Below are 104,608 nucleotides of genomic sequence, written 5' to 3'. Positions count from 1 at the left end.
TACGGGGGGGGGGGGGGGGGGGGGGGGGGGGGGGGGGGGGGGGGGGGGGGGCGGGGGGGGGGGGGGGGGGGGGGGGGGGGGGGGGCGGGGCGCCCCCCGGGGGCCCGGGGCCCCCCCCCGCCCCGTCGCGAACGCGGCCGCGCGACGACAGGACGGCATGCGCGACCGGGTGCGATCAGGAAGGTAACCGCCCCGCAGCCGTCGGACGTCCTGTGAAGCCCCGTATTGACGGTCCTCTGACAGCCGGGCCGAGTGCCGTGTCAAGCCTGTGCCAAAAGGCGTCAACACGGCGTCATGGAGGGAGAGATGACACCCCGTGCCGGGCATACCGTCAGCAGAGCGGATCGACAGGATCCGCGAGGTGGCCAAGAGCCCCGAGATCGACAGGATCCTCAAGGAGGCATCCCATGACAGAGCTTCAGTGCGGCGAGGACCCCGAGCCCTGTGAACCCGGCCCGGCCGGACCGCTGTTCGTCCCCGTCCGGCCGGGACCCGCGGGCTGCGTGGCCCGCCTGTTCCGCACACCCGTCGGCGGCAGGACCGCCGTCGCCTTCAGCACCCCGCAGCGCCTGACCGCGGCCCTCGGCTCCCGGCAGGCCTGGATCAGGCTCTCGGAACCGGCCCTGCGCGCGCTCACCGAACCGCTCGGCGTCACCCGCGTCACCGTCGATCCGGGCGACGGCCCCGGCCGGCGCCCCGACCACCTGGACCGGCTGATGACGAGGCGAGGAGCGCGGCTGTCATGACCACCTTGGACGTATCCGCGACGCCCGCCCGGCGAGACGTACCGGCCCAGGCCGCGGACGAGGAGCTGACCGTCTGGCCCGCCACCACCACCCGCCTCGCACACGGCGACCTCGCCGTCGGCGGCGTTCCCCTCGCCGAGATCGCGGAACGCTTCGGCACCCCGGCCTACCTCATCGACGAGGCCGACGTACGGTCCCGCTGCCGCGCCTATCTGCACGCCTTCCCCGAGGCCCAAGTGCACTACGCCGCCAAGGCGTTCCTGTGCCGGGCGATGGCCCACTGGGTGGGGGAGGAGGGCCTCGGCCTCGACGTCTGCTCGGCCGGTGAGCTGGAACTCGCCGTCACCACGGGCTTCCCCGCCGAGCGGATCGTGCTGCACGGCAACGCCAAGAGCCCCTACGACCTGGCCGCCGCGCTCCGGCTCGGCGTCGGGCGCATCGTCATCGACAGCGCGTCGGAGATCGCCCGGCTTGCGGCGGCCGTGCCGCCGGGCAGCCGGCAGAAGGTGCTGATCCGGGTGGTGCCGGGCATCGCGGCCGGCGGCCACGCCAAGATCCGCACCGGGACCGACGACCAGAAGTTCGGCCTGTCGACCACCGACGGCTCCGCCCAGCACGCCATCGCCCGCGTCATCGGCCAGCCCGGACTCGAACTGACGGGCCTGCACTGCCACTTGGGATCGCAGATCACCGCGGAGAAGCCGTTCATCGCGGCCGTGCGCCGACTGGTCGGCCTGATGGCCCGCGTCAAGGAGCAGCACGGCGTCACCCTCCCCGAACTGGACCTCGGCGGCGGCCACGGCATCGCCTACCGCCCCGGAGAGGCGGCACTCGACCTCACCGCGCTGGCCCGCAAGGTGCGCGCCGAGCTGATCGAGAGCTGCGCGGCGGCCGGGCTCACCGTGCCACGGCTGCTCATCGAGCCGGGGCGCGCCATCGCGGGACCCGCCGGGGTGGCCCTCTACCGGGTCCTCGCCGTGAAGCGCACCGGCGGGCGCACCTTCGTCGCCGTGGACGGCGGGATGAGCGACAACCCGCGTCCCGCGCTGTACGGCGTCAGCTATGTGCCGCGGCTGATCGGCCGGCGCTCCCTGGCCCAGTCCGCGCCCGTGACGGTCGTGGGACGGCACTGCGAGGCGGGCGACGTGCTCGCCTCGGACGTCCGACTGCCCGGCGACATCAGGCCCGGTGACATCCTCGGCGTCCCGGTCGCCGGTGCCTACCACCTCTCCATGGCCTCCGGGTACAACCTCGTCGGCCGCCCGCCCGTGGTGGCGGTGGCCGACGGGCACGCCCGGCTCCTGGTGCGCCGCGAGTCCCTGGAGGACTTCCGCAGCAGGGACGTGGGCCTGTAGTTCCCGCTCTCAGGAACCGAGATAGCGCAGGACGGCGAGAACACGGCGGCTGTACCCGCTCGTTCCGGTCAGCTCCAGCTTGTCGAAGATCGCGTTGATGTACTTCTCGACGGCACTCTGCGAGACGTGCAGCTGCCCGGCGATCGCCGCGTTCGTGTGCCCCTGCGCCATCTTGCCGAGCACCTCGCGCTCGCGCGGGGTGAGCCGCTGCAGCGGGTCGGTGTGACTGCTGCGGGCCAGCAACTGCCGTACGACCTCCGGGTCGAAGGCGGTCCGGCCCGAGCCGACCCGCTCCAGCGCGTCCAGGAACTCGTCGACCTGGACGACCCGGTCCTTCAGCAGATATCCGACGCCCTCCGTTGCGGTGGTCAACAGCTCGGTGGCATACCGGCGTTCGACGTACTGGGACAGCACGAGCACACTCGTCTGCGGCCAGCTCCCGCGGATCTCCAAGGCCGCGCGCAGCCCCTCGTCGGTGTGCGTCGGCGGCATGCGTACGTCGATGACCGCGGCGTCCGGCGGATCCTCGGCCACGGCGGCGAGCAGCGCCCTAGCGTCGCCCACGGAGGCCGTGATCGTGTGCCCCTCGTCGGCGAGGAGCCGGGCGAGGCCCTCCCGCAGCAGGGTCGAGTCGTCGGCGAGCATTACGCGCATGGGAGCTCCGCGGTGAGAAGGGTGGGCCCGCCCGCGGGGCTGTCCACGGTGAGGGTGCCGTCGAGGGCGGCGACGCGCCGTGCGAGGCCGTTCAGTCCGCTGCCGGACGGGTCGGCGCCGCCGCGCCCGTCGTCCCCGACCCGCAGCCACAGCAGATCGCCGCGCTGCTCCGCCTGGACGGTGACGAGCGTGGCGCCCGAGTGCTTGACCGCGTTGGTGACGGCCTCGGCGGCGACGAAGTAGGCGACCGCGTGCGCGGTCGGGGGCGGAGTCCCGCGCACTGCGCAGTCCAGTCGTACGGGAATGCCGGCCCGCTCGGCGACGGTCTCCAGTGCGGCGGCGAGACCGCCCTCGTCCAGCGCCGCCGGGTAGACCCGCCAGGCGACCTCCCGCAGTTCGACGAGGGCGCGCCCGCTCTCCTCGTGCGCCTGCGCGAGCAGCGCGGCGGCCTTGTCGGGGTCGGGGCTGCGGCGGGCCCGGCCGAGCAGCATGCCGAGGGCGACGAGCCGCTGCTGTACGCCGTCGTGCAGATCGCGCTCGATGCGCCGCCGCTCGTCGTGCACCGCCTCGACCACCCCGGCGCGGCTCTCGGCCAGCTCGCCGATGCGGCGCGCGAGGACGTCCCGCTCGTCCGACGTGAGGAAGTGCCGCGCGAGCCGCCCCTCCATCAGCGCCACGGCGTACACGCCCTGGACGCACAGGAACAGCAGGAAGAGCCCGGCGCCCCCGGAGGCGACCAGGGTGAACGCCGACCGCTGCAGGTCCGCCACGAACCAGCCCCACACCAGGAGCGACCCGTACGCCCCGCCGATCACGGCGCACAGCAGCACCACGCCGCCGAGCAGCCCCAGCGCCCACCGGCTCGCCACATAGCCGAGCGCCCGCCTGCCGGACGGGGCGGCCCCGGTCTCGATGCCGTAGAAGGCGGCCAGCCTGCGCCGCTCGGCGTCGGCCAACCGCCAGGCGGTGCCCAGGAACTGGGCCTCGCCCGGCCGCTCCCGGTCGCCGCGCCGAAGTGTCACGAGAAGCCAGATCCCGGCCACGACGGTGAAGGCGAGCTCGACGGCGGCGCTGAACACGCCCGCCGCGAGGCCCACCGCCATCCGCAGCCGGCGGAGCAGAAAGGTACGCATGATCGACCACGCTAGCCGCGGGTCCCGGCCGGCGGGACTGCGGAAAACCACAGCGTTCGGCTGCGGCCCCCCACACCGGGCCGTGTGGCCGCCCTCATACCGCCGGGCGGCGCGGATTCCTAGCGTCAAGGGCATGATCCTCGACTCTCTGTACGACGTGACTCTCGCCGCCGACGAGGCGCCCACCGGGGGCATCGCGGGCTGGGCGGCCGACCTCATGGACTCGCTCGGCGCGGCCGGGGCGGGCGCCGCCATCGCCCTGGAGAACCTCTTCCCGCCGCTGCCCAGCGAGGTGATCCTGCCGCTGGCCGGATTCGCCGCGAGCCAGGGGAAGTTCGGCCTTTTGGAGGTCCTGTTCTGGACGACGGCGGGCTCCGTCGTCGGCGCGCTCGCGCTCTACGCGATCGGCGCGCTGCTCGGCCGGGACCGGATCGTGGCGGTCGCTGCGCGGCTGCCGCTGGTGAAGGTCTCCGACATCGACCGCACGGAGGAGTGGTTCCGGCGGCACGGCACCAAGGCGGTGTTCTTCGGCCGGATGGTGCCGATCTTCCGGAGCATGATCTCGGTCCCGGCCGGCATCGAGCGGATGCGGCTGCCCGTCTTCCTCGCCCTGACGACCGCGGGCAGCCTCATCTGGAACGCCGTGTTCGTCCTGATCGGCCACGCCCTCGGCGCACGCTGGCACCAGGTCACGGATCTGGTGGGCCTGTACTCCAAGGGCGTACTCGCCGTGGCGGCGCTCGCGGTGCTCACCTTTGTCGCGCTGCGGATCCGCAGGTCGGGCAAGGGCGAGCACCGCGCGGTGCGTTAGGGACCGGTGCGTTAGGGACCGGTGCGTCAGAGCCGGCGTGTCAGAGGTCGGCGTGTCAGAGGATCGCCCCGGGCGCGTACGCCGCGGCCTCGGGGTGCGCCTTGATCACGGCTTCGATCTGCGCCACCAGCACGGCGACCTGATCGCTGGCCGCGCCCGTGAACGACAGCTTGTCCGCCATCAGGGCGTCCAACTCCGCCCGGTCCAGCGGAATCCGCGTATCGGCGGCGAGCTTGTCGAGCAGCTCGTTGCGCTCGGCGCCCTGCTCGCGCATGGCCAGCGCGGAGGCCACCGCGTTCTCCTTGATGGCCTCGTGCGCCTCCTCGCGGCCGACGCCCGCCCGCACCGAGGCCATCAGGACCTTGGTGGTGGCGAGGAACGGGAGGTAGCGGTCCAGCTCGCGCGCCACGACGGCGGGGAAGGCCCCGAACTCGTCGAGCACGGTGAGGAAGGTCTCCAGGAGACCGTCGAGCGCGAAGAACGCGTCGGGCAGCGCGACCCGGCGCACGACCGAGCAGGAGACGTCGCCCTCGTTCCACTGGTCGCCCGCGAGCTCACCGGTCATCGAGGCGTAGCCGCGCAGGATGACGGTGAGGCCGTTGACGCGCTCGCAGGAGCGGGTGTTCATCTTGTGCGGCATCGCGGACGAGCCGACCTGGCCGGGCTTGAAGCCCTCGGTGACCAGCTCGTGCCCGGCCATCAGCCGGATCGTCTTGGCCAGCGAGGAGGGACCGGCGGCGAGCTGCACGAGCGCCGTGACGACCTCGTAGTCGAGCGAGCGCGGGTAGACCTGGCCGACCGAGGTGAACGCGCGGTCGAAGCCGAGGTGCCCGGCGATCCGCTGCTCCAGCTCGGTGAGCTTGTCCGCGTCGCCGCCGAGCAGGTCCAGCATGTCCTGCGCCGTGCCGACGGGGCCCTTGATGCCGCGCAGCGGGTACCGGCCGAGCAGGTCCTCGACACGGCGGAACGCGACGAGCAGCTCGTCGGCGGCCGTGGCGAAGCGCTTGCCGAGGGTCGTCGCCTGCGCGGCGACGTTGTGCGAGCGGCCCGCCATGACCAGCTCGGCGTACTCGCCGGACAGCTTGCCGAGCCGCGCGAGCACGGCGACCGTGCGGTCGCGCACCAGCTCCAGGGAGAGCCGGATCTGCAGCTGCTCCACGTTCTCGGTCAGGTCGCGGGACGTCATGCCCTTGTGGACCTGCTCGTGCCCGGCGAGCGCGTTGAACTCCTCGATGCGGGCCTTCACGTCATGGCGCGTGACCTTCTCGCGCTCGGCGATCGAGGCGAGGTCGACCTGGTCGATCACGCGCTCGTAGTCGGCGAGGGCGGCGTCGGGCACCTCGATCCCCAGGTCCCGCTGCGCCCGCAGAACGGCGAGCCAGAGCTGACGCTCCAGCTTCACCTTCTGCTCGGGCGACCAGAGGGTGGCGAGCTCGGCGGAGGCATAACGCCCGGCGAGGACGTTCGGGATACGGGGCTTTGCAGGCGCAGTCACGTGTACGGAGTTTACCGGGCGTCCCTACAGGCTCCGAACCACCGGGGGGATGGAGGAACCTACAGGTCAGAGGGGTCGGCCCGCGGGCCATCAGCAGGTGGCGGCGGACATCCGGGCGGCCTCCAGGTCGAGGTGGGTGCCGCGCCAGTGCCGGCGCAGGCGGCGGTCGTGGCTGACGACGACGAGGGCTCCCTCGTATCCGGCGAGCGCGGCCTCCACTTCCTCGACGAGGGCGAGCGAGAGATGGTTGGTGGGTTCGTCGAGCAGCAGGACGTCCGACGGCTCGTCGAGCAGCCGGGCGAGGGCCAGCCGCTGGAGCTGCCCGGTGGAGAGCCGGCCGAGCGGCACCGTGAGCCGGTCGCGGTCGAACAGACCGAGGGACAGCAGCCGTTCGGCATGGTCGGCGGGGTCTCCCGTCCGGCCGCGGGCGAAGGCCGCGAGCACGGTCTCGTCCGGCCTTCCGGGGCGCGGGTCCTGCGGGAGGTGGCCGATCCTGCCGTGCCGGGTGACGCTCCCGCCGTCGGAGGTGATGTCCCCGGCGAGGACCCGCAGGAGGGTGCTCTTGCCCGCTCCGTTGCGCCCCGTGATCAGCAGGCGCTCGCCCGCCGAGACGGTGAGGCTCGTACGGTCGAGGCGATGCGGTACGGCGATGTCGGCGGCGTCCAGGACGACGCCCCGGAGGCGGCGGGAACGCAGCACGGGGGTGAAGCGCAGCGGCTCGGGCGGGGGCGGGACCGGCGCGTCGAGGAGTCGGCGCAGCCGTTCCTCCGCGTTGCGCACCCGGCTGGCCAGCGACTGCTGCACCCGGCCGCCCGCACGGTCGTACGCCATCTTGTTGCCGTCCTTCATCGGGCGGCCCGGGGCCACCTGACGGGCGGTGGTCGCCGCGGCCTCGCGCAGCCGGTCGATGTCCGACTGCCACTGCTCGTGGGCCTGGGCCCAGCGCTGCCGGGCGGCGGCCTTCTCCGCGAGGTAGCCGGAGTAGCCGTTGCCGTAGCGGACGACCTGGCGCCGGTCGGCGTCCACCTCCAGCAGTGTGGTGGCGACGCGTTCGAGGAAGACCCGGTCGTGGGAGACCGCGACGGTGGTGCCCCGCCGGGTCCGCAGATGATCCTCCAGCCAGTTCAGGGCGCTGTCGTCGAGGTGGTTGGTCGGCTCGTCGAGCAGCAGCACTTCCGGCGCCGCCGCCAGTACGGCCGCGAGGCGCAGCCTGACCCGCTCGCCGCCGGAGAGGCTGCCCACGGTGCGGTCACGGCCGACCAGGCCGAGGCCCAGACCGTGCAGGGCGCGCTCCACCCGGGCGTCGGCGTCATAGCCGCCGCGCAGTTCGAAGACGGTCAGGAGTTCGCCGTACTCGGCCAGGACCGATTCGTCGCCGTCGGCCATCGCGGCCTCCAGGCGGCGCATGCGCTCCTCGACGGCGCGCAGATCGCCGAGGGCCCGGTCGATGACCTCCTGGACGGTCGCCTTGGGCTCCATCGGCTCGTCCTGGGGGAGATAGCCGACGCCGCCGTCGGCCTGGACGACGATCTCGCCCTGATCGGGCCGCTCCTGCCCGGCGAGCAGGCGCAGCAGGGTGGTCTTGCCCGACCCGTTCTCGCCGATGATCCCGGTGCGTTCACCGGCGGCGAGCGCGCAGGTCACCGAGTCAAGGACGAGCCTGCCGTCGAAGGACTTGCTGACGCCGAGCGCACTGATCTGAGTAGGCATACGAGGACTCCAAAGCATTCGGGAACGGGACGGCCGGCATGGGCCGAGCGGACGGGCGAAGGCTTCGGAAGAGCATCGATCACTCCATTAGTGCGACGACTGTTGCTTTAAGATGGTGCCACAGCTTTCTCCCCCGAGCAACGGACTTCCAGTCATGGCTCCCACACCACCCGCAGCACCGGCTCCCACTCCCGCAGAGCCGGAAGGCGATCCGCCGCCGACCCGGCGCCGCCCCGGAGGCCGCACCGCCCGCGTCCGGGCACAGGTCCTCGACGCGGTCCTCGCCGAACTCGGTGAGCACGGCTACGACGGGCTCACCCCCGACACCGTCGCCGCCCGCGCCGGCGTGCACCGCACGACGGTGTACCGGCGCTGGGGCGACGTCGGCGGTCTGCTCGCCGACGTCCTCGACGCCGCGGGCGACGACGACTGGCGGCCGCCGGACACCGGCTCGCTGGAGGGCGATCTGACGGGCCTGAACGAGGAGATCCAGTCGGCGCTGATCGCGAGACCGCCGGTCGTGGCGGCGCTGATCGCCGCCTCGTTCCGCTCCGAGAAGGCCGCCGAGGCCCAGCAGCGGCTCTGGGAGGACCGGTACGCCCGCTGCGAGATCGTCGTGGACCGGGCCGTCGACCGCGGCGAGGTCCCGCAGGGGACCGACGCCCGCCAGCTGCTCCTCGCCGCCACCGGCCCGATGTACCACCAGCTGCTGCTCCTGCGCACACCCCCCGACCCGCGCCTGCCCGCCCGCACGGCAAGGACCGCGGCCCTCGCGGCGGCTGCCGGGGCCTTCAGCGAGCCGTCGGCCGAAGCCCCAGGTGGGGACGGAGGGTGAGGCACAGGCCTGCCACTGCGTGGTCGGGGGTGGTGGGCCAGGGGGTCATCGCGCTGGTGCCGTGCCCGCCGAGGCCTACGGGGCGGTGGCCGGGCAGCGGGTCGCGGAGGCGGGCGTACATGCGCGTGACGGAGGACTCCTGGGCGTCGCGGAGGTCCTCGACGCCGGTCACGATGTGCAGGAAGGCCTCGTGCAGCCGCAGGTCCCGCTGGTCGCGGTGGCTCAGGCGCTGGGCGCGGCGGAAGTGGGCGGCGCGGCCCTGGTGGATGTCGTAGAACGCGCCGACCAGCGTCAGCAGCCGCTCGTAGGCGTGGCGGTAGGCGCCCTGGTAGAACGCGGCGGCGGCGTCTTCCGCGACCTCGCCGCGGTGGGCGCTCGCCACGGACGCGGCGGCGAGCATGCCGCTGTACATCGCGAGGTGCACGCCGGTGGACAGCAGCGGGTCCAGGAAGCAGGCCGCGTCCCCGGCGATGAAGTAGCCGGGCCCGCAGAACCGGTCCGCGACGTAGGAGTAGTCGCTCTCCACCTTCAGCGGGGTGACGAGTTCGGCGCCGGCCAGCATCCGCGAAAGGCCGGGGCAGGCGGCGATCCGCTCGGCGTAGACCGCCTCGGTGCCGCCGCTCGCGGCGCGTGTCCGCGCGAACGAGGCCCGGTCGGTGACCAGGCCCACGCTGAGCGTGCCGTCGTGCAGCGGGATCGCCCAGAACCAGCCGTGGTCGGGCAGCGAGAACACGCAGATGGCGCCTTCGGGTGCGCCCTCGACGGGTGCGGCGCCCCGCCAGTAGCCCCAGGTGGCGATGTTGCGGAACGCGTCGTGGAACCGGCGCGTGCGCAGCAGCCGGGCGGAGAGCACCCCGGCACGTCCCGAGGCGTCCACCACCTGCCGGAAGGAGATCTCGCCCTCGGCGCGGTCCTCCGCCCGCCACGAGGCACTCGCCGCACGCCCCGCCCGGAAGCCGACGCGCCTGACACCCACCCCGTCCCACACCCGCGCGCCCGCGTCCCGCGCGTGGTCGAGCAGCGCCTGGTCGAAGTCCGCCCGCAGCACCTGGAAGGCGTACGCCGTGTCGCTGCCCAGCTCCCGGAAGGGCAGCGCCCAGCGCTGGCCGCCCCAGTCGTAGTACGCGCCCTTCTTGCGTACGAAGCCGGCGTCCTCGACGCGTTCCCGCGCCCCGAGCAGGTCGAGCAGCGGCAGCAAGGACGGCAGCAGGGACTCCCCGATGTGGTAGCGGGGGAAGCGGGACCGCTCCAGCAGCGTGACCTCGCACCGCTGACGGGCGAGCAGGGCCGCGGCCGTGGCACCCGCGGGACCGCCCCCGATCACCAGGACGTCCGTCGAAGAGGGCGGTCGCTCGTGCATGGAACCTCCCGGGCCGTGCGGGAAGAAGGGGGAGCGCGCTCATCCAGTGAACAGCACGCTCAGCCAGTGAACAGCACGCCGTCGCCGCTCGGCCAGACCGCGTCCGGCCTCCGCTGACCGCTGATCCGGAGTGGCCGGTACGCGCCGTCGGGCAGGAACGGTCCTGCGCCGGGGCGCATGTGGATGTCACGGCCAGGGAAGTGATGGTCCCGGGCGTGTGCCGGCGCGGGACTCGGCAGGCGGCGGATCTCCCGGAGCGGAAGAGCGAGAGGTGGCCCGTGGGGCAGGCCCGGACCGGAGAACGAACCGACGGCCGACCGGCCCGCTGGGAGGGGTTCGAGGTCGGCCCGCTGTCCCTGACCCCGGACGAGATCCGGGGCGTGTGCCGTGCGCTGCTCGGGCTGCGCCCGGACGAGGTGCCCGCGGCCGCCCGCCGCGAACTGCGCACCGGCGCCGGTGGCGAGGGGCCGGGCATCCTCGTCTACGGGGCGCCGCCGGGGAAACGTACGTACGACACCGCGCTGGCGGCGGTCGGTGCGGGGCGCCGCGCCGACGACTGGTCCACGATCGTCGAGACGAGGTCGGTCTGCCTGGCCGCACCGGACGACCTCCTCGTCGGCAGGACCGCACCCTGGCGGCGGGCCGCGTCCGGGCGCCCGGCGGTGGAGATCCCGGTGCCGGAGTACTACTACCTGTGCCACGCCCTCCTCAAGCTGGCCGCGGGACCCGCCGAACAGGCCCTGCGCATCCTGCGCCCCGTGATCGAACGGCTCCGCGCACACCCCGGCTGTGTGGTCCGCGTCTACGCGCTGGACCTGCCCCTGCAGATCTGGCTGCTGTGGCTCAGACGGGCGGCGGGGCTCGAACGGCCCCTGCTGGTGGAGGCCAACGCCCCCGAGGTCACCGCGGACTGGGGCCACAAGGGCGTCCTGCACCCCGACGTCCGCACGGCGGCGCAGCTCCCGTGCCCCAAGGGCACCGCGCGGCAGACCCTGGACGCCGAGTCCGCCCTGACGCCCTTCCACCGCGCCTTCGGGGCCGCGCTGCCCCGGCTGCCGGGGTACACCGTCACCGGAGCCGACCCCGCGGAGTTCGCCGCGCGACTGGCCCTCGCCGCCCGGCTCCTGAGGGAACGCCACGGGCTGGCGCGGGGCTGCCTCAAACCCACGCGCGGCGGCGCCGGCCAGCGCATCCGCACCGGCATCCGGCTCGACGACCCGCACGCCGCCGCCGCACTCGCCCGAGAGGCGGCGGACCGGCGCGAGGACTACGTCCTGGAGGCACACGCCGAGTACGTCCGGTACGCCGCCGCCGGCCACGACTTCCTCCACGCCCCGTCCGCCCACGTCCGGGCGGGCGGCCTCGCCGAGGGCATGGCCCTGCAGTTCCTCGACGGCACCCAGTGGCAGGGCAACGTCTTCCTCGACCGCGGCACCTGCGGACAGCTGGGGATCTCCACCGCCCACTACGACGCGATCCGCCGGGCCATGGACGGCTTCGTCACCGCGCTCGCGGGGCGTGGACTGGTCAACGGCGGCATCGACTTCGCCCTGGCCAGGGTGGGCGGACGCCACGGAGACGCCGTTCTGGCCGGCATGCAGGACCTGAACCTCTCCGCCTGCGGCGCCGACTTCCTGCGGCCCTTCCTGGAGGAGAGCCGTACGGTCCTCGGCTCCGGGGGCCCGGAGCGGCTCTCCGCGGCGACGAAGGTCATCCGGCCCGGCCCGCACCTGGACCTCGACCGGCTGCGCGCCCTCGTCGACCACCGCACACCCGGCACGTACGCCAAGGCCCTCAGCTGCGTGCCGGGCCAGTGGGGGCTGATCGCCGCCGCCGCGCCCGGTCCCGCACGGGCCGCCGCGGACGTCCTGCGGATCGGACGGCGCGTGGCCCAGGAGGCGGGGGCGGGCGGTTAGGCGAGCGGACCCTTGTAAGGCAGCAGCTCCGGGCGCTTGGGCGGGAGGCCGTCGCCCGAGGAGCGGCCCGTGAGGCGGCGGCCGATCCAGGGCGCCAGATGCTGTTTGGCGAACCGGACGTCGGCGATGCGGCGTGCCGCCCAGTTCGGCGGGGCGGTGGCGGGGACGGGGGAGCGCCAGTCGTCCTCGGGGGCGTAGCCCAGCGTCTGCCACACCGCCTCGGCGACCCGCCGGTGCCCCTCGGCCGTCAGATGGAGCCGGTCCACGTCCCAGAGCCGCTGGTCGCCGAGGACGGCCGCGCCGTACAGATCGACGACGACCGCGCCGTGCTTCTGAGCCAGCTCGTCGATGTAGGCGAAGAGCTCCTCCATGCGCGGGCGGAAGCGCTCCATCACCGGGCCGTTGCGGCCGGGGCTGCGCATCAGGACGAGCTGCTCGCACGCCGGGGCGAGCCGCTCGACGGCCTCGCCGAGCAGAGCGCGGACCCGGCCCATGTCGCACTTGGGCCGCAGCGTGTCGTTGAGTCCGCCCACCAGGGTGATCACATCGGGCCGCATCGCTGCCGCGACGTCGACCTGCTCGGCCACGATCTGGCCGATGAGCTTCCCGCGCACCGCGAGGTTCGCGTACCGGAAGCCGGGCGTCACGGCGGCCATCCGGGCGGCGAGCAGATCCGCCCAGCCGCGGTAGCTGCCGTCGGGCAGCAGGTCCGACATGCCCTCGGTGAAGGAGTCGCCGACCGCGACGAGACTGGTGTATTCGGCATTCATCTGCATGGCGGAGCGATCGTATCCCGAGGCCGGGGTGAGGGCCCGCGCTCCCTCCGGGACGGGTGCGGCCGCTGCGGTCGCAGGTGACGTATCGGTATGGAACGGTGGAAACCGCCCGAATGTCATCGGGTGTGAGAGCCGAAGGAAGGGAGCGTCATGTCCTCGAAGCGACGCCGCAAGAAGAAGGCACGCCGCAAGCACGCGGCCAATCACGGGAAACGTCCCCAGTCCTGAGCGCCGCCTGGCCGGGCGCGCAGCGTCACATCCCCGCCTGGCCGGGCGGCAGCGTCACATCTCCGCCTGGCCGGGCGCGCAGCGTCACATCTCCGCCTGGCCGGGCGGCAGCGTCACATCTCCGCCTGGCCGGGCGCGCAGCGTCACATCCCCGCCTGGCCGGGCGGCAGCGTCACATCCCCGCCCGGCCGTGCCCGCCCCGCCGCGCCGTCGAGCGCCGCGAGGATCCACCGCCGCGAGTCCGCCGGGTCGATGACCGCGTCGATCTCCAGGGCCGCCGCCGCGTTCACCGCCTTGCCGTGCTCGTACAGCTCGGCGACATGCGCGTCGAACACCCGCTGCCGCTCGGCCGGGTCGGCGACCGCCGCCAGTTCCTTGCGGTAGCCGAGCCGCACCGCTCCCTCCAGGCCCATCCCGCCGAACTCGCCGCTCGGCCAGGCCGCCGTCGCCGCCGGCGCCCGCGTGGAGCCGCCCATCATCGCCATCGCGCCGAGTCCGTACGCCTTGCGCAGCACCAGGCAGACGAGCGGCACGCGCAGCTGGGCGCCCGTCACGAAGAGCCGCGAGAAGTGCCGCACGGTCGCCGTCCGCTCGGCCTCCGGGCCGACCATGAACCCCGGTGTGTCGCACAGCGAGACGACGGGAAGGCCGAACGCGTCGCACAGCCGCAGGAAGCGCTCGGCCTTCTCCGCCGCGTCCCGGTCGATCGCGCCGCCGAGGTGGCCGGGGTTGTTGGCGATGAGCCCCATCGGCCGCCCCTCGACGCGGACCAGCGCGGTGATGACGCCGACGCCGAATCCGCGCCGCAGCTCCAGGACGGAGTCCGTGTCGGCGAGACCCTCGATCGCGGACCGTACGTCGTAGGCGCGCCGCCGGTTCTCCGGGACCGTGTGCCGCAGCAGCCGGGGGTCCGGGGCGTCCCAACTGCCGTTCCCCTCAAGGGAGTCCGTGAAGTAGCCGAGGTACTTCCGCGCCGTCCGCACCGCCTCCGCCTCGTCCGCCACCGCGATGTCGACGACGCCGTTCGGCACCTGGACCGACAGCGGTCCGACCTCCTCGGGTCGGTACACGCCGAGGCCGCCGCCCTCGATCATCGCGGGGCCGCCCATGCCGATGCTCGCCTCGGGCGTCGCGATCACCACGTCGCAGCAGCCGAGCAGCGCCGCGTTGCCCGCGAAGCACCGCCCCGACGCGATGCCCACGAGCGGTACCCGCCCGTTCAGGAGCCCCATCTGACGGAACGTCATGACGTCGAGTCCCGCAATGGACGTGGTGTCGGTGTCTCCGGGGCGACCGCCGCCGCCCTCCGCGAACAGCACTACGGGCAGCCGCCGTTCCTCGGCGAGCTGCAGCATGCGGTCGGTCTTGCGGTGGTTCTGCAGGCCCTGCGTGCCCGCGAGCACGGTGTAGTCGTACGACATCGCGACGCACCGCACGCCGTCGATCCGCCCCGTGCCGGTGACCATGCCGTCCGCGGGCGTCGAGGCGATCAGGTCGTCCAGGGGGCGGCGGCGCCGCTGGGCGGCGATCGCCAGCGCGCCGTACTCGGTGAAGGTGCCCGCGTCGCACAGGTCCTCGATGTTCTCGCGTGCCGTGCGGCGGCCGATGCGACGGCGTTTGGCGACGGCATCCGGGCGCTGCGCGTCGAGCCCGATCGCATGCCGGGCCAGCGCCTGAGCGAGGTCGGGGCGGATGGCGTCGGGATCGGCGGCCTCCTCGGCCGCCACCCCGTCCGTCCCGCCCGCCGCCGACGCCTCGACGGTGACCAGCGGGCCGCCCTCGGCCGCCGTGTCGCCCACGCGCGCGTGCAGCGCGGTGACGGTGCCGGGAGAGTCTGCGCGTACGACGTGCTCCATCTTCATCGCTTCGAGTACGAGCAACTGCTGCCCCGCAGCGACGACTTCGCCCGCCGAGACGTCGACGCTCACGACCGTGCCCGTCATCGGCGCGGCGACCGTCGCGTCACCGATGACGCCCTCAAGCCCGCCGGAGGCCGGGAGCAGCTCCGCGATGTGCTCCTGCACAAACCCGGTGTGCGCCCCGCCCGCCGTGAACCCCGGATGCGCGAGCAGCGCACGCAGCAGCGGGATTCCCGTGCGGACGCCCGCCACGGAGAAGGAGTCGAGCGCGCGGGCCGCCCGCTCGCAGACCGTCCCGAAGCCGCCGTGCGGTACATGGGCGACGACCTTGGCGAGCAGCGAGTCGTAGCGCGCGCCGATCTCGGTGCCGGTACGGGCGGCCGTGTCCACGCGGATGCCGGGGCCGGTCGGCACGTCGAAGCGGGTGAGGGTGCCCGTGGCGGGCAGGGCCGTGCCGTCGGCCGCCGGGGACTCGGCGTTGACCCGTGCCTGGAGGGCGTAACCGCGCGGCTCGGGCGGCGGCCCCGCCAGGCCCAGCGCCGCCAGCGATTCGCCTGCCGCGAGCCGCAGTTGGGCCGCGACCAGGTCGACGCCCGTCACCTCCTCGGTCACCGTGTGCTCGACCTGGAGCCGCGGGTTCGCCTCGATGAAGTGGAACTCCTCGCCCCGGACCAGGAATTCGAAGGTGCCGAGCCCGGTGTAGGAGCAGGCGCGGGCCATCCGCAGGGAGGCGTCGATCAACTCCGAGCGCACCACGGCGGGAAGGCCGGGCGCGGGGGCGATCTCGATCAGCTTCTGGTGCCGGCGCTGCGCGCTGCAGTCCCGCTCCCAGAGGTGGTTCACCGCACCGGTCGCGTCGCCCAGGACCTGCACCTCGATGTGCCGGGCCCCCGTGAGCAGCTCCTCCACGTACAACTCGGCGCGCCCGAAGCCCTGGAGCGCCTCCGAACGGCAGCGCTCCCAGGCGTCGGCGAGGTCCGCCGGATCGCGCACGGCCCGCATGCCGCGCCCGCCGCCCCCGCCGAGCGCCTTCACCATCACCGCGCCCGAAGGGCCGAGCCCCACGAGGAATTCGGCGGCCTCCGGCAACGACGTCGGCCCCCGCGTGCCCGCCAGCACCGGCACCCCGACGCTCACCGCGAGCGCCCGCGCGCGTGCCTTGTCGCCGAACAGGCCGAGCACATCGGCGCAGGGCCCCACGAACCGCAGCCCCGCGTCCGCGCACCGGGACGCGAACTCCGCGTCCTCGCTCAGGAACCCGTAACCGGGATGCACCAGTTCGCAGCCGGTGCGCAGCGCGGCGGCGACCACCGCTCCGGCGTCCAGATACGCGGCGGGTCCACGGCCCTCCAACGGCTCCGCCTCGTCCGCCAGTTGCACATGGCGCGCGGCGGGCTCGTCCTCGGCGTACACCGCGACGGTACGCAGCCCGGCCTCCGCGGCCGCTTGCAGGACGCGGACGGCGATCTCCCCGCGATTGGCGACGAGCACGGCGGCAGAACCCATGAAGCCCTCCTCGGATGTCCGGCGCCGCCATGCTCATTGACATTGGCGTCAACGTCAATATGCTCGCGGCGTGGCACGCAACCAACAGCCCTGGTCGACCCGTACCGCACGCGACCGCAGCGACGCCCCGGCCCGCAGACGGCTCCTCGACGCCGCCGAGGCGGTCTTCGCGCGGCGCGGCCACGGAGCGACGACCGTCGCCGACATCACGGCCGAGGCGGAGGTCTCGCGGGCGGGCTTCTACGTCTACTTCGCGTCCAAGGAGGAGATCTTCCGCGTCCTCGCGGTCCGCGTCCGTGACGCGTTCCTCGCCGCACAGGACGTGCCGGGCGTCGACCTGGACGACGCCCGCGAGGTCTGCCGGGCGTCCACCGCCGCCTTCGTCGCCGCGTACGCCGAACACCTGCCGCTGCTGCGGCTCCTGGAGCAGCAGGCGCAGCTCGACGACGACGTACGCGCCCTGTGGGAGGAGATCCGGGAGCGGCCCGTCCACCGCTCCGCCCGCTACATCCGCCGCCTCGCGGCCGAGGGGAAGGCCGCCCCGGTCGCCGATCCGCTCGCCGTGGCCCGCGCGGTCGGCGGAATGAGCATCGAGTTCGCCCGGCTCACGGCGGGCGCCCCTCAGATGTACGAAACGGCCGTACGCGACGTGACCGCCATGTTCCTGCACCTGCTCGGAGTCGACCCGCAACGCTGAGGAGCCGCCCCATGCACCGTGAAGACCAGCTGCACGACCTGCGCGCCCGCCAGGCGAAGGCGAGGCGCGGCCGGCAGGCGGACACGACGGAGCACCGCGCGGGCACCCGCACCGTGCCCGGGTATGTGCGGCACTGGGCGCGGACCGCACCGGACCGGACCGCCCTGGTCTTCGGCGAGCAGACCTTCACGTACCGTCAACTCGACGACCTGGCCGACCGGTTGGCGGGCTGGCTCGACGCGCGGGGAGTGCGGCCCGGCGACCGTGTGGGCGTGCAGCTGCCCAACTGCGCCCAGTTCGTGGTGGCGATGCTCGCCGTGCTGCGGGCCGGGGCCGTGCACGTCCCGGTCAACCCGATGTTCCGCGCGGCCGAGCTGCGTCATGAACTGCGGGACGCCGGACCGGAGATCGTCGTCACGCACAGCTCGCTGCTCGGGGTGCTCGACGAGGTGCGCGAGGAGACGCCGGTGCGCGAGGTTCTCGTCGCCGACGACAGAGCGGCCTGGGCGGCGGCCGTCGGGCACGCGCCGCTCGGCCGGGTCGCCGACGACCTGGACGCGCTCGCCGCCCTCAACTACACCGGCGGCACCACCGGAATGCCCAAGGGCTGCGAGCACACCCAGCGGCACATGGTCTACACGGCCACCGCGATCGACAACGGCCGGGGCGCGCGGCCGTCCGACGACGGCATCGTCTCGCTCTGCTTCCTGCCGGTCTTCTGGATAGCGGGCGAGAACCTCGGCATCCTCGCGCCACTCGTCTCCGGCGGTACGAGCGTGCTCCTGGCCCGATGGGACGCGGCCGCCGTGCTCGCGGCCGTCGAGCGGCACCGCGTCACCACCATGGCCGGGACGGTCGAGAACTACCTCGAACTCCTCGGCCACCCCGACTTCGCACGCCACGACCTCAGCTCCCTGACCGCCCCGCTCACCGTCTCCTTCATCCGGAAGCTCACCCCGGAGCTGCGGGCCCGCTGGCGCGCGGCCGTCGGCGCGGACAGCGTGCTGCGCGAGGCCTCCTACGGCATGACCGAGACACACACCAGCGACACCAACACCCTCGGCTTCCAGGACGGCGACCGGGACCTGGCGGGCGACGCCACCTTCTGCGGTCTGCCCGTCCCCGGAACCGACATCCTGGTCGTCGACTTCGAGACCGGGCGCCCGCTGCCGATCGGCGAACCCGGCGAGATCATCGTCGGCGGCCCCTCGGTCCTGACCCGCTACTGGCGCGCCCCCGAGGCGACGGCGGCGGCACTGCGCGACGGCTGGCTGCACACCGGCGACATCGGGCGCCTCGACGAGGACGGCTGTCTGCACTACCTCGGCCGCGACAAGGACATGATCAAGGTGAAGGGCATGAGCGTCTTCCCCGCCGAGGTCGAGACGCTGCTCGCCCGGCACCCCGACGTCCTCGCGGCGGCCGTCGTCGCCGTCGCGGACCCGGAGGCCGGCCAGCGCCCGCACGCCTATGTGCGCACCGTCGACGGCAGCACGCTCACCGCGCAGGAGCTGCGCGCCTGGGCCGCCGGTGCCATGGCCACGTACAAAGTGCCCGGCATCGAGCTGCTCGACGAGCTGCCGCTGACCGCGACCGGCAAGATCAAGAAGACGGAGCTCGCCGAGCGCGCCGCCACCAGGCGCTAGCGCCCGCAGGCCCCGTCAGGTCTCAGGAAGCGGTCGGCAGCGAGGCGAGGAAGTCGAGCGCGGCCCGCGCCGTGAACTCGCTCTGCCCGCCCCGCAGCAGCAGCCCCGCCTCCGCGAACGCGGGCGCGTCGGCGTGCGCCGCGACATAGGGGATCGCGACGCAGCGCATGCCGGCCGCGTGCGCCGCCGCCGCGCCCGGCGCCGCGTCCTCCATGACCACGCAGTCGGCGGGGTCGACGCCGAGGAGCGCGGCGGCGGCCAGGAAGACGTCCGGCGCGGGCTTGCCGTGCGCGACCTCGTCGGCCGAGACGACCGTGGTCAGGAGGGCGTCCAGACCCGTCCCGGAGAGGATCGCGTCGATCGCCGCGCGCGAGGAGCCGGAGGCCACGGCCATCGGCACCCCGGCGTCGTGCAGCTGCTCCACGAACTTGCGCATCTCGGGGAAGACATGGGTGTCGGCGCGGGCCAGGGCGAGATAGCGCCGGTCGAGCTCGGCGAGCAGTTCGGCCACCGGTACGCCGATGCCGTACCGGTCCCGCCAGGTCGCGAGGGTCTCCTGGGTGCCGATCCCGACGTACGCCTCGTTGTCGGCCCACGAGTACGTGACGCCGTGCTCGGCGAGCAGCGCGCGCGACGCCTCGTAGTAGTTCGGCTCGCTGTCCACGAGTGTTCCGTCGAGATCGAAGATGACCGAGGTGGTGCCGAAGGTGCTCATGCCGTCCAGGATGCCAAACGCGCAGCTCACCGCTGTCCGGGGGCGGACCTGCCGATCGACTCCACCAGCGGGAGCAGCCGGTGCGGCACGCGCTCGCGCAGCGCCATCTCCGTACGGGTGCGCACCACGCCCGGCAGCTGGATCAGCTGCTGGATCACGTCTTCCAGGTGGCCGTTGTCCCGTGCGACGACACGGGTCAGCAGATCGCCGCCGCCGGTGATCGAGAAGGCCTCGATGATCTCCGGTACGGCGGCGAGCGCGTCGCCCACCTCGTCCAGATGCCCCTGGGTGACCTCGATGTGCACGAAGGCGAGCACGGGGTGACCGAGCGCGGCGGCCGACAGGGCGGGCCCCGTCCCGGTGATCACCCCGTCCCGCTCGAGCCGGTCGAGCCGGGCCTGAAGCGTGCCGCGGGCGACACCGAGCACGCGAGCGTACTCACGGATGCTGGTGCGGGGCTGCTCCAGGAGCAGCCGCAGGATGCGGGTGTCGAGTTCGTCGACGGCCATGGTGCGGTCTTTCCGGTGGACGGGTGCGGGGCCTGACCGGCGGATATGCGGCCGGCAGCCGATCGGTGGTGACTCTATACGCGTCCCGTGGCCTGCGCGTCCGGCGCCCGTCGATCGTCTGCGGTGGCGACGTGGCTGGTCGCGCCCACGCGGCGGAGCCGCATGTGTCACAGCCCCGCGCCCCTTCGGGGCGCTACGCGTCCCGCACCCGCAGCACCACCCCGCCCGTCACCAGCGCCGCCGCCGCGTACCCGGCGAGGACCGCCATGCCCGCCCAGGGGCCGATCGGCAGCCGGTCCAGGTCCGTCGTCGCCTGGATCGCGAGGCCGGCCGTCGCGGGGGCCGCCCGGCGGGCGTTCTGCTGCCAGTCCGGGTCGGCGAGGAGCCCGGCCAGCAGCGGGAAGGCGTAGAACAGGCCGAGCACCGAGGTGACGGCGGTCGCCGTGTCGCGCAGTGCCGTGGCCGCGCCCAGGCCGATCAGCGCGGCGAGCGTCAGGTAGAGGACCGTCCCGGCGGCGGCCCGCAGCGTCGGACCCTCGGTGAGCGCAGGCGCCGCGAAGCCGTCGGCGGTGAGCAGCAGCCGGCCCGCGAGCAGCGATCCCAGTACCCCGAGCGTGCCCGCCGCCGCGACGAGGGAGCCGAGCACCGCCGCCTTCGCCGCGAGGACCCGCACCCGGCCCGGCTCCGCCGTCAGCGTCGTACGGATGGTCCCCGTGCCGTACTCGCCGCTCATCGTCAGCACCGCGAGGACCACCACCGCGCCCTGGCCGAGCCACACCCCGGTCAGGCTGAGCCTGACCGTGTCCTCGTGGCAGTCGGCGGGCACCGGGCAGTCGCCCGCCGACAGCGCCGCGGTGGCCGCCGCGCCCGCCATGACCGTCAGCGCGATCACGGCGAGCAGCAGCCACCAAGTGCTGGGCAGCGTACGGAGCTTGGTCCACTCGGCGCGCACCGTAAGCAGCGCCCGGCCGTCGCCCCTCACGCGTCCCTCTTCCGTACGCGCCACACCGCGACGCCGAGCACCACGACGGCGTATGCGGCGAGCGTGCCGAGCCCCAGCCACGGGCCCTGCGGGTAGCAGCCGTCCTCCGGGAGGCACAGGCTCGCCACCTGGTCGTGGTGCGGCGTCGTCTCCTGCACCGCGAACCCCGCGACGGGCGTGACCCGTTGCAGCCACTGCGAGAGACCGAGCGGCAGCATGCTCACCAGGATCAGCGGAAGGACGATCACCACGACGACCGTGGTGATGGCCGCCGCCGTGTTGCGCAGCAGCGCGCCCAGGCCGAGCGCGAGCACGCCGATCAGCGCGAGCAGCAGCGCCGAGCCGAGCACGGCCCGCAGCACGGGCCCGTCCGTGAGGGCGAACTCCGGGAAGAGCGGCGGCTTGTGGCCGCTCGCGCGCAGCGCGGGCATGCTCAGGAGATACGAGGCGAAGCACGCGACGAGCCCCGTCACGAAGGTGACCGCGCCGACCACCGCGGCCTTCGCCACCAGGACGCGGCCCCGGCGCGGGCTCACCGCGAACGTCGTACGGATCATGCCGCGCCGGTACTCGGCGGTGATGAACAGGACCCCGAGCGCCGCGATCAGGACCAGACCCAGCTGGGTGCCGGTGAGGGCGGCCGCCACGAGGTCCGGCTGCATCGGCGTACCCGGAGCGATGTCGCCCGAGCCGCTGACCGTGAACGTGCCGCCGGAGCGGCGCAGTTCACCGTCACCGCCGGACGGCTGCCCCACGTCCGTCAGGCGCCAGTCCCCGCCGGACGCGCCCTTCACCGTCACGTCGTCGAACCGGGCGGACGACCGGGACGACCTGTCGCCCACCGACACGCTGCCGAACTTCCGCTCCATGGACTGCACATTGGGCGACGCGACGAACAGACCGACCGGCACGGCGCCCGCGGACCGGCTGAGCCGGACGCTCCCGACCGTCCGCCAGTCTTCGCCGTCGGCCGACGCGTACGCCGTCACCGTGGCGCCCTCGCGGACCAGCCGGAGCCAGTGCGACGTCGACGCGGAGGCCGCGCCGCCCGCGACGTCCCGGGTGAACTCGCTCTGCAGGCGCACCCCGTGCCCCGGAGTGACCATCAGCGCCGCGTAACGCGACCCCGGATCGGTGTTCTCCTTGACGATCACCCCTGCCTTCGCCCACTCCGGGGCCTTCGCCGGCCGCTCACCGGTCGGTCCGGTCACCCGTGCGGTGATGCTGCCGTCCCCGGTGAGGGTGCGGTGCACGAAGGGGAAGTCGTCGCGGATGCGCTCGCCGCCCGGGCCGGTGGGCGCGGGCGGACCGTTGCCACCGGTCGTCTCCACGCCCGAACTCGTCGCGGAGAAAAGGGAGACGAGCACGGTCACGACGACCGCCGCGAGCAGGGTGAGCCCCCAGCGGCGCACCGTGCGCAGCTTGGTCCACTCGGCGCGCAGCAACTGCGGGAAACCGGCGCGTCCGACGGTCGCGGTACCGCGACGGCGGGGCGGGCTGACGGTGGTCATCGCGTGCCCCCCTCCGCGGCGCCGGGCTCCTGCTCGGCCCGCGGAGCGCCCGCGAACTCCACGTCGTCCCTGGTGAGTTCCATGTACGCCTCCTCCAGCGTGGCCCGGTGCGCCGCGACCCCGGAGAAACCGACACCGGCACCGCCGAGCAGCTCCACGACCCGGCTCGCCGCGAGCCGGGAGACGGTGAGCGTGTCGCGTCCGGTGGCCGCGACGCTCGCCCCGGCCCCGGCGAGCACAGTCATCGCCGCCGTCCGCTCGTCCGTGCGCACCTCGACCCGGTCGCCGGACGCCGCTGCGAGCAGCTCCCGCACGCTCGTGTCGGCGATGACCCGGCCACGGCCGACCACCACCAAGTGGTCGGCGGTGTCCTCCAGTTCACTCATCAGATGGCTGGAGACCAGCACCGCGCGCCCCTGCGCCGCCAGGCCCCGCAGAAAGCCGCGGATCCACCGGATGCCCTCCGGGTCGAGCCCGTTGACGGGCTCGTCGAAGAGGAGCACCGGCGGATCGCCGAGCAGCGCCGCCGCGATGCCGAGGCGCTGCCGCATGCCGAGCGAGTAACCGCCGGCCCGGCGGCGCGCGGCCTGGTCGAGGCCGACGAGTTCGAGCACCTCGTCCACCCGGCGCACCGGAAGCCCGTGCGAGTGCGCCATCCACAGCAGATGGTCGCGCCCCCGCCTGCTCGGGTGCACGGCCGCCGCGTCGAGCAGCGAGCCGACCTCCAGCAGCGGGGTGCGCAGCGCGTGGTACGGCCGGCCGCCGATGAGGGCCGTGCCCTCGTCGGCGGAGTCCAGGCCGAGCACGATGCGCATGGTGGTGGACTTGCCGGCGCCGTTGGGGCCGACGAAACCGGTGACTTGGCCCGGTGCGACGGTGAACGAGAGCCCGTCCACCGCGGTCACCGACCCGTAGCGTTTGCGCAGTCCGCGCACTTCGATCGTCGCCGCGCCGCCCGCGGGCGCCGCGTCACGATCGGCTGTTGCCGTGATGCGATCCATGGGAAGTGAGGCTAGGGACGGCGCCGCCCCTGGTCGTCACGCACGGGAGCCGTCTTCGTATCCCTCACGTGAGGGACTCCGCCGGGGCCCGTGACGGTGACAATGAACGGCGTGAGGACGAGAAATCCGTTCAGGGGACGGCAGGTTGCGGGCGGCCCGGCGCGCCTGCGAGGCGCCCTGCGCCGCCTCGCCCACCGCCCGCACGCCCCCGTCGCGGCGGCGGCGCTCCTCTCGCTGTGCGCCGCCGCCGAGCTGCTGCTCCGCGCGGACGGTGAGATACCGCTGCCGCTCGCGCTGTCCCTCGCGTGGGGGGCGACCCTGCCGGTCGCGGTCCTCGCGGGCGACGGGGCGTGGCGGACGGGCGGCAGCGCTGCCGTGCGGTCGGCCGATCCGCGTCCGCTCGTCCTCGGCGGCCCCGGAGCCGCCGTCCTGGCCTCCGCCTGCGCCATGCTCTCCCTCGCGCCCTTCCACGTCCTGACCCTGGCCGGGCTCTGCGCCCTGCTCGTGGCCGTCCACCGCGCGGGGCGGCACGGCCCGCGCCTGCTGGCCGGACTCCTTCCGCTGCCGTTCGTCGCGTATGCCGTCGCCGCCCCGGCGGGCACGGCCGGCACCGGGCAGCGCGTGCTCACCGTGCTGGTCGCGGTCTGCGCGGGCGTGGCCGCCGCGACCGGTATCGCCCGCGGCGTCCGCGACACCGCCCAGGTGAACAGCGCGGCCGAGCGGGCCATCGCCGAGACCCTCCTCGAACATGCCGCGCGCGGCGAACGGGCCCGGATCGCACGGGAGTTGCACGACGTCGTCGCCCATCACATCTCCATGATCGCCGTGCAGGCGGAGACCGCGCGACTGACCACCCCCGGCCTTCCGGCCTCCGGCGCCGAGCGCTTCCTCGCCATCGGCGACACCGCCCGCACCGCGCTCACCGAGATGCGCCGACTGCTCGGCGTGCTGCGCGAGGACGCCGGACCCGCGCAGGCCGACCGGCGCCCGCAGCCGGGCCTCGAACAGCTCGGTGAGCTCGTCGACGAGGCACGGGATGCCTCGGCGGGCGCCGTCCGGCTCATCGTCGAGGGGCCCGTGCGCCCGCTCGACCCCGGTCTCGAACTCACCGCGTACCGCATCGTGCAGGAGGCGCTCACCAACTCGCGTCGGCACGCGCCAGGTGCCGCCGTCGACGTCGAACTCCGCTACTCGGCGGCGGACCTGCGGCTGCGGGTGCGCGACAACGGGCCGAGCCCGCACACCGCACGGCACCTCGACGACGGCCACGGACTGCTCGGGATGCGGGAGCGCGCCGCGATGGTCGGCGGTGAACTGCGCGCGGGGCCCGCCCGGCACGGCGGTTTTCTCATCGAGGCGACGTTCCCCGCGCCGGTGCGGGAGCATGCCGCATGAGCGACCGCCCGAGCAGCCCGCCGCCGCTGCGCCTCGTCATCGCCGACGACCACGAAGTCGTCCGCGCCGGATACGCCGGACTCCTCGCCACCCAGCCCGACTTCACCGTCGTCGGTACCGCCGCCGACGGCGCCCAGGCAGTCGGGCTCTGCCGGGAACTCCGCCCCGACCTGGTCCTGATGGACGTACGCATGCCCGTGATGGACGGAATCGAGGCGACGGCGCGGCTCGCGGGGACCGGCACCCGGGTGCTCATCCTGACCACCTTCGACCTGGACGAGCACGTGTACGACGCGCTCAGCGCGGGCGCCGCCGGGTTCCTGCTCAAGGACGTCACCGCCGAGCGGCTCTTCGACGCCGTGCGCGTGGTGGCCGCCGGCGAGGGGCTGCTCGCGCCCACCGTGACCCGCCGCCTCATCGCCGAGTTCGCCCGCCTCAGGCCCGGACCGCCCACGGAACCCGCCGCCCGCCTCGACGCGCTCACCCCCCGCGAGACCGAGGTGCTGCGGCTGATCGCGGAAGGCCTCTCCAACCCGGAGATCGCCGGACGGCTGCACGTCAGCGAGGAGACCGTGAAGACCCACGTGAGCCGGGTGCTCGCCAAACTGGGCCTGCGGGACCGCACCCAGGCCGTGGTCGCGGCGTACGAGACGGGCCTCGTGATCCCCAGAACGGGGCCCTGACCTGCGGATACGGCTCCCGTGGCCGCCGTCCGCCAACAGGCCGGGCCCGCCCCGCCGCCGTACAATGGAAGGGCGGCGAGTGCATGACGGCGTGACTCGATCATGAGTGCTCGAATCGAGGACTACGCCCTCCTCAGTGACCTGGAGACCGCCGCCATGCTCGGCAGGGACGGTTCGATCGACTGGCTCTGTCTGCCCCGCTTCGACTCACCGGCCTGTTTCGCCGCGCTGCTCGGCACGCAGGAGCACGGATTCTGGCGGATCGCCCCGGTCGGCGCCGGACCCTGCACACGGCGCGCCTACCGCCCCGACACCCTCGTCATGGACTCCACCTGGCAGTGCCCGACCGGGGCCGTACGCGTCACCGACTTCATGCCGCCCCGAGCGCAACTGCCGTGCGTGGTGCGCGTCGTCGAGGGGCTCTCCGGATCCGTCGCCATGCGCAGCGAGCTGCGGCCGCGGTTCAACCAGGGCCGGATCGTGCCCTGGGTGCGCGCCGAGGGGCACTGCGCTGTGGCCGTCGCCGGGCCCGATGCCCTCTGGGCGAGCGCCGACGGGCCGGTCGAGACGCGCGGCGACGCCGAATCCACGGTCATCGACTTCACCGTCCGCGAGGGCCAGCGCCTGGCCACCCACCTCGTGTGGGCGCCCTCCCACCTGCCGGAGCCGCCCGAACCACTCGGCGTACCCGCCGAGACCGCCCTGAAGGCGACCGCCGACTTCTGGCGCCGCTGGACGGCACAGTGCCGCTACCAGGGCCCGTGGCGCGACGCCGTCACACGCTCACTGATCACCCTCAAGGCGCTCACCTACGCGCCCACCGGCGGCATCGTCGCCGCGCCGACCACCTCGCTGCCCGAGTGCGTCGGCGGCGAACGCAACTGGGACCACCGCTTCTGCTGGCTGCGCGACTCCACGCTCACCTTGTCCTGTCTGCTGCGCAGCGGCTACCGCGAGGAGGCGACCGCCTGGCTCGACTGGCTGGTCCGCGCCGTCGCGGGCGACCCCGCCGATCTGCAGGCGGTGTACGGCGTCGGCGGCCAGCGGCGGCTGCCCGAGGCGGAGGCTCCGTGGCTGCCCGGCTACGAGGGCTCGCGGCCCGTCCGGTTCGGGAACGCGGCGGTGGGTCAGCTCCAGCTCGACGTGTACGGAGAGGTGCTCGACACGCTCTGTCTGTCGCTGCGGGCCGGCATCCCGCTGGAACCGCACCTGTGGAGCCTGGTGAAATCCCTGATGCGCTATCTGCGCGAGCACTGGCGCGAACCGGACCGCGGCCTGTGGGAAGTCCGCGGCCCGAGCCGCCAGTTCGTCCACTCCAAGGTCATGGCGTGGGTCGCGGCCGACCGCGCCCTGCGCATCGGCGAACTGCTCGGCAGGAACGAGTGCGCGGACGAGTGGCGCGCCATGCGCGACGCGGTGCACCAGGAGGTCTGCCGGGCCGGCTGGGACGCGCGACGGCGATCGTTCACCCAGTCCTACGGCTCGTCCGCCCTGGACGCCTCGGCGCTCCTGATCCCCAAGGTCGGCTTCCTGCCCGCCGCCGACCCGCGCGTGCGCGACACCGTCCACGCGATGCGCGCCCTGGACCACCACGGCTTCGTCCGGCGGTACGCCCACAACGGCACCGGAGTGCACGGCGTGGACGGCATGCGCGGCTCCGAGGGCACCTACGTCGCCTGCTCCCTCTGGTACGCCGACGCGCTCGCCGCGACCGGCCGCGTCGAACAGGCGCGGGAGACCTTCGAGCGCGTCCTCGGCGTCCGCAACGACGTGGGGCTGCTCGCCGAGCAGTGGGATCCCGACAGCGGGCGCCAACTGGGCAACGCGCCCCAGGCGTTCAGCCATATCGCCCTGGTGGAGACGGCCTTCGCGCTGCGTGACGCGGGCGCTCAGGAGGGGCGTCGCACGGCCGTCAGGAGCACCATGCCCGAGTCGCCGTAGTCCGGCAGCGTCGGATCGGCGTCGATCCGCGTGACGGCGAGCCGCTCCGTGAGCGGCGCGAACACCTCCGTGACGATCTCGGGGTTGACGGGACAGCCGGGCCACCGCGAGTCGGGACCGATGCGGTAGGTGGGCATGTTCTCCATGAACGCCGCGACGAGCAGCCCGCCCGCACCCACGGAACGTACGAAGCGACCGCAGAAGTCGGTGAACTCCGTGAAGTCCTCGGTGACGCCCTCGGCGACGAAGTTCATCGAGGCGACGTCGTAACTCCCCGGTGCCAGCGCCCGGATGTCGCCGTGGACCACGCGGACGCGGGCGAGCGCCCGGGGAAGGCTCGGCGGCAGCTCCGGGTTGAGGCGGCGGCACAGCGCGTAGAACGGCGCCCAGCTCGCGTCGGGGCCCTGGTCGAGCTGCCGGGTCAGATAGGCGACGCCCGCCGCGCTCGCCTCCACCGCGTCGATCCGGCGGCTCGCTGCGGCGGCCAGCATCAGCGGGTAGAGGTTGGGCCCGGCCCCGAACTCCAGCGTGCGCGCGGCGCTTCCCGGCGCGAGAGCCCGGTAGAACGCGGAGTGGTGGGCGATGACCGCGGCGTCGGACGGATGCAGCTCGCGGTAGTTCTCGCCGAGATAGTCCTGGACGGGCCAGCTGTCCCAGTCCACGTCGTCGTTGCGGGTGGGCGCCACGCCGCTCACCTCTCCGGACGGAGCAGCGACCGCTCGGACAGGAGCGTCAGCGCCGCGTTCAGCCGGTCGATGTCGTCGTCCGAGTTGAGTGCCGTGAGCTGCACCCGGAACCCGACCCGGTCGCGCGGCACGAGCGGATAGGCCGCGAGCGTCACATAGACGCCCTGCTCCCACAGGAACCGGGCGACCGCGTCCAGGTCCTCCGGGTCGGCCAGCGGGAACTCCACGATCGGCAGCTGGTCGTGGTTCAGGGACTCCAGGCCGAGCGCCTCCACATGGTCGAGCAGCCGGACCGTCTTGCGGTGCAGATCGGCCCGGATGGCGTCGCCGCGCCGGTCGTTGACCCCGAGCCCGGCGAGCGCGGTCGCCAGCGAGGCCGTGGGCGAAGGCCCCGAGTACAGATAGGGCGCGGCGGTGACCTTCAGATGGTCCTTGAGCCAGGACGGCAGCGCGAGAAACGCAAGCAGCGAGGAGTACGCCTTGGAGAAACCGCCGACCAGCACGATCCCTTCGTACGTCTCACCGGTGTGCCGGACCACACTGTTGCCGCGGAGCCCGTAGGGACACGGCTCGTCGGCGCCGCGCTCCCCGATGACCCCGAAGCCATGGGTGTCGTCGATGTACAGCGTGGCATCGAAGTCCCGGCAGATCGCGGCCAGTTCGGGTACGTCGGCGATGTCGCCGCTCATGCTGTTCACGCCGTCCAGACAGACGAGCCGGGACCGGCCCGAGGGCAACGCCCGCAGCTGGGCGGTCAGTTCGTCGGGGCGGTCGGCGTGGAACCGGCGCAGCGTCGCGCCCTGGGCGCGGGCCGAGACGCAGCCGTCGTACACGGTGCGGTGCGCCGTCGCCTCCACGAAGACATGGCCCTGGTCGGCGAGGACGGGGATCACCGAGTGGTGGATCAGGGTGGCGGTCGGCAGGAGCAGCGTGTCGGGCGCCCCGAGCAGCGCGGTGAGCCGCTCCTCGATCTCCGGGTAGAGCCGGGGGTTGCCGATCAGCCGCGACCAGCTGGGGTGGGTGCCCCAGCGGCGTACGGCGGGTTCGACGGCGGCGATGATCTCGGGGTCGTGGTCGAAGCCCAGGTAGTTGCAGGAGGCGAAGTCGATCAGCCAGTGCTCGCCGCTGCGGATGTGCCGGCCGCGCACCTCGTCCAGGACGGCGTCGCTCATCGGGCTCGTCCTGCGCAGCCGGTCGAGATCGCTCCAGCGCGGGGCGCGCCGCGCGTCGGCGGGCCCCGGGTCCGGGTGGTCGGCGGCGGGCTCGGGGGCTGAGGGCGGCACGTTCGGGACGGCGCACACGGAGCGGCCCTCGGCGGCGTCCCCAGGAGCCCCTGAGACGGGAGCCCTTGTCGTGGGAGCCTCCGGCGCGGGCGCCCGGCCCGGCGCACGCCGCGTGCGCAGCAGCCGCTCGCCCTGCTCGGCCGTGAGCGGGCGGGCGAAGAGAAAGCCCTGCCCGAACCGGCAGCCCATCCCGGCGAGCAGGTCCCGCTGCACGGGCTCCTCGATGCCCTCGGCGATGACCTGGAGGCCGAGCGTGTCGGCGATGCGGACGATCCCCTCGACGAGCGCGACCTGCTGGGTGTCCTCCGCGATGTCGTCGATGAACGACTTGTCGATCTTCAGTACGTCGATGGGGAACTCCCGCAGATAGCGCAGCGAGGAGAAGCCCGTCCCGAAGTCGTCGACGGCGATCCGCACCCCGAGGTCCTTCAGCTCCTGCATGACCGCCTGGATCTGCCCGTCCGGCCGCATCAGGACCGACTCGGTGAGCTCCAACTGCAGGGAACCCGGCGCGAGTCCGGGCGTGCTCAGGGCCTTGCGCACCTCGTCGAGGAAGCCCGTGTCGCGGAACTGCCGCGCGGAGACGTTGACGCTGACGTACGGACCCGTCGGCGCGGCCGCCGTCCGCTGCAGACCGGCGATGTCGGCGGTGGCGCTCGCCAGGACCCAGGCGCCCAGCGGCGTGATGTGGCCGGTCTCCTCGGCGAGCGGGATGAACTGCTGCGGCGGCACCAGACCCCGCCGGGGGTGCGGCCAGCGGGCCAGCGCCTCGAAGCCGACGATCTTGGCCGCCGGGAGATCCGGGGAGCCGACGGGGGAGCCGTTCGCCGAGATGTCCACGACCGGCTGATAGCGCAGCGCGAACTCCCGCTCGGCGATCGCCCGGTCCAGGCTCGCCTGGAGGTCGTGCCGCTCCAGCATCCGCACGTGCAGGCGGGGCCTGAACCGCCGCCACTGGCGCTTGCCCGCGGCCTTGGCGGCGTAGAGGGCGAGGTCGGCGTGGGCGAGCAGTTCGTCCGCGTCGGAGGCGTCGCCGGCCGTGGCCAGGCCCACGCTGGCCGAGACGCTCACCGTGTCGCCGGCCAGATGGAACGGCCGGCTCAGCGTCTGCACCACCTGCGCGGCCAGGATCTCGGCGTCCGCCGGGTCCCGCGCGTCCTCCATCAGGACCGCGAACTCGTCGCCGCCGAGCCGGGCCGCCGTGTCGCTGCGGCGCAGCGTCCGCGCCAGCCGGGAGCCGACGGCCGCGAGCAGCTGGTCGCCCGTGGAGTGCCCCATCGTGTCGTTGACGACCTTGAAGTCGTCGAGGTCGATGAAGAGCACACAGGTGAGCGTCGACTCGCGGGTGCCCCGCAGCAGCGCGCGCTCGATCCGCTCCAGGAGCAGCGTCCGGTTGGGCAGACCGGTCAGCGCGTCGTGGAACGCCCGCTGGGTCAGCTCGTGCTCCAGCTGCCGCTGCTCGGTCACGTCCCGCAGCGTGACGACGAGGCCCCGCACGGTCGGGTCGTCACGCAGGTCGCTGCACCGCACCTCCACCTCGACGCGCCCGTTGCCGTGCCGCATCCACCAGTAGTCGTGCGGCTCGCGCTGCCCGCCGTCGCGCATCGCGCCGAGGACCCGGACCGCGCGCTCCCGGTCCCGCGGATCGACCAGCTCGGGCAGGGCCACCCCGACCAGCCGGGCGGCCCCGAACACGGCCTGTGCGGACGGGCTGGCGTACCGCACGGTGTCGTCGTCCTCGACGATGAGGATCACGTCCGACGCGTTGCGCACCAGCGTGCGGAAGTAGGCCTCGGACTCCCGCCGGATGATCTCCTTCCGCAGCGCGATGCGCTCCATGGCGAGCCCCGCGTGCGAGGCGAGGATTTCCAGGGAGCCCCAGATCTCCGTGAGCCTGCGCTCCGGGCCCGCCGCGAGCAGCACGCCGGGCGGCGCGTCCCCGGCCGGGCGGTCACGCTGGATCATCGGGCACACCAGGGCGCTGTCCGGCACCCCGAAGCGGTCGGCGAGCTTCGGGCCGAGCGCGGCGGCCGGCACCAGGTGCGTACGGTCCTGCGTCAGCTCGGCGGGCAGGTCGGGGAGCCCGCCGTCCGCGCCCGGCAGCAGGGTCGCGCTGCGCACGCCGGGAGCGGACAGCGCGGCGACCGTGGTGTCGCAGGTCCGCAGGATCTCCTCGGTCTCGATGGCCGACACCAGCGCGGAAGCCGCCGTACGCAGCGCGAGTTCACGGTCGACGGCCTTGCGGTGCGCCACGACGATGCCGCCGAGCCTGAGGATCACCAGGAGGAACAGGAGGCCCGAGAAGACGGCGATCACGGCCGCGTCATGGGCGCGCCCCATGAGCGCCTCGGCGAGCAGGATCACCGGGGCGATCAGCGTGGCGAGGGCGAGCAGCGCGAGCCGGTGCGGCGGCGGGAGCAGGGGCCGCCTGAGATGGGTGTACGCGGTCAGCTCGACCATCGAGGGGTGCAGCGCCGCGAGGCCCCAGGCGGTGTAGAAGGCGATCCAGCCCATGTCGAGCAGCGTGCCGGTCTGCCACAGGCCGTTGAGCTGGAGAATCCCGTACGCGATGTCGAAGCCGAGCAGCGTGACCGTGCCGACGACCAGGAGCTGCACGGAACGGTTGTGGCCGGTCACCGAGCCGGGCGTGAGCAGCCGGGCGAGCAGCGCGAGGACCAGCACGTCGCCGAGCGGATAGGCGATGCTGATCGCGCGCTGCGCCCAGGTGAGTCCCTCCACCTCGGTGAGGGGCTGCACGAGATAGACCCAGACGGGCAGCGCGAGCCCGCCGGTGAAGATCATCGCGTCGAGCAGGCTCGGCAGGTCACGGCCCGCCCAGCGGTACCGGACCAGGCCGAAGAGCCCGGCGGCGAACAGCGGATACACCGCCAGGTAGCAGGCGTCGGCCGGGGACGGGAACGGGTTCGAGGCGTGCAGATACTCCTCGACCACGTTGTAGTACGTGTCCCCCGTGGCGAAGGCGAGCAGGCCCGCGGCCAGCACCCACCACGGCCAGCGGTGCGCGGGACGGTTCAGCCGCGTCCCGACCAGCACCGCCACGACTCCGGCGAGACCGATGAGCGCCCACAGCGCGGCGCGCAGGTCCGGCAGGGTCATATAGGCGGCGGTGAGGGCCGCGACCAGGAGCACGTATCCGGCCATCAGCCGGTTCCGCGCCCACAGCTCTCCCCGAAGACGTGCCCGCAGCAATGGAAAGACGCCTCCCTGCGTGGCAGGGACACCGGGCCGAGGACAGTGTCAGCCGGGTTCTCGCTTCTTTGATCGTAGGCCCGGCGGACGCGGTGCTGCATCTTCTCCGGAGGGGCTCAGCCCGCTTCTGCGGCGGGGCTCAGTCCGCGGCGGGCGGCAGCGCCGCCCCGACCGGCGGCGGCGTGCCGAGGTCACGGCCGAAGTAGTCGACGGTCCCCGGATCGACGCCGAACAGGTCGCGCAGGTCCAGGCCCGCGCCGGAGAGCGCGGTGCAGGTCGGGGCCAGCAGGGGCGCGTCGCCGGGGGAGCGGACGGCGGGGAGTTCACCGCCGGCCAGGCACGGGTCGACGGTCAGGCCGGTCGGCTCGCCGCCGAGCTGTTCCTGCCCGGTGGCCTTGTTCCAGGCCTTCAGGCCGGAGTAGGTCCCCTCGCCCCACTGCACGGTCCACTGGCCTTGCGGGGCACGGTAGTTGTTGCCCTGCACCAGGACGTTCCGCGCCGTGAGGTCGGGATCCGCGAGGGCCAGCGGGGAGCCGTCGGTGACGAAGCTGTTGTTGCGGACGGTGACTCCCGTCTCGCCGTCCATCAGACGCAGCGCGGGACCGCTCCTGCCGTCGTCCAGGGCGGTCATGACCACGGTGTTCTGGTAGATGCGCAGATCGCGCACGTCGTGGCCGTAGACGGCGAGCCCGCCGAAGCGCGGCAGCCTGCGGCCGTTGTCGGCGCTCAGGTTGAAGCGGATCGTGTTGTCGCGGTGCGCGCCGTTCACCACGCGGGTGTAGGCGTAGAAGCCCGGGCCGTCGTTGTGGAAGGCCAGGTTGTACTGCATGGCCGAGTCCGAGACGTTCTCGTCGAAGCCGAATCCCGCGCCGTCGACGTCGGAGCCCGTGTGGTTGCGGTAGGCGACGTTGTGCTCAAGAACCACGTCGGTCGCGTCGTACGCCCAGATGCCGACCGGGCCCGAGGGTGCCTCGGCGGCCGCGTCGGAGCCGTTGTCGTGGGCGCTGGAGTCCCGCACCGTGGCGTGCCGCACCCCGCCGAGGATGATGCCGTCGCCGGTGTGCCGGTCGGCGGCCTCGGGGTCTCCTTCGTTGCCGTGCGCCTCGACGTCCGTGACCTCGATGTCCTGGTGCGCGTACGTCGGCCGCCGGGCGTCGAACTTGCCGCCGTACGTGAGGAGTCCGGCGTCCTTGTTGCCGTGCAGCTCCGCCTGATCGACCGTCACATTCCGGAATCCGGCGGCCCTTTCGGCCGCTCCGACGGCGATGCCGACGCGGAATCCGGAGACTTCGACGCCGGACACCTCGACGTGGTCGAGCTGAGCGCCGCCGGGGCGTTCGGCGAAGAGGTTGATGCCTCCGTCGCGGACATAGGCGGCGCGGTTGCCGCTGACGGTGAGGTCGCGGATCTCCACGCCCGCCGTGTCGTGCACCGAGACGCCCGGCGTGCCGCGCGCCTCGATCTCGGCCCGGCCGTCGCCGTAGGAGCCGATCACCACGGGGCGGTCCGCGTCGCCCGCCTCCGACGCGCCCAGTGTGACGGTGCCGGTGAAGCGGGCGCCGCCTTCGAGGAGCAGCCGGTCGCCGGGGTGCAGCGCCACGCGTTCGGCGCGGGCCAGCGACTTCCAGGCGTCGTCGGGCGACGTGCCGTCGTGGCCGTCGTCGCCGTCCGGGCTGACGTAGTAGGTGCGGGTCGTGTCGTAGTGGGGGGTGGCAGCGCAGCCGCCGGCCGCGATCAGCGCGCCAACGGCCAGGAGCGCGCAGGGGGCACGGAGCCCCGGCATGGCTGCGGCGGCCGCGCTGCCCATCGGAATCAGGCCTCCACGGGCTCGGGCACCGGCAGGGACGGTGCCTGCGGACGCGGGGACCTGGAACGTGCGGTGAACCACGCCACCGTGTGGCGCAGCCCGTCCTCCAGGGGGACGCGGGGGACCCAGCCGAGCTGTTCGAGCGCCTGGTTGATCACCGGGCGGCGGCGGGTCGGGTCGTCGACGGGCAGCGGGCGGTAGGTGATGGGGGAGCGCGACCCGGTGATCGCGCGGACGAGCTCCGCGAGCTCACGGACGGTGCGCTCACCGGGGTTGCCCAGGTTCACCGGGCCGCTGCTTTCGCTGTCGAGCATCGCCACGAGACCCCGGACGAGATCGTCGACGTAGCAGAAGCTGCGGGTCTGGCCGCCGTCGCCGTAGATCGTCAGCGGCCGTCCCGCCAGCGCCTGGCGGACGAAGGTCGACACCACGCGCCCGTCGTGCGGCCGCATCCGCGGACCGTAGGTGTTGAAGATCCGTACGACCCCGACGTCCACCCCGTAGGAGCGGCGGTACGCCATGGAGAGCGCCTCCGCGTACCGCTTGGCCTCGTCGTAGACGCTGCGCGGGCCGACCGGATTGACGTTGCCCCAGTAGCTCTCGGGCTGCGGATGGATCTCCGGGTCGCCGTAGACCTCGCTGGTCGACGTCAGCAGGAAGCGGGCGCCGTGCCGCCGGGCCAGACGCAGGGCGTTCTCGGTGCCCCGGCTGCCGACGGCGAGGGTCTCCAGGGGCAGCCGGTGGTAGTCCGGCGGCGACGCGGGGCTCGCCAGGTGGGCCACGGCGTGCACCGGTCCGGGCACGTCGAAGGGCTCGGTCACGTCGGCGTGGATCAGCCGGAAGCGGGGCGCGTCGCGCAGATGGGCCACGTTCTCCGGTTCGCCGGTGCAGAAGTTGTCCAGGCAGCAGACGATGTCGCCTCTGGCGAGGAGCGCCTCGCACAGATGGGATCCGAGGAATCCGCCGCCGCCGGTCACCACGACTCTCATGACATACCTCCGGTGAGTGCCCGCACGCGGGCGGTGACGCGCGCGGGGGCGGTGTGCGAGGGGGTGGCCGCCCGCGCCGAGAGTCGCGGGCGGCCCGGTGCGTGCACGGTCCAGCCGGCGGCCGACCAGGCCCGCGGATCGAGGCTGTTGCGAGCGTCCAGGAGGACCGGCGCGCGCACCACCGAGGCGAGCGCGGTCGGGTCGATGTCCTGGTACTCGGGCCAGTTGGTGAGGTGCAGGACCAGGTCCGCGTCCTCGCAGGCCTTCTCGATCTCCAGGGTGTAGTCCAGCTCCGGGTGGACCGCGCGCGCGTTCTCGACGGCCTCCGGGTCGTGCACCCGGACCGTGGCGCCCTGTTCCCGCAGGGCGGCGGCCACGACGAGGGCCGGCGAGTCGCGCACGTCGTCGCTGCCGGGCTTGAACGCGGCGCCGAGCACCGCGGCCCTGCGGCCGGTGAAGGAGCCGCCGAGCGCGAGGCGTGCCCGGTCGACGGTGCGGCCCCGCTGCCGGGTGTTGATCCGGTCGACCTCGTGCAGGAACACCACGGCCTCACCGGCGCCGATCTCCTCGGCGCGGGCGGCGAAGGCCCGGATGTCCTTGGGGAAGCAGCTCCCGCCGAAGCCGAGCCCCGGCTCCAGGAAGCGCGGCCCGATCCGCGGGTCCGCGCCGATGGCCCGCGCGAGGACGGAGGCGTCGGCGCCCGCGGCGTCGCACACCTCGGCCATCGCGTTGATGAAGGAGATCTTGGTGGCGAGGAAGGAGTTCGCCGCGACCTTGACCAGCTCCGCAGTGGCGGGATCGGTGGCGAAGAACGGCACCCCGGCCAGGATCATCGGCGTATAGATCGCCCGCAGCACACCCTCGGCGTGCCTGGAGGAGACGCCGACGACGAGCCGCTCGGGCCGCATCGTGTCCGCGACCGCGCAGCCCTCGCGCAGGAACTCCGGGTTCCAGGCGACTTCCGTGTCCGGCGCGCTCGCCGCGATCCGCGCGGCGAGCCGGGCCGCGGTGCCCACCGGCACGGTGGACTTGCCCACCACCAGACTGCCCGGCCGCAGATGCGGGGCCAGTCCGTCCACGACGGCGTCCACATAGCGCAGGTCGGCGGCCTTGCCGTCGGGCCGCTGCGGGGTGCCCACGCACACGAAGTGGGTCCGGGCGAAGGCGGCGCCCTCGGCGAGCGAGGTGGAGAACCGCAGCCGTCCCGAGGCGACGGTACGGGCGAGCAGCTCGTCGAGGCCCGCCTCGTGGATGGGGGCCCGGCCCGCCGCCAGAGAAGCGATCCGTTCGGCGTCGATGTCGATGCCGAGGACCTGGTGGCCGATGTCGGCCATGCATGCCGCGTGCACCGTCCCCACGTATCCGGTGCCGATCACTGTCATCCTCATGGCCTTGCTCCTCGGGCGTCGTGCGTGGTGCGGTCGGCGCGCCGGCCGGGACCGGCGTAGCCGTGCGGGTTGAGCATCTGGAACCGCCATGCGTCGCGGCACATGTCGGTGAGGTCGCGGGTGGGCCGCCAGCCCCAGGCGCGCGCCACCGCGCCCGCGTCCGCGACGAGTTCGGTCACGTCGCCGGGGCGGCGCGGGACGATGTCGTACGGGATGTCCCGGCCGCTGGCCGCGCCGAAGGCGGTGATCACGTCGAGGACCGAACTGCCCTTGCCGACACCCAGGTTGAAGACGCGCATGCCGGGTCCGTCGGAGAGGTGGTCCAGGGCCACGCGGTGTGCCTCGGCGGTGTCCATCACATGGAGGTAGTCGCGGATCGCGGTGCCGTCCGGGGTGTCGTAGTCGTCGCCGAACACGGAAAGACGCTCCAGGCGGCCGACGGCGACCTGGGCGACGTACGGCATCAGGTTGTCGGGGACGCCGCGCGGGTCCTCGCCGAGGAGGCCGCTGGGGTGCGCGCCGACCGGGTTGAAGTAGCGCAGGGCGAGCACGGTGAACTCCGGCCAGTGGGCGCACACATCGGCGAGGAGCTGCTCGCAGAGCCATTTGGAGGCGGCGTACGGATTGGTGGGCGCCGCGGGCGTGGACTCGTCGAGGGGGCCGCGTCCGGCGTCGCCGTAGATCGAGCAGGACGAGGAGAACACCAGCTGGTTCACCCCGTGTTCGTGCATCACCCGCAGCAGCGCGGTGGTGCCGCCGACATTGGTGTCGTAGTACTCGACGGGCATCCGTGTCGACTCGCCCACGGCCTTGTGCGCGGCGAAGTGCACGACGGCGTCCACGTTGTGGCGGTCGAATATGGCCGACAGGGCGCGCCGATCACGGATGTCCAGCTCATAGATGGTGCCGACGAAGCGGTCGGTGATCCGCTCCACCCGGCCGAAGACCTGCGAGGTGCTGTTGGAGTAGTCGTCGATCACGATCAGTTCGTAGCCGTGGTCGAGGAGTTCGACGCAGGTGTGGCTGCCGATGAAGCCGGCTCCGCCGGTGACCAGGATCGTGGACGGGGCGCTCATGACGGATCACCAGCCCAGGACGGCGGCGGCGTACGCCGGATAGAAGACGAGGGCGGTGGAGACCGGGAGCGCCGCCAGGAGCGCGAGGGCGAGCGGGAGTCCCGCCGCGGGGAGCGCGTAGGTGAAGCGGACCTCCGCCGCCCGCGCCGCCTCGTGGACATGGAGCAGCGGGATGGCCAGCGCGACGACCGCGTACGTCGTCGCGGCGAGCAGACAGAGGAAGACATAGCCGGCCGACGGGCTCGTCAACTCGCCCACCAGGGCGATCGCGGAGAGCGCGACGGCGAGGAAGGCGAAGGGGAGCACGAGCCGGGCGGGCAGCGGCCGGGGGCCGCCGGTGTCCTTCGGCGTGACCTTGAACGTCACCGGGCGGGGGCGCAGCCGCTGCCCGACCGCGCCGAAGAGCCCCAGGATGACGAACGGCCATCGGGCCAGCGCGAACAGCCAGGTCTCCCAGCTGACCAGCGGCGCCGTACGGGGACGGAGCATTCCGCGGCGGCGCATCAGGAGCAGCGTCAGGAGCAGCCACACCGGCATGGTCCAGAAGTGCACCAGGAAGTCGAAGTAGTTGACGTTCATCCACGGCAGTCCGGTGAGCACGGCGATCGGCGGCAGCGTGAGCCCCGCGGTGATCATCAGGCCGAGCAGCGGGTAGTAGGCCAGGGCGTAGCCGAAGCGCAGCCGCAGCGCGAGCGGCAGCCGCCGCAGATGGCGCGGGAGCAGCCCGAGCAGCATCGTCGTCAGGCTCCGCGACCACTGGTATTCCTGCGTGATCATGTCGGCGAAGGTGAGCGGCCCGTCCCCGTGCGCCTCCGCGTCGATGGCGAACGCCCCGTGCCAGCCGGCCGAGTTGAGCAGATACGTGGTGGAGAAGTCCTCGGCGAGCTCAGGTCCCAGGCCCCCGATGTCCCGCAGCGCCCGGGTGCGTACGGCGTAGTGGGAGCCGATGCACATCGGGGCGAGGCCGTCGCTGTGGCCGAGCTGCACCGCGCCGTGCCAGACCGCCTCGCGGTGCAGCCGGCCGCGGGCCGCCCAGGAGTCCCGGCCGTTGGCGTCGCACATGCTGGGCGCGGCGACATAGCCGATGGCGGGGTCGTCGAAGGGACGGACCATCTCGGCGAGATAGGTCGGGGCGGGCACATGGTCGCAGTCGAGCTGGGCGACCACGTCGTAGCGCCGGTAGCCCCAATGGTCGTAGAAATAGGCGAGGTTGCCCTCCTTGCAGCGGGTGCGCCGGGGCCAGTCCGCGCGGTGGTACGGGGCCACTCCGCGGCGGCACGACATCCGCACCCGGTGGCTGCGGCACCAGCCGGTGATCTCCTCGGTGGGGTCCTCGTCGCACAGCCAGACGTCGTAGGGGTGCGGGAAGTCCTGCGCCAGCATCGCCTCCAGGGTGCGCCGGACGGTGGGCCACGGCTCGGACGGGGCGCGGGTCACGGCGAAGGCGACGGGCACCGCGGGGACCGGCAGCTCCGGGTTGATCCGGCGCAGCCGCAGGGCGGTGGCGAAGAAGTAGGCGGGAAGGCCGGTCAGATAGAGCAGCAGGGCGCTGTTGACGACAAGACCGGCCCAGCCGACCCGGTGCTCGGGCCGCAGCCACCAGATCCAGAACCAGAGGAAGCTCAGCGCCCAGCCCACGGCGATCGCCGTGAGGAGCGCCCGGTCGCGGCGGGGGAGCGCGGGCACGAAGGTCGTCGGCCGGACCGTACGGACCGGGAACGGATGACCGAAGACGGGGCCGCCCCCGGTGATCCGGACGACGTTGCCGTCCGAGAGGCGGGCGAGTTCGCGCTCCAGCTGGATCTGGTCCGCCGTTCTGATCCGGTTCGCCGACATCGGCTCGCTGTGCGTCATGGCGTGACGCTCCTGGAGGGCTCCGACGCTGTACGCTGACTGCGTACGTTTACGTCGTATATATACGACTTTGCACCTGATGTCCTCTGAGGTCAAGGGGGCCGGAGTCACGGAGGCGGCACAGATGCCGAAAGGGAGACCAGCGGACACGCCGAAGGGGAAAGAACCGAAGGGGAAAGCGCCGGAGCCGGCGGAGCCGCAGGGGCGGCGCGCCAGCGACCGGGGCCGTTACGGACGGCTGAGCAGGGAGAAGGTGCTCGCCACGGCGGTCGAGGTCGTCGACCGCGACGGACTCTCCGGCCTCAGCATGCGCAAGCTCGGCGCGGAGCTCGGCGTCGAGGCGATGGCCCTGTACCGGTACGCACGCAGCAAGAGCGCGCTCCTCGACGGCCTGGTCGAGGCGTTCTGCCTGGAGCTGGAGGCGGACCTCGCGGCGAAGTCCCGGGAGACCGACTGGCGGCGGGAGTTGCACCGCATCGCGCTCGCCACGCACCGGGTGGCCCTGCGCCACCCGAACGTGGTCCCGCTGCTCGCCACCCGGCTGCTCTCCACGCCGCTCGCCCGCCGCCCGGCGGCCGTCCTGCGCAGCGACGAGCGGGTCCTCGCGCTGCTGCACGACGCGGGCCTGAGCGACCGCCGCACGGTGCAGGTGCACCGGGCGTTCACGGCGTGGCTGCTCGGCTATCTCCTCGTCGAACTGCGGGCCATGGACGACGAGCCCGGCGAACCGGACCCCGCCTTCCGGCTCGGACTGCACCGCATGCCCGCCCAGGACTTCCCCCGGCTGCGGGCGACGGCCCTCTCCCTCGACGGGCGCGGCGGACCCCGGCAACTGGCCGCGGGGCTCGACGCGTTGCTCGGGTCATGACCCGTTGCGCACGGCGTCCAGATACTCCGCGATGGCATCCCTGTTGCGGGTCAGGCAGTTGACCCGCTCGGTCATCCGGTCGCGCTGCAGCTCCAGGGTGGCGATCATCTCCGGTGTCGCGTCCGGGAAGTAGATCGTCCGGGGCTTGTCGAGGCAGGGCAGGATCTGTCTGATGATGCGGGTGGGCAGCCCCGCGTCGAGCAGCCCCCGGATCTGCATGACCCGGTCCACGAAGCGGTCGTCGTACTCGCGATAGCCGTTCGCGGCACGCTCGGCCATGATCAGGCCCTGCTCCTCGTAGTAGCGCAGCAGCCGCCGGGGTGTACCGGTGCGCTCCGACAGTTCCCCGATCCGCATCCGACCGACCCCGCAGTCCCTCGCTCGATCTCTTGCCCGACTCCGCTTGACCTTCACATCGATGTGAGGGTTTGAGGATACCGGCATGAGCAACGAGAACAAGCTTCCGCTGGCCGCACTCCTGGCCCTGGCCACCGCCGTCTTCATCACCAGCCTCACCGAGAACCTGCCCGCCGGACTGCTGCCCGCGATGAGCGCGGACCTGGACGTCGGCGAGTCCGCGATGGGCCAGAGCGTCACCATCTACGCGATCGGCACCGCGCTCACCGCGATCCCGCTGACGGCGGCCACCGCGGGCTGGCGGCGCAAGCGGCTGCTGCTGACCGCCATGACGGGCTTCGCCCTCGCCAACACGGTCACGGCGGTCTCCGGCCACTACCCGCTGACCATGGTGGCCCGCTTCGTCGCGGGCGTCGCGGCAGGACTCGCCTGGGCGCTGCTCGCCGGGTACGCCCGCCGCCTGGCCCCCGTCCATCTGCGGGGCAAGGCGATCGCCGTCGCCATGGCCGGCATCCCGCTCGCCCTGTCGCTCGGCGTGCCCGCGGGGACCTTCCTCGGCGACGCGCTCGGCTGGCGGGTCGCGTTCCTCCTGATGACCGCCCTCACCGTCGTGCTGCTCGGCTGGATCACCGTCGCCGTCCCCGACCACCCCGGACAGCGGCGCGAGGGCCGCACCCCGGTCCTGCGCACCCTGCGCGTCCCCGGCGTCACCCCGGTCCTCGCCGTCACGCTGGTCTTCGTCCTCGCCCACACCGTCCTGTACACGTACATCGCCACGTTCCTCGACCACCTCGGCATGGGCGGCTCGACCGACCTCGTGCTCCTCGTCTTCGGCGCGGCCTCGCTGCTGAGCATCTGGATCGTCGGCGCCCACATCCACCGCAGGCTGCGTACGCTCACCATCGCCTCCGCGCTCCTGGTCGCCGTGGCGGCGGCGCTCCTCGCGGTACTCGCCGAAAGCCCCGCCCTGGTCTACGTGGCCGTCACGCTGTGGGGCCTGGGCTGGGGCGGCGCCCCCACGCTCCTGCAGACCGCGGCAGGGGACGCCGGGGGCGAGGCGGCGGACGCGGCGCAGGCCATGCTCGTCACCCTGTGGAACGCGGCGATGGCGGGCGGCGGAGTCGTCGGCGGCATCCTCCTCGGGCGGTTCGGCGCCGGGTCCTTCCCCTGGAGCGTCCTCGTGCTCCTCGTGCCGGTGCTCCTCATGGTGCTCGCCGCCCGGCGGCACGGTTTCCCCGCCCGGCGGCCGGAAGCGGGCCCCGATGCCGCACAGGCACCGGAACCCGACCCGAGCGCACCGGAGTTCACATCCGCTTCGCCCCGGCCCTGATCGCCTCCCGGATCCGGGTGTACGTACCGCAGCGGCAGATGTTGCGGATCTCGTCCAGGTCGTCGTCGCCGATCTCCCGTCCGGCGGCGGCGGCCTCCCGCACCTTGGCGACGGCGGCCATGATCTGCCCCGGCTGGCAGTAGCCGCACTGCGACACGTCAAGCTCCAGCCAGGCCTCCTGCATCGGGTGCAGCTCCTTGCCGACCGTGCCGGGCAGCCCCTCGATCGTGGTGACCTCGTCCTGAGGGCCGATCTTCGAGACCGGCACCGAACAGGGGTTGAACGCCTTGCCGTTGATGTGCGACGTACACGACTGGCAGACCCCGAGGCCGCAGCCGTACTTGGGCCCCGTCACGCCGAGCAGGTCGCGCAGGACCCAGAGCAGACGTACGTCGTCCTCGGCGTCGACGGTGATCCGCTCGCCGTTGAGCTTGAAGGTGTGGCTTGGCACGAAGGCCTCCTCAGTAGGCGCGGTCGAGACCGTCGGTGGGGGACTGCGGGGTCGACGGCTCGCGCGGCAGCGGTTCGAAGCTCAGCGTGCCGTGGTTGATCGGGAAGTCGGTCGGCATCGTCCCGGTGGCTCGCGCGTACGCGCAGGCGATCGCCGCGAACGCGGGCGCCACGCCCAACTCACCCGCTCCGGCGGGCCTTTCGCCGGTGCTCGGCATCACGACGACCTTGAGGTCGAGGGGTGTGTTCCACTGCCGGGTGTAGAAGTAGTTGTCCCAGCTGCCCTCCAGCGGGAGGCCGTCCTCGATGTGCAGGCTGGAGGTGAGCGCCATGGCGAGGGCGTCGTTCATGCCGCCCATCATCTGGGCCTCGAGGCCGCGCGGGTTGATGGCGAAGCCCGCGTCCACGACCATCAGCGCCTTGGTGACACGCGGGCCGGTGACACCGTCCCTGACCTTCCGGTTCACCGTCTCCGGACGGCAGTCGATCTCCACGAGCGCGGCGACCGCTCCCCGGTACTCGGCGTGCAGGGCGATGCCCTGCGCGATCCCGTCCGGCAGCGACTTGCCCCACTCGCCGACCTCAACCGCCTTGTCAAGCACGGCCCGCAGCCGCTTGTCCTTCAGGAACTCGCGGCGGAACTCCACGGGGTCCTTGCCGAGCTTGTCCGCCAGCCGGTCGACCACCAGCTCCCTGGCGCACGCCACGTTCGGCGAGTAGATGTTGCGCATGCTGCCCGTGTTGAACTTCAGCGGAATCTCGTTGAGCAGCTGGGTCGTGACCCCGAAGTTGTAGGGCGTGGACTGGGTCAGCTGGAAGATCGTCTCGGCGAAGGTCAGATTGCCCGCCACCGGAAGCTTCGCCGCCGTCGACGTGATCATCTCGCCCAGGCCGTGGCCGAAGTCCGTCTGCGAACTGGTGTGCCGCTGCTCGTAGCTGAGGACATTGCCGAGTCCGTACGTCGCGCGGACCCGCGAGACGCACATCGGATGCGTGCGCCCCTGCCGGAAGTTGTCCGTACGGGACCACGACAGCTTGACCGGCTTGCCCATCTTCTGCGAGATCTCGGCGGCCTCGGCCGCCACGTCGTGGAAGAGGTGGCGGCCGAACGAGCCGCCGCCCTCGACGACATGCACTTTCACCGCGTGCAGCGGAAGGCCCAGCTGCGCGGCGATCTCGCCCTGCGCGACGATCGGCGACTTGAGGCACGACCAGATCTCGGCGCGGTCCTCGCGCACGTCGGCGATCGCGTTGTCCGGCTCCAGCGGGCTGTTGCTGGCGAACGCGAAGGTGAACTCGGCGTCGACCTTCTTGGTGAGCAGCGGCGGCACGACCATCGGAAGCGCCGCCTTCTTGAGCTTGGCGAGGACGGTGGCGTCCGACTCCTTGTCGACCGTGCCGGGACCCCAGGTCACCTTCAGCGCCCGCAGCGCGTCGATGCACTGGCCGAACGTCTCGCCGCGCACCGCCACACCGTGCCGCACGGTCACGACGTCCGTGATGCCGGGCATGGCGCGTACCGCGTCCGCGTTCTCGACGGCGCGTACGGTGCCGTTGATCGTCGGCGGCCTGCGCACCATCGTCGGCTTGGCGTCCGGGACCCGCATGTCCATCCCGAACGTCTTGCGGCCGGTCACCGCGGCCAGCGCGTCGACGCGGTTCTGCGGGGTGCCGAGGACGGTGAACTCCGAGGGGTCCTTCAGCCGGGCCGAGGCCCGCACGACGCGGGTGCTGGCCGCCGCCTTCGCGAGCGATCCGTACGTCGCGCTCCTGCCTCCGTACGTGATGACCCCGTCCTTGGTCGTCAGCTTCGCCGCGTCGGCGCCCCACTGCTCGGCGGCCGTCGCGACGAGGCGCTGCCGGGCCACGGCCGCGGCGACGCGCACCGGGCGGTACATGCTGCGCATCGAGTTGGAACCGCCGGTCATCTGGTTCATGAGCAGCTCGGGGCGGGCGTCGGCGAGCGTGACCCTGACCTTGCCGATGGGCAGGTCCATCTCCTCGGCGATCATCATGGCGATCGCCGTGGTCATGCCCTGGCCCACCTCCGCCCGCGGCACCGCGAAGGACGCGGTGCCGTCGGCGTGCACCTGGACCGCGATCAGACCCGAGGTCGGCGCCGCCGCCAGGTTCTGCATGTCGCCGAGGTCGAAGATGTTCTCCGGCTGCGGCAGCGAGGGCACGGCGGCCTCGGCGCTCTCGCCGGTCGCGTCCACGCCGAACCGTACGCCCACGGCCAGCGTCGGCGCCGCGAGCAGATACGCGAGTACCTTGCGGCGACTGGAGCCCTCGGGCCTTCCGGTCTCCTCGGGCTCCTCCGGCCCCGCGTCCGGATGCGCCTCCGCACGCCGCTGAACTGCCATGTGTGCTCCTCCCGGGAACGAGAACGATCAGCCGGGGGAGCCTATGGCGCGGCGGTGCGAGGCGGGATGGCAGGGGCGGAAACTCTACAGGGCCGCCACAGGAATTGACCGGAAGTCAGTCGATGGGCGGCCCTGGAGTCGATCGTCTGTGCGACGGACCACAAATCTATGCGGCGGAGTACACGTCCTCCACGTATCGCCCCTGCGCGATCAGGCCGTCCAGCCACCGCCCGGAGTCCGCCTCGGTGGCCCCCGGCGTGCGGTCCCGGTGGAGCGTGCGGAAGGCGGCCCGTACGCCCGGTGCCATCCGGGAGCCGTCGCCGCACACATAGACGCGGGCCCCGGCGGAGAGCAGCTCCCACACCTCGTCGCCCTCGGCGGCGACGCGGTGCTGCACGAAGGCCGCCCCGTCGACCGGCGCTTCGCTGAACGCGGGCCGCAGCGACACCGCCCCCGCGGCCTCGGCGGCCCGCAGCTCGTCGGCGTGCAGGAAGTCGCCCTCCGGGTGGTCGCACCCGAAGTAGCAGAGCGCGGGCGGGAGTTGGCCGCCCGCGTCCACCAGCGCGGCACGGTCGGCGACGGCTCCGCGGAACGGCGCGAGACCCGTGCCCGCGGCGATCATGACGACCGGCGCCGCGTCCTCGTGGTCGATCCGGAACGCCTCGCGGCACGGCTGGACACGCGCGAGCACCGTGTCGCCCGGCCGCACCCCGACGAGATGCCCGGAGCCCGTCCCCCGGTACAGCTCGCCGCTGCCGGAGCGGGCCGGGGCCTGGAGCAGCGAGACCATCAGGTCGACGTGGCCCGGCCGCACGGCGGGCGAGGACGATACCGAGTAGTGGCGCGGGCGCATCGGCGTGAGCACATCGAGCAGCGTCGGCCAGTCCAGGGCGCCGCGCAGGGCCGGGTACGCCTCGGCCACTTCCAGCAGCGTGCGCCCATCGGCGTCGGCGTCGTCTCCGAGCGCGGCGAGCGCCGCCCGCTCCGGCGGGCACGGATTGGCCGCGGCGAGCGCGGCCAGCTGCCCCGCGCCCGGCCGATCCTGCAACTCGACGTGGTGGGAGAGGAGTTGGCGGACCGTCAGCGGGCGGTCCACGGCGATGCCGTCGCGCCGCGGGCGGCCCGCGCGGATGTCGAGGACCGCGTCCAGGTCCACGCCGAACGCGGCGGCGGCCCGCTCGACGAGCGCCGGGTCCTGCACCGGAAGGACGGTGAGGTGGTCGCCGGTGCGGTACGTGACGCCGTCGGGCAGCGCCAGCCGGACGAAGCGCTTGGTGCGGGGGTGGCCGGGCGCGGTCAGGTCGTGCGCCTGGGTGACGGTCATCGGGACGAGGCCGTGCCGCTCGGCGAGGGCGTCCAGCGGGCCGCCGGTCAGCTCTCGGACCTCGTACCCGTCCGGAGTCTGCGCCTGAGCCGCCGCCTCGGGGTCGCCGTACCGCTCCAGGAGCGCCGTGCGCAGCCGGGCCGTGAAATCGCGCACCGCGCCGCCGAGATCGCCCGAGGCGTCGGCCGCCGTGCGCTCCAGGAGCCGGTCGCCGCCCAGCTCGGCGAGCCGCTCGTCGAAGCGGGTCGGCACATGCTGATAGGTGGCGGCCCAGTTGCGGTCGCCCACGCCGAGGACCGCGTATGTCACATGCTCGGCGGCGGCCGAGGGCGCGCCGTCCAGCCAGGCGGCGAAGGCCGCGGCGTCGTCCGTGGGGCGGCCGTTGTACGAGGCGGCGGTGATCACGACCGCGCGGTCGGCCGGCAGCCCGCCCGCGTACGCGTCCAGGGCCGCCACCTCCGTCTCGCAGCCCACCGCCGCCGCCTCCTCGGCGAGCCGGGCGGCGAAGTCGCGGCAGGTCCCGTAGTTGCTGCCGTGCAGGAACAGCGCGCGCGTTCCGGCGCGGACCCGTCCGGGCAGCGCCGCCGCCTCGGTCGTTGCGGCCGAGGAGCGGGCGGCCGGCGCGCCGGGCAGCTCGCCGTGCACCCGGTCGGCGGCGGTGCGGGGCGTCAGGGTGAGCGTGAAGCCCTCCGGCTTGAGGGTGAGCGTCTCCTTGACGGTGAGCCGGTAGTCGGCGTGGTCGTGCAGCCGGTAGCGGTGCACCAGCATGGCGAGCAGCATCGTCGCCTCGTGCAGCGCGAACTGCCGCCCGATACAGGCGCGTTCACCCGTGCCGAACGGCTTGAACGCGTGCGGGGAGCGGGCCGCCTCCGCTTCCGGGGTGAAGCGGGACGGGTCGAACAGCTCGGGGTTGTCGCCCCACACCGGCTGCCGGTGCAGCATCGGCGTCAGGATCGTCACGCCCTGCCCCGCGCGCAGCGGGATACGGCCGCCGAGCAGGGTGTCCTCGCGGGCGTGGCGGCCGAACGCGGCGGCCGTCGGCCAAAGGCGCAGGGCCTCGTTGAGCACCTGGCGGGTGTACGTGAGCCGACCGACCTCGTCGAACGTCGGCTCGGGGTCGGCGGCGTCGCCCCACAGGCCGTCCACCTCGCGGCGCACGAGATCGAGCACGGCCGGGTGCTTGGCCAGGTAGTACAGGGCGAAGGACATCGCGCCGGACGTCGTCTCGTGCCCCGCGATCAGGAACGTGATCACCTGGTTGCGGATGTTGGCGGTGCTCAGCCGCCCGCCGTCGCCGGGGTGCCGGGCGGTGAGCATCAGGCCCAGCAGGTCCTCGGCGGACTCCGCGCCACCGCCGGGAGCGTCGGCCCGCGCGGTGATGACCTCGTCGACGACCTCCGCCAGATAGTCGGCGTCCGCCCGGAACGCCGCGTCCGCCGCCGAGTGGTCACTGCCCGGCGTACGGCTCAGGCGCGTCATGCTCCACTCCAGGCAGCGCACCATGGAGTCGATGAAGGGGTGCGGCTCCGCCCGCCCGAAAGACCCGAAGTCATAGCCGAACCCGGCCAGGCCGATGGTGTCCAGCGTCATCCGCGTCATGTCGCCCGGCACGTCGACGGGGTGCCCGTCGCGCGCGCCACGGTCCCACGACTCGATGAGCCGGTGGGCGACGCGCAGCATGACCGGGTGGTAGGTGCGCATCGAGCCGAGCGCGAACGCGGGCATCAGGATGTCGTGCGCGCGGGCCCAGTCCGGTTCGTCGTTGTACGCAGTGAAGAGCCCGTCCGCGGTGAACTCGCGGACGTTCTCCAGGGCGGGGCCCACATGCTTGGCGAACCGCCGCTCGTCGGCCAGCTCGGTCACCAGGTCCAGATCGCTGACGAACAGCGCGTCCCGGCCGTGCAGCCGCCGCCGCAGCACGGGACCGTGCAGCCGGGTCAGCTCCATGGCCTGCTGCAGCGGGGCGGGACCGGGGCCGGTCGCGGAGACGTCGATCAGCGGGAGGCCGTCGAGGGTGTCGACCACGTGCCCGGAGCCGGAAGGCCCGGTCAGGGGTGCGGTGGGGGCGGAAGTGGAGGGCATGGCGCGACAACTGCCTTTCGCCGTACGGAGGTCACTGCTCCCCAGCTTGATCGTCCTGACCCGCGGGTCAGGACCGCTCCACTACATGATTGTGTAGTGCCGGACGCCGCCGCGCACTTGACGGCCCACCCGTCGATCTTCCTCGCCCGGAAGGAGCCGCGCATGGACTCCGTGCTCTGGCGCAACCGCGCCATGACCCTCTTCGACCGCATCCCGATGCCGGTCGCCGTGTGCGACGCGGGCGGGGCGATCATCCTGGCCAACCCGGCGATGGCCGCCGAGTGGGGCACGTCCCCCGGCGCCCTGCGCGGACGCAACGCACTGGAGCTGTTCCGTCCCGACGAGAAGACCCAGGTGCTGCGGATCGTCGAGGCGGTGCGGCTCGGCCGCCGGTCCCGGTACCCGGTCGCGGTGCGCTGGGCGGCCGCCGACGGGGCGCGCCGCCACGGAGAGCTGACGGCGGAGCCGGTGAGCGACACCCCAGACGAGACGCCGGGCCTCCTCGTCATGCTCCGTGTGCTCGGGGAGACGGCGGCCCCCGCGCCCGCCCCGGAAGCGGCGGCCACCCCCGCCGAGGCCCGCATCCTGGCCCTGCTCGCCGCGGGCGCCACCACGGAGCGGACCGCGCGCGAGACCGGCCTGACCCGCGACGGCGTGACCTACCACCTGCGCCGCCTGACCGGCCGCTGGGGCGCCGCCAACCGGACCGAACTCGTCGCGCGCGCCTACGCGTTGGGGGTCCTAGCCCCCGGCGTGTGGCCGCCCGCGCCGGCGCCCTGAGGGCCCCGGGTCCCGACCCCCGGGGGCCTTTGGTCCCGGGCCCGTGTCAACCGATCGGATGACCCTCCCGTCCGCCGTCGAGAGCGCCGAACGCGGCCCCTAGGCCGACCGGTCGGGGCCGGTTCCGGGCCCAGGATTGATGTCAGAGCGGGAACGCAGAAGCTTCCCGAGCTTCCCCCGGTCACAGGCTTTCCGAGCTTCCCCCGGTCTGATTCGAAGGAGCACACCATGAAGAAGATGTCCCTGCGTACCCGCGTCCTCACCGGCACCGTTGCCGCCGCCGCCCTCTCCGCCGGCACCTTCGGCGCCGTCTCCGCCAACGCCGCCACGCCGGCCGCCCCGGCCGCCGCCAAGGCCGACGCCGCCAACAAGAACGTCATGCAGACCAACCACCTCACCATCGAGGCCGCCACCGAGGCCGCGCAGGCGACCCTGGACGCCGCCGAGAAGGAGAACCAGCGGGTCTCCGTCGCGGTCGTCGACCGCAACGGCAACACGATCCTTACGCTCCGTGGCGATGGCGCCGGCCCGCAGTCCTACGAGGCGGCCGAGAAGAAGGCCTTCACCGCCGTCTCCTGGAACGCGCCGACCTCCGAGCTGGCCAAGCGCCTCGACAAGGCCCCGACGCTGAAGGACATCCCCGGCACCCTCTTCCTCGCGGGCGGCGCCCCCGTCGCCGCGAAGGGCGCCCCGATCGCGGGCATCGGTGTCGCCGGTGCGCCCTCCGGCGACCTGGACGAGAAGTTCGCCCAGGCCGGCGTGGCCACCCTCGCCAAGTAACGGCCCCCCGACCCCGGCGGCACCCGACCCCCCGTACGGGTGCCGCCGGTCTCTTCGTACCTACGCCCAGCACCACGCCCAGCACCACGCCTAGTACCCACGTCGCACAGGCCACTGGAGGACCGAGATGGACGACCGGAACCGCCGACTCCTGGAGGCGGCCCGCAGCGGGGACGCCGCCGAGGTGCGCGCCGCCCTGGACGCGGGGGCCTCGGTGGAGGCCCGCGACGACGAACTGCGCTCACCGCTGCTGCTCGCCTCGCTCGGCAGTCATGTCGAGGCCGCCCGCGTCCTGGTCGCCGCCGGCGCGGACCCGGACGCCCAGGACCGCCGCAGCGACAGCGCCTGGCTGGTCACCGGCGTAACCGGCAGCGTCCCGATGATGCGGGCCCTGCTGCCCGCGCACCCGGACCTGACCCTGCGCAACCGCTTCGGCGGCGTATCGGTCATCCCGGCGAGCGAGCGCGGCCACGTCGCGTACGTCCGCGCGGTGCTCCGGGAGACGGACATCGACGTGAACCACGTGAACGACCTCGGCTGGACGGCCCTCCTGGAGGCCGTGATCCTCGGCGACGGCGGACTGCCGCACCAGGAGATCGTCGAGCTGCTGATCACGGCGGGCGCCCGCCCCGACCTCGCGGACGCGGACGGCGTCACACCGCTGGCCCACGCCGAGCGGCGCGGCTTCGACTCCATCGCGGCGCTGCTGCGGGCCGTCTCTTGAAGGCGGGCCTGCTCGGGGCGGTCGCCGTGGTCCTGCTCGTCACCGGCTGCTCCGCGGCCGGTGCGGCCGGCTCCGGGGCCCCCGCGCCCCGGACCGCGAGCGTCACCCCAACCGCCCCCGCGCCCGAGCGCACCCCGGACGGCACCCTCCTGGTCGCGGACTTCGACAGCGACACCGTGACCTTCGTGGACCCCGAGCGCGGGCCCATCGACTCCGTGAAGGTGGGCACCGCGCCGTACGGCCTGGTCGTCGGCGACGACGGCAGGGCCTGGGTGGCGACCGCCGAGGGCGTCGCCGTCGTGGACACCGCGGCGCGCGAGCGGCTCGACCGGATCCCGTACGCCACCAAGACCGGGCCCGTCACCACGGGCGAGTACCGGGGCGGCGGCATGGGCATCGCGATCGCACCCGACGGCGACCACGTGTACGTCGGCGTCAACGTCCCCGACACGAACGGCGTCCTGGAGGTCGTCGACACGAAGAAGCGCGAGGTCACGGACACGGTCCCGGTCGGCCGCCGCCCGTTCGACGTCGACGTGTCCCGCGACGGCGACGAGGTGTACGCCACCGGCCACGACTCCTACGACGTGACCGCCGTCCGCGCGGACACCCTCGACCCGCGCCGCCTTGAGGTCGCCCCCTACGGCACCGAAGGCGGCCTCGGCTCCTGGCTCAAGCCGCACTACGCCGTCGTACGCGAGGACGGAAAGCTGGCGCTGCCCTTCGAGGGCGAACGCCTGGCTGTGCTCGACCCGCGCACCGGCGACGTCGACATCCAGCGGATGACGGCCGACACCCACCAGCACGGTGCCACCCTCACCCCCGACGGCACCCTGCTCGTGGTCGGCACGGGCCCGATCAACGCCTCCGACGACGACCCGTCGCTCACGATCCGCGAGCCCGGCGGCAAGGAACGGGTCGTCCCGCTCGACGGACCGCACGAGGACGTGGTCGTCTCCGAGGACGGCGACACGGCGTACGTCACCGGAGGCTTCACCCGTGAGGGCTCCTGGGACGGCATCACGGTCGTCGACCTGGACAGCGGCGACACCCGCCGGCTGCCGGCGGGGGTGCGTCCGCTGGGCATCGCGGTGCTGTGAGCCCTCGGCGCCACCGGCGGCGCCCGGTCAGTCGTCGGCCGTCAGGGAAGGGTCCCGGAGGATGTCGTCCACGGTCATGGCCGTGCCGCGTTCGTACGCCGCGTCGAAGCGGGCCCCGTCCAGGACGGCCCTGGCGCGGGACTCGATGCGGGTCACGTCGTCCCGCTCCCCCTGGGGCAGCGGTGCGCCGACCGAGTTCCGGGCCGCCGCCGCGGCGCCGAGCAGCAGCGCGGCGCGCTCCGCCCGGCCCGCAAGGGCACGTGCCCCCGCCAGCCCTTCGAGGGCCAGGGCCAGCGGCCGCGCGCCCGTGCCGCGCGCCGCGGCCAGGCCGTCGAGCTGGAGCTTCAGGGCGCTGGCAGCGTCGCCGCGCAGTTCGGCGGCGAAGCCGAGTTCGGCGAGGATCAGCGCGGGTGCCTTCGGCTCGTACCCCATCTCCCGGTGGATCTCCAGGACGTGCCGCATATGGGCCTCGGCGGCGTCCAGGTCGCCCTCGCGGCGCGCTCCCATGCCGAGCCCGATCTCCGCGTACTGCTCACCGAACTTGTCGGACTGCGCGACCGCGAGCCGCCTGGCCCGCTCGTGGAACTCCCGCGCCCGCGGATAGGCGCGGTCGAGCAGCGCCAGCCGGCCGAGCCCCGCGAGCTGGAAGGACACCTCGGGCCACAGCTCCAGGTCCTCCGCCATGCGCAGCCCCTCGCGGCGCAGCCGTGCGGCCCGGTCGTAGTCGCCCGTCATCTGGGCGACGGCCTGCAGCTGCACCATCGCCCGCAACTGACCCCACTGGTCGCCCAGTTCGCGGAAGAGTTCCAGGCTGGTGTCGGCATGGCGCCGCAACGCGCCGAAATCTCCGCGCAGTTGGGCGTGGAAGGCCTGGCTCGCGAGGGCGGCTGCGGTGCCCCACCGGTCGCCGAGCGAGCGGAACGTGGTGAGCGCGGACTCGATGAGCCGCCGGCTCGGCGCGGGGTCGCCGATGCCGTACGGGTTGGACGCCAGGAACCACTGCGCGTACGCCCTGCCCCGCGGGTCGTCGACGTCCTCGTACGGCCGCAGCGCGTCGCGGTACTCACCGGCGGCGTCGGAGCTGCCGCCGAGCAGCAGCCGGAAGCCGCCGAGCCAGCCCGACGCCTTCGCGACCAGCGCGGCCGGGGCGTCGGCGGCGGCCGACAGGGCCTGTGTGAGGGAGCGCTGGGCCTCGCCGTTGCGGCCCCGCAGATACCAGTACCAGGCCATGGCGTTGACCAGGCGCAACGCGCACTCGGTGTCCCGGGCGCGCAGGGCGCTCTCCAGGGCGGAGCGCAGATTCGCGTTCTCGGCGTCGAGGAGGCGCAGCCACTGCCGCTGTCCCGGCCCGCGCAGCTGCGGCTCCGCCCGCTCGGCCAGCTTCGTGTAGTAGCGGCGGTGGCCGCGCTGCAGCGCCGCCGACTCGCCTGATCGCACGAGCTGTTCGGACGCGTACGCGGCGACCGACTCCAGCATCCGGTAGCGCGGGCCCTGCGCCGGGGACGCGCCGTCCGTCATCACGAGCAGCGAACCGTCCACGAGCCGGGCCAGCAGATCGAGCACCTCCGCGCGGTCCACGCCGTCACCGGCGCACAGCTCCTCCGCCGCGTCGAGCGTGCTGCCGTCCGCGTGCACGGCGAGGCGCCGCAGCACCGTCCGCTCCCGCTCGCCGAGCAGCTCCCAGCTCCAGTCGATCACGGCCCGCAGGGTGCGCTGACGGGCCGGGGCGTCGCGCGGGCCCACCGCGAGGAGGTGGAAGCGGTCGTCGAGCCGGGCGTCCAACTCGTGTACGCCGAGGGCCCGCACGCGGGTCGCCGCCATCTCCAGGGCCAGCGGGATGCCGTCCAGACGGCGGCAGATCGACACCACCGCGGCGAGGGTGTCCTCGTCGAGCGTGAAGCGCGGCGCGGCGGCCCTGGCGCGGGCGACGAACAGCTCGACCGCGCTGAACTCCCGTACGTCCGCCGCGCTCAGACCGGTGGCCGACTCCGGCCGCCGCAGCGGGGGCACCTCTTCGAGGTGTTCGCCGGTGATGCCGAGCGGCACCTGGCTGGTGGCCAGGATGCGCAGGGCCGGGGCCGCCTTCAGGAGCTGCCCCGCGAGTTCCGCCGCGGGACCGGCGACGTGCTCGCAGTTGTCGAGGAGCAGCAGGGCGGGCCGGTCTCCCAGGGCGTGGGCGACGCGCGCGGCCGGCGTCGGCTGCTCGTCGCCGGGGTGCGAGGTGTCGTCCCGCAGGCCGAGCGCACCGCCGACGGCCTCGTCCACGCCGGTCGACGCGGATCCGGTCGACGCCGGTTCGAGCGCGGCGAGTTCCGCGAGGTGGATGCCGCCGGGGAAGGTGTCGTCGAGCCCTCTGGCGGTGGCGAGCGCGAGCTGCGTCTTGCCGACGCCGCCGGGCCCGGTGAGGGTCACCAGGCGGTGCGAGGCGAGCAGGGAGCGCAGTTCCCGCACGGCCCCGGCCCGGCCGATCAGCTCGGTCAGCGCCGCCGGCAGATTGCCCGGCGGGCGGGCCGCGGAGGTGGCCGGGGCGGGCGGGGCGGCCAGGGCGGGGTCCTGGGCGAGGATCGAGCGGTGCAGGGCGGTCAGTTCGGGACCGGGGTCGACGCCCAGGTCCTCGGCGAGCCGTGTGCGCAGGTCGGTGTAGCCGCGCAGCGCCTCGTCCTGCCGGCCGGCCAGGTACAGCGCCCGCAGATGCGCGGCGCGCAGCCGCTCCCGCAGCGGGTGCAGGGCCACGAGGTCGGTCAACTCATCGGCGACCAGGGCGTGTTCGCCGAGGTCCAGGCGGGCGGCGGCCTGTTCCTCGAGCGCGCTCAGACGCTGCTCGTCGAGACCGGTGGCCGCGGCGCGCACGAACTCCTCGTCGGCGAAGTCGGCGAACGCGGGGCCGCGCCAGAGGGCGAGCGCGTCCGCCAACAGGGCGGCCCGTGACCGGGGTTCGGCGGCGGCCCGCGCGCGGCCGAGGAGTTCCTGGAACCGGTCGGCGTCGACCGCTTCGGCGCCGGACCGCAGTTCGTACCCGGCCGCGCGCGACACGACAAGATCCCGCGCGCCGGGCTCGGCGGTCTCCAGGGCGCGCCGCAGCTGCCACACCTTCGTCTGGAGCGCGGCCTGCGGATTGTTCGGCGGCTTGTCGCCCCACAAGTCCTCGACGAGCCGGTCGGCGGAGACCGGGCGGCCCCGGTGGGCGAGGAGATGCGCGAGCAGGGCACGGACCTTCAGCTCGGGGACCCTGACCTCCGCCCCGTCGGCCGTCCACACTCCCAGCGGCCCCAGCACCCCCCAACGCATGTGATCAGGCTATCCGACGCCCGCCGACGCTCCCGTCGGGGCCGGGAGAGCGCCGAGACCACGGAGGCCGGGAGAGCGCCGAGACCACGGAGGCCGGGAGAGCGCCGAGACCACGGAGGCCGGGAGAGCGCCGAGAGAGGGCCGAGAGCGGACCGAGAGCGGGTGCGCGCACCGTAAGGGTCCGACGGAGCCGGGCCCGGGAGGGAAACGCACATGACTGACCGCAGACTGAACGTCGCCGTTCTCATCGGCAGTACCCGCAGCGGCCGCTTCGGGCCCGTGCCCGCCCGGTGGATCGCCGCCGAGGCGGCCGCTCGGGACGACTTCGACGTCGACGTGATCGACCTGGCCCAGGTGTGGCTTCCCGACGTGCTCACCCAGAGCCTCGCGGGCCCGCTGCCACCGGCCGTGCTCGACCTCGCGCCCTGGCTGGCCAGGGCGGACGCCTTCGTGGTCGTGACGCCGGAGTACAACCACAGCGTCCCGGCCTCCCTGAAGAACGCCGTCGACTGGTACGTGGAGGAGTGGAAGGCCAAGCCGGTCGCGTTCGTCTCCTACGGCGGCATCGCCGGCGGACTGCGCGCCGTGGCGCATCTGCGCGAGATCTTCCCCGCCCTGCACGCCGTCACCGTCCGCGACAGCGTCTGCTTCCCCGACTGCCGGGACCAGTTCGACGACGCGGGCCGCCCCAGGGACCCCGAGGGCTGCGCGGCAGCGGCCAAGACCATGCTCGACCAACTCGCCTGGTGGGGCCATGTGTTGCGGGACGCCCGAGCCCAGCTGCCGTATCCGGGCTAGCCACCCCCGGCACACCGCCTGACCGATCGCAAGGAAGGAAGAAGAAACCCATGTCATCGAAGACCGCCGAGGTGCCCGCCCGGAAGGCCGGGGCACGGGAGTGGCTGGGGCTCGCCGTGCTCGCCCTGCCCACCCTGCTGATCTCCCTCGACCAGAGCGTCCTGTACCTGGCGCTGCCCCACCTCGCCGACGCGCTGCACCCCACCGGCACCCAGACCTTGTGGATCATGGACATCTACGGGTTCCTGATCGCGGGCTTCCTCATCACGATGGGCACGCTGGGCGACCGGGTCGGCCGCCGCAAGCTGCTCCTGATCGGTGCCGTGGCCGTGGGCCTCACCTCGGTGGCGGCCGCGTACTCCACCAGTGTCGAGGCGCTGATCGTCACCCGCGCGCTGCTCGGTGTGGCCGCCGCGACGCTGATGCCGTCCACGCTCGCCCTCATCAGCAACATGTTCCAGGACCCGTACCAGCGGGGCCGCGCCATCGCGGTCTGGGCCAGCTGCTTCATGGGCGGCACGGCGCTCGGCCCCGTCGTGGGCGGTGTGCTCCTCGAGTACTTCTGGTGGGGTTCGGTGTTCCTGCTCGGCGTGCCCGTGATGGCGCTGCTGCTGATCCTCGCGCCGGTGGTGCTGCCGGAGTACAAGGACCCGGACGCGGGCCGGATCGACCTGCTCAGCGTCCTGCTTTCGCTGGTGTCGATCCTGTCGGTCATCTACGGGCTCAAGGAGCTCGCGCGCTACGGCGTGGAGCCGCTGCCCGTCGCCGCGGTCGTCCTCGGCCTGGCCGTCGGCGCGGTGTTCGTGAAGCGGCAGGGCGGCCTGGAGCATCCGCTGCTCGACCTGAAGCTGTTCCGGGTGGGCGCGTTCACCGCCGCGCTGCTGATCCTGATGGTGTCGATGCTCGGCACCGGCGGCGGCTACCTGTTCATCACCGGCTTCCTGCAGATGGTGGAGGGCATGTCGCCGATGGAGGCGGGGCTGTGGATGGTGCCCTCGGCCGTCGCGTCGATCGTCGCCGCCCAGGTGGCGCCGGTCCTGGCCAAGCGCTTCCAGCTGGGCACCGTGATCGGGGCGTCGCTGCTGATCGGTATGACGGGGTACGCGATGCTGGTCTTCGTCGATCCGGTCGGCGGGCTGCCGCTGCTCCTCGCCGGGTTCGTGATCATCTTCATCGGTGTCGGTACGTTCGGTGCGCTCGGCACCGGCATGGTCGTCGGCTCCGTTCCGCCCGAGCGCGGCGGTTCCGCGGCGGCGCTCTCCTCGATCAGCGGTGACCTCGGCACCGCGCTCGGCGTCGCCACGCTCGGCAGCCTCGGCACCGCCGTCTACCGTGACTCGGTCGAGCCTCCCGCCGGCACTCCGGCCGAAGCCGCCGACGCCGCGGGGGCGAGCATGGAGGGCGCCGTCACCGCCGCCCGCGAGCTGCCCGCCGAGACGGCGCAGGCCCTGCTGTCCGCGGCGAAGGAGGCCTACACCAGCGGCCTGAACACGATCGGCGTCGCCTGCGCCGTCATCACGGCGGTCAGCGCGGCCATCTCCCTCACCATGCTGCGCCGCCGGGGCGGAAAGCAGCCCGAGGAGGCGGCGGGGGAGCCCGAGAAGGCCGAGAGCTCTCTCGCGGCCGGCTGAGGGACGGTACGCGGGCATCCCGGCCGGTCGGCCGCCGAGTGGATCGGCGGCCGGCCGGCTGTACCCGTTCTGTGACGGGAGGAGCGGCCGTCGGGAGCGCGTGCGCGCCCAGGGCCTGTCCGGCGTCGTCCATCGCCATCGCTCCGCGATGCCTCGATCCTCCGCCTTGCGGCTGCACGCACCAGACCACCGCTCACCGGCACAGACAGAGCATCGCCCACAGGCGTCGGCAGATCCGCCGGACAGGCCCTAGCGTCGGACGCATGATCGTATGGCTCAACGGCACCCACGGCGCCGGCAAGACGACGACCAGCGGGCTGGTGCGGGAACTCCTCCCGGACTCCCGGGTGTTCGACGCCGAGAAGGTCGGCGAGACGCTCATGGACATCAAGCCGGGGCTGCCGGAGACGGACAACTTCCAGCACTGGCCGCCGTGGCGGCCGCTCGTCGTCGAGACCGCCCGCCGCGTGCTCGACTACACGGGCGGCACCCTGGTGGTGCCGATGACCGTCCTGGTCGAGGAGTACTGGCGGGAGATCAGCGGGGGCCTGGCCGAACACGGCATTCCCGTACGGCACTTCGTCCTCCACGCCGAGCAGGACACCCTCCGGGGGCGTATCGCGGGCGACACCGTCGTCGGCCCCGACTCCCCGTTCCGTCTCAAGTACCTGGAGCCCTACGCCGAGGCCGCCCGCACCTGGCTGCACGCGGAGGCCGAGGTCGTGGACACCACGCACCTCACCCCCGCCCAGGCCGCGCGGCGGATCGCGGAGGCCGTCAAGGGCTGAGGCCCGGTCCCCCCGCCGGGAGTTCCACCGTCACGCGGAGCCCTCCGGCGGGGCGCGGCGCGAGGGTGAGCGTGCCGTCGTGCGCTTGCGCGATGGTCTCGACGATGGCCAGGCCGAGGCCGACGCCCGCCTGGTCGGTGTGGAGGCGCTCGGTGCCGCGCCGGAACGGCTCGGTGAGGCTCGCGGCCAGCTCGGGGGAGACCGGCTCGCCCGTGTTCTCGACCGTGAGCAGCACCCTCTCGGGCCGGACCTCGGTGTCGACCCACACCGTGCCGGGGCCGGGCAGATTGTGCAGGATCGCGTTGTGCACCAGGTTCGTCGTCAGCTGGAGCAGCAGCGCCGCCGACCCGAGAACCGGGGCGATGTCACCGGAGGTCTCGACGGCGACCCCCCGCTTCTCGGCGAGCGGGAGCAGCGTCTCGACGGCCTCTTCGGCGAGCAGGGACAGATCCACGGGTTCGGGCGTGAAGGACCGCTGGTCGGCGCGGCTGAGCACGAGCAGCGCCTCGGTGAGGTCGATCGCCCGGGTGTTGACGGCGTGCAGCCGTCCGATGGTCTCGCCGAGGTCCTGCGTGGGATCGCTCCGGGCCACGTCGAGCAGGGCCCGCGAGATCGCCAGCGGGGTGCGCAGCTCGTGCGAGGCGTTGGCCGCGAACCTCTGCTGCTCGGCGACGCGGGCCTCGAGCCGCGCGAGCATCGCGTCGAAGGCGTCGGCGAGTTCACGGAACTCGTCCTTGCGGCCCGGCAGCCGGATCCGGTGCGAGAGCGATCCTTTCGTGGCCGCGCGGGTGGCCTCCGTGATGCGGTTCAGCGGGGCGAGCATGCGGCCCGCGAGCAGCCACCCGCCCACGAGGCCGAACAGCAGCAGGAACACCATGACGGCGAACGCCCTCGGGGCGAACACGTCCAGGAGGACGGACCGGATGGGAAAGACGCCCTTGGGCCGGTCGTCGGGATTGATGAGCATCGCGCGGTCGGGGACGTACCGCAGCAGGAACACCCACACCGCCGCGAGCAGCAGGCCGCCCGCCACCATGAGGAATCCCGCGTAGCTGAGGGTGAGTTTGAGGCGGACGCTCAGTCCGGGAGCCCTATCCACGCCCGCCTCCGCCGTCCGTCGCCTTCTCGATGCGGTAGCCGACGCCCGGCACCGTCGCGATGATCCAGGGCTCGCCGAGCCGTTTGCGCAGCGCCGAGACGGTGATCCGTACGGCGTTGGTGAACGGGTCGGCGTTCTCGTCCCAAGCGCGTTCCAGGAGTTCCTCGGCGCTCACCACACCCCCCTCGGCGGCGACAAGCACTTCGAGTACGGCGAACTGCTTCCTCGTCAGCGCGACATAGCGGCCGTCCCGGAAGACCTCCCTGCGGAACGGGTCGAGGCGCAGCCCCGCGATCTCCCGCACCGGCGGCCTGCTGTGCGCACGTCTGCGGTCGAGCGCCCTGAGCCTGAGCACGAGTTCCTGGAGTTCGAACGGCTTCGTCAGGTAGTCGTCGGCGCCCAGTTCGAACCCGGAGGCCTTGTCGTCGAGCCGGTCGGCCGCGGTGAGCATGAGGATCGGCATGCCGCTGCCGGACGCGACGATGCGCCGGGCGACCTCGTCGCCGGTCGGCCCGGGGATGTCCCGGTCGAGCACGGCGATGTCGTACGCGTTGACGCTCAACAGCTCCAGGGCCGTTTCGCCGTCCCCCGCGGTGTCCGCCGCGATCGCCTCCAGGCGCAGGCCATCGCGGATCGCTTCTGCCATATAGGGCTCGTCCTCGACGACCAGCACACGCATGCTCCGAGGCTACGAGCCGCCGCATATCGTCGGCATATCGAAAACCGCATACGTGCCGGCAACACCGCGCTGCCTTGACTGGCGGCATGACTCGCATCCCACTGTCGGCCGGGACGGAGCCCCGGCGGACCCACCGGCTTCTCGTCCTCGGTCTGATGGCCGTCATAGCGGCGATCACCGCGACGCTCGCCCACCAGTTGCTCAAGCCCTCGGCCACTTCATCGGCTTCGTCCACGCCGTCCGCCCGGCCCACGCAGACTTCTTCGCCCTCCTCCGCCCCGTCGGCCCTGATGCCGCTTCCCCGTGAACGCGGCGGGGCGCTGGGCGAGGCCGACGGTGCCGTGCCCGACGGCGTGACGGTCTTCGACGGCGAGGTTCCGGCGGTGGCCAAGCTCGACCCGGAGCTGCTCAAGGCCCTGCGCCAGGCGGCGACGGACGCCGCCGACGACGACGTCGAGTTCGCCGTCAACAGCGGCTGGCGCTCCTCGGCGTACCAGGACCAGCTCCTGCGCGAGGCCGTCGCCGAGTACGGGTCCGAGGAGGAGGCCGCCCGCTGGGTGGCCACCCCGGCGACGTCCCCGCACGTGTCGGGGGACGCGGTCGACGTCGGCCCCTCCGACGCGGCGGCCTGGCTGTCCGGACACGGCGCCGGATACGGGCTCTGCCAGATCTACCGCAACGAGGCCTGGCACTACGAACTGCGCCCCGAGGCGATCGACGACGGCTGCCCGCGGATGTACGCCGACCCCACCCAGGACCCGAGGATGCAGAAGTGACCGGCAGCGAACGAGGACAGACGATGACACGGACGGACGCGCCCCCGGCGGCCACTCGGCGTGACCCCGACGATCACCCCGGAGTGTGGCGGGCACGCCTGAGCCGCGTCTCCCGGCCGGACCCCTGGAAGCGCGGACCGGTCCTCGCGGCCCTTGCTCTCCTGCTCGGCCTGCTCATGCTGCTGCACGCACGGATCACGGACCACTGGGGCCTCGGCAGTCTCGTCGAGACCTTCCTGCCGTGGGCCGGCCTGCTCGTCCCGGTGCTGCTCGCCGCGGCACTGTGGCGCCGCTCCGCCTCCGCGACGGTCGCCCTGCTGCTGCCGGCCGTGGTCTGGCTGAACCTCTTCGGCGGGCTGCTCGGCGACAAGTCCCACGGGGGCGGCGATCTCACTCTGGTCAGCCACAACGTCGACGCAGGCAACCCCGACCCGGCCGGCACCGCCCGCGACCTGGCCGCGTCCGGAGCGGACGTCCTCGCACTGGAGGAGATCTCCGAGCGGGACCGGGGCACGTACGAGAAGGAGCTGGCGAAGGCGTACCCGCACCACACGGTGCTCGGCACGGTCGGGCTGTGGAGCAGACTGCCGCTGTCGGACACCCGGCCGGTCGACATCAGGACGGACGTCGGGCCCCTCGGCGACAGCAAGTCGGCCGCGGAGAAGCTGCCCGACAACCGGGCACTGCGCGCCACGGTGGCCACGGACCAGGGCCCGCTCGCGGTGTACGTCGCCCACCTCGGGTCCGTACGCGTGGTTCCGGGGGACGGCTTCGCGACGGCGGACCGGAACCGCAACGCCCAGGCGCTCGCCGAGGCCGTCGCCGCCGAGCGGAACGAACGGGTGGTGCTGCTCGGCGACCTGAACGGCACCACCGACGACCGCGCGCTCGACGGCCTCACCTCGCGGCTGCGCTCGGCCCAGGAAGCGGCCGGGGACGGCTTCGGCTTCAGCTGGCCGGCGGGGTTCCCGGTGGCGCGGATCGACCAGATCCTGGCCGGCGGCGTGGAGCCGGTGAGCTCCTGGGTCCTGCCGGCCACCGGCAGCGACCATCTGCCGGTGGCGGCGGGCATCAGCTGGTGAGCGGCCGACGTCTGGGCAGTTGGCCCGGTGCGGCACGGGACTGATGGGAGCAGGCTGGGCCATTGGTCCAGCGTTCCTCGCCTCGGTTGAACCATTAGCCGCCCAAGTGTTGAAATGGACGGGTCGATGGCGCTGCGGATCTCCGCGGCGCCTTTCTCATGTCGTGGTGCACCTCGGTGCGGATGGGGCGGGGCAACTTGCTGAAGAGGGCGTTCATGGCGCCGGATCCGGGACGGATGCGGCTGCGGTTCGCGATCCGGGCCGTGCTCGGCATCGGTCTTGCCGTGGCGTTGTGCGGAGCCGTCGGGCATTCGCTGGAGGCCGCCATCACCGGTGGTCTTGCCGCGCTGCTCGCCCTGTTCACGGTGACCGACCCGACGGTGCGCGGGCAGGCGGTGACGACCGCGCTGCTGCCGGCCGTCGGCCTTCCCGTACTCGCGCTCGCCGCGTTCCTGCACGACCTGCCGGTCGCCCGCGACCTGGCGTTCCTGGCCGTCGTCGGTCTGGGGGTGTACGCGCGGCGGTGGGGGCCGCGCGGGCACTCGCTCGGCGTCTTCGCCTTCATGACCTTCTTCGCGACCCAGTTCCTGCACACCACGCCCGGGCAGCTCCCGGAGCTGTACGAGGCCGTGCTCCTCTCGCTCGCCGCGTCGTCGGCCGTCCGGTTCGGGGTGTGGTGCTACGAGCGGCGGCTGCCCGCGCCCGCCGCCGTACCGGCCCCCGCCGGGGGCACGGGCCTCGCGCGGATCACGACACGACAGGCGGTGCAGGCGACGCTGGGCGCCGGGTTCGCACTGCTCGTCGGGCAGCTCCTCTCGGACCAGCGGTGGTACTGGGCGGTCGGCGCGACCTGGTGGGTCTTCGTGAACACGACGTCGCGCGGGGAGACCCTGGTGCGTGGCTTCCGGCGGTTCATGGGGACCGTGCTCGGCATCGTCCTCGGGCTCGTCGTCGCGGTGCCGCTGCACGGGGAGCCGGTGGCCGCGGCCGTGGTCGTCGCGCTCAGCGTGTTCGGGATCTTCTACACCGCCGCTGTCTCCTATACGTGGATGATGCTGGCCGTGACCGTCATGGCCAGCATGCTCTACGGGCTGCTCGGCGTGCTCGACCCGGCGCTGCTCGCGCTCCGGGTGACCGAGACGGCCGTCGGCGCGCTCGGTGCCGTACTCGCCGTGCTGCTCGTGCTGCCCGTCACCACGCACGCCACCACGAACGCCTGGGTCGAGCGGGCCCTGCGGTGCGTGCACGCGTGCACCGCGGAGGCCGCCGCACGGCTCGCGGGCGACACCTCGGCGGACCCCGCGCCGCGCGTCGCCGAACTGGAGTCGATCCTCGGCCGCGTACGTCTCTCGCTCTCGCCCCTGGTCCACCCGCTGAGCCCGCTGCGCGCCCGCAAGGGCCGGGCCCGCCAGGTGCTCGCCCTGCTCGACGACTGCGCCCGCGAGGTACGCGGCCTCGCGGCCGTCGCGGCGGACCCGGAGGCCTCGCACGACGACCGCCTCGCCGCCGCGTGCTGGCGGGTGGAGGCCGCGGTGGAGGCGCTCACCGCGCCGGAGCGGATCCTCGGCGGACCGCAGGCCCACCCCGTGGCCCTGCCGCAGGGCGCCGCCGCCGAGCCGGTCCTCGCCCATCTGCACGGTCTGGAGAAGGCGCTGGCGGAGCTGTCGGTGCCGCTGCGGCGTCCGTCCATGGGCTGACCGGGCGCCCCGCGGCACAGGGCTGCCCGGAAGCGCAGGGGCGCGCACACGCCCCTTCCGCGCCCCCGTTTCGAGCTCTGTGTGCGCCCCGCCGTCCGCCCCCGAGCACCCGCTCCGGCCTGCGGTTTCGCGGTGCGACGTGGACACTCCGCCCCCGTCTGAGGCATGTTCACGGGGCACATACAGGGTGGATCACCTCGTCCGAGGGGTAACTCCGCGGCTAACCGAAGCGCGGACCGTGCGGGAGCGGTCCGCGCCCCCGAGCCGCCTGGGGGTGCACCATGCGGAGTTTCCTGCGCAGGGCCGGACACGCGAGGCCCGCGGACCACCAGCGTGCCGCCGACACGGCGGCACCCCACGGCAGCTGCCCCGAAGGCGCGGCGGGCCACGCCGAGGACGACGAGGACCCGGCCCCGGAGCACTCCGACGAGCTGCCTCCGGAACACGGCGAAGGTCCGACCCCGGAAGCCGCCCTCCGGCGCGCCGCGGCCGAGTTCATAGCGCTCCACCACACGGAGGCCCGCCTCGGCGACCCCGCGCCCCGCATGGCGCGCGTCCTCGCCGAGGTCGCGGCCACGGGCACCTACCGCCACACCCCGGAGGAACTCACCTTCGGCGCACGGCTCGCCTGGCGCAACGCCGCGCGCTGCATCGGGCGCCTCTACTGGCGTTCCCTGCGCGTCGTCGACCGCAGGGAGCTGACCGGCGCCGAGGACGTCGCAGCGGCCTGCACGGACCATCTGCGGGCGGCCGTGCGCGAGGGGCGGCGGATCAGGCCCCTCATCACGGTCTTCGCACCCGACGCCCCCGGACGCCCCGGCCCCCGGATCTGGAACGAGCAGCTCATCCGGTACGCCGGCTACGACCGCCCGGGCGCCCGCGTCGTCGGCGACCCGCGCAACGTCGGCATCACCGACCTCGCCCGCCGCCTCGGCTGGCCCGGCGGCCCCGGCGGCGCCTTCGACGTACTGCCCCTGGTGGTCCAGGGGACCGACGACAGGCCCCGCTGGTTCGCTCTGCCGCCCGACGCGGTGGTGGAGGTGGAGATCGAGCACCCCGAGTACGCCCACTGGGCGGCGCTCGGCCTGCGCTGGCACGCCGTGCCCGCGATCGCCTGCATGTGCCTGGAGATCGGCGGCGTCTGCTATCCGGCGGCGCCCTTCAACGGCTGGTACATGGGCACCGAGATCGGCGCCCGCAACCTCGCCGACCGGGACCGCTACGACCTGCTGCCGCGCGTCGCCGAGCTGCTCGGGCTCGACACCGCGAGCGACCGCTCGCTCTGGAAGGACCGTGCGCTCGTGGAGCTCAACCGCGCCGTGCTGCACTCGTTCGACCGGGCCGGCGTCACCATGACCGACCACCACACCGAGTCCCGCCGCTTCCTGACCCACCTCGGCCGCGAGGAGAGCAACGGCAGGACGGTCGGCGCCGACTGGTCCTGGATCGTGCCGCCGCTGTCGGGCAGCGCGACGCCCGTCTTCCACCGCACGTACGACACCGAGGAGCGGCACCCCGCCTACGTCCACCACCCGGAGGCCCTCGCCAGGGCGCGCGGTGAATCCGGCGACGCCTTGATCGAAGACCCCACCCCCTTGGTCTAGACCGATGCTAGCGTCTGCCGCACGGGCGCTCCCCGGACGCGGCGCCCGGGCGAGAGCCGGGATTCGGGCGTCGTGGGTCGAGAGGGGAACGCAGTGGTCGGCAGGCAGGGCGAGGGACGGCGGGCGTACATCGGGTCGTTCACGGCGGCGGGCGGGCTCGGAGTCATCGCCGCCGCCGTCGACCCGGACAGCGGCGCGCTGACCGTCCTCGGCGCCACGGACTCCGTCGCCGACCCCTCCTACCTCGCCCTCTCCCCGGCGGGCGACACGCTGTACGCCGTCAGCGAGACCGCGGACGGCGCCGTCGCCGCGTACCGGGTGGACGGGGGCACGCCCTCACCGACGGGGCCGCCCGTGCTGATCGGCGGCTCCGGGCCCACCCACCTCTCCGTGCACGCGGGCCACGTCCTCACCGCCAACTACGGCTCGGGCAGCGTCTCCGCCCTGCCCGTGTGCCCCGACGGAACGCCCGCCCCCGCGCCCTCCGGCGTCCTGGAACACAGCGGCTCCGGTCCCCATCCGCAGCGCCAGCAGGGCCCGCACGCCCACCAGGTGCTGCCCGATCCGAGCGGCCGCTGGGTCCTCGGCGTCGACCTCGGCACCGACTCCGTGCGCGTCTGCGCGCTCACCCCGGACGGCGGGCTCACGCCGCACCGCGAGGTCGCGCTGCGCCCCGGCTCGGGCCCGCGCCATCTCGCGTTCCACCCGCGCGGCGACCGTGCGTACGTCCTGAACGAGCTCGCCCCGACCCTCACCATCTGCGCCTGGGACGCCGCCGCGGGCGCGTTGAAGCCGCTCGGCGAGGCGGCCGTGCTCCCCGGCCCCGCGGACGGCGACGGCGACGCCTACCCCTCCGAGCTCGTCGTCGCGCCCGACGGCCGCTTCCTGTGGACCGCGACCCGCGGCCAGGACGTCATCTCGGTCCTCGCGCTCGACGAGGCGGGCGAGCGGCCGCGTCTGACGGCCACCGTGCCGTGCGGCGGGCACTGGCCGCGCGACCTGGCCGTCGCCCCCTCGGGGCGGTTCCTGTACGCGGCCAACGAGCGGTCCGGCGACGTGACCTGGTTCGCTCTCGACCCGGAGACCGGCATCCCGCGCCGTGAGGGCTCGATCGAGGCTCCTGCGGCGTCCTGCGTGATCTTCGGCCCCGCGTGACCTGCTCCCGACAGCGGGATACGCCGATGGGCCCGCCCCCCGGGTCAGGGGGCGGGCCCATCGGCGTAACGGCATCAGACCCGCATGCGCGGCCCGGTCAGTGGACCGGCGCGCCCGACGGCTGCTGCGGGGCGATGCCCAGCGCCGTCGCGTACTTCGAGAGCGCCAGCTTGCCGATCGCCGGGTAGGCGCCCAGCGATTCGGCCACCGCGCAGTCGGCGTCCTTGGCGGCCCCTTCGAGCAGGCTCGCGTCGATCTCCGGACCGATCAGGTACGGGGCGAGCGCCAGCTGCGTCGAGCCGGAGCCGCGCAGCTGCTCGGCGGTCGCCGCGATGGCGCCCTCCTGGTCGAGCGCGGCGGCCATCACCGGCACCGCGAGGCGGGCCGCGAGCAGCATGCCGGTGATCCCGGCGGCCTGCACGGCCTCCTCGCCGCCGACCGTGGCGAGGACGATGCCGTCCGCCGCGGTCGCCACCGTGAAGAGCCGGGCGCGGTCGGCGCGGGCCAGACCGGCCTCCGAGAGGCGCACGTGCAGGGCCTCGGCGAGCAGCGGGTGCGGGCCGAGGACGTCCGTCAGCTCGACGGGCGCGCGGCTGTCCATCACGGCCTGCCGCACGCGCCGCATCAGCGCGTTGTCGGGGCCCGCGAGCAGCGGCACCACGACGGCGACGGGTCCGTCGGGCTCGGCGACTTCGGCGCCGGCCGCACGGGCCTGCTCGAAGCGGGCGGCGCGCTCGGCGGAGGCGTGCGCGAGCACGGACTGCAGGGAGGGAAACTCCGGGAACGACGTGGTCGTCGCGTCCTCGGTCCCGTCGAGGTATCCGATGCGGGCGTCAAGGCCGGGGAGCTCGGAGCGGGCGATGCTCACGACCTCCTCGGCGAGGCTGCGCGTGGCGGTGCTGGGGACGCCCGGAACGGCGAGGACGAGCGCGGGCGCGTTCTCGGGAGCCGCCACTGGCTCCGGGCGGCGGTGCCTACCGGGCTGGCGGGGTCGCGGCATTCGTACGGGCAGGCCTGATGCGGGCCCAGTGGGGGAGCTCATGGCGCCGCATGCTACTGGTTTCTGGGGCTCCGCTGTTCGGGGAGGGTGCAGGTGGGCGGTATAAGTCCGCTTTTGTCTTATGAGTTACGTTGAGGACGACTGTCGCCTTCTGAGTGCACGGTCAGCAGGCGCTCGTCCAGCGGCAGCCGCAACCGGTCCGCGGCGAGATCGCGGGCGATCCGCACGGCGCCGTCCAGGGGATCGCCGGCCGCCGCGACCAGGCGTGCCGACGGCAGATGTGCCGCCAGCTCCGCGCGGACCGGAGCCAAGAGCGGCTCGCCCAGTTTGAACAGGCCGCCGGTCAGGGCGACTTCGCAGCCGGCGTCCGGCGCGGGGTGCGGGCAGGCGGTCGCGGCCGCCTGGGCGATGTGCGCGGCCGCGTCCCGCAGGATGCCCGCCGCCACGGCGTCGTGCGGCGCGCAGCGCGCCACCTCGGGCGCGAAGGACGCAAGCACCGCGGGCCGGTCCGTGCGGGGATAGAGCTGCCCCGGCAGGCCGGGCAGCGGGCCGAACAGCTCCTCGGCCCGGTCCCGCAGCGCGGCCGAACCACCGTGCCGCCCGTCGAACTCCCGCATCGCCGCCTCGAGTCCCGCGCGGCCGATCCACGCGCCGCCGCCGCAGTCGCCGAGCAGATGCCCCCAGCCGTCGACCCGCCGCCACGACGCCAGGTCCGTGCCGATCGCGATCAGTCCGGTGCCCGCGGCGACCACCGCGCCCGAGCGGTCGCCGAGCGCTCCCGCGTACGCCGTGACGACGTCCGCGGCGAGCGCCGACTGCCGTACGCCCAGGGCCTGGTGGAGGGCGCCGGGCAGTTCGGCGCGGAGCTCCTCGCCCAGGGTCGCCATGCCCGCGGCCCCCACGGCGACCGCCGCGATCGGGCCGCCGCCCGCACCCTCCGTCAACTCCTTCGCCATGGGCAGGAGTTGACCGAGGAAGTGCGCGGCGTCGATACCGCGCGGGCCGGTGCGCACCGGCTCGTCCGAGCCGATCCGCGCGGGCGCCCGTGTCTCGTCCCGGCCGCCCAGGGCCACCCGCAGCCCCGACCCTCCGGAGTCCACACCGAGGACGTACGCCCCTTCGCCCGGCTCCGTCACGGCAGCCGCCAGTCCACCGGCTGCGCGCCCTGCTTGACCAGCAGGTCATTGGCCCTGCTGAACGGGCGTGAACCGAAGAACCCGCGGTCCGCCGACATGGGCGAGGGATGCGCGGACTCCACCGAGGGCAGCCGGCCGAGCAGCGGCCGAAGATTTCGGGCGTCCCGTCCCCAGAGGATGGAGACGAGCGGCCGCTCGCGCGCCGCGAGCGCCCGGATGGCCTGCTCGGTGACCTCTTCCCAGCCCTTGCCGCGGTGCGCCGCCGGACGCCCCGGCGCCGTGGTGAGCGCCTTGTTGAGCAGCAGCACGCCCTGCCGGGTCCAGGGCGTCAGATCGCCGTTCGACGGCTGCGGCAGCCCCAGGTCGCTGCCCATCTCGCGGTAGATGTTGATGAGGCTGCCGGGCAGCGGACGCACCTCGGGCGCGACCGAGAACGACAGCCCCACCGCGTGCCCCGGTGTCGGGTAGGGGTCCTGCCCGACGATCAGCACCCGCACCTCGTCGAAGGGCTGCTGGAACGCGCGCAGCACGTTCGCCCCCGACGGGAGATAGGTGCGGCCCGCGGCGATCTCCGCGCGCAGGAAGTCGCCCATCCCGGCGATCTTCCCGGCGACGGGTTCGAGGGCCTTCGCCCAGCCTGCTTCGACGGTCTCATGCAAAGGTCGTGGTGCCACGGCGTCACCCTACTGCCGTAACGGGGGCGTCGATCAACCGATGGCCGCCGCCCTGACGCACAGTACGTCCGGCAGGTGGGAGGCCAACTGCTGCCAGCTGTCGCCGTCGTCGGCCGACGCGAACAACTCGCCGTTGCGATTGCCGAAGTAGATGCCCGCCGGGTCCTGGTCGTCGCTGCACATCGCGTCCCGCAGCACCGTGCCGTAGTGGTCCCCCGTGGGCAGGCCCGCGCTCAGCGGCTCCCAGCTCTTGCCCGCGTCCGTCGTGCGGTAGACCCGGCAGCGGTGGTCGGCGGGGACCCGGTCCGCGTCCGCGTTGATCGGGAAGACGTACGCCGTGTCCGCGCGGTGCGGGTGGGCGACGGCCGCGAAACCGAAGGTGGAGGGCAGGCCCTCGCCGATGTCCGTCCAGTTGGCGCCCGCGTCGTCGCTTCGGTACACGCCCCAGTGGTTCTGCAGATACAGGCGGTCCGGGTCGACGGCGTCGCGCGCGACCTTGTGCACGCACTGCCCGAACTCCGGGTCCGGGTCGGGCAGGAAGACCGCGGACACCCCGTGGTTGGACGGGGCCCAGCTCTCGCCGCCGTCCTTCGTGCGGAACACCCCGGCGGTGGAGACGGCGACCGTCAGCGCCTTCTTGTCGCGGGGGTCCGTGAGGACCGTGTGCAGGCCCTCTCCGCCGCCGCCCGGCACCCACTTGTCGCGGGTCGGGTGCTCCCAGAGGGGGCGGACCAGCTCGAAGGACTCGCCGCGGTCCTCCGAGCGGTAGAGCGCGGCCGGTTCGGTGCCCGCGTACACCACGTCCGGCTCGGCGGCCGCGGGGTGCAGCTGCCAGACGCGCTCCAGGGAGGCCTCGGTGTCCTTGGGGAACTTGACGGCCGCCTTCTTCGGTTCCGTCCAGGTCCTGCCCAGGTCGTCCGAGTGGAAGACGGACGGGCCGTAGTGCGAGCTGTCGCCGCCGACCAGGAGGCGGGGGGACGCACCACGGGTGTCGATGGCCACCGAATAGATGGCCTGCGCGTTGAAGTACGGACCTTCGTCGAACTGCCAGCTGCTCTCGCCGCTGCGTTTGCGGCCGATGAAGAGGCCTTTGCGGGTGCCTACGGTCAGGATCAGGTCGGCCATGGCGGTCACCTCCGGGACGTCGTTGTCTCAGGTATCAGCCAGTCTGCACCTCGGCACTGACAACGGGCCCCGTGAGCGGCGTTTACGCAGGTGGGCGGGGGTGTCCGCGCGGCCGGGTCAGCCGTCGGACGGGCCGGACAGCTCCGCGCCGACCTCCGCGATCGCCTCCGGCCCCACCCTGCAGCAGCCCCCGATCAGCCGCGCCCCCGCGTCCCGCCAGGCCGCCGCACGGCCGGGGGTGAAGCGGGCCGGGCCGTGCCACGCACGTGCCGTCGCGTCCCAGGTCTCCCCGCTGTTGGGGTAGACCACCACCGGCTTCCCGGTGATCCTCGCGGCGAGCCGTACCGCCGCGTCCGCGTCGCGCGGATCGCAGCAGTTGACGCCCACCGCGATGATCTCCTCGGCGTCGGCCGCCAGGGCGAAGGCCTCCGTCAGGGGCTGCCCGGCACGGGTGAAGCCGCCGGCCACCGTGTACGACAGCCACGCCGGGACGCCCAGACCCCGCACGGCCCGCAGCAGCGCCCGCGCCTCGTCCGTGTCCGGCACCGTCTCCAGGGCGAGCACGTCCGGCGCCGCCGAGGCGAGCACCTCCAGGCGCGGCCGGTGGAAACGCTCAAGACCGGCCACCGTGAGTCCGTACCGGCCCCGGTACTCGGAGCCGTCCGCGAGCAGTGCCCCATAGGGCCCCGCCGACGCGGCCACCCACACCTCGCGGCCGTCGGCCGGCGCGGCACCCCGCGCCAGCTCCACGCTCAGCCGCAGGAGTTCCGCCGCCCCGGCCGCGTCCACGCCCTGCTTCGCGAATCCCTCGAACGTCGCCTGATAGCTCGCCGTGGTGGCGATGTCCGCGCCTGCCGCGTAGTACGCCCGGTGCGCCGCCGCGATCGCCTCCGGCTCGTCGGCCAGGAGCCGCGCCGACCACAGGGCGTCGCTCAGGTCGTGCCCGGCGGCCTCCAGCTGGTTGGAGAGGCCGCCGTCAAGGACGAGCGGCCGGCGGTTGAGGGCCTCTGCGAGTCTCACGCCGTCGACGCTAGCCGAGGCGCGGGCAGCGGGAAGTGGCAGGCGACCCGGTGTCCCGCGCTGTTCGGCGTGGTCACCGGCGGCTCCGTGGTCGCACACACCTCCTGGGCCATCGGGCACCGGGTGCGGAAGCGGCACCCCGAAGGGGGCTTCGCGGCCGACGGCGTCTCGCCCTCCAGAGGCGTGCGGGCCAGGCCCGCCGACGCTTCCGGGTCGGGCAGGTTCACCGTGTCGAGCAGCCCCCGCGTGTAGGGGTGCAGCGGATGCGCGTACACCTGCTCGGCGGGCCCCGACTCCACCAGCTTGCCGAGGTACATCACCCCGACCGTGTCCGCCAGATGACGTACGACGGCCAGATCGTGCGAGATGAACAGATACGTCAGGCCGCGCTCCCGCTGCAGCTCCCGCATCAGGTTCAGGATCTGCGCCTGGACGGACACGTCGAGCGCGGAGACCGGCTCGTCCGCGACCACCAGATCGGGTGAGAGTGTCAACGCCCGTGCCAGGCCGAGGCGTTGGCGCTGTCCGCCGGAGAACTCGTGCGGGTAGCGGTGCACGGCGCCGCGCGGCAGGCCGACCGCGTCCAGGAGTCCGTCGATCAGCGCCCGCCTGCTCGCGCGGTCACCGACGCCCTGGATCGCCAGGGGCTCCCGCAGGATCTCGCCGACCCGCATGCGGGGGTCCATGGCGGCGGTGGAGTCCTGGAACATCAGCTGCACGCGCCGCCGGTGCGCGCGCCGCTCGGACCGTGACATCTCCGCCGGATCGTGCCCCTCGAAGAGCACCCGCCCCGCCGTCGGCGCCTCCAGGCCCGCGACGATCCGCCCGAGCGTCGTCTTGCCGCACCCGGACTCGCCGACCATGCCGAACGTCTCGCCCCTGCGGATCTCCAGGGACACCCCGCCGACCGCGCTGACCGTTCCCCGGCCGCGCGAGAACACACCGCCCTTGAGCGGGAACTCCTTGACCAGACCGCCCAGTTCGACGAGTACGTCACCGGGCGCGCCCGAAGGGGAAGCGGCGGCCGGTACCACGAGCTCCGTGTCCGCGGCGTCGTCCGGCACCGGGTGGAAGCAGGCGAACCGGTGCTCCCCGCCCCGCACTTCGTCGTCGGCGAGCGGCGGCTCCTGCGTGCGGCACTCGTCCGTGGCGAAGGAACAGCGCGGCGCGAACCGGCACCCCGTGGGGCGCGTCGACAGGTTCGGCGGCAGCCCCGGAATCGTGTGCAGTTCGGTCCCGCCGTCCGCCGCGCGCTCGGGGAGCGAGGCGAACAGGGCCTCCGTGTAGCGATGCCTGGGACGCGCGAACAGGCCCCGCACATCAGCCTGTTCGGCCACCTTCCCGGCGTACATCACCGCGACGCGGTCGACGCGGTTGGCGATGACGCCCAGATCGTGGGTGACCAGGATCATCGCCATGCCGAGCCGCTCGCGCAGACCGTCGATCAGCTCCAGGATCTGGTGCTGCGTGGTCACGTCGAGCGCGGTCGTCGGCTCGTCGGCGATCAGCAGCTTCGGCTCGCAGACCAGGGCCATGGCGATCGCCACGCGCTGGCGCATGCCGCCCGAGAGCTGGTGCGGATAGGCCTTCATGCGCTCGGCGGGCTGTGGCATGCCGACCAGGCGCAGCATGTCCTCGGCCCGCGCCCATGCCTCCTTGCCGTTCAGATCGGGGCGGTGCAGGAGCAGCGGCTCGGCGACCTGCGCGCCGATCGTCATCGTGGGGTTGAGGGAGGTCAGCGGGGACTGGAAGACCATGCCGATGGTGTTGCCCCGTACGTCCTGGAGTACGGGCGCGGGGGCGGCGGCGAGGTCCGTGCCGTCGAACAGGACGCGTCCGCCGGTGACTTCGCCGCCCGGCGGCAGCAGTCCGAGGACGCTCAGCGCGGTCATCGTCTTGCCGCAGCCCGACTCGCCGACGATGCCCAGGGCCTCACCGGGGGCGAGTTCGAGGGACACGCCGTCCAGGGCGTGCACGGTGCGCCCGCGCGAGGCGATGTCGACGCGCAGGTCTTCGATCCGGAGCAGCGGCCCGGCCCCGGACGGCGGCCCGGTCATCTCTGAGGTCATCTCCGTGCTCTCCCTCTACTTCCGCAGCCGTACGTCGAACGCGTCCCGCAGCCCGTCACCGATGAAGTTGAACGCGGCGACGACGAGGACGATCGCGATGCCCGGCGGGAAGATCAGCCACCAGTAGCCGTTCTGTGTGTAGGTGATGCCGGCCGACAGCATCGAGCCCCAGTCCGCCGACGGCGGCGGGATGCTCAGCCCCAGGAAGGCGAGATAGCTGACGTAGAGGATCGCGTCGGCTATCTGGAAGGTGCAGTTGACGATGACCGTGCCGATCGCGTTCGGCACGATGTGCCGGAACACGGCCCGCGCACCGCCGCCGCCCATCATCCGCATGGCCTGCACATACTCGCGGTCGCGCAGGGCGAGCGCCTCGCCGCGCACCAGGCGGGCCGGGGAGAGCCAGGCGACCGACGCGATGATGAGGATGAGGACGCCCTTGCCGGGCGTGATGATCGCGGCGACCACGACGAGCAGGAACATCGCGGGGATCGCGAGCGCCGCGTCGGTGATCCGCATCATCGCGGCGTCCACCCAGCCGCCGAAGTACCCGGCGACGGCGCCGTACACGGTCCCGAAGAGCGTTGCCAGGAGGCCCGCCGCCAGGCCGACTTCGAGCGACGTCCGCCCGGCGACCATCAGCCGGCCCACCATGTCGTACCCGAGATCGGTGGTGCCCAGGAGGTGGCCGGGGCTGCCCGGCGCGAGATTGGCCTGCGCGAGGTCGGTGTGCACCTGCTCGGTGGGGTACAGCAGCGGCCCGAGATAGCTGAAGGCCAGGAGCAGGACCAGGACCACCACGCCCGTCAGGGCGAGCTTGTTGCCGGTGAAGACCCGCAGTGTGCGGCGGGCGAGCGAGGGCGTGGCCTGCGCGGCCTCTTCCTGGCCGGGGGCGACGGCAGGGGCGGTCGCGGAACTCATGCCACGCTCCGTATCCGGGGGTCGAGGACGGCGTACAGGATGTCGGTGAGCAGCGAGCCGACGACGGTGGCGATGCCGACGACGAGGGTCACGCCGAGCAGCACGGGGAAGTCGGAGCCCTGGGCCGCGTTCCAGAACAGCAGCCCCATTCCCGGGTAGTTGAACATCGACTCGACGACGAGCGCGCCGCTGAACAGGGTCGGCAGATAGAGGCCGAGCAGCGTGGCGAGCGGGATCAGCGCGTTGCGCAGGACGTGCCGCACCATGATCCGGCGGCTCGACTGGCCCTTGGCCATCGCGGTACGGACGTACTCCTCGCTGAGGTTGTCGAGCACCGCCGAGCGCATATAGCGGCTGAACATCGCCACGATGCCGAACGCCATGGTGACGACGGGCAGGATCAACCCCGTCGCGTCGCCGAGGAGTTCGCCGATCGTCTCGCCCTGGGGCGCCTCCGCCGGGAGGACCGGCATCACCTGGGCGAACAGGATGATCATGATGAGGCCGAGGAAGAACACCGGCGTCGCGTACAGCAGGAAGGCGAGGCCCGTCAGCGCGTAGTCCGACGCCTTCCCGCGCCGCACGGCCTGCAGCAGACCGAGCGGGACGGCGATGAGCACCGCGAGGACCGTGGACAGGACCGTCAGGAGCAGCGTCTTCGGCAGCCGCTGCTTGAGCAGCTCGAAGACCGGCGAGTTGAGCTTGAAGGACTCGCCGAGGTCGCCCGTGAAGAGCCGCTTCAGGTACATCACGTACTGCGCGGGCAGCGAACGGTCGTATCCCTGCTGGTGGTTGAAGGTCTCGATCTGCTGCGGGGTGCCCTTGGGGCCGAGGATCGCGCGGGCCGGGCCGCCGGGCAGCATGTGCAGCAGCGTGAAGACGATGACCGAGACCAGGAAGAGCACGACGAGCGCCTGAAGGAAGCGCTTGACCAGAAAGCCGGTCACTGCTCGGCTCCCTTCTTCTTGACGTAGTACCAGTCCTGCGGCGCGAAGGTGACCGTCGGGTTCTGCCCGATGCCCCGCAAGTCGTTGCGGATCACGGAGACTTGGTACGCCGGGTTGGGCATCCACATCACCGGAAGCCGCTCGGCGAGATACTCGCCGTACTCGTGCACGGCCTTCATGTCGGGGGAGTACTGCGCGCCCCGGATGATGCGGTCGGCCCTCTTGTCGCTGTAGTTCCCGAAGTTGGCCGAGGCGCCGGTAGAGAAGAGCTGCTCACCGCTGGGGTTGAGCGGGTAGTACCAGGACCCGGCCGTCCCGAAGAACGACATGTCCCAGTCGCAGCCGGGGTCCTTCGCCTTGCAGGGCACCGAGTTGCCGAGCACCGAGTTCAGTGGCTGCTGGCGCACGGTGAGGTCGATGCCGGCCTTGGAGAGCGAGGACTTCAGCTCCTGCATCATGTTCGTCGTCTCGGTGGAGCCGGACTGGGAGAGCAGGGTCAGTTCGAGCGGGGTGTTCCGCGCGATGCCCTTGCCGCACTCGTCGGCGCCCGTTCCGGGGCGCACGCAGCGGGCGATCCCGTCCTCGGTCCGCCAGCCGTGGGCCGTGAGCAGCTCGCGCGCCTTGCCGACGGAGAACGGGTACCGGTTCTTCTCCATCTCGGCGGAGAGGTACTGGCTCTTGGGCGTCACCGGCACCGGGCCGAGCGTCGGGGTGGCGCTGCCCTGCCAGATGACGTCGCTCATCGCCCTCTGGTCGACGAGGTGCTGCATCGCCTGCCGGACGTAGAGCTGGTCCATGACCGGGCCCGCGTGGGTGGAGTTGAAGTTGTAGACGATGTACGTCACCGCCCAGCCCTCCCACGGGTCGACGCGGTAGCCCTTCTCCTCGAACCTCTCCTTCTGCGCCATCACCGACGGCGGGATGTATCCGTAGTCCACGCCGCCCGAACGCAGCACGTTGTACTCGGAGTCGGCGGTGGTGAAGGGCTTGAAGACCACCTTGTCGAGGTGCGGGCGCTGCGACTTCGGGCCGGTGTACTTCTCGTTCGGGACGATGGTGACCTGGCCGTTGTCGCGCCATCCGGCCAGCTTCCAGGGGCCGTTGACCGTCTTCCAGAGCGGGTCGGTGCCGTATGAGCCGAGGCTCTTCGCGTGCCGGGTGAGCCGCGCGAAGACCGCCTTGGCGCCCGCCTTCGTGCGGTCCCAGTCGGCGACCTTCCCGCCCTCGGTCTTCGCGCCCCAGGCGTGCTGGGGCAGCGCCCGCATCAGCGTGAGCTGGTTGGCCGTGAACCAGTCGGGGTTGTAGGCGCGGCTCAGGTGCAGCCGCACGGTGTGGTCGCCGACGGTCTCGAACCGCTTGACGTTGTCGGGCATCGTGCCGACCGAGTAGTTGCCCCAGCTCGTCCTGTTGGCCTTGACGAGGTTGAACCAGAACTCGATGTCGCGGCTGGTGACCGGCTTCCCGTCGGACCACTTCACGCCCTCGCGCAGCGGCACGGTCACCGTCTTGTTGCCGTCGCCGAACTCCGGTTCCAGGCCCAGGGTGCTCGGGCCGTGCGTGGCCAACTCGTCCTCGCCCTTGACCTGCACGGCGTCGTACACGGGCATGAAGAGCAGCGACTGGATGCCGTAGTTGTACGAGCCGCCGTAGCCCGGAGCGCCGATCGGGAAGATCCAGTTGGGCGTCGCGGCGGGCGGCAGCGCCATCGTCGCCGTGCCGCCCTCGACCGGGGTGCCTCCGGTGGGGCCCATGTCGACGCGGCCGCCCTCCTGGGTGCATCCCGTGAGCGCCGCCGCCAGGACGAGCAGCGCCGCGGCCGCGGACCTGAGTGAGCGCATGGCGATGGGCCTCCAAGGGGTACGGGGACCCGCCCCACACCGGAGAGCGACGGGGCGGCGCCCGAACGCTAGGCCGGGCGCGAAAACCAAGTCAATAGGTTCATTCGGCAAGAAGTTGAAAAGCCGGGAACTCTGGTCAACTTCCTTCGACTCGGCTTAGTGTTCGCCCCGTTGTCGAAGAAACATCTCGAACGAACACCTTGAACGAACGCGGCGAAGCAACTGGGGGCGGCATGGCCGGAACACCACTCGGCGACCCGGGATCGGGGCAGCACATCCTGCACCTGGTCTCCTCGGGCGCCGCCTCCTCCCGCGCCGATCTCGTACGCGAACTGGGCCTCGCCGCGTCCACGGTCTCGCTGCGGGTCCAGGAACTGGTCGACGCGGGGCTGCTCACCGAGTCCGGCGAAGGGGCCTCGCGCGGCGGCCGCCGCCCCCGGCTGCTGCGCGTCCGCGCCCAGGGCGGCGTCGCCCTGGCCGCCGACCTCGGCAGCCACCACGCGCGCCTCGGCGCCGTCGACCTCGGCGGCACCGTCCTGGACGCCGTCGACCTGCCGCACGACATCACCGCGGGACCCGAGTCCGCCGTCGACTGGCTCTGCGCGCAGGTCGCCGAACTCGGCGCCCGGCAGCGCGAGTCCGGCCGCACCGTCCGCGCACTCGGCGTCGCCTTCCCCGGCCCCGTCCAGCCCGCCGAGGGCCGCGTGCTCAGCCCCTCCCGGATGCCCGGCTGGCACCGCTACCCGCTGCGCGACGTCCTCGCCGAACGCCTCGGCATCCCCGTCACCGTCGAGAACGACGCCACGATGATGGCCGTCGGCGAACACCGCGCCGCCCGCCCCGAACTCGACCACCTGGTCGTCGTCAAGGCGGGCCGCGGCATCGGCAGCGGCGTCATCGCGGCGGGCCGCCCGCACGACGGCGCGAACGGCTCCGCCGGCGACATCAGTCACGTACGCATCGAGGCGGCGGGCGAACGCCCGTGCAGCTGCGGCAACATCGGCTGCCTGGAGACCGTCGCGAGCGGCGCCGCCCTCATCCGCGAACTGGCCCTCCAGGGCGTCGAGGTGGCCGACACGAACGAACTCCTGCGCCTGGTCGCCGACGGAGACCCGCAGGCCACCACCCTCGTCCGCACGGCAGGACGGCACATCGGCACGGTGCTCTCCGTCGTCGTCAACTTCTTCAATCCGCAGGCCGTCGCGCTCGGCGGCGTGCTCGCCACCGCCGAACCGCTGGTCGCCGCCGTCCGCGGTGTCCTCTACGAACGCTGCCTGCCGCTGGCCACCGCCGACCTGGAGATCACCACCACGGTGACCGGCGTCGACGCGGGCCTGCTCGGCGCGGGACTCACCGCCCTGCGCCGCCACCTGCCGACCTCCTCCGCGGCCCCCGAACCAGCAACCCAGGAAGAGAGCGCCCACGCATGACCGCCCCCGCGACCACTCAGCGCCGCCTCCGCATCGGCATCGGCGGCATCGGCATCGAGTCCTCCACCTTCTGCCCGCACCGCTCCACCACCGACGACTTCCGCCGGACCAGAGGCCGGGAACTCCTCGACCGCTACACCTGGACGCAGCCCGATTCGGACCTGGCGTACACCGTCGAATGGGTGCCGCTGCTGCACGCGACCTCGCTGCCCGGCGGTCCGGTGGAGGCCGAGTCGTATCTGGTCCTGAAGGACGAACTCGTCACGCGGATCAGGGAAGCGGGCCCGCTGGACGGTCTCGTCTACGACATCCACGGAGCGATGAGCGTCATCGGCCTCACCGACGCCGAGGCCGACCTCACCGAAGCGGTGCGCGCCGCGCTCGACGCGGTCGGCACCCCGGACGGCGGCCGCCCGATGATCTCGGCCGCCATGGACCTGCACGGCAATGTGTCACGCCGGTTCGCCGAACCGGTCGACCTGCTCACCGCCCACCGGCTCGCCCCGCACGAGGACGCCTGGGAGACCCGCGAGCGCGCCGCCCGCAACCTCGTACGCTGCCTGCGCGAGGGCACCCGGCCGCACCGCGCCTGGGTGCAGGTGCCGGTGCTGTTGCCCGGCGAGAAGACCAGCACCCGCCTCGAACCCGCCAAGTCCCTGTACGCCTCGCTCGCCGAGATCGAGAAGCTGCCCGGCATCCTCGACGCGGCGATGTGGGTCGGCTACGCCTGGGCCGACGAACCGCGCTGCCAAGCCGCGATCGTCGTCACCGGCGACGACGCCGAACTGGCCGCCGCCGAGGCCGAGAAGCTCGCCCGCCGCTACTGGGACGCGCGCCGCGACTTCGTCTTCGTCGGTCCGACCGGCGGCGCCGAGGAGTGCGTCGCCAAGGCCGTCGCCTCGGCCGAACGGCCCTTCGTGATCAGCGATTCGGGCGACAACCCGACGGCCGGCGGCGCGGGCGATCTCGCGTACATGCTGGGCAAGCTCCTGGAGAACGAGGCGATCCGCTCCGGGAGGGTGACCGCCGTCCACCCCGGCATCACCGACCCCGTCGCCGTCGCCGCATGCTTCACGGCCGGAGTCGGCGCCGAGGTCACCCTCAGCGTCGGCGGCAAGGTCGACGCCAACCACGGCGGCCCCTGTGAACTCACCGGCACGGTAGTCGCGTTGCAGCGCGCCGCCGACCAGAAGGACCGCGCGGAGGGCGGCGCCTACGACCGCGGCGTCGACATGGCGGCCGTCCGGACCGGCGGGCTCACCGTGATCCTCGTCGAGCGCCGCAAACCCTTCCACACCCTCGCCGACTTCATGGGCCCCGCAGAGGGAGGCCTCGGCATCGACCCGCGCACCTTCGACCTCGTCGTCGTGAAGATCGGCTATCTGGAGCCCGAACTCCACGACATGGCCGCCGACTGGCTGCTCGCCCTCACACCGGGCGGCGTCGACCAGGACCTGCTCAGGCTCGGCCACCACCGCGTGGAGCGGCCCCTCTACCCCTTCGACGAGGACGCGTACGACTCCGGACCCGGCCCGGACATGACAGCCGCCCGGCTACGGTGATCCCTTCGAGCCACGAACCCGACCCGGAGGAGCCCCCGTGAAGCGCGCCGCCACCCTGTCAGCCCTGGTCTGTCTGCTGGCCGTCACGGCCGCCGCACCCGCGTCGCCCGATGCGGCACGCAAGCCGGAGAAGCGGCACGGCAGCCTCCTGGACTCCGTCCCCAAGTCCGGCGTACTGAAGGTCTGCACGACGGGCGACTACCGCCCCTTCACGCACCTCGACCCCGCCGACGGCTCGTACAGCGGAGTGGACATCAAGATGGCCGAGGACCTCGCCAAGAGCCTCGACGCCAAGCCGGAGTACGTCGCCACCACGTGGGCGAACCTCACCAAGGACGTCGCGGCCGGCCGCTGCGACATCGGCGTCGGCGGCGTCTCCATCACCCTGCCGCGCGCCCGACAGGTGTACTTCAGCGAACCGACCCGCGAGGACGGCAAGACACCGATCGTCCGCTGCGCCGACAAGGACGAATTCGGCGAGGGCACCCTCAAGGACATCGACAAGCCCGGCACCACCGTCATCGTCAACCCCGGCGGAACGAACGAGCAGTTCGCGCGCGCCAGCATCAAGCAGGCCACCATCAAGCTGCACCCGGAGAACACCACGATCTTCCAGGAGATCATCGCGGGCCGCGCGGACGTGATGATGACCGACGCGAGCGAGACCCGCTACCAGTCCAAGATCCATCCCGAGCTGTGCTCCCTGCACCCCGACAAGCCCTTCACCTTCTCGGAGAAGGCGTACGCCCTGCCGCGCGGCGACGAGCAGTTCAAGGAGTACGTCGACCAGTTCACGCATCTGGCGACGCACGACGGCACGTACGCGGCGTACGAGGCGGAGTGGATGGGCGCCCCCGCCGGCTCCTAGGGTTCCTGGGCCAGGCGCCCGGCCCGCCAGGGGTATCCCTGAGCCGTTCCCCGAGGTCGGGGCGGTGCGGCAGGTCCTACCTTCGGTGCCATGCCAACCTCGCGTGAACGGTGCATCCACAGCAGGCAGGGCGGCCGGCTCGCCTCGACCACCACCGCCGACATCGACGCGCTCGTGGCCGGGCTCAAGGACCGGCCGCGGGTCGTCCTGCACTTCCACGGCGGGCTCATCGACGACACGCTGGGCTTCGCCACCGCCGACCGGCTCGCGCCCGTGTACGAGGCGGCGGGCGCCGACCCCGTCTTCTTCGTGTGGAGCAGCGGGCTGCTGGAGACCCTGCGGGGGAACCTGCCGCAGATCCTGAACGAGAGCGTCTTCCATACGCTGCTCAGCAGGGTCACGCGGTACGCGACGGGCCTCGTCTTCCAGGAGCCGGGGCAGCGGGCCCTCGGGGCGGTGGCCACCCCTGCCCCGAGGGCCGTGGCAGCGGAGCTCGCCCAGGTGCGGGCGGGGCACGAGCCGTACGCGCGGCTGACCGCCCCGGCCGAGGTACCGGAGCTGAGCGAGGACGAACAGCGGCAGCTGGCCGCCGAACTCTCGGCGGACACCGAACTGGCCGAGCGCACCCGGGAGATCGTCGAATCGGTCGCGCCCGCGCCGGCAGAGCGGGCCGCCGCGGCGCGAGACGCCATCGGGGGGCGTGCCGCGGCGGCCACACTGATGTCACCGGACGTCGTCGCCGAACTCGCGGACCGGGCGGAAACGGGGGAACGCGCCCTGGTCAGCACCGCGTTGCTGGTACGCAAGACGGTGCGCGTCGTCACCGCCGTGGTCGGGCGGTTCCGGCAGCGCACCGACCACGGGCTCTATCCGACGGTCGTCGAGGAGATCCTGCGCGAGTTCTATCTCGCGAGCGTCGGCGCGGCGATCTGGGACGCCATGAAGCGGCAGACCGCCGAGACGTTCACCGTCTCCGACGAGGTGCGGGCCGGACGGTACTTCCTGGACCGGTTCGGCGAACTGCTCGCGTCCGGGACGCGGCCCCGGGTGACCGTCGTCGGGCACAGCGCGGGCGCCGTGTTCATCGGCAACCTGCTCGACGACATCGCCCGCAGGCGCGCCGCCACCGACGACCCGGTCCCCGCCGACTTCCGCATCCGGGACGTGGTGCTCCTCGCGCCCGCCTGCACCGTGGCGCACCTCGCACCTGTCGTACGGCGGCAGTCCGAACTCTTCGACAGGTTCCGGATGTTCACCATGACCGACCCGGCCGAGCGGGCTGACCACCTGGTGCCGTTCCTGTACCCGAGGTCGCTGCTCTACTTCATCTCCGGCGTCCTGGAGCGCGACCCGGCCAAGCGGCCCGCCGTCGTGCCGATCGCGGGCATGCAGCGCTGGTTCCTCGACACGGCGGCCGTCGGCCCCGACTCGGACGACCTGCGCGGCTTCCTGCGCGCCGACCCCGCGCGCACCGTGTGGTCGCCGGGCGACGGCGGCCTGGGACTGCGCGCGGGCGCCCAGAGCCATGTCGCGTTCGACAACGATCCACAGGTGCTCGCGAGCGTGGCCGACATGCTCGCGCGGTGACCGCGGACGACGGAGGAGAGACGGGGGAGAGAGGCATGAACGACCTGCACTACGCCGTGGTCGTCGGCATCAACCGGTACCCGGCCATCGGTGATCTGCAGGGGGCGCGGGGGGACGCGGGCCGGTTCCGCGACTGGCTCGTCGACCCCCAGGGCGGAGCCGTGCCCGAGGCCAACGTCCATCTGGTGACGGCCACCAAGGAGGACGAACTCACCGACGACTTCCTGTGCGCCGTACCGACCAGGGAGAACGTCGACAAGGCGCTCTTCCGGTCACACAGAGCGGTCATGGAGGCGACCAGGGACCGGCCCGAGGCCTGGCGGGACACCCGGCTCTACGTCTTCCTGGCGGGGCACGGCTTCTCGCCGTCCAACAACAGCGACGCGGCCCTCCTGATGGCGAACGCCGCACGGGACCTGATGGGCAATCACATCGCGGTGCGCCAGTACCTGAACTGGTACGAGTCGGCGTCCCCGTTCCACGAGGTGGTCTTCCTCGCCGACTGCTGCCGCACCCGGTTCAGCGGCGTCGAGGCCTTCGCACCGCCCTTCACCGGCAACACCGAGGCGCCCGAGGACGTCGACTACTTCGTCGGCTTCGCGACCTCGCTCGGCGATCCCGCCTACGAGGAGCAGAGCCCCGACCGCGACCGGGCCAGGGGCCACTTCACCACCGCGATCCTGGAAGGGCTGCGCGGGGCGAAGCCCACCCCGGAGGGCACGGTCACCTCCGACAGTCTCGCGGAGTTCGTCGGGCCCTCGGTGCGGGCCCGCACCCAGGCCGCCCTGGTCCCGCAGCAGGCGCGGTTCATCCGGGGCAGCAGCACGCCGATGATCTTCACGCAGGGTCTGGCGAGCCCGGGGGACGCCGTCACGCTGCGCTTCCCGGACGGCTTCCGGGGCTGGGTGCAGCTGCGCGGCGGCGACCCCGGCGAACCACCACTCAGGCTGCACGTCGAGGCGGCCGAGTGCGTCGAGAAGCTCAAGCCCGGCCTCTACCGTGCCACTCCGGAGAGTGTGAGCGCGGCGGACTTCCGGGACGGCGGATTCTTCGAGGTAGTGACAGGCGGTGGCAATGGTGTCCAGCTCTGAGTTCCGGCGGCACTCCCAGGGGAGGGTAGAAGCCCGCGTTCCGTTCGTCGTCATCCCGGACACCCCGTCGGTCCTCGTGACCGTCACGGACTCCGCGTTCCGCGAGGTGGCCCACGCGATGGGCACCATCGACACCGAGCTGCCGCCGGGCATCTACCGCATCGAGCAGCGGTTCGGCGGCGAGGTGGACAGCAGGCTCGTCGAGGTCGGCACCGAACCGTTCACCGAACGGCTGGCGCTGCCCCGCATGCCCACGCCCACCCCCGTCGAAGGCACCCCGACCACCCGCGAGGACCACCGCGCGGCGGCCCAGCGCTGGAGCACCCGCACCACGTACGGCGACGGAACGCCCACCCTGATGGTCCTGATCCGCAATCTGCGCCGGGGCTGGCAGCTCGATCCGTACGCCCTGGAGGTGGCCGGCGAGAACGGCGCACCCGTGGACGGCGGCGCCGGCGGCTGGGAGCCGTCCGGCGGCGAGGAGTGGTCGGCGTGGAGCTGTGAACTGCCGCCCGGCGGGTACCGGTTGCGCACCCGCAGGCCGCCCGCCGACGGGCTGCCCCTCGCACAGGCGCTGCACGTGCTCGACGGGTGGACCACCCTGGTGTTCGTGAGCAACGGACCGCAGGGCCCGCAGCCGCAGTTCGCCTCCGTCCAGATGGTGCGCCCGGGCGCCGGCTGGCAGTCCACGGACCGCACGGCGGGGCTCGCCCTGGAGGCCGCGCTCTCCGGACTGCGGCAGGGCATCGACCTGGTGTCGACCCGGCAGCTGGTCGAACTCCTCGACGCCAAGAGCCTCAACCCGTTCCTGGGCATCGTCGGCGCCCACGCCCTGCTGCTGCACCCGGCGCCCGACCTGGACCGGATCGGCAGGCTGGTGGGGAACCTGATGGACGACGCCCCGCGCCATCCCGACATCGCGGCCCTGGCCACCCGGATCGGCGAACCGGTGGCGCCGGTCGCATCTCCGCCAATGCTCGCCGCGTCCTGCCGGCTGCTGCTCAAGGCGGACTCCGTCGACCCGAACGTCCTCCTGGACGGTTCACCGGCGGAGAGCGTGGCCGAGCACCTGGTCGGGCGAGGGGTGTGGACGACCTGGCTGGAGCAGGAGCGCCGGCCCGCGGCCGCGGCACGCGGCGGCCTCGCCCCGATGGTGCCGGGGGACACCGGAGGGGCGGGGCGTTCCGGGGGCACCGCGCCGGTCGAGCGGGTGCGCCAGTACGTACACGACATCGCGAACCTGGAGGACAGGACCGTCGACGACGTACTGGACGGCCTGGACGCGAAGGACCTCTGCCGCAGGACCGGACTGCCCCACAAGGCGGTCGACAAGGCGATCGAGGAGCTCAGGCGCCCGCGGGGGGAGTGAGTCGGCGCGCCACGAGACGGGGGAAACGGGGGAACGGGGGAAATGGAAAGGGGGAACCGGGGGAACAGGGGAAGGCCGTCGGCCGGGACGAGGATGTCCCGGCCGACGGCATTCCCCCGCGGTCCCGCTGCCGCGCACGGCACCCCCGTGTCCGTGCGTGGGCGGGTGGTTCCAGCTTCCGGGACCGCGCATCACACCGGTGTCACCGCGACGTCACGCCCGCGGCCCGTGCACCCCCGAGCGCACACGGACCGGCGGGCCGACGGCGACCGGGGCGGCTCCTCACGACAGCGCGTGCCGCACCATCGTGAAGAACTGCCCCGACGGTTCGATGCCCAGCTCCCTGCGGAGCAGCCCGCGGAAGGCCTTGAAGTGCCGTACCGCCTCCGCCAGGTTGTTCTCCGCGAGGTGCACCTTCACGACCGCGCGGTGCGCGCTCTCGCGCAGCGGGTCGATCCGGGTGCTCTCCAGCGCGGCCTCGAGCGCGGGAGCGTACTGCTCCTGGTCGACGAGCCGCGCCGACAGCGCCTCCAGGGCGTGCAGCCGCAGCTGGTGCAGCCGCTCCCGCTCGAACACCACCCAGTCCTGGTGCCAGCCGGGCAGCAGCTCCCCCATGGTGAGCAGGGAGGTGCACGCGGCCCCGGTTCCCTCGGCCGGGGCCGCGAGTATGTGGCGTGCCGTGACGGTGAAGTCCTCGACGTCCACCCGGACGCGCTCGGCCAGGGCGAGCAGCCCCGACCGCGCGTCGAAGATGACCGAACTCGCCCCGTTCAGACGCCAGATGGCGGTCCGCAGACAGGCCCGCGCCCGCTCCTCGGTGACGTCCGGCCACAACGTCCCCGCCAGCGACGACCGGGTCGCCGGGCCGCGCAGCGCGAGCAGGGCGATCAGCTGCTGCCCGCTGGCGGTGACGTCGACCGGCGCGAACCCCCGGCGCTCGGCGCGGCCGAGCCGGAACCCTCCCAGCAACCGCAGCCGCAGCGCCGGAGGTGCGTCGTCGCACACCGCCGGACATTCCGTGACAGCCATCTGTGTACCCCCAGTTGAACCGATCGCCCCTGATCTGGATCGAACTTACGCCGGGGGTGGGCAGGGGTGCCTCGGGGAACCGCCCAGGGAAAACCCCGGTGTGCGGCACCCCTTACCGAGGGCGCTACGACGACGCGCGCTGCCCCTGTGGTGCGAAGTGACTCACGAGCCCGATCCGGGAGTTGATGCCGAGCTTCGTGTACGTGTGCCCCAGGTGGTACTCGATCGTCTTGACGCTCAGCGCGAGCGCGGTGGCGATCTGCCGGTTGGTCAGGCCCTGCGAGGCGAGCCGCGCGACGGCCAGCTCCTGCGGGGTGAGCCCCTCGGCGACCGAATCGGACTCCGCAGGTTCCTGCGCTGCGCGCGGCGGCGCGGCCCGCCCGCAGGCGTCCAACTCCCGCTCGCAGCGCGCCAGATAGGGTACGGCGTCCAGTTCGCGCATCGTGGTGTACGCGGCGTGCAGCTGCTCCACGGCGACCGAGCGGCGGCCGATGCGGCGCAGGAACGACCCGTGGTCCAGCTCGACGCGGGCCCGGCCGAAGGGCGCCGGCACCTGCGCCGCCTGGTCGTGCGCGCGCAGGAAGGAGGCCTGCGCGCGGTCCGTCTCGCGGCGCGCCGCGTGCAGGTTGCCGCGCACCCGCGCCGCCGCCGCGAGCGCCGAGTGCCGCCCACGGGCCGCCGCGAGTTCCTCGTACGGCCGCAGCACGGCCTCCGCCTCGTCGAACTCGCCGAGCTGGATCAGCGCGTCGACGAGCAGCTCGCGCCAGGCCACCACGCCCGGTTCGGTGACCCCATCGTGGGAGGCGAACGCGAGCAGCGGCCGCAGCGCCTCCACGACCCGCTCCGGCTCCGAGCGGGACTCGGCGAAGCGGCCGTGCGCGGATGCCGCGTAGGCGAACGCCAGCGCGCTCTCGTCGCAGCCGGGCGCGTCGAGGGCCAGCCGCAGATGGGCCGACGCCCGGTCCCACGCGCCGCGCGCCGACAGGATCCAGCAGGCGATGGCGTGCGTGACCGGCTTCAGCCACGACTGATCGGTGTCGTCGGCGATCGACGCGGACGCCTCCGCGTGGATCAGCGCCTCGTCCCAGTCGCCGAGCCGGTGCAGGGTCTGGGCGAGCGCGGACGCCGAGAGCAGCCGCAGCGGCACGGTGCCCCTGCGGCAGCTGGCCACGGCCCCGAGCAGATCCGAGCGTGCGCTGCGCAGATCGTCCGACCAGAGCCGCAACTGGCCGCGCGCCAGCAGCAGATCGATGCTCGCGGGCGGCACCAGCAGCGGATCGGGCAGCTCGCCGGCCAGTTCGATGCCCTTCTTGGCGGAGCCGCTCAGGCCCAGCGCGAGGAGGTGGTTGAAGCGCAGCATCCGGCTCGGGCCCTGGAGCGTGGAGAGCCGCTGGGCGCGCTCGGCCCAGCGCGCGGCCTCGGCGGCGCGCCCGCGCATCACGGCGGCGTAGCTCAACTGCTCGGCCGCCCGCGCGGCCAGCGACGGATCGCTCTCCCGGTCGCACTGGTTCCATGCGTCGACGAGCAGCGTCCAGGCCTGCTCCATCCGGCCCTGTACGCGGGCCACATAGCCGCGCACGTATCCGCGAAGGGCGGGATCGGAACTCTCCGGGAGGCCCGCGGCGAGTTCGGCCGACTCGTGCACCCGGCCGTCGAGCAGCAGCGCCTCGACCGCCTCGACGGCGAGCCGGTCCCGCTCCAGGGCGGTCGTCGCGACGCGCGAGGCGTGCCGCAGATGGGTGCCGGCCACCGCCCACTGCCCGGTGGCGGCCTCCCGCCGGGCGCAGGCCGCCAGGGCGGCGGCGAGATGCTCGTCGGGTCCGGTGGCGGCGAGCACGCGGTGCCGCAGGCTCGAATAGTCGTCGCCGACCAGGGCCGCCGCACGGTTGTGCAGGGCCGCCCGGTGGGCGGGGCCGATGTCCTGGTAGACGGCGGCGTGCACCAGGGGGTGCGGGAAGGCGATCTCGGGGGCGGCGCCCGCGGGCAGTTCGCGCAACAGCCCTGCCCTGACGGCCCGTTCGAGCGCGGGCAGGGGTGCCTGCACCCGTGCGAGCGCGGCGGCGACACTCAGCGGGCAGGACAGGCCGAGGATGCTGACCGCCTGGACGAGGCGCTGCGCCTGGGACCCGCACTCCGCGAGATTGGCGAGCACCAGCATCGCGTATGAACGGGGCGCGGGCAGCGGTGTGGTGACGTCCCGAAGGACACGTGGCGGCACCTGGTCTAGCAGGGCGCGGGCGTGCAGCGGATTGCCGTGCGTGTGGTCGTGCAGCCGCACGGTCGCGGAGTGCGGCAGTTGCTCGGAGCCCAACTGGGCGCTGAGGGAGCCCAGTTCGTCCGGGCTGAGCCCGTCGAGGGAGATCCGCCGGGTGCGTACGTCCGTGAGCAGGCGGCGGATGCCGTCCGGAAGTTGGGGTGCCTGGGAGTCCCGCGCCGTCACGATCGCGAGGACCTTGTCGACCCGCAGCCGCCGCAGCGTGAACGTCAGGGCGTTCAGGGAGGCGGAGTCGGCCCAGTGCGCGTCGTCGAGGACCAGGATCACCGGGCCCTTGTCCTGCAGCTCGCTCAGCAGGTCGAGCAGCCCGAACCCGGCTGCGAGCGGCGGCAGCGTGCCGGGCGCCGAGCGGGGGACGCGGACCAGGGAACCCAGGCAGTCCGGCAGCGGGATGGGGCTCTGCCCGACGAACTGGGCGAGCACCCCGCACGGCAGCGCGCTCTCGTTCTCCTCGCCGCTCGCCTGCAGCACACAGGCGTCGCCCGCGGTGTCCAGGAAGCGGCGGACCAGCGCCGTCTTGCCGATGCCGCCGGGCCCCTCGATCAGCACAAGCCGCGGCATTCCCTCGCACGCCTGCCGGAACTCCTCCTGGAGCACGGCGAGTTCACGGGTACGCCCGGCGAACGCCGCGTGCGGCGCCGGCGCGTGGACATGGCCGTTCAGCGTGTTCCCGGACGTCATCACCGCCCCCACGTCGTCGACACCCGGCATGGACGGCGCCCGGACCGTGACGGCGTACCGTGCCGGGCGCATGACCCTGAACGTCCACGATGATGCCGAAACCGCTCTCGATACAAGCTGATTGCCCACTCTGGGTGAGCAGGTTCCCGTCAGACGGGCTCACACGTCACAGGAGTCCTCATCCGTCGCGGCGGAGGCCTCGGCGGACTCCGTGGACAGCTCCGGCGGCGGTTCGAGGAGCGCGAGCAGTTCGAGCCAGCCGTGAAACGGCGTACGCCTGCCCGCCTCCTCTTCCGTACCGCCCTCGTCCACGACGCTCCCGTGCACGCCCCCAGGGGAGCGGAACACCTCGATGACGTAGCGCACAACGCCCTCCCGGGGGCCAGCTTGGCCCTGAACGTGACACATCGCGACAACGCCAGGCTAGGAACGCGGCAGTCCGCGCGCTTCGGGGAGTCACCTGGGGATGACCCCAGTCCTAGGACCCTGGGGTGCGGGCCGGCCGCGGCCAGCGGTCGCCGGTCGTCCGGTGCGGGCCCAGACTGGGGGCATGGATCTCACCGCGGTCGTCGACGATCACCTGGCGAAGGCGCGCGTGGCCCCGCACGGGCGCAGTGCGGAGCTTCTGGTGCGGGACGGGCCGCTGCGGCAGAGCGTGATCGCGCTGACCGCCGGGACGGAACTGGGCGAGCACGAGGCGCCGGTCGCCGCCACGCTCTTCGTGCTGCGCGGCCGGGTGCGCGTGACGGCGTCCGGCGGTGACCTCGAACTGGCCGGCGGCGAGTTCGCCTGCGTCCCGCACGAGCGGCACGGGCTGACCGCGCTGGAGGACTCCGCGGTGGTGCTGACCTCGGTCACCGGCGTCTGACGTCCGGCGGCCGAGGCCGTTCCGCCCGGTTCGGACGGAGCGCTCAGACGGAGCGCAGGTACTGGTCCGGCACGTGCACGTCGGCGCCCAGCTCCCTGGCCGCGTGGCGGGCGAAGGAGGGGTTGCGCAGCAGCTCGCGGCCGAGCAGGATCGCGTCCGCCTCGCCGTTGGCCAGGATCTTCTCGGCCTGGGCCGGCTCGGTGATGAGGCCGACGGCGGCGACGGGCAGGCCCGTCTCGTTCTTCACGCGGGCGGCGAAGGGGACCTGGTAGCCGGGGCCGACCGGGATGCGGACGCCCGCGGCGTTGCCGCCGGTGGAGACGTCGAGGAGATCGACGCCGTGGTCCTTCAGGAGCGCGGCGAAGCGGACGGTGTCGTCCGGCGTCCAGCCGTTCTCCGCCAGCCAGTCGGTGGCCGAGATACGGAAGAACAGCGGCTTGTCCTCGGGCCACACGGCCCGTACGGCGTCGACGACTTCGAGCGCGAAGCGGGTGCGGGCGGCGAAGGAGCCGCCGTACGCGTCGATCCGCCGGTTGCTGTGCGGCGAGAGGAACTCGCCGATCAAGTAGCCGTGCGCGCCGTGTACTTCGACGACCTCGAAGCCCGCGTCCAGGGCGCGCAGCGCGGCGTCCCTGAACTGCCCCACCACGTCCTGTATCTGATCGACGGTCAGCTCGGCGGGCACCGTGTTCGGCTCGTCGAACGCCACCGGGCTCGGCCCGACCGGCTGCCAGCCCTCGGGCGCGTCCGGCGCGATCGGCGCGCCACCCCGCCAGGGCCGGTCGGTGCTCGCCTTGCGGCCCGCGTGGGCCAGCTGGATGCCGGGGACGGTGCCCTGCGCCTTGAGGAAGCCGGTGATCCGGCGCAGCGCCTCGACCTGGGTGTCGTTCCAGATGCCGAGGTCGGCGGGGGAGATGCGGCCCTCGGGGGCGACGGCGCTCGCCTCAAGCAGGATCAGGCCGGTGCCGCCGGCGGCGCGGGCGGCGTAGTGGGCGAAGTGCCAGTCGCCCGCGACGCCCGCGTTCGGCCCGAACACCTCTGCCGAGTACTGGCACATCGGCGCCATCCACACGCGGTTCGGGATGGTCAGCGATCGCAGGGTGTAAGGCTCGAACAGCGCGCTCACGGCGGACTCCATTCTGGATGGCCAGGGGGTTCCTGGTGTGGCTCGTACGATAATCCTCGTAGTACGGCAGATGTCAAACTACGACGTCCCTCGTACAATGGAGGCCGCCGGTGAGGACGACGCGGGCGACGACCGAATCCCGAGCGACGCGCAGCCCGAACGAGCGACGTGAATGCCGAACGAACGACGTGCAGCCCGAACGAACGACGTGAAGTGGAGCCGCCATGACGACCGCCGCAGCCAGCAGCCGAGCGCTTGATCACCCCGAGCGCGGGGAGATCCGGCTCGAAGGCGTGCTGCACGCGCTGTCGGACCCCATGCGCCTGCGGATCGTGCGGCAGCTGGCCGGCGAGGGCGTCGCCGTGACCGGAGGCCTCTCCTGCTCGCAGTTCGAGCTGCCGGTCACGAAGTCCACGAGCACCCACCACTTCCGGGTGCTCCGGGAGAGCGGAGTGATCCTGCAGATCTACCGCGGCACGGCCAAGATGAACGAGCTGCGCCGCGAGGACCTGGACGCCCTCTTCCCGGACCTCCTGGACAGCGTCCTGCGCGCGGCGGCCACGCAGGAGGCGCGACTGGGCGCGGGCGCCTGAGCGGGCGCCCCAAGGGCTCGTCTACGCCGGTCCGGACTCGCCCCGCGCCGCCGTGAGCAGCCCCGGCCAGTCGGGGATCTTCACCGGGCCGCGCCCCAGCGACGTACCCAGTTCCGCCTCCGCGCGTTCGATCGCCTGCCAGCCCGACCATTCGACCGGGCGCACGCCCGCCTCGCGGAGCGCGGGCAGCGGATCGGCGGGCACCTTCCTGCGTACGAGATCGGGGGCGTCGTCCAGGAGCGAGAGCACCGTCTCCTTGGCGCACGGGCGGTTGGTCCCGATGACGCCGGTCGGGCCGCGCTTGATCCAGCCCGCGACGTACTCACCGGGCGACGTGACGCCGCTCCGCAGCACCCGCCCCGCCGCGTGCGGCACCGTGCCCCGCTCGGCGTCGAACGGCAGCCCCTCGATCGGCACCCCGCGATAGCCGACCGAGCGCAGCACCAGCTGCCCCGCGATCTCCTCGTACCGCCCCGAACCCGTCACGCCGCCCCGTCCGTCCGGCAGCGTCCGCTCAAACCGCACCCCGCCGACCCGCCCCGCCGCCTCCGTCACGGCCACCGGGCGCAGGTAGAAGCGGAGCCGGATGCGCCGGGGCAGCCCGCGCGGCGGACGCTCCGCCCAGCCGCGCATGACCTCCAGGTTCCGGCGGACCAGCGAGGGCAGCGCCATGGGATCGGCGTACGCGGGATCGAGCGCCAACTCCGCCGGATCCACGATCACTTCGGTGTCCGGCAGCGAGCCAAGCTCGCGCAGCTCCTTGGTGGTGAAGCGGGCCTGCGAAGGGCCGCGCCGCCCCACCATGTGGACCTCGCGCACCCGGCTCTCGGCGAGCACCCCGAGCGCCGCCTGCGGAATGTCGGTGGGCCGGAGCTCGGCCACGCCGCGGGCCAGCATCCGGGCGACGTCGACCGCCACGTTCCCGACGCCGATGACGACGGCCGACTCCACGCCGCCGATGAAACCGTCCGCCCGCGCGTCAGGATGCGCGCTGTACCAGGACACGAACTCGGTCGCCGAATGGCTCCCCGGCAGATCCTCGCCCGGCACCCCGAGGTGCCGGTCGGCCGCGGCGCCCACGCAGTAGACGACCGCGTGATAGAGGCCGAGCAGCCTGGCGGGCGGCAGTGCGCCGGGACCGATCTCGACGCCGCCGAGGAAGCGGACGCGGTCGTCCTCGAGGACCGCGCGCAGATTGTTCTGGAGGGACTTGATCTTCTCGTGGTCGGGCGCGACCCCGTAGCGGACGAGCCCGTACGGGCAGGGCAGCCGGTCCAGTACGTCGACATGCACGTCGGGCACCCGGTCCTGCTGGACAAGGGTCTGCGCGGCGTACACCCCGCTCGGGCCCGAACCGACGACGGCTACCTGCAGCACGGCGGTGCTCCTTCCGCGAGGCGGCCTCGGGAGATGACTTCAGCATCGCACTCCGCCGCGGGGAGGGGGAGATGCCGGGCCGACCGCGCGGGGGTCGGGCGCCGCCGAGCGCGCCGTTCGTGACCTAATGAGATCGCACGGCTACCTTATGTTTGTGCTAGAGAGTCGCTTTCTTGGCGTTTCTGATCATTTTCGATCTGGCCCCGGTGACCCTGACGGCCCCTCCGCGCCGCCCTGGTTCCAGGTCCGCCTGACCTTCGGTGACGGGGCCGTCGTCGACGCCCGCGCCGTGGTGTCGGAGGGCCGGATCACCATCGGCGACGTGCAGACCTCGGGGCCGCCGCCCGCACCGGACGCTCCCGCACCTGCCGCGCCCGCCATGCCTCCCGCGCCTCCCGCGACGCCGGAGGTGCCCGCCCCGCACCGCCGCGCCCGCCCCTCCTGGCCGCGAGGCCGAGCCGGGCGCCGCCTGGTGGCCGAGACCTACCGCGCGGCGCAGGGCGAGGGCCGTGACCCGGTGCTCGCCGTGATGCGCGCGACCGGGCACAGCAGGCGCAAGGCGCTCAGGCTCGTCGCGGCCGCCCGTGACGCGGGCCTGCTGTCCCCGCGCCACAACCGCCGCTGACGGCGGCGGCGCCCGCCGGGCCCGTCACATCTTCTGCATCCTGCCGATCTCGGCCGTCTGCTGGGCGATCACGTCGTTCGCCATCTCCTCGACGAGGAGGTTGTTGCCCTCGGACAGCGCGTCCGTCGCCATGGTGATCGCGCCGTTGTGGTGAGTGATCATCAGCTTCAGGAACAGCTCGTCGAAGGCCTTGCCCTTGGCGGCCCGCAACTGCTTCAGCTGGGTCTCCGTCGCCATGCCGGGCATCGTCCCGTGGTCGTGCCCGTGCTGCTTCTTCGCCCCGCCGTTGTTCTTCAGCCACCCCTTCATGGCGCCGATCTCCGGGCGCTGCGCGGCCGTGATGCGGTCGGCGAGCCGCTTCACCTTCGCCGACTCGGCACGCTTCGGGGCGAGTTCGGTCATCTTCAGGGCCTGCGCGTGGTGCGGGATCATCATCTGTACGTAGCTGAAGTCCGCCGAGTTGGGCGAGTCGTCGTCGGTTCTCTGCTTGGCGGCGTCCTCGGCGGACATCGTCGCCGCCGTCTCGCCCGGTTTGCCCGGAGCGATCACGGAGGGCCCTGGAGCAGCCTTCTTCCCGGAAGTTGACCCGTCGTCGGATCCGGAGTCACAGGCACCGAGCGCAAGGGCGGCGGCCATGACGGCGGCCGTGAGGAACGCGGTTGCGGCGGGCGTACGGCGGTTGAGCACGGCTGCCTCCTGTGGTGTGCGGGGAAGTTGGGACCGTCCTAGCACGGTTACGCACGCAGGTGATCAAAAACTTTCATTACAGATGCGTTGCCATCTGTTGATCTGTGCATGATGAGCACGATACTGCGTGGTGTCCGTGAACCGTTCAACTGCGAACGGCGACTAGGGAGGACGCAGTGACCCTGTTGAGCAATTCCCGAACACGGCGCAGACGCTTGGGCGTCGGCGCGGCGGCGCTCGGTCTGATCGCCGCCCTGTTCAGCGCGGCGCCGGCCGGAGCGACGCCCGACCCGGGCGACTCGCCCGCCGCGCCCAAGGGTGTGTCGAAGAGCGATGCCGCCGACGCGAAGGCGGCCATCAAGAGCGGCGAGATACCGGCGCCCGACGAGATCGTGCACTCAGACAACATCAAACACCTGGGCAACATCCCCAAGGACGTGCTGCCGGGGACCAACTCCGACCTCGCCTTCCAGGGGAAGTACGCCTTCGCGGGCAACTACGACGGCTTCCGCATCTTCGACATCAGCAACCCGAAGAAGCCGCGGACCGTGTCCCAGGTCCTCTGTCCCGGATCGCAGAACGACATCTCGGTCTCGGGCAATCTGCTCTTCCTCTCCACCGACTCCTCGCGCAGCGACAACTCCTGCAACAGCACCACGCAGCCCGCTACCGAGAAGTCCTCGTGGGAGGGCATGAAGGTCTTCGACATCAGCGACAAGGCCAACCCGAAGTACGTCTCGGCCGTCGAGACCGCCTGCGGCTCGCACACGCACACGCTGGTGCCGGAGAAGAAGAACGTCTACGTGTACGTCTCCTCGTACTCCCCGAGCGCGACGTTCCCGGACTGCCGGCCGCCGCACGACGGCATCTCCGTCATCAAGGTGCCCCGCAAGGCCCCGCAGAAGGCGGCGGTCGTCAACTTCCCGGTGCTCTTCCCCGGTGACGGACCCGACGGCGGCGGCAACCCGGGCGGACCCACCAACCCGGGTGTCTCCAAGACCACCGGCTGCCACGACATCACCGTGCTGCCCTCCAAGGACCTCGCGGCGGGCGCCTGCATGGGCGACGGCATCCTGTTCTCCATCAAGGACCCGGAGAACCCGAAGATCATCGACCAGGTCCAGGACAACACCAACTTCGCGTTCTGGCACTCGGCGACCTTCAACCAGGGAGCCAACAAGGTCGTCTTCACCGATGAGCTGGGCGGCGGCAGCGCGGCCACCTGTGACGAGGCCACCGGTCCGAACCGCGGCGCCGACGGCATCTACGACATCACCGGCAAGGGCGACAAGCGCAAGCTGGTCTTCAAGAGCTACTTCAAGATCCCGCGTCACCAGGCCGCCACGGAGAACTGCGTGGCCCACAACGGCTCCGTGATCCCCGTCAAGGGCAAGGACCTGATGGTGCAGGCCTGGTACCAGGGCGGCGTCTCCGTCTGGGACTTCACCGACTCCTCGAAGCCGAAGGAGATCGGCTACTTCGAGCGCGGCCCGCTCAGCGCCGACACGCTTGTCACCGGCGGCTCCTGGTCGGCGTACTACTACAACGGCTACGTCTACTCCAACGACATGGCCAAGGGCTTCGACGTCCTGAAGATCGACGACAAGCGGACCGACCCCGCCGAGCGGGTCCGGCTCCGTGAGCTCAACGTCCAGACCCAGCCGGACTACTTCGACTGAGCGGACCGCGTCGCCTGCGTGGTCTGATCCAGGACCCGCGCATGTGTCCCGTCGGGCGGCTCATCGCCCGGCGGGACCCCCGACCCCCAGTCAAGGCCGTACCGCTGGAACAGCTCGGCCCGCAGCGTGCAGGCCGGCATCGGCGCCCCCGGCAGCAGCACCGCGAAGACCGCGCCCATCAAGAGCGCGCGCAGCAGCGGATAGTCGGTGTCCACGTCGAGCGAGCCATGGCGGACGACCGTGTCGCGCAACAGCTCCGCGAGACGCTGCTGCTCCGGGCAGCGCACGAAGCCCTCGGCCTGCAGGATGCCCGCCATGTGCGTGCGCATCAGGACGGGCTGCTCCTGGGCCAGGCCCAGGATCGCGTCGATGGCGCGCGCCAGGAGTTCGTCCCCGTCCGTGGTGCGCGGCTCGCGTTCGAGCGCGGCCTGGAGGGTGCGGTGCATCAGCCGGTGCACCGCCGACTGCAGCAGCTGACGCTTGCCGGGGAAGTAGTACGACACCAGGCCGCGGGCGGATCCGGCGCGGTCCGCGATGTCGGCCAGGGTCGTCGCCTCATAGCCCCGCTCGGCCACCAGCTCCACCGTGGCCTGCAGGAGCCGCTCCCTTGAGCGCCTTCGCAACTCTTCATTGACCGATGCGCTACGCGGGGACATTCTGTAACTCCTGCGTTGACTGGCTCAGAGCCAATATACTCAGCGCGTCCCGGGCCAAGACCCCCAGTGGGTGTCTCATGGCCCGGTGCGACCTGGGGCAGGCAACACCGCGGGGGAGTGTTGCCTGCTCACAGGTGCCGATCGGCCGAACCCTCCTTACAGTGGGCCGGGGGGCCGAGGAGGCGTACCGAGATGGATCAAGAGCAGATTCTGTCCAGGATCGCGTCGATGGTCGACGACGAGCGGACGCTGCGGGACTCCCTTGCGTCGGGAGCGATCGACGAGGCCACGGAACGGGCGCGGCTCGCCGTCCTGGAGCGTGAGCTCGACCAGTGCTGGGACCTGTTGCGCCAGCGGCGCGCGAAGGCCGAGTACGGCGAGAATCCCAACGAGGCGCGGGTTCGGTCCGCCGCCCAGGTCGAGGGCTACCAGTCGTAGGGCCCGCGCACCGTACGCCACGTACTGCCCGTACTGCACGTACTCCACGTTCTGCACGCGAAGGAGCCCGCATGGGTGCCGAGCGAGGCAAGCCGTACCGGGGCGAGCTGATCACCGTCACCTTCGAAGCGCGCCGGTGTCTGCACGCCGCGGAGTGCGTCCGCGGCCTTCCGCAGGTCTTCGACACCGGACGCCGCCCCTGGATCTCCCCCGACACCGCCCCTGCGGACGAGGTCGCCGAGGTCGTGCGCCGCTGCCCGTCCGGAGCACTGCAATATCGACTTGTCGACGGCACGACGGAGCGCTCGACCACCGCCACCACCGTCGAGCGGACCGCCGACGGCCGGCTCGTGCTCCGCGGCGATCTGCGGATCACGGCGGCGGACGGCGGGACGGTGCCCGAGACGCGCGCCATGCTGTGCGGCTGCGGCGCGAGCGGCAACCAGCCGTACTGCGATCTCGCCGGACCCTGCGGGGCGTCCGGGGGACATGCCTGAGCCACGGACCCGCCCGGCACTCAGACCTGGTCGACGAGATCGAGGACCGGGCGCAGCCCCTCCGGCCGCAGGTCCGCCGGCAGGTGATCCACGAAGTGCACGGCGCAGCCGAGCGCGGCGGCGCCGCCGTCGGCGTGCCGGTCGTCGCCGACCATCAGCGCGTCGGCGGGATCGACCCCGAGCGCGTTCAGGGCGTGCGCGAACAGGCGCGCGTCCGGCTTCTGGACGCCGTGCTCGTACGACAGGGTGTACGCGTCGACATGGGCGTCGAGGCCGTGGGCGCGGAAGACGGGACGCGGATCCCAGCCGATGTTGCTCACCACGCCGATGCGGACGCCCCGCGCACGCAGCCCGATGAGCACCTCGGCGGCATCGGTGTACGGACGCCACGCCTCCGGCGCCATATGGCGGTCGTACAGGGCGTCGTGCAGCCCAGGATCGGGCAGCGCGACCTGGCGGGACAGACCGGTGTACGCGGCACGGTGCCGCTCGGGGCTCTCGTCACGCGTTGCGTACAGCTCGGTGAGCTCTTCGGGTACGACGGCGGGGCTCGCCCCGCCGGGCAGCGCACCCGCCCGCTCCAGCGCGCCGGAGAGCCGCACGGCCTCCGCCCCGTCGACCGGTATGCCGGCCTCGCGCAGCACGGCGCGCAGCCACGACTCGGTGGACTCGACACGGAACAGCGTCCCGGAGAAGTCGAAGAGGACGCCCTTGATCGTCATGGTGAAGATCCTCCGGGAGCGACGGAGGAACGGTCAAGTGCGGGCTTCTTCAAGGGGGTTGGGGGCGTCTTGATGCGCGTACGCCGCCGTGGCCGGCCTCAGGTGCTTTCGGACGCCCGCGCCCCCGGCCGGTACGCGTACGTCGCCACCGCCGCCGCCACCATCAGCGCGCCCAGGAACCAGCCGCCGACGACGTCCGACGGCCAGTGGACGCCGTTCCAGACGCGGGTCACGCCGACGCCGACCACCGAGACCGTCGCGACCGTCAGGCCCGTGCGCCAGGCGAGGGGGCCCACGCCGTACACACGCAGGAGCCAGAGGAGCAGTCCGCAGACCACCGTCGCCGTCATCGCGTGGCCCGAGGGGAAGGCCGCGTACTGCGCCGAGTCCACCGGGTCCGGCCACACCGGGCGCGGCCGGTCGACCGCCGCCTTCAGGCCCTGCTGCACCAGGGTGCCCACCGCGCACGTCGCCGCGAGCCACAGCGCGAGCCACCACGCCCCCCGGAAGGCGAGCCAGATCACGGTCACGGTGCACAGTGCGCGCATCGTCCACGGGTCCCACACCCAGTCGGTCAGGACACGGCTGACGTGCGTGAGTCCGTCGTGCGCGACGGCCCAGCGGTGCGTGGTGCGCGCGATGTCGCCGTCCAGGTCCATCAGCGGGCTCCACTCCAGCTCCACCAGGAGCAGCAGCAGGGCCGACGGCACGCAGAGGAGCGCCGCGACGAGTGCGGCGCGGGAGCCGGGGTTACGGGACGGTCGGGGTGGCGGAGCGAGCGGCGCGGCGGGGTGCATGGAGTGATCCTCGCCGACGGGTGGCGTCGGGGGCCATCCCGGGGTGGGTGCGCCGTACGGCTACCCCAGCGCGTGCAGCCCCGGCACGAACGTCACGAGCAGCGGCACCACCGGGACCAGCGCGGCGGCGGCCGTGAGGCGCAGCCTGCGGGCCGCGGTGAGCCGCGGGCGGGCGGCGAGCAGCCGGTGCACGCGCTGCGGGACATGCGCCTGCGGGGTGGGGCAGGGGCCGAACACGCCCCGGTCCTCGTTGAGTTCGACCAGCGCGAGGGCGATCGTGAGGCGTCCGAAGCGGCGCGACGCCACGTCGTCGGCGGCCAGCTCCACGAGCCGGTGCATCTCGTCGCGGAACGCGGCGAAGACCGGCACCTGCGGGAAACCGGCGGCCAGCGCGCCCGAGCAGTGCAGCAGCCAGTCGTGCCGCGCCTGTGCGTGCCCCTGCTCATGGGCGAGCACCGCGTCCAGCTGACGTCCCTTCAGGCGCTGCAACGCGGCGGTGGTGATGACCAGTTGGGGTGCGGCACCCGGCAGCCACCAGGCGTCGGGGCGCTCGCCCTCCAGGACCACGAGCCGGTCGGCGCCGGGCTCCTCGCCGGGCAGCAGCGGTGCGCGGTGCAGGAGTTCGACCCGCCGCTTGCGGCGCCGGGTGCGGGCCCGCGCGATCTCCCGCGTCAGCATCGCCGCGGTCCACACGCCGCCGAGGGCCAGCGCCACGGCCGTCGCGGGCGCCCAGGCGCCGCCCGCCCCGAGCGCGTACGCCTCCACCACATCGCTCGGCGCGGGGGCGAAGAGACCGCCGCGCACCGCCTGCCACGCGGCGGCGGAACTCAGGGTCATCGACAGGGCACAGCACAGGAGCACACCCGCCACGACGCACTGCCACGCCCACAGCGCGACGATCGGCTCGCGCTCCGGCCAGTCGGCCCGTGCGAGAAGGCGCGGGGCGACGACGGCGGTGAGGGCGCCCAGCAGCAACAGCGCAACGGGGAGCAACATGCGTCCAGCCTATGAGCCAGGCGCTACCGAAGGGTATGGCCTATCGCCTCAAGTGACGCACGCCACGGTCCCACGGGGGTTGGACCGGTGATCACCGGTCATGCCGAGCCGAGGGTCACCTGCCCCCTCGGAGGGGCAGAGAGCCACCTGCCCCTCAGAGGGTCACCTGCCCCTCAGAGGGTCAGCAGCATCGCCACCATCGCGATGCCCATCGAAAGCCGGCAGACCATCGCGAGCTCCGTACGGTCCGCCCACCCCACGACCGCGCCGCCGCCCCCCTCCGTCGCGAGCGTCCGGACCGGCAGCAGCCGCACCCCCGACCAGAGCACGTATCCGGAGAAGTAGAGCAGCAGCATCCCGGTGAGGGCGGGCGCGCCACCGCCGCCGCCGTGCCCCGCGTGCGCGGCGGGCGTCGCCGCCATCGCCACCGCCATGTAGACCATCGCGCCCGCGCCGACCAGGTGGTGCAGATGGTGCGGATCGCGCCGGGCCGCCCAGAGTGCCCGCAGCGCCGCCGCGCCGAACACGACCGCGTACGCGGACCAGGCCCACTGGGGCGGGCTCAGTACGGCGGCGGGCACGGCCATCACCGCCATCCCGAACCCCATGAGCGCCTCGCCGCCCGCGGTACGGCGCTGTTCCTCGACCCGGCTGCGCAGCCGCAGCAGACAGTAGGACCCGGTCGCCGCGCAGAGCGCGACGAGCAGCCAGCCGGCCTGCGCCGGTCCGTGCACAGCGCACCTCCCCCGATCGACGCCGTCGTCGGGTCGATGCCCGGGCGCGGGGAGTCGTATGCGAGCGCACGGGGGTACGTGGGGCGCGCAGTGGGGGCGGGCGGCGTGGAGGGGGAGTGTGGCATCCAGGATATTTTCTAGGTAAAACACTTGTTAAGCTTCTCGGTATGAGCAGCACACCACCCTCCCCGTCCCGCCCCGCTTCCCCTCCCGTCCGCCGGCTTCCCCTGGCCGGTGTGCTGCGTCTGGCCAAGCCCTCGGACATCTGGTTCAAGCCCGCGTCGAGCGTCGTCGTCGCCTCCGCGATACCGAACCTGACGCTCCTGGCCATCGGCCGCCTCGACCTCGTGATGTACACGATGGCCGGATCGTTCTGCGCCCTCTACACGCACAACCTTCCGTACGCCGCACGGGCCCGCGCCCTGGCCTGGGTCGTGGCCGGCATGCTCGCGAGCGTCGGCGCGGCGATGCTCACCGCCGCGCTCACCTCGTCCGCGGTGATCCTGGTCGCCGTCGGCGCGCTGCTGGCCGCCGCCCAGAAGGCGGTCTGCGACGCCACCCGCGTCGGCCCGCCCGGCCACCTCATCTTCACGTTCATCAGCTCGGCCACGCTGTTCGCCCCGCAGCACCTGGCGCAGATCCCCGGCCACCTCGCGCTGACCCTCGGCGCGGGCGCCGTCGCCTGGCTGGTCGGCATGGCGCCCGCCCCGCTGCGCCCGCACGGCCCCGAGCGCCGGGCCACCGCCCGCGCCCTGCGCGCCGCGGCCGGCTACGCGGAAGCCACCGGCGGCGGCCGGGAGCGGGCCCGCGCCGGTGCGGCCGCCGCGATCCACGCCGCCTGGCAGTCGCTGCTCGCCACCGGCACCCGCACCGGGCCGCGCCGCGCCCTCGAACTCCTGGTGATCCAGGCCGAGGACGCCCTCGCGGCACCCGACGCGGCGGACCCCGCCCTGCTGCGGTCCTGGGCGGCCGGACTTCGCGGCACGGGAACCGTCCCGCACCCCGACGGCGTACGGCCCGAGGCGGAGGCGGAACTCATCGGCCTGGAAGCCGAAAGGGCCGCCGCGAAGCACCCGCTGCGGCGCTGCTTCACCGCCGGATCGCCGCTGCTGCCCATCGCCCTGCGCACCGCGCTCGGCTGCGCGCTCGCCGGATACGCCTCGCTGGCCCTCGGTGTCGGCCGCCCCTACTGGGCACTCGTCACGGCCGCCTCGCTCTACCAGGCCAACGTCACGCTCACCTGGAACAGGGGAGTGCAGCGCGTCGTCGGCAACCTCGTCGGCGTACTCGCCTTCGCCGCGATCGCGCCCTTCGCCCACCTCGGCCACGCCGAACTCATCGTCTGCTGCCTCGCGCTCGCCTTCGGCGCGGAGGCGCTGATCACCCGCAACTACTGGCTGGGCAGCGTGTGCGTGACGCCGATGGCGCTCCTGGTCACCGAGTTCGCCCGCTTCCAGGAACCCGGCGAGCTGATCCTCGACCGGATCGTCGACACCCTGGTCGGCGCGCTGCTCGGCATCGTCGCCGCGATCGTCGTCACCAACCGCCGTGCCGCCGACCACATCGAACTGGCCATCGACGCCACGGACCGCGCCCGCGCCCACGCCGAGCGCGCGCTCGCCGCCCCCACGCCAGACGGGGTGCGCCCGGCCCGCCGCCGCCTCACCGCCGCCCTGGTCGACCTGCGGGCCGCCGACGACGCGGCCGCCGGCGAATGGTGGCAGCGCGCCCTGCCCCAGCAGCGGGTGCTCGTCGCCGAGCAGGCCGGACACCGTACGCTCGCGGCAACGGTGACGGCGACGAGGAACGGCGAGGGCGCACAGGCATGACGAACGGGAGCGGACCGGGCGCGACGGGTGACACCGTCGCCGCGGTGGTGCGGCAGTGGCAGACGGTGCGGCCCGACATCGACACCGGGCCCATGGAGGTCATCGGCCGCATCAACCGCTGCGCGGCCCTCCTCCAGCAGGCCGAGGACGCCCCGCTGCGCCGCGTGGGCCTGACCCGCCCCGAGTTCGACCTCCTGGGCGCGCTGCGCCGCACCGGCCACGAACTGACCCCGAGCGAACTGGCCCGCGAAACCTTCTCCTCGGGCGCGGCGGTCACCAAGCGGCTCAAGCAGTTGCAGGAGCGTGAACTGGTCGACCGCCGCGCCGACAGCCGCGACCGCAGGGTTTCCCATGTCTCGCTGACCGACGCGGGGCGTGACCTCGTCGACTCGATCCTGCCGGATCAGCTGGCGTACGAGACGGTGGTGCTGGGCGGTCTTGAAGCGGATGACCAGGGTCAACTGAGCGCGCTGCTGGGCGAATTGCTGTCCCAGCTGGAGGGGCGCCTGGGGCTGACGCCGGGGCCGGGCCCCGTAGGGGCGCGAGGAACTGCGCGCCCAGCCACAACGAAGCCGCAGACGACAGACGGCGCCTAGCAGCCGTCCTCCACCGCCGCCGCCAGCAGCTCCCGACTCTCCGGCTCCACGAACCCCGCGTAATACTCGTGCAGCGCACTGCGCCCCAGCCGCGCCGCAAGGGGACCGTCCCCCGCAGAGATCGCCGCCAGCACCTCGCGATGGTGGCCGATGGACCGCTCCATCCAGGCCGCCGCGTCCGACTCACCCGCGATCTTCTTCTCGATGACCTCGACCACCGCCTCGTGCACGGCCCGAGCGCACAGCCCGAGCAGCGAGTTCCCGCTCGCCTCGGCGATCGCCCGGTGGAACAGCGCGTCCGCCTCGCTGAACGCGTGCAGGGACGCCGCGCCTCCGCTGAGCGACTCCATGCGGGTGATCTGTTCCCGCATCCTGGCCAGATCCGTCTCGTCGTGCAGCCGCGCCGCGAGCCGGTTGCTCTCGGCGTCGAGGACCATGCGGAACTGCACCAGCTCGCCGAGCGACGCCACATTGGAGCGGGTCAGCCGGGCCAGGGCCTGGCTGAGATTGTCGGGGGAGACACCGAGGACCTCCGCGCCCAGCGGGTCGCCGGGGCGGGAGCGGATCAGGCCCGCAGACTGCAGGACCCGCAGCGCCTCGCGGACGGTCGAGCGGCCGACGCCGAACCGGTTGACCAGTTCGCGCTCGGCCGGGAGCCGGGAGCCCGGCGGCAGATCGCCCGCGACGATCCGCTCCTCTATCTGCTCGGCCACCCGCTGATAGGCGCGCACGGGTGTGACCGGCCGGAACAGGTCGGTGTCGTCGGCGGCCATCGGCCCGCCCCCTCCGCGGCAGAAGATGTCGGCGCGGCGAAACCAAGATCTGATGGTTGACCCGGCCCTGGACGTGGCGGCAGAGTACGGGAACTCAACTGGTCTGACCAGTCGACTGGCCTTGTGGCCAACCGACTTGGAGGTGGCATGCGAACCAGCTCACGTACCTCTACCTCTACCTCTACCTCTCCCTCTAGTTCTGCCTCTGCCTCTGCTTCTGCCTCTGTTCCGACGGCCGCTCCCGCGATCGACGCCGAGGCCGTCGTCGCCTTCACCCAGGACCTGGTCCGGCTGCGCACCGTCAACGCGACCGGCGCCACCGAGGTGGAGCGGCCCGCCGCCGAACTCGTCGCCCGGCTCTTCGACGCGTACGGATGGACGTACGACGTGGTGGAGGTCGCGCCGGGACGGCCCAACACGGTCGCCGTCATCGAGGGCGGGGGCGGCGACGGGCCGACGCTGATGTTCGAGGGGCACATCG

At 73.1% G+C, this 104,608-nt stretch carries 87 protein-coding genes (1 of these 87 running past the window's edge); 40 read left to right on the top strand and 47 right to left on the bottom strand.

The window, feature by feature from the left end; genetic code table 11:
- Positions 1 to 407 precede the first annotated feature (407 nt).
- Both ACIBKX_RS34715 and lysA read left to right on the top strand, forming a co-directional pair.
- Positions 408 to 746, top strand: a complete 339-nt coding sequence (locus ACIBKX_RS34715) for an SAV_915 family protein (RefSeq protein WP_363274563.1) — start codon at positions 408 to 410, stop codon at positions 744 to 746.
- The gene (gene lysA, locus ACIBKX_RS34710) at positions 743 to 2,101 is read left to right on the top strand and encodes a diaminopimelate decarboxylase (RefSeq protein WP_363274562.1); all 1,359 of its coding nucleotides are present in this window, start codon (positions 743 to 745) and stop codon (positions 2,099 to 2,101) included. Before ACIBKX_RS34715 ends, lysA begins: the two co-directional genes overlap by 4 nt.
- A 9-nt stretch (positions 2,102 to 2,110) precedes the next feature.
- Here the strand turns inward: lysA and ACIBKX_RS34705 are convergent, their stop codons facing one another.
- Positions 2,111 to 2,746, bottom strand: coding sequence for a response regulator transcription factor (locus ACIBKX_RS34705; RefSeq protein WP_363274572.1), 636 nt, complete (start codon positions 2,744 to 2,746; stop codon positions 2,111 to 2,113).
- Positions 2,746 to 3,888, bottom strand: a complete 1,143-nt coding sequence (locus ACIBKX_RS34700) for a sensor histidine kinase (protein ID WP_363274560.1) — start codon at positions 3,886 to 3,888, stop codon at positions 2,746 to 2,748. The genes ACIBKX_RS34705 and ACIBKX_RS34700 overlap by 1 nt, the downstream gene beginning before the upstream one ends.
- A gap of 133 nt (positions 3,889 to 4,021) precedes the next feature.
- Between ACIBKX_RS34700 and ACIBKX_RS34695 the strand changes: the two genes are divergently transcribed.
- Entirely contained in the window at positions 4,022 to 4,699 is a 678-nt protein-coding gene (locus ACIBKX_RS34695; protein ID WP_363274559.1) for a DedA family protein, read from the top strand.
- A 55-nt stretch (positions 4,700 to 4,754) separates the two neighbouring features.
- Here ACIBKX_RS34695 and purB read toward each other — a convergent pair whose 3' ends face one another.
- Positions 4,755 to 6,194: an adenylosuccinate lyase gene (gene purB, locus ACIBKX_RS34690; protein ID WP_363274558.1), complete on the bottom strand. Its 1,440-nt coding sequence runs from the start codon at positions 6,192 to 6,194 to the stop codon at positions 4,755 to 4,757.
- A gap of 90 nt (positions 6,195 to 6,284) precedes the next feature.
- A complete protein-coding gene (gene abc-f / locus ACIBKX_RS34685; protein WP_363274557.1) occupies positions 6,285 to 7,904 on the bottom strand; it encodes a ribosomal protection-like ABC-F family protein in 1,620 nt (539 codons plus the stop codon).
- A gap of 154 nt (positions 7,905 to 8,058) precedes the next feature.
- Here abc-f and ACIBKX_RS34680 point away from each other — a divergent pair, with 154 nt between their 5' ends.
- Positions 8,059 to 8,739 (top strand): TetR/AcrR family transcriptional regulator, encoded by a 681-nt coding sequence (locus ACIBKX_RS34680; protein WP_363274556.1) that lies wholly within the window; start codon positions 8,059 to 8,061, stop codon positions 8,737 to 8,739.
- Here the strand turns inward: ACIBKX_RS34680 and ACIBKX_RS34675 are convergent.
- On the bottom strand, positions 8,696 to 10,099 hold the full coding sequence (locus ACIBKX_RS34675) for a tryptophan 7-halogenase (RefSeq protein ID WP_363274555.1): 1,404 nt from the start codon (positions 10,097 to 10,099) through the stop codon (positions 8,696 to 8,698). The two genes, ACIBKX_RS34680 and ACIBKX_RS34675, sit on opposite strands and share 44 nt — an antisense overlap.
- A 278-nt stretch (positions 10,100 to 10,377) precedes the next feature.
- Here ACIBKX_RS34675 and ACIBKX_RS34670 point away from each other — a divergent pair, with 278 nt between their 5' ends.
- The gene (locus ACIBKX_RS34670) at positions 10,378 to 12,015 is read left to right on the top strand and encodes a hypothetical protein (protein ID WP_363274554.1); all 1,638 of its coding nucleotides are present in this window, start codon (positions 10,378 to 10,380) and stop codon (positions 12,013 to 12,015) included.
- Here ACIBKX_RS34670 and ACIBKX_RS34665 read toward each other — a convergent pair.
- Positions 12,012 to 12,791 carry an SGNH/GDSL hydrolase family protein gene (locus ACIBKX_RS34665; RefSeq protein ID WP_363274553.1) on the bottom strand — a complete coding sequence of 260 codons (780 nt, stop codon included), beginning with the start codon at positions 12,789 to 12,791 and terminating at the stop codon, positions 12,012 to 12,014. The genes ACIBKX_RS34670 and ACIBKX_RS34665 overlap by 4 nt on opposite strands.
- Before the next feature lie 150 nt (positions 12,792 to 12,941).
- On the opposite strand from ACIBKX_RS34665, the gene ACIBKX_RS34660 reads away from it, so the two are divergent.
- On the top strand, positions 12,942 to 13,019 hold the full coding sequence (locus ACIBKX_RS34660; protein WP_375256634.1) for a 50S ribosomal protein bL37: 78 nt from the start codon (positions 12,942 to 12,944) through the stop codon (positions 13,017 to 13,019).
- Between the two features lie 143 nt (positions 13,020 to 13,162).
- Here the strand turns inward: ACIBKX_RS34660 and ACIBKX_RS34655 are convergent, their stop codons facing one another.
- Positions 13,163 to 16,384: a carboxyl transferase domain-containing protein gene (locus tag ACIBKX_RS34655; RefSeq protein WP_363274552.1), complete on the bottom strand. Its 3,222-nt coding sequence runs from the start codon at positions 16,382 to 16,384 to the stop codon at positions 13,163 to 13,165.
- A gap of 70 nt (positions 16,385 to 16,454) precedes the next feature.
- Between ACIBKX_RS34655 and ACIBKX_RS34650 the strand changes: the two genes are divergently transcribed.
- The gene (locus tag ACIBKX_RS34650; protein ID WP_363274550.1) at positions 16,455 to 17,081 is read left to right on the top strand and encodes a helix-turn-helix domain-containing protein; all 627 of its coding nucleotides are present in this window, start codon (positions 16,455 to 16,457) and stop codon (positions 17,079 to 17,081) included.
- 11 nt (positions 17,082 to 17,092) lie between these two features.
- Positions 17,093 to 18,727: an AMP-binding protein gene (locus tag ACIBKX_RS34645; RefSeq protein WP_363274549.1), complete on the top strand. Its 1,635-nt coding sequence runs from the start codon at positions 17,093 to 17,095 to the stop codon at positions 18,725 to 18,727.
- A 22-nt stretch (positions 18,728 to 18,749) separates the two neighbouring features.
- On the opposite strand, the gene ACIBKX_RS34640 is transcribed toward ACIBKX_RS34645, so the two are convergent.
- The 5 genes from ACIBKX_RS34640 to ACIBKX_RS34620 all read right to left on the bottom strand — a co-directional run bounded on the left by ACIBKX_RS34640 (position 18,750) and on the right by ACIBKX_RS34620 (position 23,445).
- The gene (locus tag ACIBKX_RS34640; protein ID WP_363274548.1) at positions 18,750 to 19,442 is read right to left on the bottom strand and encodes an HAD family phosphatase; all 693 of its coding nucleotides are present in this window, start codon (positions 19,440 to 19,442) and stop codon (positions 18,750 to 18,752) included.
- A 26-nt stretch (positions 19,443 to 19,468) separates the two neighbouring features.
- Entirely contained in the window at positions 19,469 to 19,951 is a 483-nt protein-coding gene (locus ACIBKX_RS34635) for an Lrp/AsnC family transcriptional regulator (protein ID WP_363274547.1), read from the bottom strand.
- A gap of 193 nt (positions 19,952 to 20,144) precedes the next feature.
- Positions 20,145 to 20,933 (bottom strand): ABC transporter permease, encoded by a 789-nt coding sequence (locus ACIBKX_RS34630; protein ID WP_363274546.1) that lies wholly within the window; start codon positions 20,931 to 20,933, stop codon positions 20,145 to 20,147.
- Positions 20,930 to 22,444 carry a DUF1349 domain-containing protein gene (locus ACIBKX_RS34625; protein ID WP_363274545.1) on the bottom strand — a complete coding sequence of 505 codons (1,515 nt, stop codon included), beginning with the start codon at positions 22,442 to 22,444 and terminating at the stop codon, positions 20,930 to 20,932. The genes ACIBKX_RS34630 and ACIBKX_RS34625 overlap by 4 nt, the downstream gene beginning before the upstream one ends.
- Complete coding sequence (locus ACIBKX_RS34620) at positions 22,441 to 23,445, bottom strand: ATP-binding cassette domain-containing protein (protein WP_363274544.1); 1,005 nt, start codon at positions 23,443 to 23,445, stop codon at positions 22,441 to 22,443. Before ACIBKX_RS34620 ends, ACIBKX_RS34625 begins: the two co-directional genes overlap by 4 nt.
- A gap of 111 nt (positions 23,446 to 23,556) precedes the next feature.
- Between ACIBKX_RS34620 and ACIBKX_RS34615 the strand changes: the two genes are divergently transcribed.
- The 3 genes from ACIBKX_RS34615 to ACIBKX_RS34605 all read left to right on the top strand — a co-directional run bounded on the left by ACIBKX_RS34615 (position 23,557) and on the right by ACIBKX_RS34605 (position 27,464).
- Positions 23,557 to 24,840: a sensor histidine kinase gene (locus ACIBKX_RS34615; protein ID WP_363274543.1), complete on the top strand. Its 1,284-nt coding sequence runs from the start codon at positions 23,557 to 23,559 to the stop codon at positions 24,838 to 24,840.
- Positions 24,837 to 25,523 (top strand): response regulator transcription factor, encoded by a 687-nt coding sequence (locus tag ACIBKX_RS34610; protein WP_363274542.1) that lies wholly within the window; start codon positions 24,837 to 24,839, stop codon positions 25,521 to 25,523. The genes ACIBKX_RS34615 and ACIBKX_RS34610 overlap by 4 nt, the downstream gene beginning before the upstream one ends.
- A 102-nt stretch (positions 25,524 to 25,625) precedes the next feature.
- Positions 25,626 to 27,464 carry a glycoside hydrolase family 15 protein gene (locus tag ACIBKX_RS34605; protein ID WP_363274541.1) on the top strand — a complete coding sequence of 613 codons (1,839 nt, stop codon included), beginning with the start codon at positions 25,626 to 25,628 and terminating at the stop codon, positions 27,462 to 27,464.
- On the opposite strand, the gene ACIBKX_RS34600 is transcribed toward ACIBKX_RS34605, so the two are convergent.
- The 7 genes from ACIBKX_RS34600 to ACIBKX_RS34570 all read right to left on the bottom strand — a co-directional run bounded on the left by ACIBKX_RS34600 (position 27,413) and on the right by ACIBKX_RS34570 (position 39,757).
- A complete protein-coding gene (locus tag ACIBKX_RS34600) occupies positions 27,413 to 28,150 on the bottom strand; it encodes a class I SAM-dependent methyltransferase (RefSeq protein WP_363274540.1) in 738 nt (245 codons plus the stop codon). The genes ACIBKX_RS34605 and ACIBKX_RS34600 overlap by 52 nt on opposite strands.
- A gap of 5 nt (positions 28,151 to 28,155) precedes the next feature.
- On the bottom strand, positions 28,156 to 32,595 hold the full coding sequence (locus ACIBKX_RS34595; protein WP_363274539.1) for an aminotransferase class I/II-fold pyridoxal phosphate-dependent enzyme: 4,440 nt from the start codon (positions 32,593 to 32,595) through the stop codon (positions 28,156 to 28,158).
- 187 nt (positions 32,596 to 32,782) lie between these two features.
- Positions 32,783 to 34,450, bottom strand: a complete 1,668-nt coding sequence (locus tag ACIBKX_RS34590; RefSeq protein WP_363274538.1) for a right-handed parallel beta-helix repeat-containing protein — start codon at positions 34,448 to 34,450, stop codon at positions 32,783 to 32,785.
- A 5-nt stretch (positions 34,451 to 34,455) separates the two neighbouring features.
- On the bottom strand, positions 34,456 to 35,439 hold the full coding sequence (locus tag ACIBKX_RS34585) for a UDP-glucuronic acid decarboxylase family protein (protein ID WP_363274536.1): 984 nt from the start codon (positions 35,437 to 35,439) through the stop codon (positions 34,456 to 34,458).
- A complete protein-coding gene (locus tag ACIBKX_RS34580; protein ID WP_363274535.1) occupies positions 35,436 to 36,827 on the bottom strand; it encodes a UDP-glucose/GDP-mannose dehydrogenase family protein in 1,392 nt (463 codons plus the stop codon). The genes ACIBKX_RS34585 and ACIBKX_RS34580 overlap by 4 nt, the downstream gene beginning before the upstream one ends.
- The gene (gene galE / locus ACIBKX_RS34575; RefSeq protein ID WP_363274534.1) at positions 36,824 to 37,903 is read right to left on the bottom strand and encodes a UDP-glucose 4-epimerase GalE; all 1,080 of its coding nucleotides are present in this window, start codon (positions 37,901 to 37,903) and stop codon (positions 36,824 to 36,826) included. Before galE ends, ACIBKX_RS34580 begins: the two co-directional genes overlap by 4 nt.
- Before the next feature lie 6 nt (positions 37,904 to 37,909).
- Complete coding sequence (locus ACIBKX_RS34570; protein ID WP_399376875.1) at positions 37,910 to 39,757, bottom strand: glycosyltransferase family 2 protein; 1,848 nt, start codon at positions 39,755 to 39,757, stop codon at positions 37,910 to 37,912.
- A gap of 79 nt (positions 39,758 to 39,836) precedes the next feature.
- Between ACIBKX_RS34570 and ACIBKX_RS34565 the strand changes: the two genes are divergently transcribed.
- Positions 39,837 to 40,625 carry a TetR/AcrR family transcriptional regulator C-terminal domain-containing protein gene (locus ACIBKX_RS34565; protein ID WP_363274533.1) on the top strand — a complete coding sequence of 263 codons (789 nt, stop codon included), beginning with the start codon at positions 39,837 to 39,839 and terminating at the stop codon, positions 40,623 to 40,625.
- Here the strand turns inward: ACIBKX_RS34565 and ACIBKX_RS34560 are convergent.
- Entirely contained in the window at positions 40,620 to 40,982 is a 363-nt protein-coding gene (locus tag ACIBKX_RS34560) for a MerR family transcriptional regulator (RefSeq protein WP_363274531.1), read from the bottom strand. The genes ACIBKX_RS34565 and ACIBKX_RS34560 overlap by 6 nt on opposite strands.
- Before the next feature lie 85 nt (positions 40,983 to 41,067).
- On the opposite strand from ACIBKX_RS34560, the gene ACIBKX_RS34555 reads away from it, so the two are divergent.
- Complete coding sequence (locus tag ACIBKX_RS34555; RefSeq protein WP_363274530.1) at positions 41,068 to 42,312, top strand: MFS transporter; 1,245 nt, start codon at positions 41,068 to 41,070, stop codon at positions 42,310 to 42,312.
- On the opposite strand, the gene ACIBKX_RS34550 is transcribed toward ACIBKX_RS34555, so the two are convergent.
- From ACIBKX_RS34550 to ACIBKX_RS34540, 3 genes are all read right to left on the bottom strand, one after another.
- A complete protein-coding gene (locus ACIBKX_RS34550) occupies positions 42,287 to 42,763 on the bottom strand; it encodes a (2Fe-2S)-binding protein (RefSeq protein WP_363274529.1) in 477 nt (158 codons plus the stop codon). The genes ACIBKX_RS34555 and ACIBKX_RS34550 overlap by 26 nt on opposite strands.
- A gap of 10 nt (positions 42,764 to 42,773) precedes the next feature.
- Positions 42,774 to 45,125, bottom strand: a complete 2,352-nt coding sequence (locus tag ACIBKX_RS34545; RefSeq protein ID WP_363274528.1) for a molybdopterin cofactor-binding domain-containing protein — start codon at positions 45,123 to 45,125, stop codon at positions 42,774 to 42,776.
- Between the two features lie 166 nt (positions 45,126 to 45,291).
- Positions 45,292 to 48,531 (bottom strand): cytochrome P450, encoded by a 3,240-nt coding sequence (locus tag ACIBKX_RS34540; RefSeq protein ID WP_363274527.1) that lies wholly within the window; start codon positions 48,529 to 48,531, stop codon positions 45,292 to 45,294.
- Positions 48,532 to 48,693: 162 nt separating this feature from the next.
- On the opposite strand from ACIBKX_RS34540, the gene ACIBKX_RS34535 reads away from it, so the two are divergent.
- From ACIBKX_RS34535 to ACIBKX_RS34520, 4 genes are all read left to right on the top strand, one after another.
- Positions 48,694 to 49,311, top strand: coding sequence for a PAS domain-containing protein (locus ACIBKX_RS34535; protein WP_363274570.1), 618 nt, complete (start codon positions 48,694 to 48,696; stop codon positions 49,309 to 49,311).
- A 228-nt stretch (positions 49,312 to 49,539) separates the two neighbouring features.
- Positions 49,540 to 50,091: a heme-binding protein gene (locus ACIBKX_RS34530; RefSeq protein ID WP_363274526.1), complete on the top strand. Its 552-nt coding sequence runs from the start codon at positions 49,540 to 49,542 to the stop codon at positions 50,089 to 50,091.
- A 127-nt stretch (positions 50,092 to 50,218) separates the two neighbouring features.
- Positions 50,219 to 50,815, top strand: coding sequence for an ankyrin repeat domain-containing protein (locus ACIBKX_RS34525; RefSeq protein WP_363274525.1), 597 nt, complete (start codon positions 50,219 to 50,221; stop codon positions 50,813 to 50,815).
- The gene (locus ACIBKX_RS34520) at positions 50,812 to 51,915 is read left to right on the top strand and encodes a hypothetical protein (RefSeq protein WP_363274524.1); all 1,104 of its coding nucleotides are present in this window, start codon (positions 50,812 to 50,814) and stop codon (positions 51,913 to 51,915) included. The genes ACIBKX_RS34525 and ACIBKX_RS34520 overlap by 4 nt, the downstream gene beginning before the upstream one ends.
- 27 nt (positions 51,916 to 51,942) lie before the next feature.
- Here the strand turns inward: ACIBKX_RS34520 and ACIBKX_RS34515 are convergent, their stop codons facing one another.
- A complete protein-coding gene (locus ACIBKX_RS34515) occupies positions 51,943 to 55,203 on the bottom strand; it encodes a BTAD domain-containing putative transcriptional regulator (protein ID WP_363274523.1) in 3,261 nt (1,086 codons plus the stop codon).
- A 213-nt stretch (positions 55,204 to 55,416) separates the two neighbouring features.
- Here ACIBKX_RS34515 and ACIBKX_RS34510 point away from each other — a divergent pair, with 213 nt between their 5' ends.
- From ACIBKX_RS34510 to ACIBKX_RS34500, 3 genes are all read left to right on the top strand, one after another.
- Entirely contained in the window at positions 55,417 to 56,001 is a 585-nt protein-coding gene (locus tag ACIBKX_RS34510; protein WP_363274522.1) for an NAD(P)H-dependent oxidoreductase, read from the top strand.
- A gap of 50 nt (positions 56,002 to 56,051) precedes the next feature.
- Positions 56,052 to 57,632 (top strand): MFS transporter, encoded by a 1,581-nt coding sequence (locus ACIBKX_RS34505; protein WP_363274521.1) that lies wholly within the window; start codon positions 56,052 to 56,054, stop codon positions 57,630 to 57,632.
- A 263-nt stretch (positions 57,633 to 57,895) separates the two neighbouring features.
- Positions 57,896 to 58,420 (top strand): ATP-binding protein, encoded by a 525-nt coding sequence (locus ACIBKX_RS34500; RefSeq protein WP_363274520.1) that lies wholly within the window; start codon positions 57,896 to 57,898, stop codon positions 58,418 to 58,420.
- On the opposite strand, the gene ACIBKX_RS34495 is transcribed toward ACIBKX_RS34500, so the two are convergent.
- On the bottom strand, positions 58,410 to 59,519 hold the full coding sequence (locus ACIBKX_RS34495) for a HAMP domain-containing sensor histidine kinase (protein WP_363274519.1): 1,110 nt from the start codon (positions 59,517 to 59,519) through the stop codon (positions 58,410 to 58,412). The two genes, ACIBKX_RS34500 and ACIBKX_RS34495, sit on opposite strands and share 11 nt — an antisense overlap.
- Entirely contained in the window at positions 59,512 to 60,198 is a 687-nt protein-coding gene (locus ACIBKX_RS34490) for a response regulator transcription factor (protein ID WP_363274517.1), read from the bottom strand. The genes ACIBKX_RS34495 and ACIBKX_RS34490 overlap by 8 nt, the downstream gene beginning before the upstream one ends.
- Before the next feature lie 86 nt (positions 60,199 to 60,284).
- Here ACIBKX_RS34490 and ACIBKX_RS34485 point away from each other — a divergent pair, with 86 nt between their 5' ends.
- From ACIBKX_RS34485 to ACIBKX_RS34465, 5 genes are all read left to right on the top strand, one after another.
- Entirely contained in the window at positions 60,285 to 60,974 is a 690-nt protein-coding gene (locus ACIBKX_RS34485) for a M15 family metallopeptidase (protein ID WP_363274515.1), read from the top strand.
- Between the two features lie 23 nt (positions 60,975 to 60,997).
- A complete protein-coding gene (locus tag ACIBKX_RS34480; protein WP_363274514.1) occupies positions 60,998 to 62,056 on the top strand; it encodes an endonuclease/exonuclease/phosphatase family protein in 1,059 nt (352 codons plus the stop codon).
- 197 nt (positions 62,057 to 62,253) lie between these two features.
- Positions 62,254 to 63,753, top strand: coding sequence for an FUSC family protein (locus ACIBKX_RS34475; protein WP_363274513.1), 1,500 nt, complete (start codon positions 62,254 to 62,256; stop codon positions 63,751 to 63,753).
- A gap of 281 nt (positions 63,754 to 64,034) precedes the next feature.
- The gene (locus tag ACIBKX_RS34470; protein ID WP_363274512.1) at positions 64,035 to 65,357 is read left to right on the top strand and encodes a nitric oxide synthase oxygenase; all 1,323 of its coding nucleotides are present in this window, start codon (positions 64,035 to 64,037) and stop codon (positions 65,355 to 65,357) included.
- Positions 65,358 to 65,450: 93 nt separating this feature from the next.
- Positions 65,451 to 66,512: a lactonase family protein gene (locus ACIBKX_RS34465; protein ID WP_363274511.1), complete on the top strand. Its 1,062-nt coding sequence runs from the start codon at positions 65,451 to 65,453 to the stop codon at positions 66,510 to 66,512.
- A gap of 97 nt (positions 66,513 to 66,609) precedes the next feature.
- Here ACIBKX_RS34465 and ACIBKX_RS34460 read toward each other — a convergent pair whose 3' ends face one another.
- The 9 genes from ACIBKX_RS34460 to ACIBKX_RS34420 form a co-directional block, all read right to left on the bottom strand.
- Positions 66,610 to 67,554 carry a hypothetical protein gene (locus ACIBKX_RS34460; protein ID WP_363274510.1) on the bottom strand — a complete coding sequence of 315 codons (945 nt, stop codon included), beginning with the start codon at positions 67,552 to 67,554 and terminating at the stop codon, positions 66,610 to 66,612.
- Positions 67,555 to 67,631: 77 nt separating this feature from the next.
- Positions 67,632 to 68,648, bottom strand: coding sequence for a BadF/BadG/BcrA/BcrD ATPase family protein (locus tag ACIBKX_RS34455; protein WP_363274508.1), 1,017 nt, complete (start codon positions 68,646 to 68,648; stop codon positions 67,632 to 67,634).
- Complete coding sequence (locus tag ACIBKX_RS34450) at positions 68,645 to 69,322, bottom strand: uracil-DNA glycosylase (RefSeq protein ID WP_363274507.1); 678 nt, start codon at positions 69,320 to 69,322, stop codon at positions 68,645 to 68,647. Before ACIBKX_RS34450 ends, ACIBKX_RS34455 begins: the two co-directional genes overlap by 4 nt.
- Before the next feature lie 33 nt (positions 69,323 to 69,355).
- Positions 69,356 to 70,447: an exo-alpha-sialidase gene (locus ACIBKX_RS34445; protein ID WP_363274506.1), complete on the bottom strand. Its 1,092-nt coding sequence runs from the start codon at positions 70,445 to 70,447 to the stop codon at positions 69,356 to 69,358.
- 117 nt (positions 70,448 to 70,564) lie between these two features.
- Positions 70,565 to 71,467: a homocysteine S-methyltransferase gene (gene mmuM / locus ACIBKX_RS34440; protein WP_363274505.1), complete on the bottom strand. Its 903-nt coding sequence runs from the start codon at positions 71,465 to 71,467 to the stop codon at positions 70,565 to 70,567.
- The gene (locus tag ACIBKX_RS34435; RefSeq protein ID WP_363274503.1) at positions 71,464 to 73,536 is read right to left on the bottom strand and encodes an ABC transporter ATP-binding protein; all 2,073 of its coding nucleotides are present in this window, start codon (positions 73,534 to 73,536) and stop codon (positions 71,464 to 71,466) included. Before ACIBKX_RS34435 ends, mmuM begins: the two co-directional genes overlap by 4 nt.
- 15 nt (positions 73,537 to 73,551) lie before the next feature.
- Positions 73,552 to 74,457 carry an ABC transporter permease gene (locus ACIBKX_RS34430; protein ID WP_363274502.1) on the bottom strand — a complete coding sequence of 302 codons (906 nt, stop codon included), beginning with the start codon at positions 74,455 to 74,457 and terminating at the stop codon, positions 73,552 to 73,554.
- Positions 74,454 to 75,404 carry an ABC transporter permease gene (locus ACIBKX_RS34425; RefSeq protein WP_363274501.1) on the bottom strand — a complete coding sequence of 317 codons (951 nt, stop codon included), beginning with the start codon at positions 75,402 to 75,404 and terminating at the stop codon, positions 74,454 to 74,456. The genes ACIBKX_RS34430 and ACIBKX_RS34425 overlap by 4 nt, the downstream gene beginning before the upstream one ends.
- Positions 75,401 to 77,242 carry a peptide ABC transporter substrate-binding protein gene (locus ACIBKX_RS34420; RefSeq protein ID WP_363274500.1) on the bottom strand — a complete coding sequence of 614 codons (1,842 nt, stop codon included), beginning with the start codon at positions 77,240 to 77,242 and terminating at the stop codon, positions 75,401 to 75,403. Before ACIBKX_RS34420 ends, ACIBKX_RS34425 begins: the two co-directional genes overlap by 4 nt.
- Before the next feature lie 233 nt (positions 77,243 to 77,475).
- Here ACIBKX_RS34420 and ACIBKX_RS34415 point away from each other — a divergent pair, with 233 nt between their 5' ends.
- The 6 genes from ACIBKX_RS34415 to ACIBKX_RS34390 all read left to right on the top strand — a co-directional run bounded on the left by ACIBKX_RS34415 (position 77,476) and on the right by ACIBKX_RS34390 (position 85,149).
- Positions 77,476 to 78,672 (top strand): ROK family protein, encoded by a 1,197-nt coding sequence (locus tag ACIBKX_RS34415; protein ID WP_363274499.1) that lies wholly within the window; start codon positions 77,476 to 77,478, stop codon positions 78,670 to 78,672.
- A complete protein-coding gene (locus ACIBKX_RS34410) occupies positions 78,669 to 80,234 on the top strand; it encodes a M81 family metallopeptidase (protein WP_363274498.1) in 1,566 nt (521 codons plus the stop codon). The genes ACIBKX_RS34415 and ACIBKX_RS34410 overlap by 4 nt, the downstream gene beginning before the upstream one ends.
- 37 nt (positions 80,235 to 80,271) lie before the next feature.
- Positions 80,272 to 81,102, top strand: a complete 831-nt coding sequence (locus tag ACIBKX_RS34405) for a transporter substrate-binding domain-containing protein (protein ID WP_363274497.1) — start codon at positions 80,272 to 80,274, stop codon at positions 81,100 to 81,102.
- A 90-nt stretch (positions 81,103 to 81,192) separates the two neighbouring features.
- The gene (locus ACIBKX_RS34400) at positions 81,193 to 82,689 is read left to right on the top strand and encodes a hypothetical protein (protein WP_363274496.1); all 1,497 of its coding nucleotides are present in this window, start codon (positions 81,193 to 81,195) and stop codon (positions 82,687 to 82,689) included.
- A gap of 35 nt (positions 82,690 to 82,724) precedes the next feature.
- The gene (locus ACIBKX_RS34395; RefSeq protein WP_363274495.1) at positions 82,725 to 83,780 is read left to right on the top strand and encodes a hypothetical protein; all 1,056 of its coding nucleotides are present in this window, start codon (positions 82,725 to 82,727) and stop codon (positions 83,778 to 83,780) included.
- A complete protein-coding gene (locus tag ACIBKX_RS34390; protein ID WP_363274494.1) occupies positions 83,764 to 85,149 on the top strand; it encodes a hypothetical protein in 1,386 nt (461 codons plus the stop codon). Before ACIBKX_RS34395 ends, ACIBKX_RS34390 begins: the two co-directional genes overlap by 17 nt.
- Before the next feature lie 282 nt (positions 85,150 to 85,431).
- Here the strand turns inward: ACIBKX_RS34390 and ACIBKX_RS34385 are convergent, their stop codons facing one another.
- The 3 genes from ACIBKX_RS34385 to ACIBKX_RS34375 all read right to left on the bottom strand — a co-directional run bounded on the left by ACIBKX_RS34385 (position 85,432) and on the right by ACIBKX_RS34375 (position 89,500).
- Positions 85,432 to 86,178, bottom strand: a complete 747-nt coding sequence (locus tag ACIBKX_RS34385) for a BTAD domain-containing putative transcriptional regulator (protein ID WP_363274493.1) — start codon at positions 86,176 to 86,178, stop codon at positions 85,432 to 85,434.
- Positions 86,179 to 86,302: 124 nt separating this feature from the next.
- Positions 86,303 to 89,206: an AAA family ATPase gene (locus tag ACIBKX_RS34380; RefSeq protein WP_363274492.1), complete on the bottom strand. Its 2,904-nt coding sequence runs from the start codon at positions 89,204 to 89,206 to the stop codon at positions 86,303 to 86,305.
- An 87-nt stretch (positions 89,207 to 89,293) separates the two neighbouring features.
- Positions 89,294 to 89,500: a hypothetical protein gene (locus ACIBKX_RS34375; RefSeq protein ID WP_363274491.1), complete on the bottom strand. Its 207-nt coding sequence runs from the start codon at positions 89,498 to 89,500 to the stop codon at positions 89,294 to 89,296.
- A gap of 184 nt (positions 89,501 to 89,684) precedes the next feature.
- Here ACIBKX_RS34375 and ACIBKX_RS34370 point away from each other — a divergent pair, with 184 nt between their 5' ends.
- On the top strand, positions 89,685 to 90,002 hold the full coding sequence (locus tag ACIBKX_RS34370; RefSeq protein ID WP_363274490.1) for a cupin: 318 nt from the start codon (positions 89,685 to 89,687) through the stop codon (positions 90,000 to 90,002).
- Between the two features lie 43 nt (positions 90,003 to 90,045).
- On the opposite strand, the gene ACIBKX_RS34365 is transcribed toward ACIBKX_RS34370, so the two are convergent.
- A complete protein-coding gene (locus tag ACIBKX_RS34365) occupies positions 90,046 to 91,128 on the bottom strand; it encodes an NADH:flavin oxidoreductase/NADH oxidase (protein ID WP_363274489.1) in 1,083 nt (360 codons plus the stop codon).
- 224 nt (positions 91,129 to 91,352) lie between these two features.
- On the opposite strand from ACIBKX_RS34365, the gene ACIBKX_RS34360 reads away from it, so the two are divergent.
- Positions 91,353 to 91,721, top strand: a complete 369-nt coding sequence (locus tag ACIBKX_RS34360) for a helix-turn-helix transcriptional regulator (protein ID WP_363274488.1) — start codon at positions 91,353 to 91,355, stop codon at positions 91,719 to 91,721.
- Positions 91,722 to 91,742: 21 nt separating this feature from the next.
- Here the strand turns inward: ACIBKX_RS34360 and ACIBKX_RS34355 are convergent, their stop codons facing one another.
- Complete coding sequence (locus ACIBKX_RS34355; RefSeq protein WP_363274487.1) at positions 91,743 to 93,098, bottom strand: FAD-dependent oxidoreductase; 1,356 nt, start codon at positions 93,096 to 93,098, stop codon at positions 91,743 to 91,745.
- A 154-nt stretch (positions 93,099 to 93,252) separates the two neighbouring features.
- On the opposite strand from ACIBKX_RS34355, the gene ACIBKX_RS34350 reads away from it, so the two are divergent.
- Positions 93,253 to 93,723, top strand: a complete 471-nt coding sequence (locus ACIBKX_RS34350) for a DUF6214 family protein (RefSeq protein WP_399376859.1) — start codon at positions 93,253 to 93,255, stop codon at positions 93,721 to 93,723.
- Between the two features lie 24 nt (positions 93,724 to 93,747).
- Here ACIBKX_RS34350 and ACIBKX_RS34345 read toward each other — a convergent pair whose 3' ends face one another.
- Entirely contained in the window at positions 93,748 to 94,410 is a 663-nt protein-coding gene (locus ACIBKX_RS34345) for a DUF305 domain-containing protein (RefSeq protein WP_399376857.1), read from the bottom strand.
- 176 nt (positions 94,411 to 94,586) lie between these two features.
- Between ACIBKX_RS34345 and ACIBKX_RS34340 the strand changes: the two genes are divergently transcribed.
- Positions 94,587 to 96,089 carry a hypothetical protein gene (locus tag ACIBKX_RS34340; protein WP_363274485.1) on the top strand — a complete coding sequence of 501 codons (1,503 nt, stop codon included), beginning with the start codon at positions 94,587 to 94,589 and terminating at the stop codon, positions 96,087 to 96,089.
- Here ACIBKX_RS34340 and ACIBKX_RS34335 read toward each other — a convergent pair.
- A complete protein-coding gene (locus ACIBKX_RS34335) occupies positions 96,077 to 96,745 on the bottom strand; it encodes a helix-turn-helix domain-containing protein (RefSeq protein WP_363274483.1) in 669 nt (222 codons plus the stop codon). The two genes, ACIBKX_RS34340 and ACIBKX_RS34335, sit on opposite strands and share 13 nt — an antisense overlap.
- Positions 96,746 to 96,937: 192 nt before the next feature.
- Here ACIBKX_RS34335 and ACIBKX_RS34330 point away from each other — a divergent pair, with 192 nt between their 5' ends.
- Positions 96,938 to 97,183, top strand: a complete 246-nt coding sequence (locus ACIBKX_RS34330) for a DUF2630 family protein (protein ID WP_363274482.1) — start codon at positions 96,938 to 96,940, stop codon at positions 97,181 to 97,183.
- 71 nt (positions 97,184 to 97,254) lie between these two features.
- On the top strand, positions 97,255 to 97,680 hold the full coding sequence (locus tag ACIBKX_RS34325; RefSeq protein WP_363274481.1) for a (4Fe-4S)-binding protein: 426 nt from the start codon (positions 97,255 to 97,257) through the stop codon (positions 97,678 to 97,680).
- A gap of 20 nt (positions 97,681 to 97,700) precedes the next feature.
- Here the strand turns inward: ACIBKX_RS34325 and ACIBKX_RS34320 are convergent, their stop codons facing one another.
- The 4 genes from ACIBKX_RS34320 to ACIBKX_RS34305 all read right to left on the bottom strand — a co-directional run bounded on the left by ACIBKX_RS34320 (position 97,701) and on the right by ACIBKX_RS34305 (position 100,929).
- Positions 97,701 to 98,402: an HAD-IA family hydrolase gene (locus tag ACIBKX_RS34320; RefSeq protein WP_363274480.1), complete on the bottom strand. Its 702-nt coding sequence runs from the start codon at positions 98,400 to 98,402 to the stop codon at positions 97,701 to 97,703.
- A 98-nt stretch (positions 98,403 to 98,500) separates the two neighbouring features.
- A complete protein-coding gene (locus tag ACIBKX_RS34315; protein ID WP_363274479.1) occupies positions 98,501 to 99,199 on the bottom strand; it encodes a phosphatase PAP2 family protein in 699 nt (232 codons plus the stop codon).
- Between the two features lie 60 nt (positions 99,200 to 99,259).
- Positions 99,260 to 100,195 (bottom strand): M56 family metallopeptidase, encoded by a 936-nt coding sequence (locus tag ACIBKX_RS34310; RefSeq protein ID WP_363274478.1) that lies wholly within the window; start codon positions 100,193 to 100,195, stop codon positions 99,260 to 99,262.
- Positions 100,196 to 100,368: 173 nt separating this feature from the next.
- Positions 100,369 to 100,929, bottom strand: a complete 561-nt coding sequence (locus ACIBKX_RS34305) for a DUF5134 domain-containing protein (RefSeq protein WP_363274477.1) — start codon at positions 100,927 to 100,929, stop codon at positions 100,369 to 100,371.
- 167 nt (positions 100,930 to 101,096) lie between these two features.
- Here ACIBKX_RS34305 and ACIBKX_RS34300 point away from each other — a divergent pair, with 167 nt between their 5' ends.
- Positions 101,097 to 102,758, top strand: a complete 1,662-nt coding sequence (locus tag ACIBKX_RS34300) for an FUSC family protein (protein WP_363274476.1) — start codon at positions 101,097 to 101,099, stop codon at positions 102,756 to 102,758.
- Positions 102,755 to 103,354 (top strand): MarR family transcriptional regulator, encoded by a 600-nt coding sequence (locus tag ACIBKX_RS34295; RefSeq protein ID WP_363274475.1) that lies wholly within the window; start codon positions 102,755 to 102,757, stop codon positions 103,352 to 103,354. The genes ACIBKX_RS34300 and ACIBKX_RS34295 overlap by 4 nt, the downstream gene beginning before the upstream one ends.
- Here the strand turns inward: ACIBKX_RS34295 and ACIBKX_RS34290 are convergent.
- Positions 103,351 to 104,127, bottom strand: a complete 777-nt coding sequence (locus ACIBKX_RS34290; protein ID WP_363274474.1) for a FadR/GntR family transcriptional regulator — start codon at positions 104,125 to 104,127, stop codon at positions 103,351 to 103,353. The genes ACIBKX_RS34295 and ACIBKX_RS34290 overlap by 4 nt on opposite strands.
- A gap of 147 nt (positions 104,128 to 104,274) precedes the next feature.
- Between ACIBKX_RS34290 and ACIBKX_RS34285 the strand changes: the two genes are divergently transcribed.
- On the top strand, positions 104,275 to 104,608 hold the 5' portion of the coding sequence (locus tag ACIBKX_RS34285; protein WP_363274473.1) for a M20 family metallopeptidase. It continues 959 nt past the right edge of the window; 334 of the gene's 1,293 nt are visible here — the first part of the coding sequence; it begins with the start codon at positions 104,275 to 104,277; its stop codon lies beyond the right edge, outside the window.

It is taken from the genome of Streptomyces sp. NPDC050658 (assembly GCF_044457025.1).
Classification (GTDB): Bacteria; Actinomycetota; Actinomycetes; order Streptomycetales; family Streptomycetaceae; genus Streptomyces.
This window is presented reverse-complemented; position numbering and strand designations above follow the sequence as displayed.

What these genes read in the sequence shown, in the direction of transcription:
- ACIBKX_RS34640 (WP_363274548.1), bottom strand. Translation starts at nt 19,442, where the DNA reads ATGAGCACCTTCGGCACCACCTCGGTCATCTTCGATCTCGACGGAACA.
- ACIBKX_RS34635 (WP_363274547.1), bottom strand. Translation starts at nt 19,951, where the DNA reads ATGGCCGTCGACGAACTCGACACCCGCATCCTGCGGCTGCTCCTGGAG.
- ACIBKX_RS34580 (WP_363274535.1), bottom strand. Translation starts at nt 36,827, where the DNA reads ATGAGGATGACAGTGATCGGCACCGGATACGTGGGGACGGTGCACGCG.
- ACIBKX_RS34330 (WP_363274482.1), top strand. Translation starts at nt 96,938, where the DNA reads ATGGATCAAGAGCAGATTCTGTCCAGGATCGCGTCGATGGTCGACGAC.
- lysA (WP_363274562.1), top strand. Translation starts at nt 743, where the DNA reads ATGACCACCTTGGACGTATCCGCGACGCCCGCCCGGCGAGACGTACCG.
- ACIBKX_RS34680 (WP_363274556.1), top strand. Translation starts at nt 8,059, where the DNA reads ATGGCTCCCACACCACCCGCAGCACCGGCTCCCACTCCCGCAGAGCCG.
- ACIBKX_RS34460 (WP_363274510.1), bottom strand. Translation starts at nt 67,554, where the DNA reads ATGAGCTCCCCCACTGGGCCCGCATCAGGCCTGCCCGTACGAATGCCG.
- abc-f (WP_363274557.1), bottom strand. Translation starts at nt 7,904, where the DNA reads ATGCCTACTCAGATCAGTGCGCTCGGCGTCAGCAAGTCCTTCGACGGC.
- ACIBKX_RS34290 (WP_363274474.1), bottom strand. Translation starts at nt 104,127, where the DNA reads ATGGCCGCCGACGACACCGACCTGTTCCGGCCGGTCACACCCGTGCGC.
- ACIBKX_RS34490 (WP_363274517.1), bottom strand. Translation starts at nt 60,198, where the DNA reads ATGCGTGTGCTGGTCGTCGAGGACGAGCCCTATATGGCAGAAGCGATC.
- ACIBKX_RS34560 (WP_363274531.1), bottom strand. Translation starts at nt 40,982, where the DNA reads ATGCGGATCGGGGAACTGTCGGAGCGCACCGGTACACCCCGGCGGCTG.
- ACIBKX_RS34620 (WP_363274544.1), bottom strand. Translation starts at nt 23,445, where the DNA reads ATGGATCGCATCACGGCAACAGCCGATCGTGACGCGGCGCCCGCGGGC.
- ACIBKX_RS34625 (WP_363274545.1), bottom strand. Translation starts at nt 22,444, where the DNA reads ATGACCACCGTCAGCCCGCCCCGCCGTCGCGGTACCGCGACCGTCGGA.
- ACIBKX_RS34610 (WP_363274542.1), top strand. Translation starts at nt 24,837, where the DNA reads ATGAGCGACCGCCCGAGCAGCCCGCCGCCGCTGCGCCTCGTCATCGCC.
- ACIBKX_RS34660 (WP_375256634.1), top strand. Translation starts at nt 12,942, where the DNA reads ATGTCCTCGAAGCGACGCCGCAAGAAGAAGGCACGCCGCAAGCACGCG.
- ACIBKX_RS34410 (WP_363274498.1), top strand. Translation starts at nt 78,669, where the DNA reads ATGACCGCCCCCGCGACCACTCAGCGCCGCCTCCGCATCGGCATCGGC.
- ACIBKX_RS34530 (WP_363274526.1), top strand. Translation starts at nt 49,540, where the DNA reads ATGAAGAAGATGTCCCTGCGTACCCGCGTCCTCACCGGCACCGTTGCC.
- ACIBKX_RS34320 (WP_363274480.1), bottom strand. Translation starts at nt 98,402, where the DNA reads ATGACGATCAAGGGCGTCCTCTTCGACTTCTCCGGGACGCTGTTCCGT.
- ACIBKX_RS34565 (WP_363274533.1), top strand. Translation starts at nt 39,837, where the DNA reads ATGTCCTCTGAGGTCAAGGGGGCCGGAGTCACGGAGGCGGCACAGATG.
- ACIBKX_RS34535 (WP_363274570.1), top strand. Translation starts at nt 48,694, where the DNA reads ATGGACTCCGTGCTCTGGCGCAACCGCGCCATGACCCTCTTCGACCGC.
- ACIBKX_RS34655 (WP_363274552.1), bottom strand. Translation starts at nt 16,384, where the DNA reads ATGGGTTCTGCCGCCGTGCTCGTCGCCAATCGCGGGGAGATCGCCGTC.
- ACIBKX_RS34645 (WP_363274549.1), top strand. Translation starts at nt 17,093, where the DNA reads ATGCACCGTGAAGACCAGCTGCACGACCTGCGCGCCCGCCAGGCGAAG.
- ACIBKX_RS34370 (WP_363274490.1), top strand. Translation starts at nt 89,685, where the DNA reads ATGGATCTCACCGCGGTCGTCGACGATCACCTGGCGAAGGCGCGCGTG.
- ACIBKX_RS34485 (WP_363274515.1), top strand. Translation starts at nt 60,285, where the DNA reads ATGACTCGCATCCCACTGTCGGCCGGGACGGAGCCCCGGCGGACCCAC.
- ACIBKX_RS34315 (WP_363274479.1), bottom strand. Translation starts at nt 99,199, where the DNA reads ATGCACCCCGCCGCGCCGCTCGCTCCGCCACCCCGACCGTCCCGTAAC.
- ACIBKX_RS34435 (WP_363274503.1), bottom strand. Translation starts at nt 73,536, where the DNA reads ATGACCTCAGAGATGACCGGGCCGCCGTCCGGGGCCGGGCCGCTGCTC.
- ACIBKX_RS34570 (WP_399376875.1), bottom strand. Translation starts at nt 39,757, where the DNA reads ATGACGCACAGCGAGCCGATGTCGGCGAACCGGATCAGAACGGCGGAC.
- ACIBKX_RS34295 (WP_363274475.1), top strand. Translation starts at nt 102,755, where the DNA reads ATGACGAACGGGAGCGGACCGGGCGCGACGGGTGACACCGTCGCCGCG.
- ACIBKX_RS34675 (WP_363274555.1), bottom strand. Translation starts at nt 10,099, where the DNA reads ATGCACGAGCGACCGCCCTCTTCGACGGACGTCCTGGTGATCGGGGGC.
- ACIBKX_RS34395 (WP_363274495.1), top strand. Translation starts at nt 82,725, where the DNA reads ATGAACGACCTGCACTACGCCGTGGTCGTCGGCATCAACCGGTACCCG.
- ACIBKX_RS34445 (WP_363274506.1), bottom strand. Translation starts at nt 70,447, where the DNA reads ATGGCCGACCTGATCCTGACCGTAGGCACCCGCAAAGGCCTCTTCATC.
- ACIBKX_RS34540 (WP_363274527.1), bottom strand. Translation starts at nt 48,531, where the DNA reads ATGCCCTCCACTTCCGCCCCCACCGCACCCCTGACCGGGCCTTCCGGC.
- ACIBKX_RS34360 (WP_363274488.1), top strand. Translation starts at nt 91,353, where the DNA reads ATGACGACCGCCGCAGCCAGCAGCCGAGCGCTTGATCACCCCGAGCGC.
- ACIBKX_RS34545 (WP_363274528.1), bottom strand. Translation starts at nt 45,125, where the DNA reads ATGGCAGTTCAGCGGCGTGCGGAGGCGCATCCGGACGCGGGGCCGGAG.
- ACIBKX_RS34310 (WP_363274478.1), bottom strand. Translation starts at nt 100,195, where the DNA reads ATGTTGCTCCCCGTTGCGCTGTTGCTGCTGGGCGCCCTCACCGCCGTC.
- ACIBKX_RS34420 (WP_363274500.1), bottom strand. Translation starts at nt 77,242, where the DNA reads ATGCGCTCACTCAGGTCCGCGGCCGCGGCGCTGCTCGTCCTGGCGGCG.
- ACIBKX_RS34595 (WP_363274539.1), bottom strand. Translation starts at nt 32,595, where the DNA reads ATGGCCGGATACGTGCTCCTGGTCGCGGCCCTCACCGCCGCCTATATG.
- ACIBKX_RS34400 (WP_363274496.1), top strand. Translation starts at nt 81,193, where the DNA reads ATGCCAACCTCGCGTGAACGGTGCATCCACAGCAGGCAGGGCGGCCGG.
- ACIBKX_RS34715 (WP_363274563.1), top strand. Translation starts at nt 408, where the DNA reads ATGACAGAGCTTCAGTGCGGCGAGGACCCCGAGCCCTGTGAACCCGGC.
- ACIBKX_RS34470 (WP_363274512.1), top strand. Translation starts at nt 64,035, where the DNA reads ATGCGGAGTTTCCTGCGCAGGGCCGGACACGCGAGGCCCGCGGACCAC.
- ACIBKX_RS34510 (WP_363274522.1), top strand. Translation starts at nt 55,417, where the DNA reads ATGACTGACCGCAGACTGAACGTCGCCGTTCTCATCGGCAGTACCCGC.
- ACIBKX_RS34695 (WP_363274559.1), top strand. Translation starts at nt 4,022, where the DNA reads ATGATCCTCGACTCTCTGTACGACGTGACTCTCGCCGCCGACGAGGCG.
- ACIBKX_RS34415 (WP_363274499.1), top strand. Translation starts at nt 77,476, where the DNA reads ATGGCCGGAACACCACTCGGCGACCCGGGATCGGGGCAGCACATCCTG.
- galE (WP_363274534.1), bottom strand. Translation starts at nt 37,903, where the DNA reads ATGAGCGCCCCGTCCACGATCCTGGTCACCGGCGGAGCCGGCTTCATC.
- ACIBKX_RS34605 (WP_363274541.1), top strand. Translation starts at nt 25,626, where the DNA reads ATGAGTGCTCGAATCGAGGACTACGCCCTCCTCAGTGACCTGGAGACC.
- ACIBKX_RS34500 (WP_363274520.1), top strand. Translation starts at nt 57,896, where the DNA reads ATGATCGTATGGCTCAACGGCACCCACGGCGCCGGCAAGACGACGACC.
- ACIBKX_RS34335 (WP_363274483.1), bottom strand. Translation starts at nt 96,745, where the DNA reads ATGTCCCCGCGTAGCGCATCGGTCAATGAAGAGTTGCGAAGGCGCTCA.
- ACIBKX_RS34590 (WP_363274538.1), bottom strand. Translation starts at nt 34,450, where the DNA reads ATGGGCAGCGCGGCCGCCGCAGCCATGCCGGGGCTCCGTGCCCCCTGC.
- ACIBKX_RS34525 (WP_363274525.1), top strand. Translation starts at nt 50,219, where the DNA reads ATGGACGACCGGAACCGCCGACTCCTGGAGGCGGCCCGCAGCGGGGAC.
- ACIBKX_RS34505 (WP_363274521.1), top strand. Translation starts at nt 56,052, where the DNA reads ATGTCATCGAAGACCGCCGAGGTGCCCGCCCGGAAGGCCGGGGCACGG.
- ACIBKX_RS34390 (WP_363274494.1), top strand. Translation starts at nt 83,764, where the DNA reads ATGGTGTCCAGCTCTGAGTTCCGGCGGCACTCCCAGGGGAGGGTAGAA.
- ACIBKX_RS34300 (WP_363274476.1), top strand. Translation starts at nt 101,097, where the DNA reads ATGAGCAGCACACCACCCTCCCCGTCCCGCCCCGCTTCCCCTCCCGTC.
- ACIBKX_RS34555 (WP_363274530.1), top strand. Translation starts at nt 41,068, where the DNA reads ATGAGCAACGAGAACAAGCTTCCGCTGGCCGCACTCCTGGCCCTGGCC.
- ACIBKX_RS34430 (WP_363274502.1), bottom strand. Translation starts at nt 74,457, where the DNA reads ATGAGTTCCGCGACCGCCCCTGCCGTCGCCCCCGGCCAGGAAGAGGCC.
- ACIBKX_RS34480 (WP_363274514.1), top strand. Translation starts at nt 60,998, where the DNA reads ATGACACGGACGGACGCGCCCCCGGCGGCCACTCGGCGTGACCCCGAC.
- ACIBKX_RS34325 (WP_363274481.1), top strand. Translation starts at nt 97,255, where the DNA reads ATGGGTGCCGAGCGAGGCAAGCCGTACCGGGGCGAGCTGATCACCGTC.
- ACIBKX_RS34700 (WP_363274560.1), bottom strand. Translation starts at nt 3,888, where the DNA reads ATGCGTACCTTTCTGCTCCGCCGGCTGCGGATGGCGGTGGGCCTCGCG.
- ACIBKX_RS34380 (WP_363274492.1), bottom strand. Translation starts at nt 89,206, where the DNA reads ATGCGCCCGGCACGGTACGCCGTCACGGTCCGGGCGCCGTCCATGCCG.
- ACIBKX_RS34585 (WP_363274536.1), bottom strand. Translation starts at nt 35,439, where the DNA reads ATGAGAGTCGTGGTGACCGGCGGCGGCGGATTCCTCGGATCCCATCTG.
- ACIBKX_RS34385 (WP_363274493.1), bottom strand. Translation starts at nt 86,178, where the DNA reads ATGGCTGTCACGGAATGTCCGGCGGTGTGCGACGACGCACCTCCGGCG.
- ACIBKX_RS34705 (WP_363274572.1), bottom strand. Translation starts at nt 2,746, where the DNA reads ATGCTCGCCGACGACTCGACCCTGCTGCGGGAGGGCCTCGCCCGGCTC.
- ACIBKX_RS34515 (WP_363274523.1), bottom strand. Translation starts at nt 55,203, where the DNA reads ATGCGTTGGGGGGTGCTGGGGCCGCTGGGAGTGTGGACGGCCGACGGG.
- ACIBKX_RS34665 (WP_363274553.1), bottom strand. Translation starts at nt 12,791, where the DNA reads ATGCAGATGAATGCCGAATACACCAGTCTCGTCGCGGTCGGCGACTCC.